At 71.6% G+C, this 111,862-nt stretch carries 96 protein-coding genes, 2 tRNA genes, 1 other RNA gene and 1 pseudogene; 48 read left to right on the forward strand and 52 right to left on the reverse strand.

What is annotated here, in order from left to right:
- Positions 1-126 precede the first annotated feature (126 nt).
- From ABZV93_RS26280 to ABZV93_RS26290, 3 genes are all read right to left on the reverse strand, one after another.
- Positions 127-456, reverse strand: a complete 330-nt coding sequence (locus ABZV93_RS26280) for a hypothetical protein (protein WP_354941117.1) — start codon at positions 454-456, stop codon at positions 127-129.
- Between the two features lie 97 nt (positions 457-553).
- On the reverse strand, positions 554-778 hold the full coding sequence (locus tag ABZV93_RS26285) for a hypothetical protein (protein WP_354941120.1): 225 nt from the start codon (positions 776-778) through the stop codon (positions 554-556).
- 794 nt (positions 779-1,572) lie between these two features.
- The gene (locus ABZV93_RS26290; RefSeq protein ID WP_354941123.1) at positions 1,573-1,962 is read right to left on the reverse strand and encodes a hypothetical protein; all 390 of its coding nucleotides are present in this window, start codon (positions 1,960-1,962) and stop codon (positions 1,573-1,575) included.
- Between ABZV93_RS26290 and ABZV93_RS26295 the strand changes: the two genes are divergently transcribed.
- The 3 genes from ABZV93_RS26295 (at position 1,943) to ABZV93_RS26305 (ending at position 4,779) form a co-directional block, all read left to right on the forward strand.
- A complete protein-coding gene (locus tag ABZV93_RS26295) occupies positions 1,943-2,659 on the forward strand; it encodes a hypothetical protein (protein WP_354941126.1) in 717 nt (238 codons plus the stop codon). The two genes, ABZV93_RS26290 and ABZV93_RS26295, sit on opposite strands and share 20 nt — an antisense overlap.
- A 326-nt stretch (positions 2,660-2,985) precedes the next feature.
- Positions 2,986-3,873 carry a transglutaminase-like domain-containing protein gene (locus ABZV93_RS26300; protein WP_354941129.1) on the forward strand — a complete coding sequence of 296 codons (888 nt, stop codon included), beginning with the start codon at positions 2,986-2,988 and terminating at the stop codon, positions 3,871-3,873.
- Positions 3,874-3,921: 48 nt separating this feature from the next.
- Positions 3,922-4,779 (forward strand): MerR family transcriptional regulator, encoded by an 858-nt coding sequence (locus tag ABZV93_RS26305; RefSeq protein WP_354941132.1) that lies wholly within the window; start codon positions 3,922-3,924, stop codon positions 4,777-4,779.
- A 19-nt stretch (positions 4,780-4,798) separates the two neighbouring features.
- On the opposite strand, the gene ABZV93_RS26310 is transcribed toward ABZV93_RS26305, so the two are convergent.
- Complete coding sequence (locus tag ABZV93_RS26310; RefSeq protein WP_354941135.1) at positions 4,799-5,644, reverse strand: phosphotransferase; 846 nt, start codon at positions 5,642-5,644, stop codon at positions 4,799-4,801.
- Between the two features lie 202 nt (positions 5,645-5,846).
- Between ABZV93_RS26310 and ABZV93_RS26315 the strand changes: the two genes are divergently transcribed.
- Positions 5,847-7,982, forward strand: a complete 2,136-nt coding sequence (locus ABZV93_RS26315) for a DUF222 domain-containing protein (RefSeq protein ID WP_354941138.1) — start codon at positions 5,847-5,849, stop codon at positions 7,980-7,982.
- 110 nt (positions 7,983-8,092) lie between these two features.
- On the opposite strand, the gene ABZV93_RS26320 is transcribed toward ABZV93_RS26315, so the two are convergent.
- The 3 genes from ABZV93_RS26320 to ABZV93_RS26330 all read right to left on the reverse strand — a co-directional run bounded on the left by ABZV93_RS26320 (position 8,093) and on the right by ABZV93_RS26330 (position 10,387).
- Positions 8,093-8,947, reverse strand: coding sequence for a class I SAM-dependent methyltransferase (locus ABZV93_RS26320; RefSeq protein WP_354941140.1), 855 nt, complete (start codon positions 8,945-8,947; stop codon positions 8,093-8,095).
- A gap of 661 nt (positions 8,948-9,608) precedes the next feature.
- The gene (locus ABZV93_RS26325) at positions 9,609-10,058 is read right to left on the reverse strand and encodes a GNAT family protein (RefSeq protein ID WP_354941143.1); all 450 of its coding nucleotides are present in this window, start codon (positions 10,056-10,058) and stop codon (positions 9,609-9,611) included.
- 149 nt (positions 10,059-10,207) lie between these two features.
- Entirely contained in the window at positions 10,208-10,387 is a 180-nt protein-coding gene (locus ABZV93_RS26330) for a hypothetical protein (protein WP_354941146.1), read from the reverse strand.
- 315 nt (positions 10,388-10,702) lie between these two features.
- Between ABZV93_RS26330 and ABZV93_RS26335 the strand changes: the two genes are divergently transcribed.
- Both ABZV93_RS26335 and ABZV93_RS26340 read left to right on the forward strand, forming a co-directional pair.
- A complete protein-coding gene (locus ABZV93_RS26335; RefSeq protein ID WP_354941149.1) occupies positions 10,703-12,811 on the forward strand; it encodes an ABC transporter substrate-binding protein in 2,109 nt (702 codons plus the stop codon).
- A gap of 125 nt (positions 12,812-12,936) precedes the next feature.
- The gene (locus ABZV93_RS26340; RefSeq protein WP_354941152.1) at positions 12,937-13,356 is read left to right on the forward strand and encodes an ester cyclase; all 420 of its coding nucleotides are present in this window, start codon (positions 12,937-12,939) and stop codon (positions 13,354-13,356) included.
- A 22-nt stretch (positions 13,357-13,378) separates the two neighbouring features.
- On the opposite strand, the gene ABZV93_RS26345 is transcribed toward ABZV93_RS26340, so the two are convergent.
- Positions 13,379-16,378, reverse strand: a complete 3,000-nt coding sequence (locus ABZV93_RS26345) for a glycine--tRNA ligase (RefSeq protein WP_354941155.1) — start codon at positions 16,376-16,378, stop codon at positions 13,379-13,381.
- A 10-nt stretch (positions 16,379-16,388) separates the two neighbouring features.
- Positions 16,389-17,384 (reverse strand): hypothetical protein, encoded by a 996-nt coding sequence (locus ABZV93_RS26350; RefSeq protein WP_354941158.1) that lies wholly within the window; start codon positions 17,382-17,384, stop codon positions 16,389-16,391.
- Positions 17,385-17,446: 62 nt separating this feature from the next.
- Between ABZV93_RS26350 and ABZV93_RS26355 the strand changes: the two genes are divergently transcribed.
- Positions 17,447-18,685, forward strand: a complete 1,239-nt coding sequence (locus ABZV93_RS26355) for a DUF418 domain-containing protein (protein ID WP_354941161.1) — start codon at positions 17,447-17,449, stop codon at positions 18,683-18,685.
- Here the strand turns inward: ABZV93_RS26355 and ABZV93_RS26360 are convergent.
- Complete coding sequence (locus tag ABZV93_RS26360) at positions 18,657-19,700, reverse strand: GNAT family N-acetyltransferase (RefSeq protein ID WP_354941164.1); 1,044 nt, start codon at positions 19,698-19,700, stop codon at positions 18,657-18,659. The genes ABZV93_RS26355 and ABZV93_RS26360 overlap by 29 nt on opposite strands.
- Positions 19,701-19,866: 166 nt before the next feature.
- Here ABZV93_RS26360 and ABZV93_RS26365 point away from each other — a divergent pair, with 166 nt between their 5' ends.
- Positions 19,867-21,552, forward strand: coding sequence for a DHA2 family efflux MFS transporter permease subunit (locus ABZV93_RS26365; RefSeq protein ID WP_354941167.1), 1,686 nt, complete (start codon positions 19,867-19,869; stop codon positions 21,550-21,552).
- Positions 21,549-22,127 carry a phosphoribosyltransferase family protein gene (locus ABZV93_RS26370; RefSeq protein WP_354941170.1) on the forward strand — a complete coding sequence of 193 codons (579 nt, stop codon included), beginning with the start codon at positions 21,549-21,551 and terminating at the stop codon, positions 22,125-22,127. The genes ABZV93_RS26365 and ABZV93_RS26370 overlap by 4 nt, the downstream gene beginning before the upstream one ends.
- A 13-nt stretch (positions 22,128-22,140) precedes the next feature.
- On the opposite strand, the gene ABZV93_RS26375 is transcribed toward ABZV93_RS26370, so the two are convergent.
- A complete protein-coding gene (locus ABZV93_RS26375; protein WP_354941173.1) occupies positions 22,141-23,460 on the reverse strand; it encodes an aspartate kinase in 1,320 nt (439 codons plus the stop codon).
- A 236-nt stretch (positions 23,461-23,696) separates the two neighbouring features.
- On the opposite strand from ABZV93_RS26375, the gene ABZV93_RS26380 reads away from it, so the two are divergent.
- Genes ABZV93_RS26380 through ABZV93_RS26405 form a run of 6 tightly spaced genes read left to right on the forward strand, consistent with a single transcriptional unit; the run spans position 23,697 to position 28,264 of the window.
- The gene (locus ABZV93_RS26380; RefSeq protein WP_354941176.1) at positions 23,697-24,623 is read left to right on the forward strand and encodes a decaprenyl-phosphate phosphoribosyltransferase; all 927 of its coding nucleotides are present in this window, start codon (positions 23,697-23,699) and stop codon (positions 24,621-24,623) included.
- A complete protein-coding gene (locus ABZV93_RS26385; protein WP_354941179.1) occupies positions 24,613-25,998 on the forward strand; it encodes an FAD-binding oxidoreductase in 1,386 nt (461 codons plus the stop codon). Before ABZV93_RS26380 ends, ABZV93_RS26385 begins: the two co-directional genes overlap by 11 nt.
- Before the next feature lie 55 nt (positions 25,999-26,053).
- Positions 26,054-26,815: a decaprenylphospho-beta-D-erythro-pentofuranosid-2-ulose 2-reductase gene (locus ABZV93_RS26390; protein WP_354941182.1), complete on the forward strand. Its 762-nt coding sequence runs from the start codon at positions 26,054-26,056 to the stop codon at positions 26,813-26,815.
- 20 nt (positions 26,816-26,835) lie between these two features.
- Positions 26,836-27,408 carry a GtrA family protein gene (locus ABZV93_RS26395; RefSeq protein WP_354941185.1) on the forward strand — a complete coding sequence of 191 codons (573 nt, stop codon included), beginning with the start codon at positions 26,836-26,838 and terminating at the stop codon, positions 27,406-27,408.
- Positions 27,405-27,839, forward strand: a complete 435-nt coding sequence (locus ABZV93_RS26400) for an AraC family transcriptional regulator (RefSeq protein WP_354941188.1) — start codon at positions 27,405-27,407, stop codon at positions 27,837-27,839. Before ABZV93_RS26395 ends, ABZV93_RS26400 begins: the two co-directional genes overlap by 4 nt.
- 5 nt (positions 27,840-27,844) lie before the next feature.
- Positions 27,845-28,264 (forward strand): VOC family protein, encoded by a 420-nt coding sequence (locus tag ABZV93_RS26405; RefSeq protein ID WP_354941191.1) that lies wholly within the window; start codon positions 27,845-27,847, stop codon positions 28,262-28,264.
- 110 nt (positions 28,265-28,374) lie between these two features.
- Here the strand turns inward: ABZV93_RS26405 and ABZV93_RS26410 are convergent, their stop codons facing one another.
- The 3 genes from ABZV93_RS26410 to ABZV93_RS26420 all read right to left on the reverse strand — a co-directional run bounded on the left by ABZV93_RS26410 (position 28,375) and on the right by ABZV93_RS26420 (position 30,114).
- A complete protein-coding gene (locus ABZV93_RS26410) occupies positions 28,375-29,106 on the reverse strand; it encodes a DUF5063 domain-containing protein (protein ID WP_354941193.1) in 732 nt (243 codons plus the stop codon).
- The gene (gene recR, locus ABZV93_RS26415) at positions 29,099-29,698 is read right to left on the reverse strand and encodes a recombination mediator RecR (protein ID WP_354941195.1); all 600 of its coding nucleotides are present in this window, start codon (positions 29,696-29,698) and stop codon (positions 29,099-29,101) included. Before recR ends, ABZV93_RS26410 begins: the two co-directional genes overlap by 8 nt.
- Positions 29,699-29,769: 71 nt before the next feature.
- The gene (locus ABZV93_RS26420) at positions 29,770-30,114 is read right to left on the reverse strand and encodes a YbaB/EbfC family nucleoid-associated protein (protein ID WP_354941197.1); all 345 of its coding nucleotides are present in this window, start codon (positions 30,112-30,114) and stop codon (positions 29,770-29,772) included.
- Positions 30,115-30,490: 376 nt separating this feature from the next.
- Between ABZV93_RS26420 and ABZV93_RS26425 the strand changes: the two genes are divergently transcribed.
- Positions 30,491-31,261, forward strand: coding sequence for a hypothetical protein (locus tag ABZV93_RS26425; RefSeq protein WP_354941199.1), 771 nt, complete (start codon positions 30,491-30,493; stop codon positions 31,259-31,261).
- 28 nt (positions 31,262-31,289) lie between these two features.
- On the opposite strand, the gene ABZV93_RS26430 is transcribed toward ABZV93_RS26425, so the two are convergent.
- The 3 genes from ABZV93_RS26430 to ffs form a co-directional block, all read right to left on the reverse strand.
- The gene (locus ABZV93_RS26430) at positions 31,290-32,549 is read right to left on the reverse strand and encodes an MFS transporter (RefSeq protein WP_354941201.1); all 1,260 of its coding nucleotides are present in this window, start codon (positions 32,547-32,549) and stop codon (positions 31,290-31,292) included.
- A 175-nt stretch (positions 32,550-32,724) separates the two neighbouring features.
- On the reverse strand, positions 32,725-35,817 hold the full coding sequence (locus ABZV93_RS26435; protein ID WP_354941203.1) for a DNA polymerase III subunit gamma and tau: 3,093 nt from the start codon (positions 35,815-35,817) through the stop codon (positions 32,725-32,727).
- A gap of 110 nt (positions 35,818-35,927) precedes the next feature.
- Positions 35,928-36,024: signal recognition particle sRNA small type (gene ffs / locus ABZV93_RS26440), an RNA gene on the reverse strand.
- Positions 36,025-36,186: 162 nt separating this feature from the next.
- Here ffs and ABZV93_RS26445 point away from each other — a divergent pair.
- Positions 36,187-36,275 (forward strand) — tRNA-Ser (locus ABZV93_RS26445).
- Between the two features lie 131 nt (positions 36,276-36,406).
- Here ABZV93_RS26445 and ABZV93_RS26450 read toward each other — a convergent pair.
- Entirely contained in the window at positions 36,407-37,627 is a 1,221-nt protein-coding gene (locus ABZV93_RS26450; RefSeq protein WP_354941205.1) for an MFS transporter, read from the reverse strand.
- A 109-nt stretch (positions 37,628-37,736) separates the two neighbouring features.
- On the opposite strand from ABZV93_RS26450, the gene ABZV93_RS26455 reads away from it, so the two are divergent.
- On the forward strand, positions 37,737-38,765 hold the full coding sequence (locus tag ABZV93_RS26455; protein WP_354941207.1) for a DUF5937 family protein: 1,029 nt from the start codon (positions 37,737-37,739) through the stop codon (positions 38,763-38,765).
- Between the two features lie 24 nt (positions 38,766-38,789).
- On the opposite strand, the gene ABZV93_RS26460 is transcribed toward ABZV93_RS26455, so the two are convergent.
- A complete protein-coding gene (locus ABZV93_RS26460; RefSeq protein WP_354941209.1) occupies positions 38,790-39,128 on the reverse strand; it encodes a YciI family protein in 339 nt (112 codons plus the stop codon).
- 57 nt (positions 39,129-39,185) lie between these two features.
- Positions 39,186-39,830, reverse strand: a complete 645-nt coding sequence (locus ABZV93_RS26465) for an SRPBCC family protein (RefSeq protein ID WP_354941211.1) — start codon at positions 39,828-39,830, stop codon at positions 39,186-39,188.
- Positions 39,831-39,962: 132 nt separating this feature from the next.
- Between ABZV93_RS26465 and ABZV93_RS26470 the strand changes: the two genes are divergently transcribed.
- Positions 39,963-41,237: a PrsW family intramembrane metalloprotease gene (locus ABZV93_RS26470; protein ID WP_354941213.1), complete on the forward strand. Its 1,275-nt coding sequence runs from the start codon at positions 39,963-39,965 to the stop codon at positions 41,235-41,237.
- Here ABZV93_RS26470 and ptsP read toward each other — a convergent pair.
- The 3 genes from ptsP to dhaK are packed head-to-tail and all read right to left on the reverse strand — an operon-like array spanning position 41,230 to position 45,347.
- A complete protein-coding gene (ptsP, locus tag ABZV93_RS26475) occupies positions 41,230-43,674 on the reverse strand; it encodes a phosphoenolpyruvate--protein phosphotransferase (RefSeq protein WP_354941215.1) in 2,445 nt (814 codons plus the stop codon). The genes ABZV93_RS26470 and ptsP overlap by 8 nt on opposite strands.
- Positions 43,675-43,685: 11 nt before the next feature.
- On the reverse strand, positions 43,686-44,339 hold the full coding sequence (dhaL, locus tag ABZV93_RS26480; protein ID WP_354941217.1) for a dihydroxyacetone kinase subunit DhaL: 654 nt from the start codon (positions 44,337-44,339) through the stop codon (positions 43,686-43,688).
- 6 nt (positions 44,340-44,345) lie between these two features.
- Positions 44,346-45,347 (reverse strand): dihydroxyacetone kinase subunit DhaK, encoded by a 1,002-nt coding sequence (gene dhaK, locus ABZV93_RS26485; RefSeq protein WP_354941219.1) that lies wholly within the window; start codon positions 45,345-45,347, stop codon positions 44,346-44,348.
- Between the two features lie 235 nt (positions 45,348-45,582).
- On the opposite strand from dhaK, the gene ABZV93_RS26490 reads away from it, so the two are divergent.
- Together ABZV93_RS26490 and ABZV93_RS26495 are read left to right on the forward strand one after the other, a co-directional pair.
- On the forward strand, positions 45,583-45,879 hold the full coding sequence (locus ABZV93_RS26490) for a type II toxin-antitoxin system VapB family antitoxin (RefSeq protein ID WP_092882016.1): 297 nt from the start codon (positions 45,583-45,585) through the stop codon (positions 45,877-45,879).
- A gap of 29 nt (positions 45,880-45,908) precedes the next feature.
- Positions 45,909-46,481 (forward strand): LytR C-terminal domain-containing protein, encoded by a 573-nt coding sequence (locus tag ABZV93_RS26495; protein WP_354941221.1) that lies wholly within the window; start codon positions 45,909-45,911, stop codon positions 46,479-46,481.
- Positions 46,482-46,496: 15 nt separating this feature from the next.
- On the opposite strand, the gene ABZV93_RS26500 is transcribed toward ABZV93_RS26495, so the two are convergent.
- From ABZV93_RS26500 to ABZV93_RS26525, 6 genes are all read right to left on the reverse strand, one after another.
- Positions 46,497-48,032: a potassium/proton antiporter gene (locus ABZV93_RS26500; protein WP_354941223.1), complete on the reverse strand. Its 1,536-nt coding sequence runs from the start codon at positions 48,030-48,032 to the stop codon at positions 46,497-46,499.
- A 94-nt stretch (positions 48,033-48,126) separates the two neighbouring features.
- A tRNA-Ser gene (locus tag ABZV93_RS26505) sits at positions 48,127-48,211 on the reverse strand.
- Positions 48,212-48,245: 34 nt separating this feature from the next.
- Positions 48,246-48,683 (reverse strand): nucleoside deaminase, encoded by a 438-nt coding sequence (locus ABZV93_RS26510; protein ID WP_354941225.1) that lies wholly within the window; start codon positions 48,681-48,683, stop codon positions 48,246-48,248.
- A 20-nt stretch (positions 48,684-48,703) separates the two neighbouring features.
- Positions 48,704-49,240, reverse strand: coding sequence for a tRNA adenosine deaminase-associated protein (locus tag ABZV93_RS26515; protein WP_354941227.1), 537 nt, complete (start codon positions 49,238-49,240; stop codon positions 48,704-48,706).
- A 130-nt stretch (positions 49,241-49,370) separates the two neighbouring features.
- On the reverse strand, positions 49,371-49,868 hold the full coding sequence (locus ABZV93_RS26520; protein ID WP_354941229.1) for a tRNA adenosine deaminase-associated protein: 498 nt from the start codon (positions 49,866-49,868) through the stop codon (positions 49,371-49,373).
- A gap of 143 nt (positions 49,869-50,011) precedes the next feature.
- The gene (locus ABZV93_RS26525; RefSeq protein WP_354941231.1) at positions 50,012-50,275 is read right to left on the reverse strand and encodes a hypothetical protein; all 264 of its coding nucleotides are present in this window, start codon (positions 50,273-50,275) and stop codon (positions 50,012-50,014) included.
- Between the two features lie 448 nt (positions 50,276-50,723).
- Here ABZV93_RS26525 and upp point away from each other — a divergent pair, with 448 nt between their 5' ends.
- Both upp and ABZV93_RS26535 read left to right on the forward strand, forming a co-directional pair.
- Complete coding sequence (upp, locus tag ABZV93_RS26530; RefSeq protein WP_354941233.1) at positions 50,724-51,365, forward strand: uracil phosphoribosyltransferase; 642 nt, start codon at positions 50,724-50,726, stop codon at positions 51,363-51,365.
- A 140-nt stretch (positions 51,366-51,505) separates the two neighbouring features.
- Complete coding sequence (locus tag ABZV93_RS26535) at positions 51,506-53,032, forward strand: glycosyltransferase (protein WP_354941235.1); 1,527 nt, start codon at positions 51,506-51,508, stop codon at positions 53,030-53,032.
- Positions 53,033-53,046: 14 nt separating this feature from the next.
- Here the strand turns inward: ABZV93_RS26535 and ABZV93_RS26540 are convergent, their stop codons facing one another.
- Both ABZV93_RS26540 and ABZV93_RS26545 read right to left on the reverse strand, forming a co-directional pair.
- Positions 53,047-53,625: an ABC transporter permease gene (locus ABZV93_RS26540; RefSeq protein ID WP_354941237.1), complete on the reverse strand. Its 579-nt coding sequence runs from the start codon at positions 53,623-53,625 to the stop codon at positions 53,047-53,049.
- 337 nt (positions 53,626-53,962) lie between these two features.
- Positions 53,963-54,034: pseudogene (locus ABZV93_RS26545) on the reverse strand (hypothetical protein); the annotation flags it as partial.
- Positions 54,035-54,316: 282 nt separating this feature from the next.
- Between ABZV93_RS26545 and ABZV93_RS26550 the strand changes: the two are divergent.
- Together ABZV93_RS26550 and ABZV93_RS26555 are read left to right on the forward strand one after the other, a co-directional pair.
- Positions 54,317-54,871, forward strand: coding sequence for a cysteine hydrolase family protein (locus ABZV93_RS26550; protein WP_354941239.1), 555 nt, complete (start codon positions 54,317-54,319; stop codon positions 54,869-54,871).
- Positions 54,872-55,053: 182 nt separating this feature from the next.
- Positions 55,054-57,288, forward strand: coding sequence for a DUF222 domain-containing protein (locus tag ABZV93_RS26555; RefSeq protein ID WP_354941241.1), 2,235 nt, complete (start codon positions 55,054-55,056; stop codon positions 57,286-57,288).
- Between the two features lie 29 nt (positions 57,289-57,317).
- Here ABZV93_RS26555 and ABZV93_RS26560 read toward each other — a convergent pair whose 3' ends face one another.
- The 3 genes from ABZV93_RS26560 to ABZV93_RS26570 are packed head-to-tail and all read right to left on the reverse strand — an operon-like array spanning position 57,318 to position 60,129.
- Entirely contained in the window at positions 57,318-58,703 is a 1,386-nt protein-coding gene (locus ABZV93_RS26560; RefSeq protein WP_354941243.1) for an NAD(P)(+) transhydrogenase (Re/Si-specific) subunit beta, read from the reverse strand.
- Positions 58,696-59,004: an NAD(P) transhydrogenase subunit alpha gene (locus tag ABZV93_RS26565; RefSeq protein WP_354941245.1), complete on the reverse strand. Its 309-nt coding sequence runs from the start codon at positions 59,002-59,004 to the stop codon at positions 58,696-58,698. Before ABZV93_RS26565 ends, ABZV93_RS26560 begins: the two co-directional genes overlap by 8 nt.
- Positions 59,005-60,129, reverse strand: coding sequence for an NAD(P) transhydrogenase subunit alpha (locus ABZV93_RS26570; RefSeq protein ID WP_354941247.1), 1,125 nt, complete (start codon positions 60,127-60,129; stop codon positions 59,005-59,007). It lies immediately after the preceding gene.
- An 89-nt stretch (positions 60,130-60,218) separates the two neighbouring features.
- Here ABZV93_RS26570 and ABZV93_RS26575 point away from each other — a divergent pair, with 89 nt between their 5' ends.
- Together ABZV93_RS26575 and ABZV93_RS26580 are read left to right on the forward strand one after the other, a co-directional pair.
- Complete coding sequence (locus ABZV93_RS26575; RefSeq protein WP_354941249.1) at positions 60,219-60,992, forward strand: dienelactone hydrolase family protein; 774 nt, start codon at positions 60,219-60,221, stop codon at positions 60,990-60,992.
- A gap of 182 nt (positions 60,993-61,174) precedes the next feature.
- On the forward strand, positions 61,175-64,405 hold the full coding sequence (locus ABZV93_RS26580; RefSeq protein WP_354941251.1) for a glycoside hydrolase family 2 TIM barrel-domain containing protein: 3,231 nt from the start codon (positions 61,175-61,177) through the stop codon (positions 64,403-64,405).
- Between the two features lie 150 nt (positions 64,406-64,555).
- Here ABZV93_RS26580 and fxlM read toward each other — a convergent pair whose 3' ends face one another.
- The 6 genes from fxlM to ABZV93_RS26610 are packed head-to-tail and all read right to left on the reverse strand — an operon-like array spanning position 64,556 to position 71,504.
- Entirely contained in the window at positions 64,556-65,851 is a 1,296-nt protein-coding gene (gene fxlM, locus ABZV93_RS26585; protein WP_354941253.1) for a methyltransferase, FxLD system, read from the reverse strand.
- A 32-nt stretch (positions 65,852-65,883) separates the two neighbouring features.
- Positions 65,884-66,813, reverse strand: a complete 930-nt coding sequence (locus tag ABZV93_RS26590; protein WP_354941255.1) for an ATP-binding cassette domain-containing protein — start codon at positions 66,811-66,813, stop codon at positions 65,884-65,886.
- The gene (locus ABZV93_RS26595; protein ID WP_354941257.1) at positions 66,810-67,721 is read right to left on the reverse strand and encodes an ABC transporter ATP-binding protein; all 912 of its coding nucleotides are present in this window, start codon (positions 67,719-67,721) and stop codon (positions 66,810-66,812) included. The genes ABZV93_RS26590 and ABZV93_RS26595 overlap by 4 nt, the downstream gene beginning before the upstream one ends.
- Positions 67,714-68,589: an ABC transporter permease gene (locus ABZV93_RS26600; RefSeq protein WP_354941258.1), complete on the reverse strand. Its 876-nt coding sequence runs from the start codon at positions 68,587-68,589 to the stop codon at positions 67,714-67,716. Before ABZV93_RS26600 ends, ABZV93_RS26595 begins: the two co-directional genes overlap by 8 nt.
- 9 nt (positions 68,590-68,598) lie before the next feature.
- Entirely contained in the window at positions 68,599-69,660 is a 1,062-nt protein-coding gene (locus tag ABZV93_RS26605) for an ABC transporter permease (RefSeq protein WP_354941260.1), read from the reverse strand.
- Positions 69,657-71,504, reverse strand: a complete 1,848-nt coding sequence (locus ABZV93_RS26610; RefSeq protein ID WP_354941262.1) for an ABC transporter substrate-binding protein — start codon at positions 71,502-71,504, stop codon at positions 69,657-69,659. Before ABZV93_RS26610 ends, ABZV93_RS26605 begins: the two co-directional genes overlap by 4 nt.
- Positions 71,505-71,845: 341 nt before the next feature.
- On the opposite strand from ABZV93_RS26610, the gene ABZV93_RS26615 reads away from it, so the two are divergent.
- Positions 71,846-72,793, forward strand: a complete 948-nt coding sequence (locus tag ABZV93_RS26615) for a GAF and ANTAR domain-containing protein (RefSeq protein WP_354941264.1) — start codon at positions 71,846-71,848, stop codon at positions 72,791-72,793.
- A 22-nt stretch (positions 72,794-72,815) separates the two neighbouring features.
- Here the strand turns inward: ABZV93_RS26615 and ABZV93_RS26620 are convergent, their stop codons facing one another.
- Both ABZV93_RS26620 and ABZV93_RS26625 read right to left on the reverse strand, forming a co-directional pair.
- Positions 72,816-73,496 carry a hypothetical protein gene (locus tag ABZV93_RS26620; RefSeq protein WP_354941266.1) on the reverse strand — a complete coding sequence of 227 codons (681 nt, stop codon included), beginning with the start codon at positions 73,494-73,496 and terminating at the stop codon, positions 72,816-72,818.
- 198 nt (positions 73,497-73,694) lie between these two features.
- Entirely contained in the window at positions 73,695-74,381 is a 687-nt protein-coding gene (locus ABZV93_RS26625; protein WP_354941268.1) for a response regulator transcription factor, read from the reverse strand.
- Between the two features lie 122 nt (positions 74,382-74,503).
- Between ABZV93_RS26625 and ABZV93_RS26630 the strand changes: the two genes are divergently transcribed.
- The 9 genes from ABZV93_RS26630 (at position 74,504) to hpnH (ending at position 86,506) form a co-directional block, all read left to right on the forward strand.
- Positions 74,504-75,958: a HAMP domain-containing sensor histidine kinase gene (locus ABZV93_RS26630; protein ID WP_354941270.1), complete on the forward strand. Its 1,455-nt coding sequence runs from the start codon at positions 74,504-74,506 to the stop codon at positions 75,956-75,958.
- Positions 75,955-77,508: a murein biosynthesis integral membrane protein MurJ gene (gene murJ / locus ABZV93_RS26635; protein WP_354941323.1), complete on the forward strand. Its 1,554-nt coding sequence runs from the start codon at positions 75,955-75,957 to the stop codon at positions 77,506-77,508. The genes ABZV93_RS26630 and murJ overlap by 4 nt, the downstream gene beginning before the upstream one ends.
- Before the next feature lie 200 nt (positions 77,509-77,708).
- Positions 77,709-78,638 carry a squalene synthase HpnC gene (gene hpnC, locus ABZV93_RS26640; RefSeq protein ID WP_354941272.1) on the forward strand — a complete coding sequence of 310 codons (930 nt, stop codon included), beginning with the start codon at positions 77,709-77,711 and terminating at the stop codon, positions 78,636-78,638.
- A 7-nt stretch (positions 78,639-78,645) separates the two neighbouring features.
- Complete coding sequence (locus tag ABZV93_RS26645; RefSeq protein WP_354941274.1) at positions 78,646-79,593, forward strand: squalene/phytoene synthase family protein; 948 nt, start codon at positions 78,646-78,648, stop codon at positions 79,591-79,593.
- The gene (gene hpnE / locus ABZV93_RS26650; RefSeq protein ID WP_354941276.1) at positions 79,590-81,017 is read left to right on the forward strand and encodes a hydroxysqualene dehydroxylase HpnE; all 1,428 of its coding nucleotides are present in this window, start codon (positions 79,590-79,592) and stop codon (positions 81,015-81,017) included. Before ABZV93_RS26645 ends, hpnE begins: the two co-directional genes overlap by 4 nt.
- Positions 81,014-82,039, forward strand: a complete 1,026-nt coding sequence (locus ABZV93_RS26655) for a polyprenyl synthetase family protein (protein ID WP_354941277.1) — start codon at positions 81,014-81,016, stop codon at positions 82,037-82,039. The genes hpnE and ABZV93_RS26655 overlap by 4 nt, the downstream gene beginning before the upstream one ends.
- Positions 82,039-83,967: a squalene--hopene cyclase gene (gene shc, locus ABZV93_RS26660; RefSeq protein WP_354941279.1), complete on the forward strand. Its 1,929-nt coding sequence runs from the start codon at positions 82,039-82,041 to the stop codon at positions 83,965-83,967. The genes ABZV93_RS26655 and shc overlap by 1 nt, the downstream gene beginning before the upstream one ends.
- Positions 83,964-85,502, forward strand: coding sequence for a 4-hydroxy-3-methylbut-2-enyl diphosphate reductase (gene ispH / locus ABZV93_RS26665; protein WP_354941281.1), 1,539 nt, complete (start codon positions 83,964-83,966; stop codon positions 85,500-85,502). Before shc ends, ispH begins: the two co-directional genes overlap by 4 nt.
- Entirely contained in the window at positions 85,499-86,506 is a 1,008-nt protein-coding gene (gene hpnH, locus ABZV93_RS26670; protein ID WP_354941283.1) for an adenosyl-hopene transferase HpnH, read from the forward strand. Before ispH ends, hpnH begins: the two co-directional genes overlap by 4 nt.
- Positions 86,507-86,524: 18 nt before the next feature.
- On the opposite strand, the gene ABZV93_RS26675 is transcribed toward hpnH, so the two are convergent.
- The 3 genes from ABZV93_RS26675 to ABZV93_RS26685 all read right to left on the reverse strand — a co-directional run bounded on the left by ABZV93_RS26675 (position 86,525) and on the right by ABZV93_RS26685 (position 88,576).
- Positions 86,525-87,286 carry an SDR family NAD(P)-dependent oxidoreductase gene (locus tag ABZV93_RS26675; protein ID WP_354941285.1) on the reverse strand — a complete coding sequence of 254 codons (762 nt, stop codon included), beginning with the start codon at positions 87,284-87,286 and terminating at the stop codon, positions 86,525-86,527.
- The gene (locus tag ABZV93_RS26680) at positions 87,287-87,553 is read right to left on the reverse strand and encodes a DUF6458 family protein (RefSeq protein WP_092881943.1); all 267 of its coding nucleotides are present in this window, start codon (positions 87,551-87,553) and stop codon (positions 87,287-87,289) included. It abuts the gene before it with no gap.
- A 120-nt stretch (positions 87,554-87,673) separates the two neighbouring features.
- Positions 87,674-88,576, reverse strand: coding sequence for an SDR family oxidoreductase (locus ABZV93_RS26685; RefSeq protein ID WP_354941288.1), 903 nt, complete (start codon positions 88,574-88,576; stop codon positions 87,674-87,676).
- A gap of 201 nt (positions 88,577-88,777) precedes the next feature.
- Between ABZV93_RS26685 and ABZV93_RS26690 the strand changes: the two genes are divergently transcribed.
- The gene (locus tag ABZV93_RS26690; protein ID WP_354941290.1) at positions 88,778-89,251 is read left to right on the forward strand and encodes a DNA starvation/stationary phase protection protein; all 474 of its coding nucleotides are present in this window, start codon (positions 88,778-88,780) and stop codon (positions 89,249-89,251) included.
- 22 nt (positions 89,252-89,273) lie between these two features.
- On the opposite strand, the gene ABZV93_RS26695 is transcribed toward ABZV93_RS26690, so the two are convergent.
- Entirely contained in the window at positions 89,274-91,184 is a 1,911-nt protein-coding gene (locus tag ABZV93_RS26695; RefSeq protein WP_354941292.1) for a DNA polymerase, read from the reverse strand.
- A 393-nt stretch (positions 91,185-91,577) separates the two neighbouring features.
- Between ABZV93_RS26695 and ABZV93_RS26700 the strand changes: the two genes are divergently transcribed.
- Together ABZV93_RS26700 and ABZV93_RS26705 are read left to right on the forward strand one after the other, a co-directional pair.
- The gene (locus tag ABZV93_RS26700; RefSeq protein ID WP_354941294.1) at positions 91,578-92,528 is read left to right on the forward strand and encodes a M23 family metallopeptidase; all 951 of its coding nucleotides are present in this window, start codon (positions 91,578-91,580) and stop codon (positions 92,526-92,528) included.
- A gap of 106 nt (positions 92,529-92,634) precedes the next feature.
- Entirely contained in the window at positions 92,635-94,194 is a 1,560-nt protein-coding gene (locus ABZV93_RS26705) for a serine/threonine-protein kinase (RefSeq protein ID WP_354941296.1), read from the forward strand.
- Positions 94,195-94,225: 31 nt separating this feature from the next.
- On the opposite strand, the gene ABZV93_RS26710 is transcribed toward ABZV93_RS26705, so the two are convergent.
- From ABZV93_RS26710 to ABZV93_RS26725, 4 genes are all read right to left on the reverse strand, one after another.
- Positions 94,226-94,615 carry a hypothetical protein gene (locus ABZV93_RS26710; RefSeq protein WP_354941298.1) on the reverse strand — a complete coding sequence of 130 codons (390 nt, stop codon included), beginning with the start codon at positions 94,613-94,615 and terminating at the stop codon, positions 94,226-94,228.
- A gap of 177 nt (positions 94,616-94,792) precedes the next feature.
- On the reverse strand, positions 94,793-95,890 hold the full coding sequence (locus ABZV93_RS26715; RefSeq protein ID WP_354941300.1) for an NAD(P)-binding domain-containing protein: 1,098 nt from the start codon (positions 95,888-95,890) through the stop codon (positions 94,793-94,795).
- A 73-nt stretch (positions 95,891-95,963) separates the two neighbouring features.
- Positions 95,964-96,752 (reverse strand): phytanoyl-CoA dioxygenase family protein, encoded by a 789-nt coding sequence (locus tag ABZV93_RS26720; RefSeq protein WP_354941302.1) that lies wholly within the window; start codon positions 96,750-96,752, stop codon positions 95,964-95,966.
- A gap of 191 nt (positions 96,753-96,943) precedes the next feature.
- The gene (locus ABZV93_RS26725) at positions 96,944-98,257 is read right to left on the reverse strand and encodes a hypothetical protein (protein ID WP_354941304.1); all 1,314 of its coding nucleotides are present in this window, start codon (positions 98,255-98,257) and stop codon (positions 96,944-96,946) included.
- Positions 98,258-98,705: 448 nt separating this feature from the next.
- Between ABZV93_RS26725 and ABZV93_RS26730 the strand changes: the two genes are divergently transcribed.
- The 5 genes from ABZV93_RS26730 to ABZV93_RS26750 are packed head-to-tail and all read left to right on the forward strand — an operon-like array spanning position 98,706 to position 104,546.
- Complete coding sequence (locus ABZV93_RS26730) at positions 98,706-100,520, forward strand: ABC transporter substrate-binding protein (protein ID WP_354941306.1); 1,815 nt, start codon at positions 98,706-98,708, stop codon at positions 100,518-100,520.
- A 4-nt stretch (positions 100,521-100,524) separates the two neighbouring features.
- Entirely contained in the window at positions 100,525-101,529 is a 1,005-nt protein-coding gene (locus ABZV93_RS26735; RefSeq protein ID WP_354941308.1) for an ABC transporter permease, read from the forward strand.
- A gap of 2 nt (positions 101,530-101,531) precedes the next feature.
- Entirely contained in the window at positions 101,532-102,443 is a 912-nt protein-coding gene (locus tag ABZV93_RS26740) for an ABC transporter permease (RefSeq protein WP_354941310.1), read from the forward strand.
- Positions 102,440-103,477 (forward strand): ABC transporter ATP-binding protein, encoded by a 1,038-nt coding sequence (locus ABZV93_RS26745; protein WP_354941312.1) that lies wholly within the window; start codon positions 102,440-102,442, stop codon positions 103,475-103,477. The genes ABZV93_RS26740 and ABZV93_RS26745 overlap by 4 nt, the downstream gene beginning before the upstream one ends.
- Positions 103,458-104,546: an ABC transporter ATP-binding protein gene (locus ABZV93_RS26750; protein ID WP_354941314.1), complete on the forward strand. Its 1,089-nt coding sequence runs from the start codon at positions 103,458-103,460 to the stop codon at positions 104,544-104,546. The genes ABZV93_RS26745 and ABZV93_RS26750 overlap by 20 nt, the downstream gene beginning before the upstream one ends.
- Before the next feature lie 12 nt (positions 104,547-104,558).
- Here the strand turns inward: ABZV93_RS26750 and ABZV93_RS26755 are convergent, their stop codons facing one another.
- Entirely contained in the window at positions 104,559-106,019 is a 1,461-nt protein-coding gene (locus tag ABZV93_RS26755; protein ID WP_354941316.1) for an LCP family protein, read from the reverse strand.
- Positions 106,020-106,209: 190 nt separating this feature from the next.
- Entirely contained in the window at positions 106,210-107,919 is a 1,710-nt protein-coding gene (locus tag ABZV93_RS26760; RefSeq protein ID WP_354941318.1) for a transposase, read from the reverse strand.
- A 235-nt stretch (positions 107,920-108,154) separates the two neighbouring features.
- On the opposite strand from ABZV93_RS26760, the gene ABZV93_RS26765 reads away from it, so the two are divergent.
- The 3 genes from ABZV93_RS26765 to ABZV93_RS26775 all read left to right on the forward strand — a co-directional run.
- On the forward strand, positions 108,155-110,746 hold the full coding sequence (locus ABZV93_RS26765; protein ID WP_354941325.1) for a bifunctional FO biosynthesis protein CofGH: 2,592 nt from the start codon (positions 108,155-108,157) through the stop codon (positions 110,744-110,746).
- Complete coding sequence (ribA, locus tag ABZV93_RS26770) at positions 110,743-111,378, forward strand: GTP cyclohydrolase II (protein WP_354941320.1); 636 nt, start codon at positions 110,743-110,745, stop codon at positions 111,376-111,378. Before ABZV93_RS26765 ends, ribA begins: the two co-directional genes overlap by 4 nt.
- A gap of 206 nt (positions 111,379-111,584) precedes the next feature.
- Positions 111,585-111,862 (forward strand): alpha-amylase family glycosyl hydrolase (locus tag ABZV93_RS26775; protein WP_354941321.1); only part of this gene is annotated, 278 nt, incomplete at its 3' end.

The following is a 111,862-nucleotide window of genomic DNA, read 5'->3' on the forward strand; positions in this document are numbered from 1 at the left end:
CGCCAAAGAGAACCGCACCAACCGCCGCTGAACCAACCGCCAGGGGGTCAACTTTCCCGAACCCGCGCGGGGTCAGTTTTCGCGAAGCGTTGACATCTGTCTCCAGGACGCCGAGGCCGCCATAAGTCACCGCTGTATCTCGGCGCGGCGTACAAATCGGAATGTGGTCACCGTGGTCCCCACGAGGGCCACACAGCCCAGAGCGCAGACTACGGCGAGTGCGTTCGAGGCAGTGTCCACCTGAGTGGGCACGGGCCTGTTCGTATCGGCGTAGTCGAATTCCCTGCCCCACAGGTACCAGAACCCTGCCCACGACAGAACGATAAGCGCCATGAGCGGAGCTCCCAGCCGCGCTGCCCGCCTCCGCTGCCGGACGACCAGCACCACAATCGCCAGTGGCGCCATCACCATGGCTCCCAGTGGTCCGACCACGAAAGCGACGTCGAGCAGACTCATGGGCGGAGACACTACAGCGCATGGAGGAAGGCCGGCGAGACGTTGCTTGACACCAGCAAATCCGCTAGACGCGCCGGCCCTTCCACCAGGCGCTCCCTTAATCGCCGGCACCGTCCGTGCCCTTCCGGTAGAGCGCTGTGGGCCGCCACGGCTGCGGCCACGACGAACCTGGCACCAGCTCTGCAACACCGAGCTCGCGCAACCGGTTGAGCGTGTGGCGTACGTTGCCGTCGTCTGTACGGCCGAGCATCTCGGTGATCTGGCGCGGCGATACACCGCCCTCGCCGTTGACATCGAGCAGCGCGGCCACTTGCCGCTGCATCGAACCAACCAAGCGGTCTCTGAAGTCCGGCTGTTCCGTCGGCCTGGCGGTGAACGCGCAGCCAGCTCGGCCGCCGCAGTGGACAGCGCCCTAAGGAACTGCGCGATGGCACGATCCCGGGGATCCGGCGAGGTCTCGGTCATGGGGAGGAGTGATACTTCTGCACCGATTCCATAAGCCGATGGTGGGCCGGGAGGGCCATACGGCCGATCCCCTGCCCAGTGTCGGTGCCGGCCCTCCCGGTCGAGTAGCAGCATACGCCCGGACTCGCACATCTGTTCGATGAATCGAGAGGCGAGGAGAACTCGACGACGGCACACCTAACCCACACCTTTGGACGCGACGAGTCCGCCACTGACGGCGATAGATGATCATGACCAGGACGACGACAGCCGAGGTCACGGCCAAGTTCGCGAGATGACGCACAAGGCGAACAGCCATATTGATCAAATCCGCGGGTCCTGGGTTCGATCCCCGGGCGGCCGACCAACCCCGCAGGCTGCCGGTCTTCCCCGCCGTGCTGCCCAGTGGGGTGGTCCTGGCTACTCGTATGCAGCTGAACATGGGCAGCCGAGCCTCTGCGAAACAGGGATCGGCCGTGGCAGGCCGCTGGCCAGGATGATTCGGTGCGGCGGCGTAGGGTCGATGGCATGCCCACCACCAACGGGTGGCAGCACGAACCCGACCAAATCTCTCGGATGCAGCGGATCGCCCTGGAGTTTCGGCAGCGAGCCGCCCAGACACGTGCGCTCGCCGCGCGGTTGCGCAGGGGAGCGGCGGAGAGAAGCAAACTCCTAGCGGCGCACGCCGGTGAAGCAGCTGTGCAGCGGCTTCGCGCCGCAGAAGTACGAGGACGCGCCGCAGACGAACGTGAACGTGCGGCCAAGGAACGGAGCCGGACTGCGTTCCTTCGCGGGATCGCGGGCCAGGCCCGCCGTCGGCTGGAGGAACTGCGGTTCGTCGAACGCACCGAACGGATGCGCGCCGCGGAAGAGCGCGACCACCTCGCTGACCAGCGCGACCGCGAAGCCGACGAACGCGACCGCCTTGCCGACCAGCGCGAACGGGTCGCCGACGACCGGGACCGCAGCGAAGACCAACGCCAACGCGAAGCCGATCAGCGCGAACGGGTCGACGATGACCGCCAACGGATGGCCGACGAACGTGACCGCGACGCCAACCACCGTGACCGCGACGCGGCAGAACGCGAACGAGCAGCCGACCGGCGAGAACGGGTCGTCGACGAATACGAACGGGCAACCAACCAACAACGCCACGCTGACAATCCCTAAGTTGACCCGAATGTCCCAGGAGCAAACGGCCGAGAATCTGCGCAAGCGAGCCGCCGAGAAGCGTGCGCTCGCCGCGCGGTTGCGTACACAGGCGGCCAGGCAACGCGCTCAGGCGGAGCAGAACCGTGCGGCCTGTTTGGCGGCCGGTGGTCAGGAGTACCTCCGGCCAGATCGTGCCGCAGCGGACCGAGCCCGGGTCGACCGGTCTCTCAAAACCCAATATCGACGTCTCGCCGCCGAGGCCCACCGCCGGCTCGTCGAACTGGGAACCCTCGATCCCAAGGAATACCAACGAGGCGTCAACCAGCGCGACCGGGACGCCGACCAACGCGAAGCCCATGCCGACCAACGCGAAGCCGATGCCGATGAACGTGAACGCCTCATCGACGAACGTGAGCGGATCGCTGATGAGCGCGAACGCCTGGCCGAGGAGCGGGAAAGCCTGGCGGAGGAGCGCGAACGGGCCACCGACGAGCGCGAACGGGCCACCGACGAGCGCGACCAGGCCGCCGACGAACGTGACCAGGCCGCCGACGCTCCTGGCCGTGACCCTCACCGGCCGTCGTCCGAGCACGCGGTGAGTGACTAACTGAGTGACAATCGCGCGGCATCCAACCGGACCACACCGCACAACCACGTACCAGACGCACGCGGCGACGAGCGTGACGAGCCAGCTCCCGACCCCGCGGGGCATGCTTCGGGACGAAGAGGTCGTGGGTTCAAATCCCGCCACCCCGACGCAGGTCGCAGGGGGTGTCACCATCAGGTGGCACCCCCTTTGACGTCCTCTGAGTGCGCGGCTCCTTGCATGAGCGGAGCGGTTGACGCGGGAGTCCGGGCCGAGCGGTTGACCCTGCCCCTGGGGCAAGGGCGAGGTTGGGGCCACCGCTCGCGCTCACCGGAGGGAGCCCCGCCGTGCTGACCACGGATCCGACGCTCGACTTCTACCTGGAGCCGGGGAGGATGACCTCGCCCGGGCGTTACCGGGAGGTGTTCGACGGCCTGCCCCGCGACCTCGGCGCTCTGGCCCGGGTCGGGCACGGCCTGCTCGTCCACGAGCACATCGCCCCCGCCTACGGGCTGACACTCACCGACGAGCAGCGCGGCCCTGTGCACATCCGCCCGGTGGAGCAGTTGCTCGAACGGCTGCTGGCCGACGACGACAGTCCGCTCACCGCTCCGCGTCCACCCGAGAGGCGGCTCGCGGGCAACTGCCGGCACTTCACGGTGCTGATGGTTGCCATGTTGCGCCACCAGGGTGTGCCCGCGCGGGCGCGATGCGGATTCGGCGGATACTTCCCGACCGAGGCGTACGAAGATCACTGGGTGTGTGAGTACTGGCATGCCCGAGGCGGGCGGTGGGCCCTGCTCGACGCGCAGATCGACGACGTGCAGCGCGGGATCTTCCCGATCGACTTCGACGTCACCGACGTGCCCCGCGAGCGGTTCCTAGTCGCGGGCGACGCGTGGGCGAGGTGCCGCGCGGGGGACGCCGACCCGGCGAAGTTCGGCCTCACCGGGCTGGACGAGTTCGGCGCCTGGTGGATCGCTGGCAACCTCGTACGCGACGTCGCCGCCCTCAACAACCTGGAGATGCTGCCCTGGGACGACTGGGGTGCGATGCCCGGGCCGGACGAGGAGATCCCGGGCGAGTGGATCGCTCTGTACGACAGACTCGCCACGCTCACCGCATCGCCCGACGCCGGGTTCGAGGAGCTCCGCGCGGCCTTTCGAAGCGATGATCGGGTACGGGTCCCGCAGACTGTCCGCAACGCGGTCCTGAACCGGAGCGAGTCGCTGTGAAGCGCCTGGGGTTCGACGGATCGTGCGGTCTCGGCGAAGATGAGCCGGGTGAGTACACGGCCGCAACGGAGCGTTGACAGCTCTCCCGACGAGCTGCTCACCATCGGCGCGTTTGCCCGCCGGTCAGGCCTGTCGATGAAGGCGTTGCGCCTCTACGACCGGTGCGGGTTACTCAAGCCCGCCGACGTCGACCCGGGCAACGGCTACCGTCGCTACCACGCGAGTCAGCTCTTCACCGCGAGGCTGATCGAGATGCTGCGCTGGGTCGACATGCCGCTCACCGACATCGCGGAGGTCGTGTCCGCGCCGGGCGAGCGTGGCGCGGAGATCCTCCAGACCTACTGGGACGGGGTGGAACGTCGCATTACGGGGCAGCGCGAGCTCGTGCACCACCTCCGGGCCAGCATCCTCGGAGGCGACCACCGATTTGCGGGGTACGAGGTCCGCGTGCGCGACGTGGCGGAGCAGCTCGTGCTCACCGAGTGCAGCCGCGTGCGGCGGGAGGAGCTGGAGGGCTGGGCGGACGAGGTGAAGCGGCGGCTGACGAGCGCGGCGCGGGCGTACGGCGGGCCGAGCGCAGAGCTGTTCGTCGTCTTCCACGGACCCGTCACCAAGGACAACGACGGACCCGTCGAAGTGTGCGTGCCGATCCGCTACGCCCCCGCTACCCACGCCGATGCGACGATCCGTCGCGAACCCGCCCACCGCGAGGCGTACACGACGATCACCAAAGCCCAGTTCGACATGCCGCAGATCCTCTCCGCCTACGAAGCCGTCCAGCGGTGGATCGACGACCACGGACTGACCCGGACCGGACCCGGCCGGGAGGTCTACATCGCCGGGATGGACGTCGACGCTTCCGACCTCGACGACCAGCTGTGTCACGTGGCCTACCCGATCGGGTGAGTCGCCTCCCCGAGTCTGTTCAGCCGTCCGGCAACAGCTCGGCGATCATGCGGTGCCCCTCCCGCTCGAAGGCCTCGTCGCCGACCTGGTAGGCCCACGCCGCGGTTCCGATCGCGTAGCGAACCCGGGTACGGCACCATGCCGCGGGCTCCCGCGGATCCCGGCCGTATCCGTCCAGGAACGCGTCCTCGAGGGACGGATCTGACCGAAACTGCCGGGTGGCCAGCTGAACGAGGTCCGTGAGGGCAGGGCGCAGGTCGGCCCTCCCGAAGTCGATCGCGCTCACCGTACCCTCGTGCACGAGCCAGTTGCGGGGCTGCCAGTCACCATGGTTCGGCACCAGCGAGCTTGCCTCCGTGGGCCACGACTCGATTGTCTCCCGCAGACGCGCGGCGACGTCGGGGGCGATGCGGTGCGGTCTGTTCAGCCACGCGAGTGACTTCGCATTCTCCCGCGCCTCGAACTCCTCGTCCTCGACCGATTGCTGGTCATGCAACTGCGCCAGCATCAGGCCGGCCTGGCGGTAGGTTTCCGGCTCGCGTTCGTGGGTGCTTCCTTGTACGAGTTCGCCAGGCAGGTAACGGGTCACCAACAGTTTGGCGTCGGCGTCTGCGTACACGAGGTCCGGCGCTCGTCCTTGGGATGTCCAAGGCCGCAGCCAGTTGCGATGCGCCCGTAGCTCACGTGCCAGGTGGTGGTCCTTGTCGTCGCCCGCCTTGGCGATGTACCGGACGTCGTTGTGGCGCAGCTCGAGCACGACCGTTCCGACCAGTCCCCAACTGTGGTCTCGAACCACCTCCGCGCCGGGCAGCCAACGCTCCAACAGGTGGCGCTGCTGCTGTGAGAGTTGAGCACCCGAAGTCATCCGGGAAGCCTAGAACAGACTGAGGATGAGCGAGCCGACGCTGTGCAGCGGTCTGCGACGGGGTTGGCGCAGCTGCCGCTCGACCCGGCGAGGGGTTGGTTGCGCCGGACCAGGTGCGCAAGTTGAAGTTGACGTCAGATTCTCTTGTGGACAAGCGGTTTCCGACGAGCGATGGCCGATCTTGTCGGGTAGAATCGAACGCGTGAGCGATGGCGGTGAGGGCTTCGGCGACGGCCACCTGGGTGGGGACCCGGGTGGTCGTCGGGTGCTGCCTGCTGGTTTCGCGGATTTGCCGGGTGGTCCGGAGTTGGCGGCGGCGATCGCCGCGGTGGACCTGGCGGCGTGTAACGGGTGGGAGTTGGAGGAGTACGTCAAGGGGACGCGGCGGATGGTTTGCTGGGCGGAGTCGGCCAGCCTGACGGGGGTGAACGAGCTGACCTACGCCGAGCCTGGTCTGCGTGATGAGCCGGCCGAGCGCAGTGACACCCCGGACCCGATGACGTCGGTGGTGCTGGAGCCGTTGCTGGGGTGGACCGGTTACCGGGCGGCTCAGTACGTGGGGATGGCCGCGGCCGTGTCCCGGCTCCCACGGGTGGGTGAGGCGTTGGCGGGCGGGCGGTTGGAGCTCAACGAGGTCCGCATCATCGTGGACCGGATCGCCGACGCCAAGCCGGACCTGTGGGGTGTGATCGAGGACGCCCTCTTCCCGAAGGTGCTGGAACTGCGCGGCGGACTACTTCGCGCGAAGGTGGAGGCGGAGGTGGTCAATGCCGACCCCGAAGCCGCCGCCAAACGCCACCGCGAAGCCCGCACCGGGCGCAACGTCGCGATCTGGCCCGCCGTCGACGGCGTCGCCGACCTCGCCATCCGCGGACTGTCCGCGGACCAGGCCGCGGAGGCGTACGGCTACATCGACGCCATCGCCCGCGCGGTCAAATCCTCCGGAGATTCCCGCAATCTGGGTCAGTTGCGTGCGCACGTGGCCTACTCCCTGCTCGCCGGCACCGCCGACATCACCGACTGCTCGGCGCCCAGGCAATCCGGCCAGCCGCAGGGTGAGACCAAGCAGAACCAGGCGGCGCAGAACCCGGCGGGGCAGAACCCGGCGGCGCAAGGCGAGGCGGCGCATGGCCTGCCTGGGCAGGAGCAGTCTGAGCAGGACGAGTCTGAGCAGTGCACCGCGGAGGGTGAGCCGCCGCAGGAACGCCCCGACAGCGAGCAGGACGACCCCGAGCCGGTCGACCCCGAGACGGATGACCCCGAGCCGGTCGACGGTGAGCAGTCGGCGAACGAGCAGGGCCAGAACGAGCAGCGCGAGAACGAGCAGGGCGGGCAGGGGCACTGTGGTGTTCACCGGTTCCCCGACCATGATCTGCACGACAGTTGGTGTGAGTGTGGCGACTGTTCTCCTGTGCCGGTCGCCACGTGCACGGTGTGCGGCGGCGCCGCGACGACCGGCGTTCCGGTCCATGACACCGCAGCTCACCATGCCGCCGACCGCGGCTCTGCCGGTGAGAGCGCGACGGAGTGCGACGTGGCCGGGGAGAACGTGGCCGGGGAGAACGTAGCCGGAAGCTCCGCAACCGGTGAGGGTGCGGCTTCGGTGACCGGACCTTCGGCCGCGGGTCAGATCCCGCAGCAGAACCGCCCAGCGGATGAGACGGCCGACCCGCCCGGTCCACCAGTTCCACCCGACCCGCCACCGGACAACTCGACACCACCACCACCACCGCCGTGGTCTTCCACGCAGCCGAGCTGGGGGCCGATCCGAACGCGCGCCAAGATCCAGCTGAACGTGCCGCTGACCACCCTGATGGGGTTGTCCGCCCGGCCCGGGGAACTCGGCGGGTTCGGACCCGTCATCACCGAGGTGGCCGAGCGGTTGGTGGCGAACAACCTCACCAACCCCGAAGCCAGATTCAGCGTCGGGGTCACCCATCCGGTCACGGGGCGGTTACTGCATCTGCATCCGATACCGGCCAGATTCCTGCGCGGACTCCAAGCCGAGCTGGTGGCTGCCCGCGACCAGCGCTGCGTATGGACGACGTGCAGAAGACCGGCGGCCACCTGTCACCTGGACCACAACACCGAACACGCCGACGGCGGGGAAACCGGCGTGGACAACATCACGCCACTGTGCCCGCGCCACCACAAGGCCAAAACCGAACGCGACTGGAAACTGAAGCAGACCGGGCCTGCCGAACACACCCTCACCGACCCCTTCGGCCGCAGCTACAGCAGCCGGGCGCCCTCCCTCACCGACCCGGCGACACCAACCGAGCCCACAACAGCCACCGGCGGCGCCCGAACGGCCAAGGATGACCTGCCGCCGTTCTGACGACGAGGCCCGATGTGCTCTTCGCACGCTCTGCGCTTCCGGGGTGGTCGGTGAGGACCCGCCGGCCGGCTGGCACGCCTGAACCAGCGCGTACACGGCAGACCGACGGCTCATCGACCAATCAGACGGGGGCAGCGGCCGGGCCGCAGGCCCTCTCCTGGTTTTGCAGCCCTGATCAGGTAGCGGTGGTTGTGCACCACGAGCGGGCCCTCATCACGGAGTCGGCGGTCGAGCTCCCGGAGCTTCGCGTCGTACCGGCGTAGGTCGAAGTCGGGGAGCACCCAGGACACCACGGTCAGCTGAAAGACCACTGCGGCGATGTCGTGGAAGGCGTAGGGCGCAAAGTCCTCCTGAGCGGTGAGGATCGAGAACCCCCGACTCACCGACGCAGCAAGGGTTTCGGCGAAGACATCGGTGTCCACGTCCTGCGACGGCGGGGCCCCGAGCGCGGCGTTGAGCTCCAGGTCGTTGCGTGTTCCGCCCTGCTGGGTAAGGAAGATCCCACCCGGCGACAACGCACGCCACACCTCGTCGACCGCGAACGCGCCGTGCCGGTTGAGGACGAGGTCGAACTCGCCGTCGGCAACCGGTAGCCGGTCTCCCTCCTGCGCCCGGCGTACGTCGACGCCCAGCGGTTCCAGGCGTTCGCGGGCAGCGAGCACGTTCGGCTCCCAGCCTTCGGTGGCGACGGTGTACGACGGGAGCGGGACCAGCGAGGCCAGCAGTTCCCCGCCGCCGGTGTCGAGGTCGAGTACGGCGGTGGAGCACGAGATCGCCTCGCGGGCAAGGTCCGGGTACGACCAGGAGAGCTCGCCGCCACTGGTCCGGTTCCGCAGGTAGGAGAAGTCCCACCCGCTCATCGCCTCGGCGGCGGCCAGTGCGTCGGCAACGAGGTCTTCGTAGGTGTCGGCCGCCTGGGCGGCGTCGACGGGTTCGGCTGAGGGGACAGCACGACGTGGGTCCATGGATGAAGGTCCTGTTCAGACGAAGGTACGAGGGCAAAGCAGGACGCGCCGACGGGAAAGTCGCCGTCGGCGCGGCGCCGGGGATCCTCGGCTGCGAACCGGGTCCAAGCGCGGAGCTAGCCGCTATCTCGCACGCCATCACCGTAGCGGACGCCGCAAGCCCTATTGGCTTGTCACTCGAGCACGCCCGAGGCGAACACGCGGCCGTCGAGGACCGGCAGTCGCTAACGTGCGGACATGACGCTGCCGGACCCCGTGCACGTGGGGCTCTGCCGAAGGCCGACCTTCACGTCCACCAGGAAGCCGCTCCACGACTGGACCGCGTACTCGCCCGAGGGCCGGGCAGAGCATCCTCACCTGCACGCTGAGGCGCTCGCGGTCTTCGCCGACCTCACCGTGCCGGCGGACTCCCTTGCCCACAAGGCCGACGCCTGCATCCGTGCGGCGGCGACGGCTTGGCCGGGGTGGACTTCATCGTCACGCCGTACGGCAGGCGGCCGGGGTGTGGGTCACGTTGGCCACCGACGATCCCGTCCAGGTGGGTACGACCATCGATGAGGAGTACGCCGCCGCCGCAACTCGAGGTTGACACCGGTCAGCTCCTGCGGATAACCACGGAACGCGGTGCGGGCCGCGTTCACCACGGCGGAGCGGCGTACGCTCAGGCGCCAGAATGCTCATCAGTTCGTCGGACACCCAACCACCGTTGAGGTACAGGACGTCGCACCGCACTCCTCCACACGAAGCCGACCTTCTCGTACGCGCGACGGGCACGGGGGTTGAAGTCGTAGACGTTCAGCGAGATCCGGTGCAGGCCGAGCTGTTCGAAACCGTGCGCCACCATCAGCCGCACCGCCTCGGTCCCCAGGCCGCGACCCTGCCCGGCGGCCACGAGCGCGATGCGGAGGTTGCAACCGCGGTTGGGCTCGTCCCATTCGTTCAGCACGACCTCGCCCACGCACGCGCCGTTGTACTGATCGACGACGGCGAGGTCCAGACGGTCCGGCTGCTCGTTCCGGCTGTGGACCGCAGAACGGTGGTGTCCTCGGCCAGGAAGCGGCGCAACCTCACCCGCTGTCCGACGACAGTGGCTTGGCGGAGACCGGGTCATGAACCAGCCACCGATCTCGATGGTGACCAGGGTGAGCAGGACCGCGCCGGCGATGATCCGGGAAGGGGTGGCCAGCGCAGGGACTCCATTGCGTACGACTCTCCTTGTGGATTGGGTTCTGCGATCGCGGAACGAGCGGGCTTCCGCGGTCAGCGGTGGGCCGGCGCCGACTCCTGGGTTGGCGCGTGACCTTGAAACGGCACGTCGGCGAGCGCGGCGTGGATGTTCGCCGGCAGGAGCAGGAGGAACAGTGCCGTCAGGCCGACCGCCGCGGTCCAGCACGTTCCGGCGACGACCAGGCCCACGGCGCCGCCCAGGAGTTCGAGCACCCGGTGAGATACACGGTCGCGTCCGCGAACGGCACCATCACCGAATGCTCGGTTGGCACCTGCGTTTCGGTCAGCCGACTGACCAGCGATCACTTCCTGACGGAAACACCCCGGCATACGCGACCGAGCGGTCGCGCGCCGGCCACCCGGCGCACACGACGTTTCACGGTCAAGGGTGCCGACGACCAGAACCGGCGCAAACCCGGCCAATTGGGGACAACCAGGCGCTTTCCGCGCTCAGAACCTGAACACTTGGCCACGGCAGTACCACGTTGTAACGAATTGCTGCAGTCGAAGAAAGCAGGAGACGACAGGATGTTGGACAGGCGCACATTCCTCTACGGCGCGGGCCTCACCGCCGGCGCCGTGACGCTCGGCGCGTGCTCCTCGGGTGGTGGTGAGCAGGCCGCAGAACCCAAGGCGAGCAAGTCGGCGGCAAGTTCGGGCAAGGGGTCGGAGCGCAAGCCGCTCTCGCCGCCGAAGAAGCTCACCGAGGCGCCGATGCTGGCCGACCAGGTGAAGGCCGGCAAGCTTCCCGAGTTGGCGAAGCGCATCCCGTCCAGCCCGTACGTCGTTCCGCACAGGTGGCTGGAGCCGGCGAAGTACGGCGGCAACCTCAACATCCTCGTCCCGGAGACCAACGACCTGCAGATCCTGGAGTACATGTACGGCCACTCCCTGCTGCGGTTCCTCAACGACGCACTGGACATCGGCCCGGGTCTGGTGGAGAGCTTCGAGTCCAACGCGGACGCCTCGGAGTGGACCCTGCACTTCCGCAAGGGCCTGCGCTGGTCGGACGGGCACCCGTGGACCACCGCGGACATCATGTTCTGGTGGGAGGACATGGTCCTCAACACCGAGCACACGGAGGTTCCGCCCGACGAGGCGCGCTCGGGCAAGGGCACGGTCATGAAGATGACCGCGCCGGACGACAACACCCTCGTGCTCACCTACGACGCACCCGCGCCGCTCACGCCGATCCGGCTGGCGGGGTATGTCAACCGTGGTAACGGTTCCACCTGGATGGAGCCCAAGCACTACCTGAAGCAGTACCACCCGCGCTACAACAAGTCCGTCTCGAAGAACTGGGCCAGCGCGGACGGGGAGTTCGAGAAGAAGCGCAACCAGGTGCAGACTCCCGGCTGCCCCGTCATGACCGGCTGGGTGCTGAAGTCCTACAAGGAAGGCCGCACGGCCGTCTGGGAACGCAATCCCTACTACTGGGTCGTCGACCGGGAGGGCCGCCAGCTGCCCAACGTCGACCAGATCACGTTCCGCGCCAACAAGGACGTCGAGGTCGGCAAGCTGCAGATCCAGCAGGGCAAGGTCGACTACGTGCACGGGCCGTTCACCGGGCTGACGCTCGGGGATGTGTCGGGCTTCAAGCAGACCGAGAAGCGCAGCGGGATGGACACCTTCTTCTGGGACAGCGGAACCGGCACCGGTTCGATGTTCTTCTTCAACTACGACTACGAGGACCCGAAGATGCGGGCCCTCATCCGCAAGCCGAAGTTTCGCCAGGCGCTGTCACACGCGTTCCGGCGCGAGGACGCCCGCAAGCAGATCTACTTCAACACCGGTGAGCTCTCCACCGGGACGATGAGCCCGAAGGCCGGAGAGTACCAGTCGGGTGCCGAGGGCCAGAAGATCTACAAGCAGTGGCGCGACTCCTACGTGAAGTACGACCCGGCCAAGGCGAAAGCGCTCCTTGACGAGCTCGGTGTCAAGGACACCAACGGCGACGGTAAGCGGGAGATGCCCGACGGCAGCCCGCTGGCGATCCGCCTGGACTTTCCCGCCGACGCCGGTGACGAGCACCAGCAGAAGAACAACATGCTCAAGCGGGACTGGGAAGCCGTCGGGCTGACGGTCAAACTCAACCCGGTCGCACCCGAAGGCTACGGCGATCAGTGGGCCAACGGCCGGCTTGCCTCGCAGTGCGCATGGGAGGTCAGCAACGGACCCGACCACTTCGCCCAGGTCGCCTGGCTGGTGCCGGTCGAGTCCAGCCGGTGGGCTCCGCTGGAAGGGCAGATGTTCAACATGCGCGGAACGGCGGCGGAGAAGGAGCAGCTCGACGTCGACCCGTTCAAGCGCACACCGCCCCGGATGGCACCGGAGAAGGGCGGCCCGATCGACCGGCTGTGGAAGCTGTACGACCAGGCCAAGCTGGAGCCGGACGAGATCAAGCGGCGCCAACTCGCCTTCCAGATGGTGAAGATCCACATCGACGAGGGCCCGTTCTTCATGGGCACGATCGCCAACACCCCGGCGGTCATGCTGGCCCACAAGGATCTGCGCAACGTTCCCCGCAAGGAGAACCTCACCCAGGGCGGCTTCGTCAACCCGTGGCAGCACCCCACGCCCGCGGTGTACGACCCGGAGACGTACTTCTGGCAGAACCCCGACAAGCACACCACCTGAGACACCGATTGACGGCGGCCACGTGGCCGGGCCTCCCGCCGGGGCCCGGCCACATGGCCTTCGGCCTCCAAAGTCGGGCGTTCTGGCTGCGTCCTCGCAGGGCCCGAGGACCGCAGACTGCTGCCATGAACTCCCTCGTCAGGCAGATCCTGCGGCTGTGGGACGAGCCGATCGTGGACTGGGCGGCGGCCGAGACCGCCTTCCGCGCGGTGTACGCCGACCCGGTGGTGGTCAACGACGTCAAGCTGGCCGTGACCGACCTGGTGCGCCGGGCGCTGGCGCTGCAGGAGACCTACGAAGGCCGTACGACGGACATCATCGAGACGTTCGAGTCCGACGGGCGGATCGCGCTGGCGGTCCGGATGCGGGGACGGCACGTGGGCGCGCTGGCCACCCCGCTCGGCCCGGTCGCACCGACGGGGCGGATGGTGGAGATCCGCGTGATCGACCTGCTCACCGTGTCCGGCGGCCGGGTCACCGCGGTCACCACGCTGTCGGACGAACTCGGCCTGCTCCGCCAGCTCGACGCCGTGGCCCTCATCTGAGCCTTGCCAGGCGGTTCGAGCTCTACAGGGCGTCCCAGTCGAGCACCGGCGCGGCCAGGTCGCGGATCGAGGCCAGCAGCCCGAGCCGGGCGGCGCGTACCGCCTGGTCGTCGGCCATCACCAGCACCGCGTCGAAGAACGCGTTGACCGGGCCGACCAGCCCGCCCACCGCGTCCGCGAACTCCGCCAGGGTGTAGTCCGCCCCCAGCGCGTCGGCGACCTTGCCCAGCTCCTGGTGCAGCGCCAGCTCCTCCGGCTCGGTCAGCGCGGCCGGGTCGTAGGCGCCGGCCACGTCGCCCGGCACGATTCGCCGCACCCGCTGCAGCGCCGCCACCACGTCGGCGAACGCCGGGTCGGACGTACGCCGGGAAAGCTCCCGCAGCGTCTGGTCGGCCAGCGCCGGCGTCCCCGCCAGCGGCAGCACCGCCTGCACGTGGGTGTACTCGTGCCCGGCGTCGAGCAACTGCTGTTCGTACCGCCGTACGACGAACTCAGCGGCGTCGGCCAGCGCCTTGTCCGGCACCTCGACGCCCTGCGCCCGGATCCGCTCGGCGGCCACCGCCAGCCCGCGCTCGACCGTCACCGCGGCGAGGTCGGCCCGGTCACGCAGAATGCTGACCACGCCCAGCGCGGCCCGCCGCAACGCGAACGGGTCGGAGCTTCCGGTCGGGTTGGCACCGACCGCGAACAGGCCGGCCAGCAGGTCCAGCCGGTCCCCCAGCGCCAGCAGGGCGCCCGGGAGGGTCGCCGGCAGCGGGCCGCCGGCGGTGCGGGGCAACTCCATGTCGTACAGCGCCTGAGCGACCGCCTCGGTCTCCCCGGCGCGCCGGGCGTACTCCCGGGCCATCGTCCCGGCCAGCGAGGTCAGCTCCACGACCATCTGCGAGGCCAGGTCGAACTTCGTCAGCTCACCCGCCCTGGCCAGCGTGGTCGCGGCGTCACCGGTCACCGACACCAGCTCACCGAGTCGGTCCGCGACCGCGGCGATCCGGTCGGCGCGCTCGGCCATCGAGCCGAGGCGGTTCTCGAACGCCAGCTTGGCCAGCCCTGCCCGGTGCTGCTCCGGCGGCACCTCCAGGTCGGCCCGCCAGAAGAACGCCGCGTCCTCGTACCTCGCCCGCAGCACCGCCTCGTTGCCGGCCCGCACCACGTCGGCGTCGCAGGAGCCGTCGGCGACCGCGACGAAGTGCGGCAGCAGCGTGCCGTCACCCGCGCGAACCGGGAGGTAGCGCTGGTGCTTGCGCATCACCGTGGTGAGGATCTCCGCCGGCAGGTCGAGGTAGTCGGCCGAGAACGAGCCGAGGATCGGCACCGGGTGCTCGACCAGGTTGACGATCTCCTCGACCAGGGCCGCCTCGCCCTCCAGGTCGATCACGCCGCCGACCTGCGCGGCGAGGGCCCGGGACGCGGCCACGACGAGCTCGCGGCGTTCGTCCGGGCTGGCGGTGATCTCGTGCCGGCGCAGGAAGTCGAGGTAGCCGTCGGCGGACGGCACGGTGACCACCGGCTCCGCCGCCGTACGCCGCACCCGGGTCGTCGGCCCCGACGCGAGCGTGGAGACCGCGACCGGGACGGCCTGCTCGCCGAGCAGGGCCAGCAGCCAGCGGATCGGGCGGGTGAACGACAGCTTCGGGTCGTTCCAGCGCATGTTCGTGTCGGCGCGCAGGTCGGCCACAAGCGAGCCGAGCAGCTCCGACAGCACCCGCGACGCGGGCCGGCCGACGTCGGTGCGCACCGCGGCGACGTACTCCGTGCCGCCCTGCTCGATCCGGGTCAGCTCTGCCGGGTCGACACCCTGGCCGCGGGCGAATCCCTGCGCGGCCTTGGTCGGGTTGCCGTCGGCATCGTAGGCGGCCGACACCTTCGGGCCGCGCACCGTGCGCTCGGCGTCCGGCTCGTGCGGGGCCACCGCCTCCACCACCGCGACGACCCGACGCGGCGTGGCGTAGGTGCGGACCTCGCCGTGGGAGAGGCGGGTGCCGGCGAGCCGGCTGGTGAGCCCCTCGCGGACGGCCTCGGCGGTCCGGCGTACCTCCGCGTGCGGAAGCTCCTCGGTGCCGATCTCGAACAGCAGCGTGCTCGGCTCGTCGATCCTGGGGTACGCCGAGTCGTCGGCCGGCGCCTGCGCGAGCGGCGGCGGCTCGACCAGGCCGAGCGGGTTGCCGAGCTCCTCCCGGCGTTCGGCCCACAGCGTGGCGACCTGGCGGGCCAGCGAGCGCATCCGGCCGAAGGCGTTCGCCCGCTCGGTGGTGCTGATCGCACCGCGGGAGTCGAGCACGTTGAAGACGTGGGAGCACTTCAGGACGAAGTTGTGCGCGGGGACCGGCAGCCTTTCGGCGATGCACCGGCGGGCCTCCCCCTCGTAGTCCTCGAACAGCCGCCAGTTGGTGGCCACGTCGGCGTCGTCGAGGTAGTACCGGCTCATTTCGTACTCGGACTGGCCGAACACCTCGCCGTAGGAGATCCCGGGCGCGTAGGCGATGTCCTTGAAGTGGCCGACGCCCTGCAGCGCCATCAGGATCCGCTCGATGCCGTAGGTGATCTCCACCGACACCGGGTCGAGGTTCTTGCCGCCGGCCTGCTGGAAGTACGTGAACTGGGTGATCTCCAGGCCGTCCAGCCACACCTCCCAGCCCAGGCCCCACGCGCCGAGCGCCGGGGACGCCCAGTTGTCCTCGACGAACCGGATGTCGTGTGCGTCCACGTCGATGCCGAGCGCGCCGAGGCTGCCGAGGTAGACCTCCTGCGGGTCACCCGGGTCGGGCTTGAGGATCACCTGGAACTGTGTGTGGGTCTGCAGGCGGTTGGGGTTCTCGCCGTACCTCGCGTCGTCGGGGCGGACGCTCGGCTCGACGTACGCCACCCGCCACGGCTCCGGCCCCAGGACCCGCAGGATCGTCGCGGGGTTGTACGTACCCGCGCCGACCTCGGTGTTGAAGGGCTGCACGATCATCGCGCCGCGCTCGGTCCAGTAGTTGGTCAGCGCGAGGAGCGCGTCCTGCATCGTCACCACAGTTGCCACGCGGACCACCTTAGAGGCCGTCGGGGCGGGGGCCGTCGACCGGGACTCCGCGCTCGGACCCGCGCTCGGACGCGCCACCGGGCCCGCCGTCGGATTCCGCGGCCAGGAGATCCTCCGGGAACCCGTAGAAGCGGAGTGCGACCGCCCGGACCTCTCCGTCGCCGTCGCCGCCGTCCTCGGCGTGCAGGAGCTGGTAGCGGCCCAGCAGCTCGAGGTACTCCTCGGCGAACCGCCGCAGCTCGGCCCGGGTCAGCAGCAGCCGCGCCCTCGAGCCCTGGGACCACGGGCCGTACCGCTCCGGGTGCCGGAACGCCCGCCGGAACAGGTTCAGCTCGTGCGCGAGCTTGGCGTCCCAGAACGCCTCGAACCGCGGCCGGTCCTCCTCCGCGATGTCCTCCGGCCGGGGTGCGCGCAGGTCGAGCGGGACCTCCCGCCACCCCTGCCCGGCCGCCTCGACGTAGCCGGCCAGGGACAGCTCACCCAGTGTCGCCCGCACCGCCGCAGGGGACAGGCCGGTCGCTGCGACCAGCTCGTCGACGGTCATCACCTGTGCGCCCAGCAGGGTCAGCAGGCGCCGCGCGGCCGGATTGCCCAGGACGAGCTCGATGTCGTGGACGGTCAGCTCCCGGGAGGCCACCCGGGCGGTGACGATGGTGCGCGCCCGTACGGCCAGCACCACCGCGATCGGGATCTCCACCAGCACCGCGGTGGCCAGTGACATCCACCGGTCGTCGCTGTTCCAGTCGAGTACGACGTCGAACCACGCGTCGCAGCACAGCAACGCGGCAGTGGCCACGAGAAGAGGCACAGCCGCGCGGCGGCGCCGCCAGCCGAACCACGCCGCCAGGGCGAGCAGGATCACCAGGGCCACGTCGAAGCCGACCCAGGCCAGCCGCCAGTGCCGGGTTTGGTACTGGTCGGGCAGGCTGATCAGCAGGAAGCCGATCCAGGGGACGAGGGCAACCGCCGCCACGACGAGGAAGAGGAGCAACGGCCGACGTCTCACGGGACAACGGTAGGCCGCGCATGCGAGTGCCGTCGTGCAGCCGTCACGTACATTCACCACGTATGGGGCGTCTCGATCCACTGGCCGGTGGTGTGGACCTGCGTCCCGCGCACGACGTGGCCGGACCTGCGGGCACGCGCGGGCCGGTCGGCGCGGCCGAGCGGCATCTGGCGCCCGACCTCGCCCGGGGCGCGGTGCTGGCGATGATCGCGCTGGCCAACGCGCCGGTCCTGCTGTACGACCGGCCGCTCGGCCTTCGCGGCCACCTCGCCGAGACCGGCTGGGCGGACCGGGTGGTGACGTTCGCGACCACGGCGTTCGTCGACGGCCGGGCGTTCCCGATGTTCGCCGCGCTGCTCGGCTACGGCGTGGTGTCCCTCGTCCGCCGGCAACTCGACGCCGGGACCACCCACGCCGCCGTCCGCCGACTGCTGCGCCGCCGGCACCTGGTCCTGCTCGGCATCGGCGTGGTGCACGCCCTGGCGCTGTTCTCCGGCGACGTGCTCGGCGCGTACGGCCTGGCCGGGCTGGTGATCCTCACCCTGCTCGCGATGAGCGACGGCCGGCTGCTGCTCACCGCCGGCCTGCTCGGGATCCCGTTCCTCGCCGTGGGTGCGACGTACGGCGTGCCGCCCGAACCCGGTGCCGCCTACCTGCCGTCGGCCGCGGAGCCCTCCCTGCTCACGGCGGCCGGCCTCCGGCTGGGCGAGTGGCTGCCGGCCACCCCGGTCAGCGCGCTCGGCATGCTCGTACCGATCTGCCTGGGCGTGTGGGCCGGACGGCGCGGCTACCTGGACCGACCGGACCGGCACGTGCGGACGCTGCGGTGGGCGGCCGGGCTCGGCATCGGCGTGGGCGTGCTCGGCGGCGTCCCGTTCGCGCTGCTCGTGTCCGGAGTGTGGCCGGCCACCTCGCTGGGCGTCGATCTCGGCCTGGCGGTACTGCACACCGGGACCGGCGTGGCGGGCGGCCTGGGACTTGCTGCCCTCGGCGGGCTGGCCGCGACGCGCCCCGCCTTCTCCGGCCGGGCGGTCTCCGCTCTGGCAGCCTGCGGGGCGCGGTCGCTGTCCTGCTACCTCGCCCAGTCGGTCGTGCTGGTCCCGCTTCTGTCGCCGTGGGCGCTCGGGCTCGGCGCCTGGCTGGGCAGCGCCGCGGTGGCTCTGCTGGCGGTCGCCACCTGGCTGGGGACGATGATCGGCGCGGCCTGTCTGGCCCGGCACGGCCGGCGCGGCCCGGCGGAGTGGCTGCTCCGCCGGATCGTCTACGGCCGCCTCAATCGCCCAGCGCAAGGTCGTAGTTGACCCACTCCCGCCGGGTGCGGAAGCCGAGGCGTTCGTACAGTCCGAGAGCACCGGTCGGGTTGACCGAGTCCACGCCGAGCGAGGCCTCCTCGAACCCGGCGTCGCGGGCCGCGACCAGGGTGCGGCTGAGCAGGGCGCGGGCGGCGCCGCGGCCGCGGTACTCCCGGCGGGTGCCGACCTGGCCGACGTAGCAGTCGCGGACGCCGGTGGCGGCGGTGTCGGCTTCGTACTCGTAGGTCAGGACGTACGCCGCGATCCGGTCACCGTCCAGCAGCAGGTGCGACGTCGCACCCCGGAACGACCGGGACCCGGTGACCCAGATCCGCCACACCTCCTCGTCGCGCGGCTGGAAACCCCAGTGGTCGAGGAACGCCTCGTTGTGCGCGGCCCGCAGCGCGGCGTCGAGTTCGGGGCGGAACGTGGTGAGGGTGAGGCCTTCGGGGATCTCCGCCGCCGGGATCGGCTCGGCCAGCACCCGCTGCATCCCGAAGAAGTAGCGGGCGGCCGCGAAGCCGGTCCGCTCCAACATGGTGCGGGCACCGGTGTTGCCCGCGCCGGTCCCGGTGGTGAGCACTCCGGGCACGCCGGGGTTCTTCTGCGCGTGGGCCTCCCGGCCGCGCTTGCACATCCAGTCCAGCAGGCGCCCGCCGACACCGTGCCGCCGCCACAACGGGTGCACCGCGCCCTCCAGCCGGACCCGGTCGGTCTCCTGGGCACCCGGCCGGGCGTGCACCACGGCGTAGCCGACCATCTGCTCGCCGTCCCACACCGCGCGGGTGTCGTCGGCGGCGCTGAGCGTGGCGTCGGACATCTCCTCGGCCAGGTCCTCCGCGCCGTAGTGCTCGCCCTGGTCGTCCACGATCTCCACCGCGCGCAGCAGCTCGACCCAGGCGGGCAGATCGGCGGACCCGATCGGCCGGACCGAGAGGTCGTCCCAGCCCCGCGCCGGATCGACGGCGGAGGGTGCGTCGGTGGTCGCGGCGGTTTCGCGTACGTCGGCGGCGTCGGCGTTCATGGTCGGCAGGGTACGGCCGCCCACCCCCGGCGGGCGCGGGGTTTTCCGGAGGGGTTCCGCCGCCGACCGGCTCCGGCGTGATGTCAACTATGAGTTGGCGATGTAGGGGCCGGCGGCCCGGCCCGGACCGCATGCGGAACGCCCGGAGCACCGAGGAGACGACCGGATGAGCGGACCTACCGCGAGACACTCTGCCGGTGGGGCAGCCGACGGGGGAACCGGCGGCGCGTCCGGCGAGGTGGACCGGCCCTGGCCGGCTCTGGCCGCCCTGTGCGCCGGCTTCTTCATGATCATGCTGGACACCACGATCGTGAACATCGCGATCCCGGCCATGATCAGAGGTCTGAACGCGAGCCTGTCCGAGGTCATCTGGATCAACAGCGTCTACCTGCTCACCTACGCCGTACCGCTGCTGCTCACCGGGCGGCTCGGCGACCGGTTCGGACCGAAGCGGCTCTTTCTCGGCGGCCTGGTCGTCTTCACCCTGGCCTCGGCCGCCTGTGGGTTCGCCGGCAGCGCGGCCGCTCTGATCGTGGCCCGGGCGGTTCAGGGCCTCGGCGCGGCCGCGATGACGCCGCAGACGATGGCGTTCGTCACCCGGCTGTTCCCGCCCAGCAAGCGGGGCGCGCCGATGGGCCTGTGGGGCGCGGTGGCGGGCGTGGCCACCATCACCGGCCCGCTGCTCGGCGGAGTGCTCGTCCAGACCCTCGGCTGGGAGTGGATCTTCTTCGTCAACGTGCCGATCGGCGTCCTCGCCATCACCGCGACGATCTTCCTCGTACCGGACTGGCAGCCGCGCCACAGCCACCGCTTCGACCCGATCGGCATCGCGCTCAGCAGCATCGGGCTGTTCTGCGTGGTCTTCGGCCTGCAGGAGGGGCAGCGCTACGACTGGGGCACGATCGCCGGACCGGTCACCGTCCCCGAGATCATCGGAGCGGGCATACTCCTGCTGGTGGCGTTCGTGGTGTGGCAACGGGTCAACCGCGACGAGCCGCTGCTGCCGCTGGCGGTGTTCGGGCACCGCAACTTCTCCATGTCGAACCTCGCCAACATCACCGTGGGGTTCACGATGGCTGGAATGTTCCTGCCGCTGGTGATCTACATCCAGTCGGTGCTGGGCTACTCGGCGATCATGTCCGGCCTGATCACCGCGCCGTTGTCGTTCGTGGCCGGCGTGGTCGCACCGTTCGCGGGGCGGATGTCGGACCGGATCAGCGGGAAGTGGATCGTCGCCGGCGGCATCGCGACGTTCGCCCTCGGCATCTTGATGCTGACCATGCTGGCGCACTACGACAGCACCGGCTGGGCGCTCACGCCGGCCTTCGTGGTCGCCGGACTCGGCGTCGGCTGCATCTTCTCCCCGCTGGCCAACCTCGCCACCTCGGGTCTGGACCCGCGGCTGATCGGCGCCGGCTCGGGGATCTTCAACACCTCCCGGCAGGTGGGCAGCGTGATCGGGAGCGCGGCCATCGGGGTGCTGCTGCAGGCCCGGCTCGCCGTCGAGCTTCCGGCCCAGGCGGCGGCCGCCGCCGCGAAGCTGCCCGCCCCCTACCGCGAGCAGTTCGAGCAGGGGTTCGCGAAGGCGGCCGCCGGCAACGGCGACTTCTCCGCCGCCGCGCGGACCCCGCTGCCGCCCGGCATCCCGGCGGCGGTCGCCGACCAGCTGCGCCGGCTCGGCGCGAGCGTGTTCGAGCACGCGTTCACGGCGGCGATGCGGACGACGTTGCTGTTGCCGGTGGTCGCCCTCGTCGCCGGCGTGGTCGCGTGCCTGGCGATGCGGCCGCGGGCGCGTACGACCGGACACCACCGGGCGACCAGCGACGCCGACGCCCCGGCGCGTTCGCGATGAGCGCCGATCTCCTGCTGGGTCTCGCCGGAGCGCGGAGCGGTCACTTCCGGCTGGAGTCGGGGTACCACGGCGACGTCTGGCTGGACGACCTGGACGGAATCTTCCGGCGGCCGAGTGATCTCGCGCCCCAGGTGGTGGCGCTTGCCGACCGGCTTCGCGCGTACGACCCCGACGCGGTCTGCGGCCCGCTCACCGGCGGCGCGTTCCTCGCCCAGCTGCTCGCCCGCGAGCTCGGCGTGGAGTTCTGTTGGACGGAGCGGCTGCGTGCCCCCGAGGCCGGCGTGCTCTTCTCCGCGGCGTACGCCCTGCCGGACGGCACCTCCCTGAGCGCTCGCCGGGTCGCGGTCGTCGACGACGTGGTCAACGCCGGCTCGGCGGTACGCGCGAGCCTGGACAGCGTGACGAACGCCGGCGGTGAGCCCGTGGCGGTGGGCGCGCTGCTCCTCCTCGGACCGCCGGGCAGCCGGCCGAGCAGCATCGGCCGGTGCCGCGTCGAGGCACTGGCCGAGGCCGACAGCAACCTGTGGGAGCCGGCGGCGTGCCCGCGCTGCGCCGCCGGCGAGCAGTTGGCCTAGACCGCGTTACGACCTAGCGGCCGGTGCCGCCGTAGACGACCGCCTCGACCTCGGTGGCGTCCAGGTCGAACGCGTGGTGGGCCGCCGCCACCGCGGCGTCCACTCCGTCCTCGTCGACCACGACCGACACCCGGATCTCGGAGGTGGAGATCATCTCGATGTTGACGCCCGCCTCGGAGATCGCCTGGAAGAACCGCGCCGCCACACCGGGGTTGGTGCGCATCCCGGCGCCGATCAGTGAGACCTTGCCGATCCGGTCGTCGTAGAGCAGTTGCTCGTACCCCACGGTGTCCTTGATCTTGGCCAGCGACGTCATCGCCTGCTGACCGTCGACCCGGGGCAGGCTGAACGAGATGTCGGTACGCCCGGTGGCCACGCCGGAGACGTTCTGCACGATCATGTCGATGTTGATCTCGGCGTCGGCCAGCGTCTTGAAGATGTGCGCCGCCTCGCCCACCTTGTCGGGCACCGCCACCACCGTGATCTTCGCCTCGGTGCGGTCGTGCGACACCCCGGAAATGATCGGTTGTTCCATCTCGGCCTCCTCCAGGGGGTCCGGCGTGTCGGTGACCTGGGCGCGCCGGGCGGTCTCGACGACCTCCGGATCGGCGACCCAGGTGCCGATCTTGTGGCTGAACGACGACCTGACGTGGATCGGAATCTGGTAGCGGCGGGCGTACTCCACACACCTCAGGTGCAGGATCTTGGAGCCGCAGGCCGCCATCTCCAGCATCTCGGAGTAGCTGATGCGCGGGATCCGGCGGGCGGTCGGCACGATCCTCGGGTCGGCGGTGAAGACCCCGTCGACGTCGGTGTAGATCTCGCACACGTCGGCGCCCATCGAGGCGGCCAGCGCCACCGCGGTGGTGTCGGAGCCGCCGCGGCCGAGGGTGGTGATCTCCTTGGTGTCCTGGGAGACGCCCTGGAACCCGGCGACGATCGCGATCGCGCCTTCGTCCAGCGCCTGCCGGATCCGCCCCGGCGTGACGTCGATGATCTTCGCGCGCCCGTGCTGGGACGTGGTGAGCACGCCGGCCTGACTGCCCGTGTAGGACTTCGCCACCTGGCCCAACTGCGCGATCGCCATCGCCAGCAGGGCCATCGAGATCCGCTCACCGGCGGTGAGCAGCATGTCGAACTCCCGCGGCGGCGGGAGCGGGGTCACCTGCTGAGCGAGATCGGTGAGTTCGTCGGTCGTGTCGCCCATGGCCGAGACGACCACGACGACGTCGTGGCCGGCCTTCTTGGTCGCCACAATGCGTTGCGCGACACGTTTGATGCCTTGGGCATCGGCCACCGACGACCCGCCGTACTTCTGCACGACAAGGCCCACGGGACGCTCCTGCTCAGCGGATCGGACTCCCGCACCGGTCAGGGAACCGGCCGGGACGACGGTCTGTGCGCGGCACCACCGGTCTGCTGACCGGTGCCGGTCACGGGCGACAGTCTACCGAGGTGCCCACGAAGCGGTCAGAGCGTCCAGATACCGAGAGGCAGTGGAGAGCACTCGGAGAGACGACCGAGCCGCGATCGGGCCGGGCGCGGAGGGGCAGACTCTAGGATGCCTGCGTGACGACCACCGCCCCCAGGCGTCCGGCCGCCGCCCCGGCACCGCCCGGGCGGCTGAGCGGGCTCGTCCGCACCTGCCGGCCCCGGCAGTGGGTCAAGAACCTCCTGGTGCTGGCCGCCCCCGCCGCGGCCGGCGTGCTCGGCCGCCCGAGCTCGGTGCTCGACGTCGTCCTCGCGTTCGTCGCCTTCTGCCTGGCGGCCAGTGGCACCTACCTCGTCAACGACGCCCGCGACGCGGTGGCCGACCGGGTACACCCGCGCAAGCGCAGCCGTCCGGTGGCCGCCGGGGTCGTCCCGGTCGGGCTGGCGTACGCGCTGGGGGTGGCGTTCCTGGTGCTGGCGGTCGCGTTGTCCCTGCTCACCGGCGGCTGGGAGCTCGCCGCGGTGATCGCCGCGTACGTCGCCCTCACCACCGCCTACTCCCTGTGGCTGAAGCATCTGGCGATCGTCGACCTCGTGAGCGTCGCCGCGGGGTTCGTGCTGCGGGCGGTCGCGGGCGCGGCGGCGGTGCACGTCGAGGTGTCCAGCTGGTTCCTGACCGTGGCCACGCTGGGTTCACTGTTCGTCGTCGCCGGCAAGCGGGAGGCGGAACTGCGCAACGAGGGCCTGCGCAACCCCGAGCTCGGCGGGTCACGGCTCACGCTGCGCCACTACACCCGGGAGTTCCTCGGTTATGTCCGGGCCACCACGTCCGGTGCCCTGCTGGTGGCGTACTGCCTGTGGGCGTTCGAACTCCACGAGGGGCTGTCGAAGGTCGCGTTCGGGCTGTCGATCGTGCCGTTCGCGGTGGGGATCCTGCGGTACGCGATGCTGGTCGACGGCGGTTCGGGCGAGGCGCCGGAGGAGATCGTCTTCGACGACCGGATGCTGCTGGTGTCCGGGCTGCTCGTGGTCGCCTGCCTCGGGGTGGGCGTGTATGCGTTCTGAGGCCACGCGGTCCGGCGCCGCTTCCGGCGAGCCCCGGCTGCTCACCGGCTGGGGGCGTACGTCCCCCACGGCCGCGCGGGTGGTGCGCCCCCGGTCGGCGGAGGAGGTGGCCGCCGCGCTCGCGGACCCGCCCGAGCGCGGAGTGATCGCCCGCGGCCTCGGCCGCTCCTACGGCGACGCCGCCCAGGACGCCGGCGGGCTGGTCCTCGACTGCACCGGTCTCGCCCCGTCCCGCACCATCGACGCCGAGCACGGCATCGTCAGCGCGTCCGCCGGGCTCGGCCTGGACCAGCTGATGCGTGACCTGCTGCCGCTCGGCTGGTTCGTCCCGGTGACCCCGGGCACCCGGCACGTCACGGTGGGCGGGGCCGTCGCCGCCGACGTGCACGGCAAGAATCACCACGTCGACGGCTCCTTCGGCGCGGCCCTGGTCGAGCTCACGCTGGCACTGCCCGGCGGCAAGCTCGTGGTGGTCACCCCCGACGGCGACCCCGAGCTGTTCTGGGCGACCGTCGGCGGGATGGGGCTCACCGGGGTGGTCACGGCCGCGACGTTCCGGTGCCTGCCGGTCCGCACGTCCCGGATGGTCGTGGACACCGAACGCGCCGCCAACCTCGACGAGGCGCTCGCCGTGATGGCCGCCACCGACGACCGGTACCACTACACCGTCGCCTGGATCGACCTGCTGGCCCGCGGCGCCGCGACCGGGCGCAGCGTGCTGACCCGCGGGACGCACGCGGACCCGGCTCAGCTCGGGCGTTCGGCCGCCCGGGACCCGTTGGCCTTCGCGCCGCGCTCGCCGCTGGCCGCCCCGCCGTGGGTGCCGTCCGGATTGCTCAACCGGGCCTCGGTGCGGGCGTTCAACGAGCTGTGGTTCCGGAAGGCGCCGCGTGAACGCCGCGGCGAGGTCACCTCGATCCCCACTTTCTTCCACCCGCTGGACGGGGTGCGGGGCTGGAACCGGCTGTACGGGCGGCGCGGGTTCCTGCAGTACCAACTGGTGGTGCCGTTCGGTGCCGAGGACACCCTGCGTTCGGTCGTACGGGATCTGTCCCGGGCGGGGGTGGCGTCGTTCCTGGCCGTCCTGAAGCGGTTCGGGCCGGGCAACCCCGCCCCGCTGTCGTTCCCGATGCCCGGCTGGACGCTGGCCCTGGACATCCCGCTCGGCGACCGCCGGCTCCCGGACATGCTGCGCGACTTCGACCAGCGGGTGGTCGGCGCCGGCGGGCGGATCTACCTCGCCAAGGACTCCACCCTGCGCGCCGACCTGCTGCCCGCGATGTATCCGCGACTGCCCGCCTGGCGCGCGGCCCGGGCGCGGGTCGATCCGGACGGCGTACTGCGTTCCGACCTCGCCCGCCGGCTCGGGCTGTGACCGGCGTGAAGCCCAGGGCCGTGAGGCGGCCCGGACCGTACGAAGGAGACCAGTCGTGAAGAACGCCGTGGGCGGCGTCGACACCGTCCTCTTGCTCGGTGGCCGCAGCGAGATCGGCCTGGCCGTCGTCCGCCGCCTGGTCGAGGGCGGCGCGCGGTCGGTGCTGCTCGCCGTCCGGGGCGGCAAGCCCGACGAGGACGCCGTGGCCCGGTTGCGGGAGTGCGGGGCAACGCTGGTCGAGGGGATGGAGTTCGACGTCGCCCGCCCGAACACCCACGAGGCGGTGGTCGAGGCAGCCGTCGCCCGGCTGGGTGACCTGGACGTCGTGATCGACGCCGCCGCCGTGCTCGGCTCCACCCCCGCGTACGAGCAGGATCCGGCCGGCGCCGCCGACGCCGCGGTGGTCAACTTCGCCGGGCACGTCAGCCTCGGGCTCGCCGTCGCCAACCGGCTGCGCGCCCAGGGACACGGGACGCTGGTCGTGCTGTCGTCGGTGGCCGGGGTCCGGGTCCGCCGGGCCAACTACGTCTACGGAGCTGCCAAGGCCGGGCTGGACGGGTTCGCGCAGGGACTCGGCGACGCGCTCGCGGGTTCCGGTGCGCGGGTGATGGTGGTCCGGCCCGGCTTCGTGCGGACCCAGATGACCAAGGGGCTCCCGGACCCGCCGTTCACCACCGGGCCCGAGGAGGTCGCGCAGGCGGTGGTCACCGGGCTCGCGCAGGGGCGGGAGACGGTGTGGGCGCCGGCGAAGCTGCGGCTGGTGTTCGGCGTACTCCGCCTCGCGCCGCGTGCGGTCTGGCGCCGGCTGCCCGGCTGAGCATGGGTAGATTGCGACGGGTGAGCCTGGTCAGGATCCTGCGGCCCCTGCGGAACCTGTGGGGGCGGTTCGAGATCGCGCTCGCCGAGGTGGCGAAGTTCGGAACCGTCGGTGCCGCCGCCGCGGTCGTCGACATCGCCGGCTCCAACCTGTTGCGGTTCGGGGTCGGCATGGAGCCGCTCACCTCGAAGTCGATCTCGGTGACGGTGGCCGCGACGGTGGCCTTCCTCGGCAACCGGTTCTGGACCTGGCGGCACCGGGCGCGGCACAGCCTGGCCAGGGAGTACCTCCTCTACTTCGCGCTGAACGCCGTCGGCCTGGCGATCGCGCTCGCGGTGGTCGGGTTCACCTACTACGTGCTGCGACTGCACGGGCCGCTCGCGTACAACCTCTCCGCGAACGTCGTCGGCCTCGGGCTGGGCACGTTGTTCCGCTTCTGGTCGTACCAGAAGTGGGTGTTCCTGCCGCCGGGGCTCCCGCCGGTCGATCCGCACACCGGGCTGCCGGTGCCGGCGGAGCCTCGGCCCGCGTCCGGGCCGGGGTCCAGGCCCGGGGCCGAGCCCGAACGCGCCGGGAGTGGGAGTCAGGGATGAGCCGGGCGACCGAGGAGTCCAACCGCCGCATGTTGCGCGCGCGGGACGCGATGGACCGTGCGTACGCCCAACCGCTCGACGTCGCCGCGCTGGCGCGGATCGCGCACGTCTCGCCGGCGCACTTCATCCGGACATTCCGGGCGACGTTCGGGGAGACCCCGCACCGCTACCTGCAGCGGCGCCGGGTCGAGCGGGCGATGTTCCTGCTCCGCGAGACCGACGCACCGGTGACCGAGATCTGCTTCGCGGTCGGCTTCGGCAGCCACGGCACCTTCAGCCGGACGTTCCGGGACATCGTGGGCAGGTCGCCCTCGGAGTACCGCGCCCAGTCGCCCCGGCTGGCCGCACCGTCGTGTTTCGTGCGCGCGTGGACCCGGGTGAGCAGTGAGCAGTTTCGGAGAAGCGGCCGGACGCCGGGCTCCGTAGGTTGATGCCCATGTTCACCACCACGCGAATTTCACAGATCTTCGTCCTCGACCAGGACGAGGCCCTCGACTTCTACGTCGGCAAGCTCGGACTCGAGGTCAGCGCCGACATCGACCTCGGCTTCATGCGCTGGCTGACCGTGCGCGTCCCGGGCGACTCCGACCGGGACATCCTGCTGGAGAAGCCCGGCCCGCCGTCCCACGACGAGGCCACCGCGGCGCAGATCCGCGAACTCATCACCAAGGGAGCGCTGGGGTTCAGCGTCGGCTTCACCACCGACGACTGCCAGAAGACGTACGAGACCCTGCGGGCGAAGGGGGTCGAGTTCACCGACGAGCCGACCGACCGGGACTACGGCATCGACTGCGGTGCGCGGGACCCGTTCGGCAACCACTTCCGGTTCGTCCAGCACAAGCCGCCGACGTCCTGAACAGCCGGAGCGACCGCCGGAACGACGCGGACCGACCACGGTAGGCGATGCGCAGCCCTACCTGGTCGGTCCGTTGCCGTGTCGTCGTCTCGCCGGGGCCCCGGCTTCGGTCAGGCGGAGTCCTCGCGGGCGGAGTCCAGCCGGGCGTGAGCGATCACCGAGTGCAGCGCGCGGAGCACCGCGCCCGCCTCGGCTCCCCAGCTGGACAGGTAGGAGAACTGCCACCACCACAGGGCCTCGTCGATCCGGCCGGCCCGGTGGTGCTTGAGCCCGTGGACCAGGGCGGCCGCGATGCCGGCGAGGTCGTCGGACAGCCGGCCGTTGAGCAGCTCGGGCGGCTGGGCGTAAGGGTCGAACACCTCGGTGTAGACGTCGACGTCGGTGAGGAGGTAGCCGAGCCGTTCGCGCAGCTCGTCGAGGTCGGGGTCGGGCCCGGTGTCCGGCTCGAAGCGTTCGACGGGTACGACGTCGCTGATCGCGCCCAGCCGGCCGCCGGCCAGCATGAGCTGGCTCACCTCGAGCAGCAGCATGGGCACGCCGGTCGCAAGGTCCTCGGCCCGGGCGATCTCGCGCAGAGCGATGAGGAAGCTCTCCACCTGGTCGGCGATCTCCTGCGCGAAGTCCTCCACCTCGCTGGGTGGCGCCTCAGTGGTGGTCAACTCGTCCGCGGTCGTCATCTCACGTCCCCCCGTCTCCGTCCGAACCTCCGTGCCGGCTTTCGTACCCGCCGCCGCGCCGGCTTTCGCGGCGCCGCGTGACGCACGCGGGCCGGTGTGCGGGCGCCGCGCCGACCGCTCGGCGCGCAGGCCGTTCGCGTCGGGTCGGCCGTTCACGTCAGGCATCGAGCAGTCTCCTTCCTTCGAACGCCCGGCCGAGGGTGACCTCGTCGGCGTACTCCAGGTCACCGCCCACTGGCAGACCGCTGGCGAGGCGGGTCACCCGCAGGCCCATGGGACCCAGCATGCGCGCGAGGTAGGTCGCCGTCGCCTCACCCTCGAGATTGGGGTCGGTCGCCAGGATGACCTCCTGCACGGTCCCGTCGGCCAGCCGCTGCATGAGCTCCCGCACTCGCAGGTCGTCCGGCCCGATGCCCTCGATCGGGCTGATCGCACCGCCGAGAACGTGGTAACGACCGCGGTACTCCCGGGTGCGTTCGATCGCCACGACGTCCTTCGGCTCCTCCACCACGCACAACACCGACGGATCCCGGCGAGTGTCGCGGCAGATGCGGCAGCGTTCCTCCTCCGCGACGTTGCCGCATTCCTCGCAGAAGCGCATCTTCTCCTTGACCTGGACGAGCACCTCGGCCAGGCGGCGGACGTCGATCGGGTCGGCGGCGAGCAGGTGGAACGCGATGCGCTGGGCGCTCTTGGGGCCGATCCCGGGCAGCCGACCGAGCTCGTCGATGAGGTCTTGGACCACGCCCTCGTACATGCGTACCTCTGCTCTCTTAGCGACTGTGCGGCTCCACCCGCCGGGTGCGGCCGGGGCGCCGCCGTCTCGGCCTAGCCGGGCAGTCCCAGGCCGCCCGGCATACCGCCACCGAGTCCCTGGGCCAAAGGTCCCAACTTCTGGGAGGCCAGCTCGCGCGCGTTGTTGGCGGCGTCACGGACGGCGGCGACCACCAGGTCCGACAGCGTCTCGGTGTCGGCGGGGTCGGCCGCCTCGGGCTTGATCTCGATGCCCTGAAGCTCACCCACGCCGTTGACGGTCGCGGTCACCAGACCGCCTCCGGAGGTGCCCTTGACCTCGGTCTGGGCGAGTTCCTCCTGGGCGGACATCAGGTCCTGCTGCATCTGCTGCGCCTGCTGGAGTAGCTGCTGCATGTCGGGCGTTCCGCCAGGGAACACGATGATCTCCCTCGTCTTGGGCCGCGGAGCTTCTTTCGCACCGGAGAATGCTCCGCCCCGACACCGCCGTACGCAGGCCCGGAAGGCCCTCGCACGAGCCCTGTCCGAGACGAACCGACCGGCGTACGACGAGCCTACGATGCCGCACCCCCAGGAGGGATGCCGGTCCCTCGGGCCGTCCGTCCTGAGCATCGGCCCGTGGCGGCGCCCCTCGAGACACCCGGCCGGTCCGTCGCCGGCCGCCGGCCTTTTGTCCACAACCGCCCTACCGGCGTGTTTCTCCACAGCCGGAGATCAGCCCACGCGACGGGCCCGTCGCTCCGCCGAGCATGAATCGCGATCGCTCAATCCTGTCTGCACGTACGGAGGAAAGCCCATGCCGGCCACCACCCCGTCCACCCGTTCGTCCCTCGCTCGTTCGCCCCTCAATCCCTCCCCCCTTGCTCGTTCGTTCCCCACCGGATCCGGCGTCGCCGCCCGGCCGCCCGGTGGCGGATCGGCTCGAGCCCGGCGTCGGCATCGCCGGTCCGCGCGACTGACCGCCGCGCTGGGCGCGACTCTCGGCGCCACCGTGTGCGTGCTCGGTGTGGCCGTCGCTCCCGCGCAGGCGGTGACCGTCCGCGTCGCCAACGCGATGCCCGACTCCGAGCTCCGGGAAGGTGTGAGCCGCTGCGTCGGCGCCCTGGGCCTGTGCGCCACGTGGGCGGGCACCGACGACGACCACACCGCCCGCCGGCCGCTGGACGGTTTCCTCGTCGGGTCGGTTCCGGCGGGGGTCGGTGCGCTCGTCACCGACTTCGCGTTCGAGTGGGAGGAGGTCTCACACCGAAGCCGGGTCTGGGAGAGCGGACCGGACGCGGACGGCGGCTACCAGGTCGACCTGACCGTCGACGTGATGCGCGGAGCCTCGCTGACCAGCGCGCAGGCGTTGCGCGACTACCTCACCGACTACTACGAGCGCGACCCCGCCACCTGGCGGCTCGATCCCTTCAAGCAGCACGGGCTGCCCGGCTGGCACGACGACACCATCGCGTTCTGGCTCGCCGCGCCGGGAGTCGGGGTGGCGGTGAAGGTCGACCGAGAGCGGTTCGGCGCCGGTGACCTGCTCCGCACCGCCTACGGCATCCGCCCGGCGTCCGGTCGATGACCGGCCGGCGACCTGGTCCGAACATGCCCTAGCCCTCCGGCCGGGCGTGCTCGCCGAGCGTGGGCGCGCCCGGGCCGGACGGGTCAGCGACCGGCTGCCTGGCATACCTCGTCTCCGGCATCCGCAGCGCGAGCAGCGGACCGAACACCAGGATCGCCGCGGTGACACCGAACGCCGACCCGAACGACAGGTTGTCCACCAGCACACCCGCCACGAGCGGCCCGGCGATCGCCCCGAGATCGGAGGACATCTGGAAGACGGCCACCACCTGTCCGCCGCGTCCGCGCATGATGTCGCCGATCACCGCACCCGGCGCGACGCCGAGGAAGGCGGCGCCGACGCCGAACAACCCCATCGCCAGGAGGTACGTCGGCAGCGTGGACGACACCGTCACCACCACCATCGCCACGAACGCCACCGACCCGCCGAGGATCATCGCCGGACGGCGGCCGGCCTGGTCGGCGACCTTCCCGGCGGACACCAGGGACAGCGCCTGCGCCGCCGATCCGGCCAGGAACCCGATACCGGTCCAGATCGCGCCGACCTTCAGGCCCTCCACGACGAACAGCGGGATCAGGCTCGACCGGACGCCGAACAACGCCCAGCCGGTGCCGAAGTTGCTGACCAGCGCGGCCTGGTACGCCCGGTGACGAAGCGCCTCTCGCAGGCTCGTGCGGTTCGTCTCGCCGTTCTGCCGGCCGAGCCGCTCGTGCAGGGTCGTGCGCGCCAGCGACAGCGCACCGATCGTGCCGGCCACCGCGAGCGTCGCGCCGTAGACGAAGAACGGCAGCCGCGGCGAGAGTTCGGTGAGCAGGCCACCGACCACGGGTCCCATCAGCCCACCGATGAGGAATCCCGCCTGGAACAACCCGTTCGCCCGGCCGCGGCGATCGGCGTCGACCACCCGCAGCAGCAACGAGACCGCCGACACGGTGAACATCGCGCTGCCGACTCCACCGACCGAGCGCAGGAGAAGAAGCTGGAGGTAGCTCTGGGCAAGGCCCGCCAGGGCCGAGGACGCGGCCACGAAGAAGATGCCGGCGAGCATCACCGTCCGCTCGCCGATCCGGTCGACCAGCCGGCCGGCCAACGGCGCCGACACGAACCTCATCAGGGCGAAAGCAGAGATCACCGCGGCGGCCGCGGTGTGGCCGACGCCGAAGTCCCGGGCGAACACCGGCAGCGCCGGCGCGACGACCCCGAAGCCGACCGCTACCGCGAACGCGATCGCGGCGAGGACGGCGACCTCGCGCGGCATCCCGGCGAACGGATTGGATGGTCTTCGCACAGGCGCCGATGGTCCCACAACGATGAGGATCGGTGTGCCCCGGAGTGGGTGTCAGGCCGGTGTGCGCGTGGGCAAAGCCCCTGGTCAGCGGAGCTCCGGGCCGGCCGGGGTGGTCAGGGGCGGACGGGCCCAGGTCCGTTGCGGACAGGCCCAGGTCCGTTGCGGACGGGGCTGGTCAGTTGAGGGGGATCTCCTCGATCAGCTGGGCGCCGAACTCACGCTCGAGAAGATCGGTGTGGGACCTCGGGTCGTCCGACAGCGAGTTGTCGGTGTCGGGGTCGACGTCGCTGTCGGGATCGTGCGCGGGCTCGGCCGGACGGGGAGTGTTACCCGCCGCCGCGGCGGCTCGGGCCCGGGCGCTGGACATCTGGCGCGAGCCGTTCCCCTGACCGCCGGCAGCGCGTCGGCCGGCCGCCCTGCCCTGGTCGGCGGCAGCCGGCCCGCCCGGATCAGGGGCTGCCGGCCTGCCCTGGTCGGCGGCGGCCGGCCCGCCGGGGGTGGACACGGCCACGTCGGCCCAGCCGGAGCTGATGCCTCCACCGGGCGCACCGCCCCAGTCAGCGCTGTTGCCCCAGCCGGAGCCGGCGCCATCACCGGAGTCGTTGCCCACCTCGGGACCCCCGGCAGCGCCGGAAGAGCCGTGGGTCGAACCGTCCGGGGGCTCGGCACCGGCCCGATCTCCGCCACGGAATCGCTCGCCGCTGGGCCGGTCGCCACGAGGTCGGTCGGCAGATCGGTCGTCGGCGCGAGTGCGTTCGCCGGCGCGGGACCCGTCGTCGGCCGAGTGGTCGGGAGCAGGCTCGCGCGGCGGGGTCGAGCCGGGCACCGGTGCCGGGCTCGGCCAGCCGTCGTCCTGGCCGGCCGTGTCTCGGGCGTCGGGGTTCGGGCCGCCGGGGCTGTCGTCGGAGCGCAGGTTCGTGGCAGCCGGGGCGCCTGCCCCGTCGTCGGCCGTCGCGCCGCCCGGTCGCGGGGTACGCGCCGAGGCGGGAGGATTGTTAGCGCCACCTCGGCCGGATGCCGACCGGCCGCCCGACGCACCGCCGGGCGCACCGCCACGGGATTCGGCACCCCCGCCTGCCGGACCCTGGCCACCTCTGCCCGGGCCCGAGCCACCCGGCCCTGAACCACCGGGCCCTGAACCACCGGGCCCTGAACCACCCGAGCCGCCGGCGCCGCCCGAGGGGTCGATGATCGCCTCGACCCGCCAATCGACGCCGAGCACGTCACGAAGCGCCTGCCGCAGGAGTTCGTCGCTGCCGCTGCGGGTGAACGAGTCCCTCGCCCCGGCGTTGACGAGCGCGACCGTGAGGACGTTGCCGTGCAGGTCGGCGACGTGGGCGTTCTGACTCAGCATCACCCAGCTGAACCGGCGCTTCCCCTTCACCGCCTCGAGGACGTCCGGCCAGAGCCGGCGTACGTCGGCGACCCCCAGGGCGCCCGGCGTCCCCGCGCCGCCGGAAGCCGTACCGGACTCCGGCACCGCCCCGTAGGACGCCGGCCCGGACGGCTCCGACTCCGCGGCCTCTCCGGCGACGGGTTCGTCCGGGACGGCTCCCCCAGGGGCGGAACCGGCTGCGGGCTCGGCGGGCGGCGCGGACACCGACCAGCCGGCCTGGTCGACGGAGGTGCCGGCCGCCGACGCGTCGGAGGGCTCGTGCGGGACCTGGGAGGTGCCCCAGTCGGCGGCCGCCGCCTCGGCGGCCGAGGGCCGAGCCGGGGAGTTCGCCTGCGTCGACTCCGGCGCCGGCGCATCGGCCCCGAGTCCCCGCTCCGACGACTCCGGCGGTGAGACCTCCGCGGAAGCGGAGTCGGCTGGGCCGCCGGCCGGTGGCCGTGCGGACGGCGGTGGGGCGGAGGCAGGTGGCGCGGCAGCGGTGTCCGTGTCGCGGCCTGCGGCGTCACCCACCCGAGGCGGGCGTTCGGCGCGCGCGGCGTCGCGCGCCGCCTCCCGACCGCCGGCCACCGAGGGCCGCTGCGCCGCCGGTCCCCTGCCGAGCTGATCCCTCGCGGCCGCCGCGCCGCCGACCGAACCGCCGGCCGAGCTCCCCCGGGTCGCCGAACCGCCCTGGCCGGCCGCCGACGGAACGTCTTCCCCGCCCGCGATGGACAGCCGGCGTTCCAGCCGGTCGAGCCGGGCGTGCAGGCCCTGCTCGCTGTCGTCGACCGCCGGCAGCAGGATCCGCGCGCAGATCAGCTCCAGGTGCAGGCGGGGCGCGGTCGCTCCGCGCATCTCGTTCAGCCCGTCGTTGACCAGGTCGGCGGCCCGGGTGAGCTCGGCGGTACCGAGCCGCGCCGCCTGGGCAGTGAGGCGTTCGGCCTGGTCACCCGGGCCCTCGAGCAGGCCGCGCTCGATCGCGTCGGGCACCGCGGAGACGATCACCAGGTCGCGCAGCCGCCGCAGCAGGTCCTCGGCGAAACGACGGGGGTCCTGTCCGGACTCGATCACCTTGTCGACGACGGTGAACACGCTGCCGCCGTCGCCCGCCGCGAGCGCGTCGACCACCTCGTCCAGCAGCGACTCGTGGGTGTAGCCGAGCAGCCCGACCGCCCGGGCGTAGGTCACGCCCTCGTCTCCGGCACCGCCGATCAGCTGGTCGAGCACGGACAGGGTGTCGCGGACGGACCCGGCGCCGGCCCGGACCACCAGCGGCAGCACCGCCGGCTCGACCTGCACGCCCTCGCGCTCACACAGGTCGGCGAGGTACTCCTGCAGCACCTTCGGCGGCACCAGCCGGAACGGGTAGTGGTGCGTACGGGACCGGATGGTGCCGATGACCTTCTCGGGCTCGGTCGTGGCGAAGACGAACTTCAGGTGCTCCGGCGGCTCCTCGACCAGCTTGAGCAGGGCGTTGAATCCCTGCGTGGTCACCATGTGCGCCTCGTCGACGATGTAGATCTTGTAGCGCGAGGACACTGGCGCGAAGAACGCCCGCTCGCGCAGGTCGCGGGCGTCGTCCACGCCGCCATGGCTGGCCGCGTCGATCTCGATCACGTCGATGCTGCCGGGCCCGCCGCGGGCGAGGTCGCGGCAACTCTGGCACTTCCCGCAGGGCTCGGGAGTGGGGCCGACCTCGCAGTTGAGGCAGCGGGCGAGGATCCGGGCGCTGGTGGTCTTTCCGCAGCCACGCGGCCCGGAGAAGAGGTACGCATGGTGCACGCGGTTGTTGCGCAGCGCCTGCTGCAGCGGCTCGGTGACGTGATCCTGGCCGATGACCTCGGCGTACGTCTGCGGCCGGTAGCGACGGTAAAGGGCGAGCGGCGCTTCCACGATAGGGACCCTAGCCCGCGCCACCGACGGTCGCGGAGCAGCGGGCCGGCTCGGCGCGGCCGCACCGCGCACCGGTCGCGACGCGAGGCGCGTCGAGGGCGGCGGTGGTACGAAAGGACTCCCCGCGCACCCGGTAGAGCTTGCTTACCCTTGCTGCCTTCCGGCCCTGGGGGAGTTGGGCAAGGTGCCGCCGCGCGGGGAGCCGCGGAGCAGTCTACGCGAGACCTCCCCGACTTCGCCCACCGCCGCCGGGCAAGCCGGGACAGAGCGGGTCCGGGCGTCCCAGAGGGCACAACCGGGCCCAACCGGCCGTTGTCCACCCCTCCCCCGGTTGGCCCGGCGGACGACCGAACGGGTACTGTCTCGCGCGGAGGATTCGCCTAGTTGGCCTAGGGCGCACGCTTGGAAAGCGTGTTGGGAGCAATCCCTCAGGGGTTCGAATCCCCTATCCTCCGCCAGCGCTGCCGGCGCCAGAAGACGCAGTGCCCAGCACACAGAGCGGCCCCGGCCGGGTTCACCGGCCGGGGCCGCTCGCCGTCTGGGCGTGCCGGCCGGCGCTCTTGAGCGGGCGCGCAACCGGAAGGTCGGCTCAGGCGGCCAGCACGTGGTCTATCCGCCGGGCGACCTTCCTGTGGAACGCCAGCGTCGCCACCGAGCAGGCGATGCCGGCCGCCAGCGCGGTCCACCACAGCACACCCGGGCCGAGTCCGGAGTACAACGCGACGCCCAGGGTGAGGGCGGCGAACCTCGCCGTCCCCCACGTCCAGCCGAACGCGCCCTGGTAGCGGCCGCGCGCGTGCGCCGGGGCGAGGTTGGCGATGACCGACGCGGCGATACCTGCGACGACCACTTCGCCGACGGACCAGACGACGACCGAGAACGCATAGCCCGCGACCGTGTTCGCCAGGCCGGTCATCGCCACACCGACGGCGATCAGGACACCGCCGGCGCACTGCACCGGAAGCTGCGGCAGCCGGGCCAGCGGAGCCGTCACCACCGGCTGGAGGAACACCACCATCACCGCGTTCAGCGCCGCCATCGCGCCGTAGACCGACGGGGAGAGGCCGCTGTCGTGGATGGCGAGCGGCAGCGCGACCTCGGTCAGCGAGTAGACGAACAGCTGGACGCCGAACAGCGGGAGCAGGGCCAGCCCGAGCCGGTCCCGCAGGACGACCCCGTAACCGATGCCGTCCTTCCGCGTCGGCGCTTCCGGGTCGTCGTCTCCCTGGGACGCCACCGGCCGGTGTTCGCGCAGCCGGACCGCCACCACCGCGGCGAAGATCAACATGCTTCCGGCGTCGACGGCGAACAGCAGCCAGTAGCCGCGCGCGGCGAGAAACCCGCCGAGCACCCCAGCCACGGCCGTACCGATGTTCACCCCCCACTGGAACAGCGCGTACGCCCGCCGCCGGTGCTCGGCGCCCACTGCGTCGGCCAGCAGGGCATACGCAGCCGGGCTCACCATCGACCCCGCGGCGCTGATCAGCAGCGCGGCGGCCGCCATCGTCGTCACGCCGGGGGCGAGGAACAGCGCGCCCTGCCCCACCGACGCGGCGACCAGCCCGGCCAGCATCGTCGGGCGGCGGCCGATGCGGTCCGCCAGCAGGCCGCCGACCGCGGGCCCGAGCAGGTTGCCGGCGCCGAGAGCACCGAGGACGTAGGAGACGTGCGTTCCGGTGACGCCGCGGGTCGCCAGGAAGAACACCAGGAACGGAGTGACGAGGTAGCCGAGCCGGTTGACGACCGTGCCGGCGAAGACGGTCCAGACGACGGGCGGGAGCCCGCGGAAGGAGGAGAACGAGGAGCGCATGGGCCAGACCCTGCGGCCTGCCCCCTCCGGCGGGCCATTGATTAAGCTCACCCCGAATCCAATCGCCCCTGAGTGGGACGACCAGGGCCGACGGCGACGAGGAGTGCGCATGGAGTCGGTGCTCAGCTTCTCCACCGCCGACCTGGCCCTGACCAGGTTCGCAGTCTCGCCGATGTGGGAGGTCGTCACCAGCTTCCGGCTGCTCCGGAGCGAGGTAGACCCTCCGCTTCACAGGCGCTGGGCCGCCCAGGTTCGCCCCCGGCTAATTCGGGCCGGACTCGACCGCGGCTGGCTGGCCGAGCTGATCCCACTGAACGGCTACCTCGCCGACTTCCTCAACCCCACGCCGGCCACGCCGTTCCCCGCCATATCCGTGGAGCTGGCGGCGATCCGGGAGACCACGGCCGAACAGGTGCGGACCGAGCTGGACATGCTGGCCGCCGATCGGGCCGGATCGGCGCGACGGGACGGTGCCCAGCCTGGCGGGTCGGCCTGGTCGGCCCGGTCGAGGCTGCTGTACGACGCTCCCGAGGAGACGCTCGCGAAGGTGGCCGCCGAGATCGAGGCGTACTGGGAGCTCGCCCTCGCGCCCTACTGGGCCCGGGTCCGGCAGCTCCTCGATGCGGACGTCTTCTACCGCGCCCGGCAGGCGGCCGAGCACGGCTCCGCGCACGTCCTCGACGAGCTCCACGACTCGGTGCGCTGGGACGACGGCACCCTGCGGCTCGTCCGCCGGCACTGCTCGATCACCCGCGGCCAGGCGGGCGGAGGCCTGCTGCTGGTGCCGTCGGCGTTCGTGTGGCCGCGGGTGTTGACCCGGTCGGTCGCCGGGGAGCCGCCGCAGCTCGCGTATCCCGCCCGCGGGGTCGGCAACCTGTGGGAGCCGCGCACTCCCACGTCGGCCGCGGCGGTCGCCGGGGTTCTGGGGCGATCGCGTACGCGGATCCTGACCGAGCTCGACACCCCGTCCTCGACCACCCAGCTCGCGCGCCGCGCCGGGATGTCCGCTGCCGGGATCTCCCAGCACCTCACGGCACTGCGGGACGCGGGCCTGGTCACCGCCCACCGCAGCGGCCGTTCGGTCCTCTACGCCCGTACGTCGGTGGCCGACGCCCTGCTGACTCCGGCCGGAGACTGACCCGCACCGGAGGCGGGCACCGCGTCACTCCCAGTACGGCCGGACCTCGATCGCGCCGAACCTCGCGACCGGGTGCTTCGAGGCGACCTCGACCGCCTCGTCGAGATCGGCGCACTCCAGCAGGTCGTACCCCGCGATCTGTTCCTTGGTCTCGGCGAACGGCCCGTCGACAACCAGCACGTCGTCGGCCCGGACCCGTACGGTCCTCGCGTCGGCGGCCGGCCGCAGCCGGTGCCCCTGCAACCGCACCCCGCGCGCGTCCATCTGCTCCATCCAGGCGATCGAGTCCCGCCGCATCGCGGCCGACTCGTCCGGACCGAGTTCGTCGTCCTCGGCCCAGCAGACCAGCATCATGAACTTCATCGCAGCGTCTCCTTCGTTCGCTTCGGTGGGCCCTGGCGGCCCGGTTCTGCTGGTCGCTCACCGGGCGGCGGCGACCATCCGGTCGAGGGTGGTGCTCATGTGCCGTCGCAGCACAGCCAGCCGAGCGGCGACGACGGCCTCGCCGCGTTCGGGGTGTTCGCGGACCGCCGCGGTGAGCCCGGACTCCCCCGGGCCGTGCACGAACGTGTGCCGTACGCGGGTCCTCCCGGGCGCGTCCGCCGGCAGCAGTTCGTAACTCCAGGCCGAACCCGGCCGGTGCGGGTCGTCGTCGGCGTCGAGCACCACCCATCCGAACGTGCGTGGCCGCGCCGCCTCGGTGACCACGCAGGTGACGTGGCCGACGCCGCCGTTCGCAAACCGGTTCGTGGCCGTGAACCGCGCGCCGACCACCGGTCCACGATCGGGGTCTCGCCAGTGCGCCTCGACGCACTCCGGGCTCCACTCCCCGATCCGGGTCACGTCGGCCAGCAGGTCCCACAGCCGTTCCGGCGGTACGTCCACGACCCGCTCCAGGCCGACCCGCGCCCCGTGTACCGGGATCACCTGTTCTCCGTCCGGTTCGTCTCGTACGTCCACCACGCCGGATGCGCCCGCTACGTCGGCTGCGTCGGCTGCGTCGGCTGCGTCCGCCGGCTCGGGTTCCGTACGTACCGCTTCCCCGTCCGGCCCTCGTTGCCGCATGTGCTCCTCCTCACTCCTCGCCGCTCCTCGCCTCTCCCCGCCGTCGACCGGATGACGAACGACGTCCGCATGCATCGACAGCCCGGGTCCTGCCGGTCAGCGAGCGGGGGTGCGCTGCCCTAGGCTCTCCGGATGAGCGCGACCCCTTCCCCCTCCGCTCAGTCCGGATCCGCTCACTCTGGGTTGCCCGGTCTGCCGGGCGGCCGACCCCTCGTGCCGTTGCGCCCCTGGGCCGGCCGGCACCGCAACCGGCGCCGGGTGCTCGCACCGGTCGTCCTCATCGTGGTGATGGCCGCGCTGATGACCCCGCTGATCGGGCTCACGGTCCTCGGCGCCGGGCCCGAGCCGGCCGCGCTGGGCACGTTGTTCGCCTTCCTGCCGGTCGTCCCGGTGGTCGCGGTGTTCTTGTGGATCGACCGGTGGGAGCCCGAGCCGGGCCGGCTGCTGCTGATGGCGTTCCTTTGGGGAGCCGGGGTCGCGGCGCTGGCCGCGGCGATCAGCAACTTCGCCCTCAACTACGCCTGGTCCCGCACTGTCGGCACCGAGCTCGGCGACGTGGTGAGCACGGTGGTGACCGCACCCTTCGTGGAGGAGGCGGTCAAGGGCGCGTTCCTGTTCGTCCTGCTCGCCACCCGCCGTCGCGAGGTGGACGGCGTGGTCGACGGCATCGTGTACGCCGGACTGGTGGGGGTGGGGTTCGCGTTCAGCGAGAACATCCTCTATCTCGGGACCGCCATCGCCGAGGGAGGACTCCAGGGCGGCATCATGCTGTTCGCCCTGCGGTGCGTGCTGTCCCCCTTCGCCCACCCGATCTTCACCGCGATGACCGGGCTCGCCGTCGGCATCATGGCGCGCAGCCGCAGACGGATCCGGTTCGTCTACCCGCTGGCCGGCTACCTCGCCGCCGTCTGCCTGCACGGGCTGTGGAACGCCTCGGCGTCGCTGCTCGGGCAGTTCGGGTTCTTCCTCGTCTACGCCGTGTTCATGGTGCCGGTGTTCGCCGCGATGGCGATGGTGGTGCTCTGGCAGCGGCGCCGCGAGCAGCGGATCGTGGCCGGCCAGCTGCCGCGGTTCGTCGCCGCCAACTGGATCGCGCCGGGGGAGGTACGCCTGCTGTCAAGCCTGGCCGGACGCAGCGGCTGGCGCTCTGCGGTGAAGCGCCGGTGGGGCGCCGAGGCCGCCCGGGCAGTCCGCGACTACCACACCGCCGTCACCGAACTCGCGTTCTTCTACGACCGCTACCAGCGCGGCGCCATCGGTTACGACGCCGACCACTGGCGAGACGACCTGATCACCAAGGTGCTGGAGGCACGCGAGCGCGCGGTGCTGCACCCACGGGCGATGGCCACCGCCGAGGAGGTCTCCGGACCACCGCCCGCCCACCGGGCGCCCGAGCCGATCAGCTGAGCCGGCTCCGCAAGGCCGCCTTGACGCCGGGTATCGCGTTCGGCGTCATGGACAGCTCGTCCACGCCCATGCCGACCAGCCGGACCGCCGCGTCCGGTTCTCCCGCGAGCTCCCCGCACACGGCGACGTGCCGGCCGGCTGCCCGGGAGGCCTCGACCAGCGTTCCCAGCAGCCGCCACATCGCCTCGTGGCCGGGCTGGTAGAGGTCGCCCACCGCGTCGTTGGTCCGGTCGGCGGCCATGACGTACTGCGTGAGGTCGTTGCTCCCCACGCTCACGAAGTCGACCTCGGCGCATATCCGGTCGGCGACCAGGGCGGCCGCGGGCACCTCGACCATCACCCCGACCATCGCCGGCCGGGCGAACGCCGTCCCCTCGGCTGCCAGCTCGCCTGCCGCCTCCTCGACCAGGAGCCGGAACCGCCGCGCCTCGGCGGCCGTCGTCACCATCGGCGCCATCAACCAGACCTCGCCATGCCCATACGCCGCGCGCAGCACCGCCCGCAACTGGGTCCGCAGCAGGTCCGGGTGCGCGAAGGCGTACCGCAGCCCGCGCTCCCCGAGCGGTCCGTGCCGCCACGGGTCGAGGTCCAGGGCGGGCAGCAGCTTGTCCCCGCCGACGTCCAGGGTGCGGACGACCGCGCGCCGGCCGCCGAGCTCGGCCAGGACCGCTCCCAGCTCCGCGGCCTGTTCGTCCTCACCGGGCAGGCGGGGCCGGTCGACGTAGAGGAGTTCGGTACGCAGCAGGCCGACCGCGTCGGCACCGGCGGCCACCGCGGCGCGCGCCTCGGCCGGGCCGCCGACGTTCGCGCTCACCGTCACCGGCGTGCCGTCCGCGCGCACCACCGTGCCCGCCGCCTCGGTGCGAGCCCGCTCCCGCTCGGCGGCGAGGTCGCGGGCGGACTGCCGGGCGGAGGCCAGCTCCGGCTCCGGTGGGTCCACTCGGAGTTCGCCGTTACGCGCGTCCAGAATCACCGGCGTTCCGTCCGCGACGTCCAGCACGTCCGGGCCGAGCCGGACCACCATCGGCAGGTCCAGGCCGCGGGCGAGGATCGCCGCGTGGGACGTACGGCCGCCGCGCGCGACCGCCACGCCGGCCACCTCGGCCTCACCGAGGGCCGCGACGTCGGAGGGGAACACCTCCTCAGCGACCACCACGGCATGGGCGACATCCTCGGGTCGTACGGACGGCCGGACGTCCACGCCGAGGGCGCCGAGCACCGCCCGGCCGAGGTCCTCCACGTCGACCGCGCGCTCGGCGACCGGGTCCGCCCCACCGGCCAGCAGGTCGCGGGCCTCCAGCACCGACCGCCACCAGGCCACCTCCGCGGGCGTGGCCGCGTCGAGCTTCGCCTCCGCTCCGGCCAGCAGCGCGGGGTCGGCGAGCATGGCCTGGTGGGCACCGGCGATGTCGGCGCCGGACCCGCCGCCCGCGGCACGGCCGGCCAGCTCGGTGTTCACCCGGTCGACGGCGGCGGCCAGCCGGCGTCGCTCTGCCGCCGGGTCGTGTGCGCCGCCGGTGGAGGGCAGCCGGGGTTCGGTACGGCGCAGGTGCCGGACCGTCGCCACCACCAGGCCGGTCGAGGCGCCGATGCCGCGGAGCGTGCCGGGCTCGGGAGGTTCCGGTGATCCAGCCGGCGCCGGCTGGTCCGGTTGCTCCACCGGCACCGGTGCCGTCTCGTCCAGCTCACCGAATCCCTCGTCTGCCAGGGCGATCACCGCGTCCAGGGCCGCCCGAGCGTCCGCGCCGGCCGCGACGACCTCGATCTCGGCGCCCACCCGCAGCCCCCGGGCGACCACCGCGAGCACGCCGGTCGCGTCCGCCCCGGGCTCCCCGGGCCGGCCGACCGTGACCCGCGCGTCGTACTCCCGCACCAGACGGGCCAGCGCCGCCGCCGGCCGGGCGTGCAGGCCGGCCGAGTTGCGCAACGTCGTCCGCGCGCGTACCGCGCCCTCGGCCCGGTTCTCCGCCGGCTCCGAGGTCTCGGCCGCGCCCGCCTCGGCGGCAGGCGTGTACGCCTCCCGGGCCGCGGCGGCGACCTCGGCGAGGCCGGCGCCCCCGGCGGCGGTGGTCGCCGCCGCGACCGCGCCCTCCACCAGCGGCGCGTCGACCAGCAGCACCCGGGCGGTGTGGTCGGGGTCGAGCGTCTCCAGGACGAGTTCGGCGGTGAGTTGCGCGCTGCCCAGGTCGTACAGCACGACCACGCCGGAGTCACCGGACGAGTCCTGCGAGCCCTCGCCCGCAGCCGTCACCGCCTCCTGTATCGCATCGAGAATCGCGTCGAAGCTGGTGCCCACCCCGCCGTCGCCGGTGCCCCCGACCGCGCGGATGTCCACCTCCGGCGCCATCTGGGCGGCGAGGGTGCGTACGCCCTCCGCGAGGGCGGCCACGTGCGCCACCAGAACGATCCCGACCTGGGCGACGGGCCCCTCAGGCATCGCCGCCGCGCCTACGAGGAGTGGTCGGCGACGTCGGCGAACACCCGGAACAGCAGCGCCGACGACGTGGCGCCGGGGTCCTGGTGACCGGCGCTGCGCTCGCCGAGATAGCTCGCCCGGCCCTTGCGGGCGATCAGCGGGACGGTCGCCCGCATGCCCTCCTCGGCGGCGTCGGCCGCCGCGGCGAGCGCCTCCTGGGTAGAGCCGCCGGCATCGACGACGCGCTCGGCGGCCTGCACGGCCGGGTCCCAGGCGTCGACCATCGTCTTGTCGCCCACCTCGGCCTTCCCGCGCGCCACCACGCCGCCCAGGCCGGCCCGCAGGGCGCCCGCGACGTCGGCGGCACCGAGCACCTCGCGCCCCTTCACGCTGGTGGCCGCGCGCAGGAACGCCGTGCCGTACAACGGGCCGGCGGCTCCGCCGACCTTCGAGATCAGCGCGGTCGCCACCGTCTGGAGCACGTCGGCGGGCGTAGCCGGAACGGTATCGGCGAGGCGTGCGACCGCCGCCTTCATGCCGCGGTCGAGGTTCTCCCCGTGGTCGGCGTCGCCGATCGCGGCGTCGAGTTCGATGAGGTACGTACGGTTGGCGGCCACCACGGCCGCGTAGTCGGCGATCACCCGGAGCAGGTCCCGGGTGGTCATCGACACGTCATCGGAGGGCATGCGGTGTCACCGTCCCCAGCGCAGGGCGGGCGTGTGCACGGGTGCGTCCCACAGGTCGATCATCTCCTCGTCCAGGCGGAGCAACGTGATCGACATGCCCGGCATCTCCAGCGAGGTGATGTAGTTGCCGACCAGCCGCCGCTCGACGGCGATGCCGCGCTGGGCCAGCACCTTCTCGGCGTGCGCGTAGGCGATGTAGAGCTCCATCAGCGGGGTGCCGCCCATGCCGTTGACGAACAGCAGCGTCCGGTCGCCGGACTCGAACGGCATGTCCTCCACGATCGGGGCCAGCAGGCGTTCCACGATCGCGTTCGCGGGCTCCAGCGGCACGCGTTCGCGGCCGGGTTCGCCGTGGATCCCGATGCCGATCTCCATCTCGTCCGGCCCGAGTTCGAACGTCGGCTTGCCGGCGTGCGGTACCGTGCAGGACCCCAGCGCCATCCCCATGCTGCCGACGTTGTCGTTCACCCGGCGGCACAGCGCGGCCACCGAGGCCAGGTCGTCATCGCGCTCGGCGGCCGCACCGACGATCTTCTCCGCGAGCACCGTGCCGCCGACCCCGCGCCGCCCGGCGGTGTAGAGGCTGTCGCGGACCGCCACGTCGTCGTCGATCACCACCGCGGCCACCTCGACGCCCTCCGCCGCTGCGAGCTCGGCGGCGGTCTCGAAGTTCAGTACGTCGCCGGTGTAGTTCTTCACGATGTGGAGTACGCCCGCACCACCGTCCACCGCCTTCGTCGCGGCGAGGATCGGGTCCGGCGTCGGTGAGGTGAACACCGGCCCGGGGCAGGCCGCGTCGAGCATGCCGTACCCCACGAATCCGACGTGCAGGGGTTCGTGCCCACTGCCGCCGCCGGAGACGACGCCGACCTTCCCCGGGCGGGGCGCCTCCGCCGCCACCACGTAGTCGGGGTCCAGATGGACGCTCACGATGTCGCCGTGCGCGGCGGCCAGGCCGGTCAGTGCCTCCGCGACGACGTTCGCCGGATCGTTGATGATCTTCTTCATCCCCGCACCCTCCCACTGTGCAGTCTCGGCGTCACCCCGTTCGGTCCCACCGGGTGCCTACTGAGCGCCTACGGGGTGTCCACCGGTTTGGTCCTACCCGAGCGCCCCGCCGCCGACCCCTGGCCAGGACGGAGCCTGGCCACGGGGCAGCGCCAGGCGACGATTCGGCCTACGGTGAAGACACCCAGCGCTTCTGCCCGGTCACCCGCAGGAGGCACCACTACACTGCCCAACCGTGATCTTCAAGCGCGTCGGCGACGGACGCCCCTATCCCGAGCACGGCACGACCCAACGCGAGTGGGCCGCGCTGCCGCCGCGCCCGATCCGGCTGGACCAGTTGGTCACGACGAAACGCACCCTCGACCTGGACACCCTCCTCGCGGAGGACTCCACCTACTACGGAGATCTCTTCGCCCACGTGGTCGAATACCAGAACGAGCTGTATCTCGAGGACGGCTTGCACCGGGCACTGCGAGCCGCCCTGCACCAGCGCATGGTGTTGCACGCCCGCGTGCTTCGGCTCAAGGGCTGAGGATTTCCCGAACGGGGAAGGGGGCGCACATGACGTGGGACGAGACCGCCGAGCTACGCCGGGCCCGGCGCCGGCGCCGGCGGAAGATCCGCGGCCCCCTCACGCTGGTCGTCCTTCTCGGCCTCGTCGCCGCGGCCGGGTGGTTCGGCTGGCACTCGGCCCTCAAGGCGATCCCCGGCGCGGGGCCGGACCTCGTGTGCAGCACACCCGCGCCCGGCCAGAAGCAGCGGATCTCGGCCACCACGGTGGTCGTCAACGTCTACAACGCGAGCAAGATCGGTGGACTCGCGGAGCGTACGGCGACCGACCTGCGCCAGCGCGGCTTCACCGTCGGCACCGTGGCCAACGACCCGAAGAAGGCCAAGGTGAAGGTCGCGGAGGTTCGCGGCCGGGCCAAGGACGCGCCGGAGGTCCTCCTGGTCGCCGCCCAGGTCGCCAAGGAGAAGATCAGCGTGGACGACCGGCCCGACGCGAGCGTCGACCTGGTCCTCGGCACCGACTTCCACGGCCTCGTCACCAAGGCGCCGACGGCGATGGACGTCTCCACCACCGTGCCGGTCTGTGCGAAGCCCAGTCCCACGCCGGGCGGCGTCGCCGGCTGACCAGGGCCGGCGTGATCAGGGCCGGCGGACCCACCGCATCCGCGAGGAGGCGGTCGGCTGGTGACCTTCCAGCCACCCCGCCAGCCGGCCCGAACGGCTCACCGACCGCAGCCGGCGTTCGGTGGCCTCGCGTACCCGGCGCGGAGCGACCACGAGCAGGTCGTCGCCGACCTTCAGGGGGGTACGCAACCCTGGCACCAGGCTGCGGCCCTCCCGGACCACCAGCGCCACCGACGCTCCCTCGGGCAGCCGCAGCTCTCCCACCTCGACGTTGGCCAGCTGCGACCGGGGCAGGATCCGGATCTGCAGCAGGTCGGCGTCCAGGCGTTCCAGCGGCGCGGCCTCCACGTCGAGGTCCCGCACCTCGTCCTCACCGCCGATCCGCAGCACCCGGCCCACCCACGGCAACGTCGGCGCCTGCACCAGCGTGAACACCACGACCAGGACGAAGACCACGTTGAACAACCGGTCGGCGCGCTCCAGCCCGGCCGCCAGCGGGATCGTGGCCAGCACGATCGGCACCGCACCACGCAACCCCGCCCAGGCGAGGAACAACTGGTCGGGTATCCGCGGCCGGAACGGCAGCATCGACACGAACACCGACAGCGGCCGGGCCACGAAGGTCAGCGCGAGCCCGGCGACCAGGCCGGCCAGCACGTCGTTCCAGTCCAGCCGGCTCGGCCAGGCGAGCAGCCCGAGCATCACGAACAGCCCGATCTGGGCCAGCCACGCGAGGCCCTCCACGAAGGACCGCGTGGTCGGCCGGTGCGGAAGCTCGGCGTTGCCGAGGACGAGGGACGCGACGTAGACGGCGGCGAAACCGCTGCAGTGCACGAACGAGGTGAAGGCGTACGCCAGCACCGCGAACGACACCACCGCCAGCGGGTACAGGCCCGACGACGGCAGCGCCACCCGGCGCAGCAGCCACGCGCCGCCCCACCCGATGAGGAACCCGAACACCGTGCCGCCGGCGAGTTCGCCCGCGATCAGCCCGACGATGCGGGGTAGGCCCTCCTCCGCGAACGCCGTGGAGCTGAGCAGGGTGACCAGCAGGACGGTCGGGGCGTCGTTCAGCCCGGACTCGGCTTCCAGGACCCCGGCCAGCCGGCGGGGCAAGGGGACCTTCCGCAGCACCGAGAACACCGCTGCCGCGTCGGTGGGCGAGGTGACGGCGCCGAGGAGCAGGGACAGCCGCCAGCCGAAGCCGAGCGTGCCGTGCACGATCACCGCCACCACGAGCACGCTGACCGCGACTCCGACGGTGGCGAGGACGAGCCCGGGCAGCATCGACCCGCGTACCTCGGCCCACCGGGTCGTGAGACCGCCCTCGGTGAGAATGATCACCAGGGCGGCGAAGCCGAGGGCGTGGGCGAGCTGGGCGTCGTCGAACCGGACGCCGAGCCCCGCCTCGCCGAGGGCGACGCCCATCGCGAGGTAGATCAGCAGGCTGGGGAACCCGAACCGCACCGAGGCCCGGACGGCGAGGATCGCCAGCAGCAGAACCAGGGCGCCGTACAGCAGGAAGTCGTTGAGCTCGGCGACAGTGATCATCGCCGGCACCTCCCCCCGCCCCCGATGGCTTCTTTCGTTGCCAATGCCAAAGGGCCTGGGCACGTCAGGTGCTCGTGCCCAGGCCCTCCTGCTGCGGTGGCGGTGGGATTTGAACCCACGGAGGGTTGCCCCTCACACGCTTTCGAGGCGTGCTCCTTCGGCCGCTCGGACACGCCACCGCCGGGTAGGTTACCGGACGAGGTGGCAGCCGCCTCACACGCCCCGGCGAGCGGCGAAGAACCGCCGCAGCACGTCACCGCACTCCTGCGCGAGCACGCCCCCGACCACCTGCGGCCGGTGGTTGAGCCGGCGGTCGCGTACGACGTCCCACAGCGAGCCGACGGCGCCGGCCTTGTCGTCGTACGCACCGAACACCACCTGGTCGACCCGGGCCTGCACCAGCGCACCCGCGCACATCGTGCAGGGCTCGAGGGTGACGACGAGGGTGCATCCGGAAAGACGCCACTCACCACGTCGCACGGCGGCCTCCCGGATCGCCAGCACCTCGGCGTGGGCGGTGGGGTCGCCGGTCGCCTCCCGTGCGTTGCGCCCCCGGCCGAGCACGGCGCCGTCGGGGCCGAGGACGACGCAGCCGACGGGTACGTCACCGGTGTCCGGAGCCAGCGCGGCCTCGCCGAGGGCGGCCCGCATCGGGTCCTCCCACCCGGAGCTCAGCGGACGGCCTCGAGCGCCTCGGCGAATCCCAGGCGTTCGGCGAGGAACGTCACCGCCGCCGAGGGGGGCGTGCCGATCGCCGCCGCCAGCCGGTTGAGGTCCTCGGCCCGGATGCCGAGGTCGTCCAGCAGACCGGCCTCGCCGATGGGCTCGGCCGGCAGCTCCACCGGCTCGTCCTCGTCCTCGTCGAGGTCGGTGGCCGGCACCACCGGCAGGTCGGCACCCGCGTCACCGGCGACCACCGCGGCGAGCCGGTGTTCCTCCACCAACTCGCTCACCAGCGCCTCACCGACCGGTGAGCGGAGCGTCTCGGCTCCGTCGGACACGTACACCCTGGGTTCCTCGTCGCCTTCCACCCTCACGACGGCGAACCAGTTCTCCTCCTCGACGAGGACCAGGACGTTCTCGTCGTCGGACTCGACGTCCTGTACCGCGTCGACCACGTCCTCCACGGTCTCCACGTCGTCGAGGTCGGTCTCACTCGCCACCCACTCGTCCCCACTGCGGGCGAACGCCGCCGCGAAGTACGACACCGCGCACCATTCCTTCGAGTTCTCGATCTGCGCCTACGGCTTGTCTGGACCTGTCTTTCGCCGGGGTCCGCGATCGAAACCTACGGTCGCGGTCCGCGACGGTGTCAGTTGGCCGGCATGATCAGTATGGTCAGCCGACCGAGGCCTCGACCGCCCGCTGGAACGCCGGACCGTAGCCCAGGCGCTCGGCGATCTTGGACAGCATCTCGTCGGGGTAGAGGTCGAGGTCGTCACACAGGGCGCCCATCTCCATCGCGGCCATGCCGAGGTCGGCCACGATGGTGAGATCGCCCGCGGGTTGTGCCTGGTCCTCGTCGTCCTCGTCGATGGGGACCGGAAGCGCGAGTTCGTCGAGGACCTCCCGGGCCAGCGGCCAGTCCGTCGCCGCGGTTACATCGGACAGGAGGTAACGGACCTCGTCGCCCACGACCCGGACCAGGATGAAGAAGTCGTCGTCGACCGAGACCGAGCCGATACAGCCGATGTCGCCCTGCATCTGGCGCAGCGTGCGTACGAACGTGTCGAGGTCACGCGCCGCCGTGGTCGCCAGTGACGACACCCGCCAGCAGCCCTCCTCGAGGTAGGTGACCACCGCGAAGTCGATCGCCGTAGCACTGTCGTCGGCCATGTAGGGCATGGTGGCAGACCCGCGGGAAAATGCACCGGCTTTTCCCGGCCTTTGTTCGCCCGATCCGTGCCTTTTCGCCGAAGTTCCACCGAACCCGGACCGCCGGTGCCCGGCCGGGCGGCACGTGACGCGTCCGGTGGCTCCTACAGCGCGCGGCGCAGGGCCTGGCGACGCCGGCGGAGCTGGTTGGCCCGGAGCGCGAACGGGAGGTCCTTGGCCTCGGCCAGGTCGCGCAGCAGCGCGGCCCGGCGGCGCAAACGTTCCCGCTCGCGTTCGGTGAGGGGACGCGGCTCCGCCGTATCGCCGGCAGCTGAGGAGGTCGACGGCGAGGAGGACGCGGACGGAGACGAGGTGGTGGAAGAGTCGGAAGTCCGGCCGGCTACCGGGCCGGTCGTCGCGCCGACCACCGGGCCGGTCGTGCCCGCTCGGGAGTCTCCGGGAGGGCCCGAGGCCTGCGTGGGGGTTACGGCCCAACCGCTGCGGGCCATCCCCGTCGCCGACACACGGAATGCTGGCGAGTCCGACTGCCGTCTTCGTGTTGCGCTCATGCACCTGACCGCCGATCCAGACGATCCCCGTTGTGATGAAGGGGCCACCAGCCGGGTGTGGGCGACCCCAGACATGACTCCCTAAAGGTGGACCTTGGCCGGGGACCGGAGCAATGTCTGCGACCGGTTTTTTTCAGCCGGAGTTGCACTTTTTACGCCCCGAAGGTCCTTCCCCCGTCGGTTCGCTGGCTCTCCGGGAGGGCGCGTTCACGGTGCGAGTTCGGCGTACGGAATTCCGCGTGGAGTGGGCGTACGGCCGTCCACCGCAGGCTCCGGCCCCGCGCCGCGATGGCCTAGGGTCACGCCCATGCGGATCCACGTCGCCGACCACCCTCTGATCGCGCACAAGCTCACCGTGCTGCGCGACGCCGGTACCGACTCCCCGACGTTCCGGTTGCTCACCGACGAGCTGGTCACCCTGCTCGCGTACGAGGCGACCCGGGACGTCCGGACCGAGCCGGTCACCGTCACCACTCCGGTCGCCGAGGCGCAGGGGGTGAAGCTGGCGGCGCCCAAACCGCTGGTCGTGCCGATCCTGCGCGCGGGCCTGGGGATGCTGGAGGGCATGGTGCGGCTGCTGCCCACCGCCGAGGTCGGCTTCCTCGGCATGGTCCGCGACGAGCACACGCTGAAGGCCTCGACGTACGCCCAGCGGATCCCCGAGGACCTGTCCGGCCGGCAGTGCTACGTCCTCGACCCGATGCTGGCCACCGGTGGAACGCTCGCCGACTCCGTGCGCTTCCTGGTCGAGCGAGGGGCGGACCACATCACGGCGGTGTGCCTGCTCGCCGCCCCGGAGGGCCTCCGCTTCCTCGAGCGCGAACTCGACTCGGTGGGTGTCCCGGTCACGGTCGTCACCGCCGCGGTGGACGACCACCTCAACGAGCACGGCTTCATCGTCCCCGGGCTCGGCGACGCGGGCGACCGGCTGTACGGCGTCGCCGGCTGACCGGCCCTGCCCGCGCAAGCCGCGCGAGCCGCCCCGGCCGCCTGAGCTGCCCGGCAGAAACCGGCGGTCACCGGTCCACCACCGTCCACAGGTTTGTCGGGGGAACATCCGGCCCATGCTGACGGCATGGGGGGATTCCCATGGGCGTGAAAGTGAGCGTCGTCGTCCCGGTGTACAACCTGGGAGCCGATCTCGACGCCTGTCTGGAGTCACTGCTGGGCCAGTCGCTGGCACCCGGTGAGTACGAAATCCTGATGGTGGACGACGGCTCGCACGACGGGACGGCCCAGCGGGCGGAGAAGCTCGCCCAGCTGCATCCGCCACTGCGCGCCATCACCGCCGCCCACACCGGCGGTCCGGGGCGACCGCGCAACATCGGCATCGAGCGCGCACACGGCGAGTACGTCTACTTCCTCGACCCCGACGACCGGCTCACCCCGACCGCGCTGGAACGCATGTACGCCACCGCCGCCCGTACGAACGCCGACATCGTGATCGGGAAGCTGGTCGGCCACGGCGGCCGCTCGGTCCCCCGGCACGTCTTCCGGGCGTCCCGGGACCAGGCCGACCTGGTGGAGGACCGGCTGTTCGGGCTGCTGACGCCGCACATGCTTTTCCGGTCGGCCTTCCTGGCCGAGCACCGCCTGCGGTTCGCCGAGGGCGCGGCCTGGCTGGGCGACCAGCTTTTCGTCGCACAGGTGTACTTCCGGGCGAAGGTGGTCAGCGTGCTCGCCGACGAGGTGTGCTGCCACTGGATCCGCCGGCCCGAACGCGAACACGCCTCCCGCCGGTTCGACCCGCGGGCGTACTACCGCGCCCTGCGCGGAGTGCTCGACGTCGTGGACAGTCACACCTCTCCCGGTGACGAGCGCGACCAGATCTACGCCCACTGGTACGACGCGGAGATGCTCCGCCTGCTGGGCGGCCGGACGTTCGGCGGGCTGCCGGTGCGATACCGCCAGCACCTCCTCTACCGCGAGGTCGGCAAGCTGGCCGAGGAGCGGTTCGGGCCGGCGGTGGAGACCTGGCTGCCGCTGTCGATGCGGGTCCGGGCGCGGCTGCTGCGCGCCGGTGCGTACGCCGACATCGCCCGGCTGGCCCGCGCCGAACGCGAGCTGACGGTCGTACCGACCCTGGAACGCGTCGACTGGGACGGCGACCACCTGCTGATCCGGGTCAGCGGCCGGTTGAGCTACGCCGACGGCCGGCCGGTGACCTTCCGCCGGCTCGGCGGCCGGCTGTTGTGGCAACCGCCGGTGCCGCTGCGGGTCGACGTACCCGAGGACGCCTACGAGGTGACCGCCGCGATCAGCCGCAGCCGGCTGGACGTGTACGTGCAGAACCGCAACGACTCCGGTGACTACCGACTGCCGACGACCAGCCACCTGGTGCCCGACACCGCCGACGAGGCCGAGCAGGTCGTCCTGCGTGGAACGGCCCGGCTCGACCCGCGCGTCGCGAAGGCCGGCCGGGCGCTGGAGGACGGGCTGTGGGACTGCTTCGTGCGCGCGGAAAGCTGCGGCTGGGACGTACAGCGGCGGATCGCCCGGCCGAGCCTCTACCAGACCGAACCGCCCTGCCCCAGCCAGGTCGTGGGTACGGGAACGCTGGTCGAACCGCACTGGACCACGCTGGGCAACCTCAGCGTGCGGATCGCCGCGATCTGATCCCTAATTCCGGGTCACTCCGGGCGGGGGTCCCAGCGGAACCGCCGGACGGCGACCAGTGCCCTGGCGACTCCCCACCCGGCGAGCACGCCGAGGCTGGCCCACGCGAACCCGCCGTCCCCGCCGAACGCTCCGAGCAACGCCTGGTTGAACGGCCGTACCGGCAGGAAGTCCGCGACCCGGTTGAGCGCGTCCGCGTGGATCGGCATGTACGTGCCGGACACGAACACCAGCGGGAAGAGGACGAACTGCACGACCGCGGGCGCGGCCTCGGCGTTGCGGATCAGCGAGGCCACCCCGACGCCCAGGGCGCAGAAGCCGGCCGCGCCGAGCACCAGCGTCACCGCGATCGCCGGCCAGTGGGACGGGCCGGCCAGCGGGACGCCGAAGACCCGCCCGATGCCCAGGATGAGCAGGACGTCCACGACGCTCACCAGGACGCAGTGCGCCAGCAGGCCGAGGAAGTACGTCCCGCTCGGCAGCGGCGTCGCCCGGACCCGTGCTCGGCGTGCTCTGGTCCGGCTCGCCGGTGAGCCGGAGGTAGACGTCCTCCAGGCTCGGGCGCTCGACTGCCAGTCCGCCGAGCACCACACCTGCGGCGAGCGCCCAGCCGGTGAGCCGGTGCAGCGTCCCCGTCGGCTCCGCGGTCTCCACGGTGACCAGGGCGTCGCGGTGACCGTCCGGCCCGGTCACCGACTCCCCCGCCGCCACCGGGATATGGTCGAGCGCGAAGCCGTCGGGCAGGGCGAACCGTATCCGTACCCCGGCGCGGTCACGGCCTCCGAGCGTGGCGGGCGTCCCCTCGGAGATGATCCGGCCGCCGGCGATCACCGCCACCCGGTCCGCGAGTTGCTGCGCCTCCTCCATGTAGTGGGTGGTGAGCACGATGGTGGTCCCGGCCGCTCGCAACCGGCGTACGAGCTCCCAGGCGCCCTGCCGGGCGGCGGGATCGAAGCCGGTCGTCGGCTCGTCGAGGAACAGCAGGCTCGGGTCGCCGATCATGCCGAGTGCGAGGTCCAGCCTGCGCTTCTGGCCACGGGGCCGTACTTGTGGAGGTCCGCCACCACGACGGCGTTCTCGTCGGCGGTCCAGGTCTGGTTGGTCACCCGATCAGTCTGGGTAGGCGGTGCCTGTGTCGACCACGGCGTTCGGTCGCGACCGCATGCGACTTTCGTAGGTCCGCCGGCGCGGTGGCGCTTGTGGTGTTGCTCGTGGTGTCGCTTGTCGGCGGATGGGAATACCGTGTGCGCACCCGAACCACCGCTGCCTGTCGAGGAGCGCCGTATGACCACCCTGAGCGACCGCCCGCACACCGCACTCCTGGTGATCGACGTACAGAACGACGTCGTCGGAGGCGCCCACAACCGCGACGCCGTGGTCGCCAACGTCGCCAGGCTCGTGGACCGGGCCAGGTCCGAGAACGTCCCCGTGGTGTGGGTCCAGCACTCCTCCGCCGACAACCTGCCGATGGGCAGTGACGGCTGGCAGTACGTCCCCGAGCTCACCCTGAAGGACTCCGAACCCGTTGTGCACAAGCGCTATCCCGACTCGTTCGAGGAGACCGACCTCGAGTCGGTGCTCGCGGAGCGGCACATCGGGCGCCTCGTCGTCGCGGGCGCGCAGACCGACGAGTGCATCCGTTCCACACTGCACGGAGGGATCGTCCGGGGGTACGACGTGACGCTGGTCGGCGACGCCCACACCACCGAGGACCTGTCCGAGTGGGGTGCACCCACGCCCGACAAGGTCATCGACCACACGAACCTCTACTGGGCCAACCACACCGCCCCCGGTCGGCGGGCGGGCACGGTCACCACCGATTCCGTCGACTTCGGCTGACCGTCAGCACGCACCCTCCGGTCTTCATCTGCGCCGGCGCAACACTGCATTGACACCCCTTGGGGCGCTGCCCCGTCGCCCATTGTCGACCTGACCTGACCACAACTTGTCCACAGTTGACGGATCGGCAGTCCCTTGTGGACAACGAGTTAGTTGTCGGTGGCAGCCTGTAGAGTTCGAACATGCATTCGACGACGCAGGGCCTTCCCGGCGCAGGCGGCCACGGCGCCGCTGCCCGGTTGAGGGCTGCGGTCGCCATGTTCCGCGCCGGGATCGACGAGGCCCTGGCCACCCCCACCACCAGCCTGGAAGCCCGCGAACTCGGTGAGCTGATCGGCGAACTGACCGTCGAAGGGTCCCGGTACGACGCGCTGAAACTGTCCTTGGTTCGCCAGGCCGAGGCCCGCGACATCGCCAAGACGACCGGTGCGGCGACCACGGCGACCTGGCTGCGCAACTCCCAGCGGATGGGGAAGAAGGACTCCTACGCCACCGTCGCCCTCGCCCGCGACCTCGACCGCACCATCACCCTCACCGCCCGGGCACTGGCGCGAGGGGAACTGTCGTTCCGGCACGCGCAGGTGATCGCCGGCGCGATCAAGGACCTGCCCAAGTGGATCAGCCTCGAACAACGCATCAAGGGTGAGGAATACCTGATCGAGGAGGCCAAGCGGCGTAACCCCGACGACGTACGCCTGCTCGGACGTCACCTCCTGCGGGTGCTGGCACCGGAGGAGTGGGAACGCCGCCTCGGTAAAGAACTCGACGATGCCGAACGCGCCGCAGAACGCTCCCGCTCCCTGCGGTATGCGCCGAACGGGATCCCCGGTTCGGAGACGGTGGTGATCAAACTGCCGGTGCTGGAGATGGAACAACTCCGCAAAATCATCGAAACACTCGTCGCCCGCGAGAACAACGGCTCTGGCCCCGACGACCGTCCCCTGGACCAAAAGCGTGGGGACGCGTTCGCGGAGTTGGTCGCCAGGTGGGCTGAATGGGAAGCCTCGCCCAACCGCGGCCGAGGACGCGACTGCGTCACCGTCCTGATCGATCTGCACAACCTGATGAACGGCGTCGGCTACGGCACCATCGACGACCTCAACCCCGTCCGCCCCATGCCGTGCGGCTGCCAAACCCCCGACGCCAAACGCCAATCCCAGCGCAAAGCCCAGCGCCAGCCCCAGGACGAGACCTCCAAGCGCACCAAGGGTTCTGAGGCGGGACAGTCCGGGCCAGACACGAGCCGCCGCGCCACCGAAGAGGCCAAAGCTGCCAGCTCCAAGCCCAGCAAGCAGACCGGCAACACCGGCGGCACCAGGGACGCCGGGGACGCCGGGGACGCCGGGGACGCCGAGCCCAGCGACAACGCCGAGCCCAGCAACGATGGCACGCCCATGACTGCGCCCGGTGCGAGCCCCCACCCCACCGCGGGCGCCTCGCAACCCGACATTGACGACGAGGTCGGCGACCCGGACCTGGCGAACGGCCCCGGCAAGACAGCCCGACCGGCCGACACCGGCGACCTGCACGCGATGACCGGACAGGGTAAGACGACTGGCCTGCGCGAAACCAGCGGGGCGACCCACACCGACGAAACGTGCCGAACCGGAGACGAGAGGGCAACGACAGGCCGCAACGCCCAACCAGTCAAGGAGAAACCACCACCTGGCACCACGGGCCCCGCGGACCGGACACCAGAACCACGAGAACCCGGCCAGCACCCACAACCGAACACCGCCACCGGAACGGCCCCGGACCCGGACCCCGAACCCGGGCAGGGACCCGAACCGGAACCAGGTACCGGACCCGGGGAACCGAACCTCGGGGCACAACACCACGCCGACGCCGAGCCTGAGATCGAGGACGGTGCGGCGGAGCCGGAGGCTGCCTACGACCCCAGCGACCCCGATGACCCCAGCGACCCCGATGACCCCAGCGACCCCGACGACCCCAATGGCCGCATCGACCCGCACGACGGCTGCAGCAAGTGCGGAGGCGGCGGATCAGCAAGGATCCTCGGCCTACGCGGAGAACCCATCTCCGTCGCCACCATCCGCAGGATGGCCTGCGACGCCAACATCATCCCCGTCGTCCTCGGCGGCAACGGTGAGGTCCTCGACGTCGGCATGGCCGACCGCTTCTTCACCGAAGCACAACGCCGCGCCCTCGCCGTCCGCGACGGCAGCCACTGCCACTTCCCCGAATGCCACGTCCCCGAACGCCGCTGCATCGCCCACCACATGAACCCCTGGGACAACTTCGGGCCAACCGACCTCGACAACGGAGTCCTCCTGTGCAAAACCCACCACACCTTCGTCCACCACAAGGGCTGGATCGTGCGCATGGGCGCACACGGCCACCCCGAGTACATCCCGCCGGAGTGGGTGGACCCGCAGCAGAAAGTGCAACGCCCGTGAGGAGCTCAGACCCGAGGGTCCGCCAGGGCTCACACCGAACGAAGCGCGGCGACCAGCCTTGTCAACGACTCCTTGGCGTCACCGAAGAGCACGGTCGTCTTCGGATCGTGCAGGAGGGGGTTCTCGATCCCGGCGAACCCGGGCCGCATCGAGCGCTTCAGGAACACCACCGCCTTGGACTCGTCGGCGTTCAGGATCGGCATCCCGGCGATGGGAGACCCGAACGGCTCACGCGCGGACGGGTTCACCACATCGTTCGCGCCGACCACGAGCGCCACGTCGGTGGCCCGGAACTCCGGGTTGACGTCGGCCATCTCCACCAGTTGCTCGTACGGCACATCGGCCTCGGCGAGCAGCACGTTCATGTGGCCGGGCATCCGGCCGGCCACCGGGTGGATGGCGTACACGACCTCGACGTCGCGCGCGGCCAGCGCCTCGGCGAGTTCGCGGAGCACGTGCTGTGCCTGCGCGACGGCCAGCCCGTACCCAGGGATCAGCACCACCCGGCGCGCGTACCCCAGCATCACCGCGATGTCTCCGGCACCCGCGGACTTCACCGGCCGGGACGTCTCCTCGGTCGCGCCCTGCGTCGACGGACCGGCGAGCCCACCGAACAGGATCGTCGTCACCCTGCGCCCCATCGCCTGCGCCATCAACCTGGTCAGCAACGAACCCGCCGCACCGACGAGGGTGCCCGCCACCAGCAACAACGCGTTGCCGAGCAGATAGCCGCTCGCGGCCACCGACAGACCGGTGAAGGCGTTCAGCAGCGACACGACGACCGGGACGTCCGCGCCGCCAACCGGCAGCACCAACAGCACACCCACGCCGAGCGCCAGCACCGCCAGCACGATCCCGAACACCAGCGAGCCGAGTACGACCGTGGTCACCGCCGCGGCAAGGGTCACCACCAGGACGCCGCCGTAGACCAGCCGGGTGTGGGGTACGACGATCGGCCGGCCGGGCACCCAGTCCTGCAGCTTCCCGAACGTCACCAGCGAACCCGCGAAGCTCACCGCACCGACCAGCACCGTGGACGCCACCGCGATCCGGGCGCCCACACCGGCGTCGGCGAGCTCGCTGAGCTCGAGCAGCGCCACCAGGGCTGCCGACGCACCGCCGACACCGTTGAACAACGCCACCAGCTGCGGCATCGCCGTCATCACCACCCGGCGGGCGGCGACCGCACCGGCCGCCGCACCGAGAGCGATGGCGATCAGGATCGGAAGAAGATGCGCAGGACGTACGGCGGCGAACGTCACGGCCACCGCCAGCACCGCACCGGCGGCACCGACGAGATTGCCGATCCGCGACGTGCGCGGTGCGGCCAGCCCGCGAAGGGCGAGGATGAAGCACACCGCCGCGACGAGGTAGCCGAGCTGTGCCCACACGGGCGCGGTCAGGGGGTCAGCCATGACGTCTGGGGCTCCTGGCAGGGGTCCTGGCACGGAACATGTCCAGCATGCGGTCGGTCACCACGAAACCGCCCACGAGGTTCAGGGTCGCGAGGAACACCGCCACCAGTCCGACCCACAGTTCGACCGTGTCGCGGGCTCGGCCGGTCACCAGGATCGCCCCGATGAGGATCACGCCGTGGATCGCGTTCGCACCCGACATCAGCGGCGTGTGCAACGTCGTGGACACCTTCGAGATGACCTCGTACCCCGTGAACGCGCTGAGCACGAAGACGGTCAGCAACGCGACCCCCTCGGTCACCTACCCCACCTCCCCGAGGAGTTCCAGTGTCGGCCGGTGTACCACCTCACCCGCATGGGTGACACAGGTGGCGGACAGGATGTCATCACCGAAGTCCAGATGCAGGGCGCCGACACGCACCATCAGCAACAGCACGTTGAGCACGTTGTGGCCGTACAGCTCGCTGGCCGGTCGCGGCAGCTGGCTGGGAACGTTGGAGCCACCCCAGACCAGCACGCCCTCGACCATCACCTCGTGCCCGGGAATGCTGCCCTCGACGTTGCCGCCCTGGTCGGCGGCCAGGTCGACCACCACCGACCCCGCACGCATCCCGGCGACCATCTCGGTGGTGACGAGCACCGGCGCGGTCCGGCCTGGCACCGCCGCGGTGGTGATCACCACGTCGGCGGCGGCGACGTGCGGGGCGAGCAGCTCCCGCTGGCGGGTGGCGCGTTCCTCGGTCATCTCCCGTGCGTAACCTCCGGCGCCGGACAGCGGCGGCAGGTCGAGCTGCACGAACTTCGCGCCGACGCTGGCCACCTCCTCCGCCGAGCTCTCGCGTACGTCGTAGGCCTCCACCACCGCGCCGAGCCGGCGCGCGGTCGCGATCGCCTGCAGCCCGGCGACCCCGGCGCCGAGCACCAGCACGGTCGCCGGCCGCACCGTGCCGGCGGCCGTCATGAACAACGGAAAGAACCGCTGCAGGCGTTCGGCGGCGACGATCGCACCTCGGTAGCCCGCCACCATCGACTGCGACGACAACGCGTCCATCGGCTGCGCGCGGGCGGTACGCGGCACGAGGTCCATCGAGAACGACGTGATGCGACGCTCGCGCAACCGGCGCACGAGCGGACCCTCCTCCGCCGTCGGCAGGAACGACACCGTCACCGCACCCTCGCCGAGCTGGCGGGCGGTGCTGAGGTTGATCGGCTGCACCGACACCACGACGTCGGCACCGGCGAGCACGTCCTCGCTCACCTGCGCGCCCATCGCGCGGTAGGCGTCGTCGGTGGCGCCCGCCTCGTTGCCGGCGCCGGATTCCACCGACACCTCGACGCCCGCCGCCAGCAGCCGGGGCAGGTGCTCCGGCAGCAGCGCGACGCGGCGTTCACCGGTCCTGCGTTCCCGAAGTACGGCTATCCTCACGGGCGGCCACCATACGGCACCCCCGGATGCGGAGGTAGGTTCGGAGCCGTGCCCGGACAGCGGTACCCCACCGACGAAAGGAGCGCCCCATGTGCTTCGACGCGGACGCCCTGCCCCCCGAGCCGCCCGGTGGTGCCGAGCCGGTCACCGGCTCCCGCATCACGCTGACCGCCGCCGACGGCGCCACCTTCGGCGCCTACGAGGCGGACGCGCCCGCGTCCAGCGGCGCCGGGGTGGTGGTGATGCCGGACGTGCGCGGCCTGTTCGGTTTCTACGAGAACCTCGCCGAGCGCTTCGCCGGCGTGGGCATCGACGCCGTCGCCATCGACTACTTCGGGCGTACGGCCGAGGAGCCGCCGCACGCGCGTGGTGACGACTTCGACTTCCGCTCCCATGTCGCCCGTACGACACCGGAGTCGGTCGCGGCCGACGTCGGCGCCGCGGTGGACCGGCTGCGAAGCCGCGGCCGGGTGACCTCCGTGTTCACCGTCGGCTTCTGCTTCGGCGGTTCGTACTCCTTCCTCGCCGCGTCGCGCACCGACCTCGCCGGCGTGATCGGCTTCTACGGCGGCATGCGGCAGCGGGTGGAGGGCGGCCCCACGCCGATCAGCGAGGCCGCGACGTACAAGGCACCGATACTCGGCCTGTTCGGCGGGGCGGACGAGAGCATCCCGCCGGAGAAGGTGGAGGAGTTCCGGTCGGCGCTGGAGTCCGCCGGGGCGGAGCACACCCTGCACACCTACCCGGGCGCGCCGCACAGCTTCTTCGACCGCAGCTTCGACGACTACGCCGCCGAGTGCGCCGACGCGTGGACCCGGGTGCGCGAGTTTGTTGCCACCCGCTCCGGTCCCCGGCCGGCCTGACGCGCGGAGAAGCAGCCGACCGAGCAGCCCGCCGCGCCGGGAAGAGCCGCCGCGCCGGACGGCTCGCTGGTGTGGGCGGGCTCGCCCGCAGGGCGGTACCAGCTGGCGGGCAGGCGCTTTCCACCGTTCGCGGAGGGGGCCTTACGGTGGGCCGAGAACGATCCCACCCAGGAGGGCCACCCATGGCTGCGAACGATCCGACCGGGCGGCCCGACGCCCACACGCCAGATCCCGCCGAGACCCCCGACGCGCTCGGTGCGCTGCGGGTGTGGGAGACGCCGGAGTTCACCGGCGCCAACCGCCTGCCCGGACGCGCGACCATGCTGCCCTACCCGACCGCCGAGCAGGCCCGCGCCCAGACCGGCGCCCGGGTGCTGTCGCTGGACGGCGACTGGGCGTTCAAGGTGGTCGACCGGCCGGAGGACACCCCGGCCGACTTCCCCGCCGCGGACCTGGACGTCTCCGGCTGGGACACGGTGGTGGTGCCGGGCAACTGGACGATGCAGGGCCACGGCCGCCCGCAGTACACCAACGTGCAGATGCCGTTCGCGCCCAACCGGCCACCGTACGTGCCGGCGGCAAACCCGACCGGGCTGTACCGCACGGCGTTCGACCTGCCCGCGGACTGGGACGGCTCCCGCCTCGTCCTGCACGTCGGCGGCGCGATCTCGGTGTCCTCGATCTGGGTGAACGGCATCCCGGTGGGCATCGGCAAGGACTCCCGGCTGCCCAGCGAGTACGACGTGACGGCGGCACTGCGCCCAGGCGCCAACACCCTCGCCGTCCAGGTCATCCAGTGGTCGGACGCGAGCTACGTCGAGGACCAGGACCAGTGGTGGCAGGCCGGCATTCACCGCTCGGTTTATCTGTACGCCACACCGGTGACGCACCTCGCCGACGTCGCGGTCACCGCCGGTTACGACCACACCACCGGCGCGGGAACCCTCACCGTCTCCGCCGAGGTCGGCGAGCTGCCCGGCCCCGGCTGGAAGGTCACCGCGGTCCTGGACGCTCCCGACGGAGGGCCGGCTCTGGCCGAGCCGCTGACCGGCGAGCCGGCCGCCCGCGCCGGTGACCTGCCCGGGCTCGGCGTGGTCGGCCTGGCCGCGAACCTGCCGTCGGTCTCGCCCTGGTCGGCGGAGGTGCCGACGCTCTACACCGTCGTGGTGAGCCTGGTCGACCCCGACGGCAACGAGGTCGAGGCGACCCGCGTCCGCACCGGTTTCCGTACGGTCGAGATCCGTGACCGCGAGCTCCTCGTCAACGGCCGCCCGGTCTACATCCGCGGCGTCAACCGGCACGAGCACCACGACACGTTCGGCAGCGCGGTGCCGAAGGAGACCGTCGAGCAGGACGTCCGGGTGCTGAAGGCGTTCAACGTCAACGCGGTCCGCACCTCGCACTACCCGCCGGACCCGTACTTCCTGGAGCTCGCCGACATCCACGGCTTCTACGTCGTCGACGAGGCGAACATCGAGGCACACGCCAACTACACGACCATCTGCGACGACCCGCGCTACCAGGCGGCGTTCGTCGACCGGGTGAGCCGGATGGTGCTGCGCGACCGCAACCACCCGAGCATCATCGCCTGGTCGCTCGGCAACGAGTCCGGTTACGGCCCCAACCACGACGCGGCCGCCGGCTGGGTCCGCCGGGTGGACCCGACCCGGGTGGTGCACTACGAGGGGGCGATCGCGCCGGACTGGTCGGCCGGCCACCCGTCCTCGGACCTGATCTGCCCGATGTACCCGTCGATCGACCGGATCGTGGAGTGGGCGAAGACCACCACCGACCACCGGCCGCTGATCATGTGCGAGTACGCCCACGCGATGGGCAACAGCTGCGGCAACCTCGCCGACTACTGGGCGGCGATCGAGGGCTACCACGGGCTGCAGGGCGGGTTCATCTGGGAGATGCTCGACCACGGCATCCGGAAGAGCCCGAACGACCCGCGGCCCGGCTTCTCCTCCGGTGACCAGCCGGGGTACTGGAGCTACGGCGGCGACTTCGGCGACACCCCGCACGACGGCAACTTCGTCTGCGACGGGCTGTTCTGGCCCGACCGGACCGCGCACCCGGCGATGTGGGAGGCCAAGCGGCTGTTCCAGCCGTTCGACGCGACGCTGGTCGGGGACGACCGGCTGCGCGTACGCAACAAGTACGACTTCCGCGACCTGTCCCACCTGCGGATCTCCTGGGAGGTCACCGTGGACGGGACCGTGGTGGAGTCCGGCACGCTGCCGGGCCTGTCCACCGCGCCGGGCACGGAGGAGGAGATCGCCGTGCCGTGGAAGCGGCCGGCGCTCGACCCGGGCCAGGAGGCGTACGGCACGGTGCGGTTCCACGCCGACGACGTGCCGCTGGCCGGGCCCGGGCACGAGGTCGGCTGGGTGCAGCTGCCGATCGGCACCGGGCCCGCGGCCTCCGCGTCGGCGCAGTCGGCGACGGCCGGCTCGTCCCTGGCGGTGGAGGAGTCCGGGGACGGCTGGACCGTGAGCGGTGACCGGGTGGAGGTGACGGTACGCCGCGCCGACGGCGCGCTCACCGCGTGGCGGGTCGACGGCGTGGACCTGCTGGAGTCCGGCCCGGTGGTCAACACCTGGCGGGCGCCGACCGACAACGACGGCATCCGGCTGGACGAGAGCCCCTGGCAGCGCGGCCACCAGGCGTACTTCCGCTGGCTGGACGCCGGCCTGGACCATCTGGTCACGAGCACCGAGTCGGTGCGGGTGGAGGCGGCCAAGGACGGCGGCGCGCTCGTCACCCGGGTCGAGCGGCTCGCCCCGCAGAGTCCCGAGGGCAGGCAGGCGGCCACCGGGGACACCGGCATCGTGCACGAGGCCCGCTGGGAGATCCGCGCCGACGGCTCGGTGACCGCGAGCCACCACGTCGAGGTGGGTGCGGGGCTGCCGGACCTGCCGCGCGTGGGAGTGCTCGCCACCGTGCCGGCGGGCTTCGAGCAGGTGGAGTGGTTCGGCCGCGGGCCGCACGAGAGCTACGTCGACCGCAAGGCCGGGGCGGCGGTGGGCCGCTGGTCGGGAACGGTGGACGAGCAGTACGTGCCGTACATCCTGCCGCAGGAACACGGCAACAAGACCGACGTGCGCTGGCTCGCACTGCGCCGGGCCGACGGCACCGGGCTGCTGGTGAGCGCGCCGACTCCGGTGGAGGCCGGGGTGTCGCACTACTCCGCCCAGACGCTCGGGACGGCGCGGCACACCGTCGATCTGGTACGCGACGACGTCACCTACCTCACCGTCGACGTCCGCCAGCGCGGGCTGGGCGGCGCGAGCTGCGGGCCGGACGCGCTGGAGGTCTACCACGTACCGTCGGGTACGTCGTACGACCTGGCCTACCGGCTGGTCCCGCTGCGCGCCGACGACGACCCGGCGCAGGTGCACCGGACGGTCTGAACGGCCGGTTGACCAGCACCGGCCGACCACCTGGCCGACACCGCGGCGGTCCGAACTCCTCGAGGGGGCGGGCCGCCGCTGTGTCGTTCGGCCCGAGTGTTGGTTCCGCCTGAACGTTCTACCGGGCCGACGACTGTCAAGGCGAGGTTGTCAGGCCTCCCAGGAGACGAGCAGCCGAACCGATCGCTTGTCGACGACGAACTTTCCCCTGTCCGCCGAGGCATCGTCGGGCCCGCCCGCGGGCAGCGGCAGCACCTCCACCCGCATCCGATCGCTGCCGGGACGGCCGGTGTCGTCCCACGCCCGGGCGGCGGCCGCCAGCCGGGTGGCCAGCACGGACCCGTCGGCACCGTAACCCCGGACCACCAGCGGCGCCGTCGCCGACCGATCGTCCGTGCGCGGTCTCGCCAGCAGCGCGGCACTCGCGCCGGCCACGAGCCCTGCGCCCATCGCGACCGGCGGGCCGGACGGGCGGTCGTAGACGACCGGAAGCTCCACGACGCCGCGTTCGACCGCCTCGGCGCCGGCGTACAGGCCACAGCTGTCCGGTTCGGTGAGCGCGAGCCAGCCGAAGAGCCCGTCCACGAGTTCGGGCGTGGTGAGGTCCAGCCCGGTGGCGATCTCGACGGGCGGCCCGGTCGGCCCAATCAGCGCGGCGGTCAGCCCGTCGACGTCGATCTCCCGTTCGCCGTCGACCGACAACGAGATGCCGACGTCCTCCCCGATCCGGAGCCGCCGTCCGGGACCGGCAGCCAGCCCACGCAGCGGCATGAAGCCGCAGGTGTGCGCCGATCGGCTGCACCACCGCGGACCGGGGGTACCGGCCGCATCGGCCGGATCGGCAGCCCGCTCGAACGCGATCGAGCGCATCACGCCCCGCAGGTCGAACGGCACCACCAGCCGGCCGTCAAGCGCGAGTTGCTCCCACCACGCGGTGGGCAGATCCCACGCGCCGGCGGTGACGATCACCCGGTCGTACGGCGCACCGTCGGGCACGCCCAGCGCGCCGTCGCCGCACTCCACCCGCACCCGGTCGTACCCCGCCGCCACCAGCGCGGCCCGGGCAGCATCGGCCACGTCGGGCTGCACGTCGATGGTCGTGACGCTCCCAGCGGGCCCGGCGAGGTGCGCGAGCAGCGCGGCGTTGTAGCCGGTGCCGGCGCCGATCTCCAGCACCCGGTGGCCGGGCCGAACGTCCAACTGCTCCAGCATGATCACCATGATCGCCGGCTGCGAGGACGAACTCGTCGCCGTACCGTCCGCGTCGCGGCGGGTGACCACCGCCTCGTCGGCGTAGACCTCCTCGGCCGGTACGCCGGGCAGGAACAGATGCCGCGGCACCGCCGTCAGTGCGTCCGCCACCCGCTCGTCGTGCAGCACACCGCGCGCCCGCAGGTCGGCGACCAGCGCGGCCCGGAGCCCACGCAAGTCCGGGTTGACACTCACCCTCGGCCCACCTCAGAACACATCGGCTCGCCTCAGGGCACCCGCGCCTCGAGCGCCTGGTCGCCGGGCGGAAGCTCCGGATCGGCCTCCTCGCGTTCGGCCTGGTCCACGTCGATCCGGTCGGTCCAGCGGGCGTCGGGGTCCGGTTGTGGGACCGATGCCAGCAGCAGCTGGGTGTACGGGTGCTTCGGTGTGTGCATGACCTCGGCCACCGGGCCCTGCTCCACCACCCGCCCCTTGGTGATCACCATGACGTCGCCGCCGACGTAGTAGACGGTGGACAGGTCGTGGGTGATGAACAACGTCGTCATGCCGTAGTCGCGCTGGAAGTCGACCAGGATGTCCAGGAACAGCTTGCGTACCTGCGCGTCCAGCATGGACACGGGTTCGTCGGCGATGATGAACGCCGGCCGCAGCATGTGCACCCGGGCCAGCATGACCCGCTGGCGCTGGCCGCCGGACAGCTGGTGCGGGTAACGCCCGAGCACCTGGCCGGGGTCGAGCTTCACCGCCCGCAGCGACTCCTCCATCAGGTCGCCGGCCTGCTCCTTCGACCGGGCCAGGCCGAACTTCTTGATCGCGCTGCGCAGCACACGGTCGACCCGGTAGACGGGGTTGAAGATCGCGTACGGATCCTGGAAGACCGGCTGCACGTTGCGCCGGTAGTCGTCGTACTCCGCCCGGGACAGCTTGGAGATGTCCTTGCCGCCGTAGGTCACCGAGCCGGAGGTGGGTGCCTGCAGGCCGAGGATGATCCGGGCGATGGTGCTCTTGCCGCTGCCGCTCTGCCCCACCAGGCTGACGATCTGCGGCGGTTCGGAGCGCAGCGCGAACGACGTCTCGTGGACGGCGGTGAGGAACCCGGTTGCCGAGCCGCGGGCGTGGAAGCGCTGCACCACCTGCCGCAGCTCGATGTCCTTGCCTCGCCCGTCCCTGCCCCGCGTGTCCTGCGCCTGGCTCACCGCAGCTCACTCTCCTTCTGCGCCCGGCCGGGCTGCTGGTGCCGCCAGGGCGCGTCCCCGATCCTCGGGATCGACTCGATCAGGCTGCGGGTGTAGGGATGCTGGGGCTGCTTGAAGACCTGGCGTACGTCACCCACCTCGACCACCCGGCCCTCGTACATCACCGCCACCCGGTCGACGAGCTGCGCGTGCACCCCCATGTCGTGGGAGATCACCACCAGCGTGACACCGAACTGGTCGCGCAGGTCGCCCAGGCTCTGCAGGATGACCCGCTGGATGGTGACGTCCAGCGCGGTGGTGGGTTCGTCGGCCACCACCAGGTCGGGTTCGAGGGCGATGGACATCGCCATCAGCACCCGCTGCTTCATGCCGCCGGACAGCTCGTGCGGGTACATCCGGGCCACGCCGGGATCCAGGCCCATCGAGCGCAGCAGCCGCGGGATCATCTCGTCGATCTCGCCGCGACGCTGCCCGGCGTGTTCGAGGATGACGTCCTTGAACTGGTCGCCCACCCGCATCACCGGGTTCATGGAGTTCATCGAACCCTGCGGGAGGTACGACAGCGCCCGCCAGCGCAGTGCCCGTAGCCGGCGTTCGTCCACCCTGAGCAGGTCGACCGGCGGCCCCTCGCTGGGATGGAAGGCGATCTCCCCGCCCGCGACGTAGCCCGGCGGGCGGAGGAGCCGCAGCAGGGACACCGCCATCGTGCTCTTGCCGCTGCCGGACTCACCGGCGATGCCGAGAATCTCGCCGCGGCGCACGGTGAGGTCCACGCCGTCGACGGCGGCGACGTCGCCCCCGGTGGTGCGGTAGTGGACCTTCAGCCCCTTGATCTCCAGCACCGGCCGCTGCTCGGCGGCGCCCGGCGAAGGAGGCGAGGCGGGTTCGGTCGCGCTGGCCCTAGGCACCGGCGACTCCTCTCAGTCGCGGGTTGTAGACCTCTTCCAACCCGATGTTGCAGAGGTTCAGCGCGGCGAACAGCAAGGTGAGCAACAGGATCGGCGCGACGAACATCGGCCACGCGCCGAGGGTCAGCGCACCGGTCCCGATCGCGGAGAAGATGATCTTCCCGAGGTCGATGGTCTCGCCCGGCCCGAGCCCGATCACCTCAAGGCCGACCAGGGCGAAGATCGCACCCAGCGCGGACGAGGCGAAGCCGACCCCGATGTAGGGAAGCATGTTGGGCAACAGCTCGTAGGCGATGATCTCCAGGTCGCGGAACTTCGTCACCTTGGCGAGTTCGACGTAGGGCCGCGCCCGCAGACTCAGCACGTGCGCGCGGATCGTCCGGGCCGCGAACGGCCAGCTGAACACCGCCAGCATCAGCGCCACCTGCGTGATGCCGACGTTCTTGGTGTACGCCGACAACGCGATCAGCAGCGGGAAGCTCGGCACCACCAGCACCATGTCGGTGAACGTCGACAGCACTCCGTCGACCGCTCCGCCCTTGTACCCCGCGATGAACGCCATGAAGACGCCCGCGATGGTGGAGATCACCCCCGCGATCGCGCCGACCTTCAGCGACACCGCCAGGGCGCCGATCGTCATCGCGAACACGTCCCGGCCGAACTGGTCGGTGCCGAGCAAGTGGGCAGGCGAGGGCACCTGCCATTTCTCGTATGCCGCGATCGCCACCGGGTCCTGCCCGCCACCGACGGCCGTGGCGATCAGCGGACTCGCCACCGCGGTGAGGATCAGCAGCAGGAGCAGCGCCAGGCCGGTCGTCAACTTCCAGTTGCTGGTCAGCACGCGCCCCGTGCCTCGTACGAATTTCATGCCCACTCCCTAACGCCAGTACTTGACCCGCGGATCCAGCAGCGGGAGCAGGAGGTCGAGGATGAGGTTGGCGGTGAGGACCGCGAAGATCGCCAGGTTGGTGACGCCCAGGATCGTGTTGAAGTCGAGGATCTGGATGGCGTTCACCAGCGTCGCGCCCAGTCCCGGGTAGTTGAACAGCTGCTCCACGAGAACGTTGCCGTTGAAGATGAAGCCCAGCGAGATCCCGAACGCGGTCACCTGCGGCAGGTAGCAGTTGCGCAGCGCGTACTTCGTGAGGATCCTGCGCGGCCGCAGCCCCTTCGCCTGGGCGTAGGTGAGGTAGTCCTCGCCGAGCACCGGCACCATCAGCATCCGGGTCGACAGCAGCCAGCTGAACACCCCGATCACCACGATCGACAGGCTGGGCAGTAGGCCGTACTTCAGCAGGCTGAGGACGAACTCCGGCGAGATGCCCGGGGTCAGCCGGGCGTTGTACGCCGAACGCGCCGGCAGCCAGGCCAGCTGGTAGGCGAAGATGAACGTCAGGATCAGCGCCAGGAAGTAGTACGGCACGTGCGACAGCGCGATCGCCAGGTTGGTCACCAGGTCGGCACCGGCCTTGCCGCGCCGCCAGCCGGCGAGCGCGCCCACCAGCAGGCCGAGCACCCAGGCCAGCACCGCCGACAGTCCGAGCAGTCCGACCGTCCACGGCAGCGCCCGCATGATGACGTCCTGCGCCGGGGTCGGGTAGTTGATCAGCGACGGTCCGAGGTCCTGCTGGAACAGCACGCGGTACATGTAGTGCAGGTACTGCGAGAAGAGGTTGCCGTCCAGGCCGAACTCCGAGCGGTAGCGCTCGATCACCGCCGCGCTGGCCTGGGCGTTGTAGACGTAGTTCTGCTGCAGGGTCTGGATGAACGTCTGGATCGGGTCGCCCGGGATCAGCCGGAAGAAGAAGAACGCGACCGTCACCGCGCCCCACAGCTCCACGAGATAGAGGCCGAACCTGCGGACGGCGTAGCTCGCGAGCGGGTGCGCGGCGAGCCAGGAGCGCATCCGTCCCGGCACGACCGCGACCTCCGAGCTCACTTCTTCCCCGTCGGCTGGAGCTTTCCGATCACGAACATGAACTGGCCCCACCAGTTGTTCGGGACCTGGTAGAGGTCGTCACCGGTCGGCCAGCCCTTCCAGTACGTCGTGTTGTAGTACGACGGGTAGGCGGTCTGGATGACCGGGATCACCGGGAGCCGCTTGTAGTACTCCGCGAGCGCCTGTTCCATCAGCGGCTTGGCCTCCGCGCTGTCGGGGTTCATCTCCGCCAGCTTCTGCGACAGTTCGTCCAGCTTGGGGTCGTTCAGCCGCACCTCGTTGCGACCGACCGAGTTGACGCCGATCTTCTTGGCGTACTTGCCCTGCAGGCCGACGTAGAGCTGGTTGGGGTCCCAGGAGACGCTGCACACCCACTGCGAGGAGATGTCGAACTGGCCGCGCTCGAACTTCTCGCTGTGCACCGAACCGCTGTAGCTGCGGATGTTGGCGGTGACGCCGAGCTTCTTCAGTTCGCCGACGATCAGCTGGCCGATGACGAACTCCGCGCCGTCGACGCCGGAGGGTGTGATGACCTCGATGGTGGCCGGCTTGCCCTTCCACATCCGCTTGCCGCCGGCACCCTTCTTGGCGCCCATTTCGTCCAGCAGCTTGGCGGCCTTGGCCGGGTCGTACTCCATCTTGTACTCACCGGCGACGGAGGCGACCTCCCACTTGTCGTTGCCGTCGTAGTCGGCCCAGGGGTACTGCGCGGTCGGCGTCTTCACCGGCCACACCGTCGAGCCGACCTTCTTCCGGTCGATGACGTAGGAGATCACCCAGTGCATGCGCGGGTCGCCGATGATGCCGCGGGCCGGGTCGCAGTTCAGCCACAGCGCACGCGGGCACGGGTCGTGGAACGGTGTGGTGACGAGGTTCGGGTAGCCCTGGCTGCGCAGCGACTTCGCATGCTGCTCGTCCAGCGACCCGACGTCGAACTCCGCCCGCTTGAACGCCTGGCTGGCGGCGTCCTGGGACTGCGCGGTCGACTGGAAGATGACGTACTGCACCTTCGGGTAGAACTTGTCCTTGTTCCAGTAGTTCGGGTTCAGCTTCCAGACGAACATCTTCTGGCTGGCGATCGCCTTGTCCAGCACGTACGGCGCGGTGCGGATGGGCGGGTTGTCGCGGAACTTCGTCGGGTCCTTGTCGGCCCAGATGTGCTTGGGCAGGACGTCGAACCCACTGGCGATCGTGCAGATGAAGCCGTAGTGCAGCCGCGGGTTCGGCTTGGACAGCTCCATGACCGCGGTGTGCGGGTCGGGGGTGGTGACGTCCTTGACGAAGTCCTTGAGGTCACCACCGCCACCGAGCAGCTCGGCGTTGTCGCGCATCAGCAGGACGGTGAACTTGAAGTCCTCGGAGGTGAACGGCTTGTCGTCGCTCCACTTCGCCTTCGGGTCGAACTTGAAGGTGAGCGAGGTGAAGTCCTTGTTGTACTCGTAGCCGGTCGCCAGCCACGGGATCAGCTCACCGGTCGGCAGGTTGAGGTAGAAGAGGTACTCCCGCCCCACGGTGTCGAAGCCGTTGCCGGCCGCGTTGCCGTTCGGGATCCGCAGGTTGAAGCTGTTGAAGACCTGGTAGTCGACCTGGCCGATGACAAGGGTCTTGTTCCGCGGCGTCGGGATGTTCGCCTTGCCCACCGCGGGCTCGTCGTCGGCGCCCTCGGGCTTCTTGCCGTTGCCGGAGTAGCTGCCGCCACTGCTGGAACACCCGCTGAGGAAGCCGCCGCCGAACAACAGCGCGGCACCGGCGCCGAGGCCGGCCTTCAGCGCGCCGCGCCGGTTCATGAGCTGATAGCTCAACACCTCTTCGACGTTCTCGAACTTGCGGTCCGACGACTCCATCGGGGCACCTCCATGCTTCGCCGAACGGTGGGCACAGTGCGTCGGCGCCAGACATCAGGGCACACCGATGTACGCCCGCGAGGGGCGTGCAAGAAGAACGGAACGTAACTGAGGGGCGACTCGGCACTGCGTGACGCCGCCCAAGTAAATTCCTGCCGACAGAGGGAGTCAACAGCTCGCGCACCGTCTGTGGTTGCCAGATCTGGACCTGTGTTCAAGTTTCGAACCCAGGCGCCCGGGTAATCCCCGGAGACCGGGGCGACCAAGGTCGGCAACCCGAGAGGCAGACTCCGCAGACGCCGGGGACACTTACCGGTGAGCAGGCAAGGTGGGAGGTTGGCGTGTCGCGGGAACGACGCATCACCGAGGCGTTCGTCGAGTTGGCCGGAACCGCGGCGAGCCAGGACGGCAACGCCGACTTCCTACGGCTGTTCGCGCAACGCTGCGTCGACCTGATCGACGCGGCCGGCGCCACCGTAATGCTCGCCGACGAACACGGCCGGCTCGGTCTGGCCGCCACCTCCTCACCGGCCATTCGGCTCGCCGAGGTCACCGGCCTGCGCGTCGGCAGCGGACCGGGCCCGGAGGCCTACGCGCTCGGCCGCCCGGTGGCCTGTCCCGACCTGGACGCACCACCGGAACGCTGGCACGGTTTCGCCGTCGCCGCCCGCGCCGAGGGATACGCCTCCGCGCACGCGTGGCCCCTGCGCGATCGCGACGAGGTGCTCGGTGGGGTCGAGCTCTACCGCACCACCACCGGGCCGTACGACGAACCCGACGCCGAGCTCGCCGAGGCGCTGGCCCACGTCGCCGCGATCAGCCTGCTCCGCGAACGCCGGCAACAGCGCGCCGACGTGCTCACCCAGCAACTCCAGCAGGCGCTCGACAGCCGGCTGGTCATCGAACAGGCCAAGGGCGTGCTGGCCGAGCGCCGCAGTCTCGGCATCGACCAGGCGTTCGTCCTGTTGCGCGGTCACGCCCGCCGGCACCAGATGCGGCTGGCGACCCTTGCCGGGCAGGTCCTCGACGGCACCGCGGACGGCAGCCTCCTCGGCCGGCCCGACCAGCGCTCGGGCGGGAGGGGGCCGGCGCACCCCGAGCCCGCACGCACGGCCGGGAGGTCGCCCGGCGGCCGGCCCCAGCCGCAGCCGCCGCGCACGCAGCCGGGCCGACCCGGACCCGCCGACCTGGCGAGGATGAGTCCTCGCCGCCCGGGTGGCCGGCCACCTGCCGGCCAGCCAACTCCCGGGCAGCCGCGCCCCGGACAGCCGCGTCCGGACCGTCCCTGACTCCGCCGGCGGTTTGCGAGCGTCAGCTCGGCCGGACCACCGCGAACGGCGTACCCGTCAGGCGCTGCCGCAAGGGGTTGTCGGCCAGGGCGGCGGCCAGGGTCGGGGCCGGCAGCGAGCGCGGCGAGACCGCACGCACCGAGCCGCCGAAGTCGTTGATGTCGACGATGGCGACGCCGACGCCGAGCCGCTGTTCGAGGTCGGCGCACAACCGCGCCGCTCGCTCGGGCTCGAACGGCGGGAACAGCAGGTGCTCGTACGGCGGGCGTCCCCCGTCGAGGTCACGGGCCAGGTCCCCGGCGATGCGGTAGAAGGTCCCCTTCACCCCGAACGCCCGCCCGACCGCACCACCGGCCGCGGCGGCGTAGATGCGGAGCCGTCCGGTCTTTCGCAGGACGTACGCCATCTTCTCCGGCACCGACAGCCCGCGAGAGCCGGGGCGGGGCCGGACGAACGACGCGAGCAGCCGGGCCTCGCGTCCGACCCGCACGTCGGCGGTCGGCACGGTGCCGCCCTCGAGCAGCAGGGCGACCTTCTCGCTGATCGCCACGGTGTCGCCGGGTTCCAGGTCCAGAAGGTGCTCCGACAAGACCTCGGCGAGGTCGTCGGTCTCCATCAGCCAGCGGGTCCGCACCGGCTGACGCAGGAACGACTGCCCGTCCACGGTGATCTTCGACCAGGTGTGTGGCGCGGAAACCGACATAACTCTCCCCGTCCAGCATCATTGTGTCGCCAGGCAAAGCCAGTCTGAACGCGAGGCGACGCGCCGTTGACGGAAATGAAATCCTTCTAATCTGTCCGGTCGTTCGGGAATCTGTGTGGCACATTCAGTTGGGTCGGGCACAACAGGTCGATTTCCCGGCCGTTCGCGATGTGCCGACGAGATCGGCCGGCGTTCCGGTCAGCCGTGGGAGCCGACCGCGACGTTCTCGCCGACGAGCCGGTATCCCTGACCGCGCACCGTCTGGATGCGGTCCGAACCCAGCTTGCGGCGGAGGTACCGCACATAGACGTCGACCACGTTGGAGCCGGGGTCGAAGTCGTATCCCCAGACGTGGGACAGCAGCTGTTTGCGGGACAGCACCTGTCCGGGATGACGGAGAAACATTTCCGCGAGCAGGAATTCGCGGGTGGTCAGGTCGACCGCCCGGTCACCGACGACGGCCCGCCGGGTGCGCAGGTCCAGCGAGAACTCCCCGTGGCGTACCACCGTGACCGGAGGGCGCGGGACCGCGTTCAGGCGAAGGCGAATCCGGGCCAGCAGCTCCTCGAACCGGAACGGTTTGCTCATGTAGTCGTCGGCCCCGCCCTGCAGCCCCGCCACGGTGTCGGCGACCGAGGTGCGCGCGGTCAGAATCACCACGGGAATGGCGTTACGAGACTCCCGCAGACGCCTGAGCACGGTGAATCCGTCCTTGCCCGGCAGACCGAGGTCGAGCACCATCAGGTCGTATTCGCCGGTCTGGGCCTGGCGCAGCGCGGAATCCCCGTCGGTGACGATGGTGGTGTCCAGCCCGTTTCCCCGCAGGCCCTTCTCGATCAGCGACGAGATGCCCTGCTCGTCCTCGGCGATGAGGATGTGGGTCATCACCGGACTCCTTCCGACTCGTTGGGTCGCACTAGTGGCGGCCATAACTGCGATTCCCCCGCCAAATGAGTCGTAACTTCGGATAATGAGGCGGACCGAATCGAGGACAACTGGGGCAATAGGTGGCTGTGAGCACGGGCGGGTATTCACCGCACCAGTCGGTGCGTGTGCCGCGGGCAGCACGGATCCGCGTTCTCGGTTGGCTGGTGGCGTTGTGCGCCGTGGTGATGGCCGCCGCCGGTGGTGCCGTGATGGCGATCGAACACGACCGGACGACCACCGAAGTCGACGCCGAACTGATTCGGGATGTCCGTCAACTCGCGAATACGGCGTCGATCCGGCTCGACCCCGGCAGCGGTCAGGTTGCCGTACCCGACCGTCGGGACTTCTCGGTGGCGTTCGCCGCCCATCCACCGCGACCTGACGAGGCGTACTTCGGCTTCGTCGACGGCCGGCTGCTCGCCCGGTCGGCCGGAAGCGACCTGTCCGGCCGCGCCGCGTTCGGCCCTGCCCTGTCCGCCGCCCGGGCCTTCGACGGTCCGGTTTCCGGAGGGGTGGCGGCCGCGAACGACCTGCGCCTGTACAGCACGGCCCTCCCGGGCACCGGTGACCACCACGCCACGCTGGTGGTGGCCCGGGACACCTCGCGGCTGGAAGCAGGCCTCTACGCGGAGTTCCGGACGTACGCCCTCATCGCTTCGGGCGGCCTGGTCCTGCTGGCCCTGGTCGGCTTCGCTGCCACCGGCCGGACACTCTCCCGTCTGCGGTTGCCGGTACGCCCCACCACGGGGCAGCCGCTCACGTTCGCGCCGCTCACCCTGCACCGGCAGGTCCTCGACGACGCCGGCCACGAGCTGCGGACGCCGATCACCATCATGCGCGGGCACCTCGAACTCCTGAACCCGAACGACCGGGCCGAGGTCGCCGCCACCCGCGACCTGGTGCTGGACGAACTCGACCGGATGGCCCGGCTCGTGGACGACCTGGCGACCCTGGCCACCGCCGACCGGCCGGACTTCCTGCGGCCCGCTCCGGTGAACGTCGGCGTGCTGGTGAAGGAGATCGCCGAGAAGGCCCGCACCCTCGGCCACCGCGACTGGGTGGTGGAGGCCAGCACCGACGCCACCGTGGTCGCCGACGCCCAGCGGCTGACCCAGGCGCTGCTGCAACTCGCCGACAACGCCGTACGCCACACCGCCGAGGGCGACACCATCGCCCTCGGATCGGGTGTCGACGAGAGCATCCGGATGGCCAGGCTGTGGGTTCGTGACACCGGTCCGGGAGTGAGCGAGGCCGACCAGGAACGCATCTTCGGCCGGTTCGAACGCGCTGCGGAGGAGGAGCCGGGCTCTGGTTCGGGGCTGGGGCTCGCGATCGTCGCCGCGATCGCCAAGGCGCACGACGGCCGGGTCGTGCTGTACTCCACGCCCGGCGCCGGTTCGACGTTCACGGTGCTGATCCCGCTGGTGGGCAGCGGGACCGAGCAGGCTCGCCACCGCTCCGTCGAACGTGAGCCCGCGCTCACCGGTGACGCCGACAGTGAGCCCGCCGCCGGTCACGTACGGGTAGTCCGCTGAGCGGGGGCAGGCGGGCCGCCGTCGTCCGCTCCTCCGCACTCCTCGTCGGGCTCACCGCCGTCAGCCAGGTGCTCGGCTTCGCCCGGGACGCGGTGATGGCCGCGGTGTTCGGTGCGGACGCAGCCGTCGACGCGTTCCTCGTCTCCCAAGGCGTGATGAACGTCGTGCTGGGCCTGGTCTCCGGCGCGATGGCGAGGTCGCTGGTGCCGCCGGTGGCGCGGGCCGTCGACGAGAACCGCCCGAAGGAAGGGCGGCGCACTGTCCAGGTCACCTTGACAGTGACGATGGCGGTCCTGCTGGTGGCGTCCGCGGTGATGTTCGTCCTCGCCGACCCGGTGGTGGACGTGCTGGCACCGGGCTTCGACCCGCACACCGAGCAGTTGGCCGTCACCATGACCCGCGTCGTCCTGGTGGCGACGGTGTTCGTCTCCGGCACGAACCTGCTGGCCGGTGCCGCCCAGGCACACGGCCGGTTCTTCTGGGCCGGCGTGCAGGGCGTGCCGTTCAACCTGGTGATGATCGCCGCGATGGTCGCCTTCGGCGGGAGGTACGGCGTGGTCGCGCTGGCCGGGGGTTTCGTCGTCGGGTCGGCCGCGCGGTTCGCTGTCCAGCTTCCGGCGGTGCGCGGCATCGGCCTGCGGCTGCGGCCCTCCTGGCGCGTCCGTGATCCGGGTTTCCGGGAGATGATGCGGATGGTGCCGCCGCTGCTGGTGGGCAGCGCCATCGTCAACGTCAACACCACGGTCGACCGCGCGGTCGGCTCGGCCCAGGGCCCCGGCACGATCTCCTCCCTCAGCTACGGCTGGCGGGTGGTCACGCTGGCCGAGGTCGTCCTGGTGACGGCGTTCGCCACCGCGTTGTTCCCCGCCTTCAGCGCACTCGGCCGGCCAGAGCGCCGCGGAGAGCTTCGCCGCGCGACCGGGAGAGTCCTCGGCGTGGTGCTCGTGGTGATCACCCCGGTGGTGGTGGTGCTCGTGGTGGGCGCCCGGCCGATCGTCGTGTTGCTGTTCGCCCGGGGCAGTTTCGACGAGCGGGCCGTCCACCTGACCACGCTGGCGGTGTCGACGTACGCGCTGGCACTGCTCGGCCTCGCGGTGCGCGAGGTGGTGGCCAGGGCGAGCCTCGCGGTCGGCGACAGCCGCGCACCGGTGCTCACCGCGCTGGGCGCGATGGGCGTGAACGTGGTGGGTGACCTGACGCTCGGCGTGCGGTACGGCGTGACCGGGCTGGCGGCGTCCACGTCGATGTCGGTGCTGCTGGCCGCCACCGTGCTCAGCGTGCTGACCGCCCGGCGTCACCGCGCTCTGGCGCTGGCACCGATGGCGCGCACCGTCCTCGCGGCGGGGGTGGCGGCGGCGGCCGCGGCCGCGGTGGGCTTCGCGGTGTCGCGCCGGCTGCCGGCCGAGGGTGCCCGGGACGCGGTGGTGTCCCTCGCGGTGACCGGCGCGTGTTGCCTGCTGACGTACGCCGTGGTGCTCGTGCTCACCCGGGTGTCCGCCCTGGCCGACGTGCGCGCCGCCCTGCGGGACCTGACCACCCGGCGCCGCTAGGTGGTGTCAAGGCGCCCTTGCGCAAGCTCACCTTGCGCACGAGGGACCTGCGGCGCACATCGCCTGCGGCGTTTTCTCCCCCGAATGTCGGCCCGCGCCCGCCGGCCCCCGCATAGGCTGATCCGGGTCAGCTGGTGACCGACCGAGATGCGCCCACTCGGTCGTCGGGGGCTGGGGGAGATAGTCCCGAGGAGCGCGTCATGTCCGACAGACCGGACGGCCTGCACGGCGCGGACGGGCCCGCGATGGCCCGGTTCGGGGTCGGCGGGGCCGGCAGTGCCGATGATCCGTCGGCGAAGGCGGCGGCGGAGAACTTCCCGGTCGCGCTGAAGGTGACGCCCGTACGCATCCGGCAGGATCTGGAGGCGGTCTACCGCTACACCCGGCACCTCCGCGACATCGGGGACGAGACGCCCGCCGACCGGTCGGCCGTACTCGACCGGTTAGCCGGCATCGAGGCCGACGTCCGCGCGCTCTACCACGGCGACCCGGTGAACGACCCTGTTGTGGCCGACCTCGCCTCGCTGGTGGCCCGGCAACGGGTGCCCGCCGATCCGCTGCTGCGGCTGGTCGAGGCCAACCGGCGCGACCAGCGGGTCCAGCGGTACGACACGTTCGCGGACCTGCTCGACCACTGCCACTACTCCGCGGACCCCGTGGGCGAACTCGTCCTGCTCGTCTTCGGCCGCGCCACCGCCGAACGCGTCCGCCGCTCGAACCAGATCTGTACGGCACTGCAACTGCTGGAGCACTGGCAGGACGTGGGCGAGGACTACCGACGGGACCGGATCTACCTGCCGCGGGAGGACCTGCGCGCGTTCTCCGTCGGCGAGGAGGAGCTCGGCCTGCCCCGGGCCGGCGAGGCGCTGCGGTCGCTGATCGCGTCCGAGACGGACCGGGCCCGAAACCTTCTGGAGGCGGGCGCGCCGCTCGTGGGCACGCTGTCGGGCTGGGCGCGGGTGAGCGTCGCGGGCTACGTCGCGGGTGGGCGGGCCACCTGCTCGGCCCTTCGCCGCGCCGGCTACGACCCGCTGCGCCGGGTGCCGCGGCCCACGTCACCGGTGATCGCCGGTGCCTGGCTGCGGAGCATGTTCGGTTCCCGGCGTACTCCGGCCGGTCGCCGGGGATGAGAGGGAGATGAACGTCGATCAGGCCTACCGCGAGTGTGCGGCGATCACCCGCCGGGAGGCACGGAACTTCTCCTACGGCATCGCGCTGCTCCCCGGGCCGAAGCGGCGCGCCCTGTCGGCGGTGTGCGCGATGGCACGCCGCGTCCACGACGTCAGCGACGGCGACCTGCCCGTGGCCGAGAAACTGCACCGGCTGGCGGTGGCGCGCGCCCAGGTCGAACGCCTGCTGGCGGAGGGAGCCGAGCCCGGCGGCCCAGCCGCGTCCGACCCGGTGGTGGTCGCGCTGGCCGACGCGGCGCGGCGGTTCCCGATCCGGCTGGACGCGCTGCTGGAGTTCCTCGACGGCTGCGAGGCCGACGTCCGGGGCGTGCGGTACAAGACGTTCGAGGACCTGGTGGGTTACTGCCGGCAGGTCGGCGGCTCGGTGGGCCGGCTCTGCCTCGGCGTGTTCGAGCCGCGGTCGTACGCCGAGGCGGAGCCGCTGGCCGACACCCTCGGCGTCGCGGTGCAGCTGACCTGCATCCTCCGCGACCTGTACGACGACCGGCTGCGCGGCCGGATCTACCTCCCGGCGGCCGACCTGGACGACTACGCCTGCACGCTCGAGCTACCGGAGGTCCGCGGCCCTCGCGCCGACGCGGCCAATGCCGCGGCCGGCGCCGACGACGCTCCCGGCGCGCCCGACGACGAGGGCCTGCTGGATCCGGACAGCTTCTCCGACCTGGTGCGGTTCGAGGCGAACCGCACGCGGGCGTGGTACGTCCGCGGCCTCACCCTGCTGCCGCTGCTGGACCGCCGCAGCCGGTCGTGCGTGGCGGCGATCGCGGGCGTCCACCTGGGGCTGCTGGACCGGATCAGCGCCGACCCCGACCTCGTACGCCACCAGCGCCTGGTCCCGCCGGCCGGAGCGAAGTTCGCGGCGGCGGCGCGGGCGCTGACCCGAGGTGAGGCATGACGTCGGTCGCGGTGGTCGGCGGCGGCCTGGCCGGAATCGCGGCCGCGGTCCGACTGGCCGACCGGGGTGCCCGGGTGACCCTGCTGGAGTCGCGCACCCACCTGGGCGGTGCGACGTACTCCCTGGACCGGCCCGCCGTCTCCGGCCGCTCCGGTCTGGTCGCCGACACTGGCCAGCACGTGTTCCTGCGCTGCTACCACGCCTACCGCGCCCTGCTGGAACGCCTCGACGTGGCCACGCTCGCGCCGGTGCAGGACCATCTGGCGATCCCGGTGCTGCGGCCGGGCACCCGGCTCGGCGAGCCGTCGGAGGGGCCGGCCTGGATCTACCGCACCCGGCGCGGTCCCGCGCCCCTGCACCTGGCCCGGTCGCTGGCGGCGTACAGGCCGCTGACGCCGCTGGAACGGCTCCGGGCCGGCACGGCCGCGGTCGCACTGCGCCGGGTCGACCCGGACGATCCGCACCGGGACACAGCGACGTTCGGTGAGTGGCTGCGCGAACGCCGGCAGTCCGGGCGGGCGATCGAACGCCTGTGGGGGCTGATCGCGGTCGCCGCGCTGAACCTCCCGCCGGACGAGGCGTCCCTCGCGCTGGCCGCCAAGGTGTTCCGCACCGCGTTCCTCGACCGGCCCGAGGCTGCCGACCTCGGCATCCCCGCGGTGTCCCTGCGGGAGTTGCACTCCCGGCCCGCGGCGCGACTGCTGGAACGCCTCGGTGTCGACGTACGCACCAACACGAAGGTGCTGGCCATCGATCCGGTCCCCGAACCCGCGTCCGGCCCGGCAGTGGACAGCCACCGGTTCGTCCTGCGCACGCGGACCGACGAGCTCACCACGGACGCGGTCGTGGTGGCCGTACCCCACCAGGCCGCCGCCCGGCTGGTGCCGCCCCGCGCGGTGCCCGACGAGGGGCGGGAACGCTGGGCCCGCCTGGGTTCCGCGCCCATCGTCAACGTCCACCTGCGCTACGACCGCCGGGTGACGGCGTTCCCGTACGCCGGCGCGCTGGACTCCCCCGTGCAGTGGGTCTTCGACCGTACGCGGGCCGCGGGCGTGGACCGCGGCCAGTACCTCGTGGTGTCGGTGTCGGCTGCGCACACCGAGGTCGGCACGACCACCGAGGAACTCCGCCGTACCTACGCCAACGCGGTGGACGAACTGCTGCCCGGCGCGCGCAGGGCCCGGGTGGTCGAGTCGTTCGTCACCCGCGAACCCCACGCGACGTTCCGCCAGGGCCCCGGCACGGCGGCGTTGCGTCCCCCCACCCACACCGGACTACCCGGGCTCACCCTCGCCGGCGCGTGGACCGCCACGGGGTGGCCGGACACCATGGAGAGCGCGGTACGCAGCGGCCTGCGGGCGGCGGACGCACTCTCCCTCACCAGGACCCGGACTCAGCGACCCCTTGGAGAGGCCCTGCCATGACGCTGCTCCCCACCGAACTCCGCATCGCCGAGACCCATCGGATGGTCGAGCCCGCCCTGCTCGCCGCACTCGACCGGCTCGACGCGGACACCCGGCGCGCCTGCGGCTACCACCTCGGCTTCTGGGACTCCGACGGCCAGTTCCCGGCCGAACCCACCACGCGCGGCAAGGGCCTGCGGTCGATCCTCGCGGTGCTGTCCGCGCAGGCGGCGCAGGCCCCGCCCGAGGCCGGCATTCCGGCCGCGCTCGCCTGCGAACTCGTGCACAACTTCTCGCTGCTGCACGACGACGTGATCGACGGCGACACCGAACGCCGGCACCGGCCCACCGTCTGGGCACGGTTCGGCGTACCCGACGCGATCCTCGCCGGCGACGCGCTGCTGTCGCTGGCCAACGAGGTGCTCGCCGAGGCCGACTCGGTGCACGTCCACGTGGCCGTACGCCGACTGGGCGAGACCGTGCGGCAGCTGATCGCGGGCCAGACCGCCGACATCGCGTTCGAGAAACGCGACGACGTGACACTTGCGGAGTGCACGAGCATGGCCGCGGACAAGACAGCCGCGCTGCTGGCGTGTTCGGCCTCGCTCGGTGCCGTGCTCGCGGGCGCGCCGGCCACCCTGCTGGCGGCGCTGACGACGTTCGGGCGGCACGTGGGCATGGCGTTCCAGCTCACCGACGACCTGCTCGGGATCTGGGGCGACCCGGTGCGCACGGGCAAGCCGGTGTTGTCGGACCTGCGGGCGCGGAAGAAGTCCGTTCCGGTGGTCGCCGCGCTCACCGCGCCGACGATGGCAGCGGAGGAGTTGCGCGACCTCTACCGCCGGCCCGACCCGCTGGACGAGGCCGAGCTCGCCCGGGCCGCGTCACTGGTCGAGCAGGCCGGTGGCCGCGGCTGGACCGAGGACGAGGCGGACCGCCAGCTCGCCGCCGGCATCCGGGCGCTGGCCTCGGCCGACCTGCCGGACCTGGTGCGCGACGACCTGACCCGGGTCGCCGGTCGGCTGCGCGGACGGAGCACCTGATGGCCGACCTGTCCACGCACGTGAAGGACCCGAACGCCGACGACGACGCGTGGGCGCACGCCGCACTGGACCGGGCCGTCGAGCACCTGCTGGACCTGCAGGACCCGGCCGGCTGGTGGAAGGGCGAGCTGGAGACCAACGTCACGATGGACGCCGAGGACCTGCTGATGCGGCAGTTCCTCGGCGTACGCACAGACGAACAGACCGCGCAGTCCGCCGTGTGGATCCGAAGCCAGCAACGCGACGACGGCTCATGGGCGAACTTCCGGTTCGGCCCGGGCGACGTGTCCACCTCGGTGGAGGCCTACGTCGCGCTCCGCCTCGCCGGTGACGACCCCGACGACCAGCACCTGAAGCAGGCCCGTCAATTCATCCTTGACAACGGCGGCATCGAGGGCACGAGGGTGTTCACCAGGATCTGGCTGTCGTTGTTCGGCCAGTGGAGCTGGGACGACGTGCCGGCGCTGCCGCCGGAGATCGTGCTCGCGCCCCGGTGGGTGCCGTTCAACATCTACGACTGGGGCTGCTGGGCACGCCAGACCCTGGTGCCGCTCACCATCCTCGGCGCGCTCCGTCCGAACCGCCCGCTCGGGGTGAGCGTCGACGAGCTGCGCGCCGGCACGCCCGCACCACCACCGGATCCGGCGACCACCTGGCGGGGTGCGTTCGCCCGGCTGGACCGGGTCCTGCATCGCTACGAACGCCGGCCGGTCAGGTCCGTGCGCAAGCTGGCCTTGCGCTGGGCCGCGGAGTGGGTCGTCGCCCGGCAGGAGAAGGACGGCTGCTGGGGCGGCATCCAGCCGCCGTGGGTCTACTCACTCATGGCGCTGCACGCGATCGGCTACCCGGTCGACCATCCGGTGCTGGCCGCCGGCCTCGCCGGCTGGGAGCGCTTCACCATCCGTGAGGACACCCCGGCCGGCACCATACGCAGGATCGAGGCGTGCCAGTCACCGGTGTGGGACACGGCGCTCGCCCTGGTGGCGCTCGGCGACGCGGGCGTGGCCCCCGAGGCCGGCCCGATGGTGCGGGCGCGCGACTGGCTGCTGGAGGAGGAGATCACCGTACGCGGCGACTGGGCGGTGCGGCGGCCGCGTACGCCCGCCGGCGGCTGGGCGTTCGAGTTCGACAACGACGGCTACCCCGACACCGACGACACCGCCGAGGTGGTGCTCGGCCTGCGCCGGACCGCCGAGTCGCCGCGCGTGGAAGAAGCGGTACGCCGGGCCCGGATCTGGTTGCGCGGCATGCAGTGCCGGGACGGCGGATGGGGCGCGTTCGACGCCGACAACACCCGCGAACTCGCCTACCAGTTGCCGTTCTGCGACTTCGGGGCGGTCATCGACCCGCCCAGCGCCGACGTCACCGCGCACGTGGTGGAGATGTTCGCCCACGAGGGGCACGCCGACGACCCGGAGGTGCAGCGGGCGGTGCGCTGGCTGCTCGACGCGCAGGAACGGGACGGGTCGTGGTTCGGCCGGTGGGGCGCCAACCACGTGTACGGCACCGGCGCGGTCCTGCCGGCGCTGGTGGCCGCCGGGCTGTCCCCGCATCACCGCGCCGTCGTCCGCGGCGCGAACTGGCTGACCGCGCACCAGAACGCCGACGGCGGCTGGGGGGAGGACCTGCGCTCCTACGCCGACCCGTCGTGGGTGGGCAAGGGCACGTCGACGGCGTCGCAGACCGCGTGGGCGCTGCTGGCGCTGGAGGCGGCCGGGCTGCGCGACTCCCCTGCCGTGCGTGCCGGGATCGCCTGGCTGGTGGCCACCCAACGCCCCGACGGTAGCTGGGACGAGCCGCAGTTCACCGGAACCGGGTTCCCCGGCGACTTCTACATCAACTACCACCTGTACCGGTTGGTGTTCCCGGTCACCGCGCTCGGCCGGCTGCTCCTCCCGGCGCACCACGACGCACAGGACCTGGCATGAGGGGAGCTGGGATGCCGGCGGAGTTCGTCCTGTGTGCACCGACCCGGCTTGAGGCGGCCGCGGTGCGGCGCGGCCTGGCCGGCCGGCCCACTTCGCCACCGGTGTTGCGTACCGGCATGGGCCGGCGACACGCCGAGCGCTCCGCCCACCTGCTCGCGGACACCGGCCGGTCGCCGTCGGGCGTGCTGGTGACCGGGGTGGCCGGCGCGCTCGACCCCGGTCTCGCGCCCGGTGACGTGGTGGTGGCCACGGAAGTACGCGCGGGCGAGCGCACCGTCGAATGCCCGAGCGCGCCGCTGCTGGCCGCCCGGCTGGCCCGGCTCGGCCTGACCGTGCACACCGGGCCGGTGGTGAGCCGGGACCAGCTGGTCAGCGGCGCCGCTCGCGTCGCGCTCCGCGACACCGGCGCGCTCGCCGTCGACCTGGAGTCCGGCTGGCTCGCGGCCGGCCTGCCCTCCTCGACCGCGACCGCCTGCGTGCGAGTGGTTGCCGACCCGGCCACCGGCCCGTTGTGGCGGCCGGTCACGCTCGCCCACCTGGCGACCTCCGTGCGCGTCCTCACCACCGTCGCGCCCGCGCTGGCCGACTGGGGCGCGGTGACCGGGGCGCGGACGGTTCTGCTTCCCCACCCCCGTTCGTTCTGCGCCGGCGTGGAACGCGCCATCGACATCGTCGAACGGGTCCTCGCCCAGCGCAGCGGCCCGGTCTACGTCCGCAAGCAGATCGTGCACAACTCCCACGTCGTCGCGAGGCTGGAAGGTCTCGGTGCGGTGTTCGTGGAGGATCTGGACGAGGTGCCCGCGGGCGCCACCGTCGTCTTCTCCGCGCACGGTGTGTCCCCCGCCGTACGCCAGGAGGCCGCCGCCCGTGGCCTCGGCGTCGTGGACGCCACCTGTCCCCTGGTGGCGAAGGTGCACAGCGAGGCCCGCAGGTTCGCCGACCGCGGCGACACCGTGCTGTTCATCGGGCACGACGGCCACGAGGAGACCGAGGGCACGGTGGGCGAACGCCCCGGGAGCACGGTGCTGGTGGAGGACCTCGCCGGCGCCGCCCGCGTGCGGGTGCCCGATCCCGGCCGGGTGTCCTACCTCGTGCAGACCACGCTCGGGGTGGACGAGGTGGCCGAGATCGTCGACGTCCTGCACGACCGCTTCCCCGCCCTGCAGGGACCGGCGTCGGACGACATCTGCTATGCCACGACCAACCGCCAGCACGCCCTGCGGTCGGTGGCCCGGCAGGCCGACCTGGTCCTCGTCGTCGGCTCGCGGAACTCCTCCAACGCCACCCGGCTGGTCGAGCTCGCCCGCCGCCTGGGCACCCCGGCCCACCTGGTCGACGACCCGGGCGGCATCGACCTGGCCTGGCTCCCCGGTGCGGCGACGGTCGCCGTCACCGCGGGCGCCTCCACGCCTGCGTCACTGGTCGAGGCGACCGTCGACGCACTGCGCGGTCTCGGCCCGGTGGACGTGCGCGAGCACGTCGTCACCACCGAGGACATCGAGTTCACCCTGCCGAAGGAGGTGCGCAACCCATGACCATGCCGATGAGGCAGAGCCTGCGAATCGGGCGATACCTGCTGACCCAGCGACTGCGCGGCCGGGAGAAGTTTCCCCTGCTGGTCGAACTCGAGCCGTTGTTCGCCTGCAACCTGCAGTGCGCGGGCTGCGGCAAGATCCAGCACCCGGCCGACGAGCTGCGCCGCCGGATGCCGGTCGAGCAGGCCGTGGCCGCGATGGAGGAGTGCGGCGCGCCGATGGTCTCCATCGCCGGCGGCGAACCGTTCATGCACCCCGAGATCGACAAGCTCGTCAACGAACTGGTGAAGCGGAAGATCTACGTCTTCCTGTGCACCAACGCGTTGCTGGTCCGCAAGTGGTGGGACCGCTTCGACTTCACGCCCTCGCGCTACTTCGCGTTCGCCGTGCACATCGACGGCCTGCGCGAACGCCACGACGCGTCGGTGGACCACGAGGGCGGGTTCGACGAGGCGGTCGCGGCGGTGAGGTTCCTGCAGGCACAGGGATTCCGGGTCACCACGAACACGACGTTCTTCACCAACGACAGCCCACAGAACGTCATCGACGTGCTGGACTTCCTCAACGACGACCTGCACGTGGACGAGATGATGGTCTCGCCCGCGTACGCGTACGAGAAGGCGCCCGACCAGGACCACTTCCTCGGCGTCACCCAGACCAGGGAACTGTTCCGCAAGGCGTTCGCGAACGGCAACCGCGGGCGCTGGCGGCTCAACCACTCACCGCTGTTCCTGGACTTCCTCGAGGGCAAGGTGGATTTCCCCTGTACCGCCTGGGGAATCCCGTCGTACTCGCTGTTCGGGTGGCAGCGGCCGTGCTACCTGATGAGCGACGGGTACGCCTCGACATACAAGGAACTGGTCGAGGAGACCGACTGGGACAGCTACGGCCGGGGCCGGGACCCGCGGTGCGCGAACTGCATGGCGCACTGTGGGTACGAGCCGACGGCGGTGCTGGCCACGATGGGTTCGCTGCGCCAGTCGCTGCGGGCGATCGCCGGGTGACAAGCGTCGATTGACAGGTCAGCCGTCGCCGCCCCAGCGCTCGGACAGCCGGTGGTAGGTCGTCGGCGCCAGTGAGCGCACGGCCACCGGAAACCGCAGCCAGGCGGGTACGACGACCTCCGCCTGGTCGCGTTCGACGGCCCGCACGAGCGCGGCCGCCACCCGCTCCGGTGGGATCGGCCGCGGGAAACGCCGGGCGTAGGGTGCGCCGCGCCGGAGGAAGAAGTCGGTGTCCACCACGCCCGGCACCACCGTGCTCACCCCGATTCCCGCACCGGCGACCTCGGCCCGCAGGCTGGCCGCGAACACGTGCAAGCCCGCCTTGACAGCGGCGTACGCGGACTCACCGGCAACTCCGAGCACCGCCGCGATGGAGGAGACGAAGACCAGGTGCCCGAGGCCGCGTGCGGTCATCGCCGGCAGCACGGCGCGGGTGAGCAGCATCGGCGCGCGGAGGTTGACCGTGAGCAGCCGGTCCAGGTCGGCATCGTCCACCTCCGCCGCGGGGCCGACCGCTCCGACACCGGCATTGTTGACCAGCAGGTCGGGCGCCAGGTCGTGGTCGGCCAGCCGGGCCGCCAGGGTGGCGACGTCAGCCGGGTCGGCGAGGTCGGCGACCAGCACCTCCCCGCCGGTGGACCGGGCCACCTCGGCGAGCCGGTCGGCGTCCCGGCCGACCAGCAGCAACCGGCAGTCGGCGGCGGCCAGCCGCTCGGCCACGGCGCGCCCGATCCCGCCGGACGCGCCGGTCACCACCGCGAACCGCTGGTCGAGCCGCACTCACACCTCGGGCGGGACGTCGGTCTCGCGGTAGACGCGCCGCTCAGCAGTGGTCTGCCGGCCGTTCTCGATGACCTGCCGCTCGCTGATCGAGGCCGCACGGCGCCGCTTGTTCCACAGCGTCAGAGTGATGGCCAGGATGGTGGCGCCGGTCAGCATGAACACCCAGCCCACGACGTCCAGGCTCAACCAGTCCGGGTTGGCCCTCACGGCGAAGGCAAGGATCGCCCCGAACGCGATGAGAAAAATGCCCGCGCCGATACTCATGTCGGAACCTCCGTCGAACGTCGCGTACCCCCTCATTCAACTACTTTCCGGCGGCCGACTCCGGAACCCGCCCATCTTGGGCGCGTGCGGGATAGCCGGAGTCGGCCAGCGGGGGTACGGCTACGGCAGGCGGCCGCCGGTGACGCCGAGGATCTGCCCACTGATGTAGCTCGACTCCTGGGAGGCCAGGAACACGAACGCGGGCGCGAGTTCGGCCGGTTGGGCGGGCCGGCCCAGCGGTGCGTCCGAACCGAACGACGCCGCCTTCTCCGCGGACATCGACGCCGGGATGATCGGCGTCCACACCGGACCGGGCGCCACGGAGTTGACCCGGATGCCGCGCTCGGCGAGTTCCTCCGCGAGGCCCTTGGTGAACGTCACGATGGCGCCCTTGGTGGTGGCGTACGGCAGCAGCGCCGGCGTCGGCTGGTAGGCCTGGATGGAGGAGGTGTTGATGATCGCGCCGCCTGCGGGCATCGACGGCAGCACCGCCTGGGTGAGCCAGAACATCGCCAGAATGTTGGTGCGGAAGGTGTGCTCCAGCAGGTCCGACGGGATCTTGTCGAAGCTGTCGAAGCTCATCTGGTACGCCGCGTTGTTGACCAGGATGTCGACCCGGCCGAACTCCTTCACCACCTGGTCGGCCAGCCGGCGGCAGTTGCCCTCCTCGCTCAGGTCGGTGGCGAAGCGCAGCGCCTTGCGGCCGGCCTCCTCCACCACCCGGGCGGTCTCGGCCGCGTCGGACTCCTCGGCCTCGAGGTAGGCGATCGCCACGTCGGCACCCTCGCGGGCGAAGGCCAGGGCGACCGCCCGGCCGATGCCGGAGTCGCCCCCGGTGATCAGGGCCTTCTTGCCCTCCAGCCGGCCCAGCCCGCGGTAGGTGTCGTAGCCGTAGTCGGGCTTGGGCTCCATCTCCGAGTCCAGGCCGGGGTGCTCCTGGGTCTGCCCGGGGAACTGCGGGCGCGGGTGCTGGTGCTGCGGGTCCTGCTGGGCCGCCTGCTCTGGTTGGTCGCGCTGTGTCATGGATCTCCCAGCTCGTGTGCATCTGGTGGGCAGGCCCCGGTCGGCACCGAGGCCCGCTCGTGTGGGGGGCTTACCCCGTAAGTCCCCTCGTATCACGTACGGGAGTCGGCCTCCCGTCGCTTCCGTTTGCCTGCCGTCGGGCCCGGACGCAGGCTGGCAGTGGGGGTGCCTGTCGCGTACCGGAAACGTGAGGAGAGTTCCGTGGCACAGGGACAAGCCAAGATCACCAGTGAGGTCCCGGGGAAGGACGTCGCCAAGGTCCTGCAGCCGGTCCTGGTCGACCTCGTGGGGCTGGCCCAGAACGGCAAGCAGCTGCACTGGCACGTGCGGGGCCGCTACTTCCTGCCCGTCCACGAGCGGCTGGACGTCGTGATCGACGACGCCCGCGAGTTTGCCGACACCGTCGCCGAGCGCCTGGTCGCGCTGGACGTACCGGTCGACGGCCGGCCGGCGACGGTGGCGACCACCACCAACCTGCCGGAGGTGGCGCCGGGGTTCACCAGCGACGACAAGGTCGTCGGCGCCATCGTCGACCAGCTCGACGCCACGATCGCGCGGGCACGTACGGCGATGGAGGCGCTGGAGGAGACGGACCAGGTGAGCCAGGACATCGTGATCGAGGCCCTGCGGGCGCTGGAGAAGCACCGCTGGATGTTCGCCGCGCAGCTCGGCTGAGACATCTCGCCTCGGCCGGTGTTCACTTAGCCTCCGACCAGCGGGCGACCACGCTGACGTCGGCGACGAACCGGACCGAGCTGCCCGCGGCCCAGAACGCCGCGGTCGACTCCAGGGCGCTGGTCAGCAGCGCGGTCGCGGCGGCGGCGTGCTCGGCGGGCACGTGCAAGAGCAGCTCGTCGTGCAGGCACAACACGATCGCGCCCCCGAACGGGCGCAGGCCGGTGCGCACCGCCGCCGCCCACGCCTTGAAGAACTCCGCCGCCGCGCCCTGGACGACGGCGTTCCGGGCGAACCTGCCGTGACCGTGACGCCGGGCCCGGTCCTCCGCCGGACGCGAACCCGGTGGGGCGTCCGCCGCGCGCGGGTCCGCCGCGTCGCCGTCGTCACCGCTGTCGCTCGCGTCGGCCTCCCCCGGGCGGAGCCGGATCAGCCGGCCGCCGTGGGTACGAATGTCCCGGCCGACCAGGCCGGCCTCCTCCGCCGCCCGGAGGTAGCCGATCGCCCGCGGGTAGGCGCGCTCCATTCGCCGCAGGGCCGCGCCGGCCGTGCCGGAGGTCTGGCCGTACATCGCGGCGAGGACGGCGACCTTCGCGGTGGGCCGGTCACAGTGCAGCTGCGCGGCGACCGGGGCGTACAGGTCGTCGGCGCGCGCGGCCCGGGCCAGCGCGGCGTCGCCGGAGACCACGGCCAGCACCCGCGGCTCGATCTGGCCCAGGTCGGCGCGGACCAGCACGTGACCCGGCTCGGCGGCGACCGCGACCCGCAACCCGGCCGGGAGGTTGTGCAGCCCGGCGCCGGCGGTCATCCTCCCGGCCGCGCCGTCGGAGGCCGCCCACACCCCGCGCAACCGGCCGTCGGCGCCGACGTGCCGGTCGAGCCAGCCGTAGCCGTAGGTCGTGGCGATGCGTTCGGCCTTGCGCCAGTCGAGGAACGCGGCCACGCCCGGATGGGAGTCGCGGAAGGGCTCCAGTCGCCAGGACCGGGTGTCAGGAAAGTTGAACCCGACCCGGGCCAGCAGCTCGCGTACCTGCAGGGGGTTGCGCAGGTCGACGCGTACTCCGCCCTCCTCACCGGAACCGGAACGGAAGAGGCCGACCACCGCGGCGTCCCGCCTGGCCCGGGCCGCCACCTCGGCGGCGGGAGTGGCCAATCGGGGTCCGACGAAGCCGGAGATGTACTGCTCGGCCGCCCGGCGGTCGAGGGGAAGCCCGTCGTGCTCCAGCTCCACCGCCAGCAGCGCGGCCGCGGACTCGGCGTAGGCGGTGAGGACGGCCAGCGGCAGCGCCAGCGGAGTGGCCCGGGGATCGGGTAGTGCACGCAGGCCGGCGTCCTGGGCGGCCCGGACCCGCAGGGCGAGCGCGGCCCACCTGGCCGCGCGGTCGAGGACGCCGTCGGCGGCGGGACCGGTCACGGGGTCGGCGAGCCAGTCCTGACCGGCCAGGTCGGGCCGCAGCTGGCCGTCGGGGGCGAAGAAGTCCGCGGACTCGGCGTCGGCCCCGGCGCCGGAGCCCGGACCAGTACCGGAGCCGGCGTGGATGGCGGGCTCGGACCAGTCGAGGAGGGTCACCTCCCGCCGGGGCGGCGGGGGCTCGGGCAGACCGGTGGCGGCGGCCCACACCGCGGCCGGATCGTCGCGGCGGCCGCCGTGCAGCACCCGGTGGCCGGCGGCGAGGTCCCAGCAGGCACGGACCCGGACGTCCGCGGCGAGGAGCTCACCGGCGGTCGTACGGGCATCCCACCAGACCCACCTCGGCCGCAGCTCCCGGTCGAGCTCGGCGACCAGCCCGGCCGGATCCGCGCAGGGGACGGCCCACCGGTGACCGTCGACGGCGAGCCCGACACCGAGGCCACGCACCACGACCAGAGCGAGGCATCGACCGGGCGTGGACCCCAGCAGGCGGCCAAGCTCGGCGGTCGACCACGGCTCCATGCTGATCATCCTGCCCGCGGCCACCGACAGTCCCGTCGGGCACTCCCCGCGATCACCTCGGCTCCGTCGCCGTCCAGGGTCCAAGGTGTTCGACCGGACCGGAATTCGCCGCAGATTTTCCCCCAATCCGGACACCGCGGTTGGCAGACGTCCCGTCGATCCCGCAAACTTCCCAAGGTCGGCCACGGGGGCCGAACCGGCAACACAACGCAAAAGCACCTCGCACCACGGCTCCCGGAAGGCTTCCGGCGCCCGGCACATCTGCCGGCGTCCACCGCTCGTCGCCTGATCTTCCTGTGCTCACGTCCCCGCCCGCTCGGCGGCGCGTGAGCGTGACCCCCGCGTCCTGGGACGTGCCGTGAACGCGCCACCACGACGAAGAGAGATCGCTCGATGCCGCCAGGACTGCCCCGCCGTACGTCGGCCCGACATCGCTCCGACGGCCCCGACAGGTCTCGTACTCCCCGCCGGCCGCTGCGTGTTCTCGCCGTCGTCGCCGGCGTGCTCTCCCTCGTCGCGGGTGCGGTGACCCCGTGGATCCTCGCCCGCCAGGCCGGGCACCTCGACGACTCCGCCACCAAGGCCGCGGCGTACGACACGGTGGGCGGGCAGGTCGACGCCGCCCGCGAGCGCGCCGAGCGGGAGCGCGCGTCCCGCTCCCGGACCCGCGTCGCGCCGCCGGCGACACCGACCGCCACGCCCACACCCACGGCGACCAGGAAGGCCACGCCGACCGCGAAGCCGAAGCCGAAGCCGGAGCCGAAGGTCACCAAGAAGGCCCCGCCGAAGCCGAAGGCCACCAGGAAGGCCAGCCCGAAGCCGAAGGCCACCAGGAAGCCGGTCGTCCAGAAGCGGGTCCCGAAGGCGACCCGCTCCAGCGACGGCCGCCCCGACTTCGCGCTGCCGGCCAGGTGCGGCACCAGGCTGCGGTTCACGACGTACGCCGGACACGCCCCGGACGACATGAAGATCGACTTCTTCAACGAGAGCGGGCCGACCGACGGCATGGTCGTGGTGGCCTCCGCGGCCGGCACCGTGGTCAAGCTGTCCGAGCCGGGCGGTGTGAAGATCGACCACGGCAACGGCTGGTACACCATGTCCCTGCACATGCGGGAGCGCGACGTCTCCGTCGGCGAGAAGGTCGGCCAGGGCGAGCGGATCGGCCTCGCCGGCGCCGTCGGCACCGGCGTCTCCCACCTGCACTACGAGCAGATCTACGACAGCAACCACGACGGCTGGGCCGACAGCCCGGGCGAGATCACCTACTCGCGGCTGCAGGGCAAGCGGTACGCGCTGCAGCCCGACGGCGACGGGCCCGTGGTGGCCAGCACGAACTCCTGCTGAGGTCTCACTCCGCGTCCGGCGTACCGGCGACCCCCTAAGCTCGGCCGTGAACGCGGGAACAGTCGCCGGTACGCCCGGCCGACGCCTCGGGACGGAGTGAGTGCACGTGCGGCCCCTGGGACCAGCCGACCCGACCCGGGTCGGCGCGTACTCCCTGCGCGGCCGACTGGGCGGCGGCGCGATGGGCACTGTCTACCTCGGCACCTCTCCGGGGGGCCGGGCGGTCGCGGTGAAGGTCGCCCGCACCGACCTGGCCGACGACCCGGACTTCCGCGAGCGGTTCCGGCGCGAGGTGGCGATGGCCCGTTCGGTCGGCGGGTTCTGGACGGCGGGGGTCGTCGACGCCGACCCGGAGGCGCCCCAGCCGTGGCTGGCCACGGAGTACGTCGTGGGTGCCACCCTCCAGCAGGCGGTGTCGGAGCACGGCCCGCTGCCCGCGCCCGCCGTACGCCGGCTGGCGGCCGGTCTCGCCGAGGCCCTGCAGGCGATCCACGCGGCCGGGCTGATCCACCGTGACCTCAAGCCGTCCAACGTGCTGCTCGCCGCCGACGGGCCCCGGGTGATCGACTTCGGTATCTCCCAGGCGCTGGAGGGAGTGCGGCTGACCGCGACCGGGGAGTTCCTCGGGACGCCCGGCTACCTGGCGCCCGAACAGATCAGCGGCGCCGACGTCGGCCCGGCCACCGACCTCTTCGCGCTCGGCGCCGTGCTCGCGTTCGCCGCGACCGGGCAGGGTCCGTTCGGCAGCGGACCGACCGAGGCGCTGATGTACCGCGCGATGCACGACGAGCCCACCCTCGACGGCGTGTCCTCCGATCTCGCCGGCGTGGTGCGGGCCTGCCTGGACCGCGATCCCGCTCGCCGCCCGACGCCCGGGCAGGTGCTGGACCGGATCGGGGGCCTCGCCCCGCCAGGCCCGGACGGGGCGGACTGGCTGCCGGCGCCGGTGCGGACCCTCGTGCAGCAGTACGCCACCCAACTGCACACGACTCCCGCTCCGGAGGTGCCCTCCGCCGAGCAGAAGGTGCCTGCGTCCGCCGGGCCGGCCGGGCCGCAGGCGCGGCCGTACGCCGAGCAGGACGCTTCACCGCCCGCCGGGCTGGACAGGCGCCCCGCCGAACCCGCCCGGCAACCCGCCCGGCCATCCGCCGACGGCGGCACGGTTCGCTTCACCACCAACCGGCTGCCCGGGCTGATCATCGCGGCCTGCCAGCTCCTCGTCGGGATCGTCTCGCTCCGTTGGGCCGGGCAGGCGTCCGGCTCCGACCCGGTGATGCGGGTCGTCGCGCTGGTCGCCTTCCTCGTGCTGTTCGTCCTCGCCACCAGGCACCTGATCCGCTCGGCACGCCGGGGATACACGCTGGAGCTGAACCGGCAGAGCCTGGTCGCGGCGAAGGGACGGCAGCGCTGGGAGATCCCGTGGGAGACGGTCGCACGGGTGCGGGTGGTCGGCGACCGGTCCGAGCCGTGGGTGGTGGTGTGGCTGGTGGACGGCTGGACGCCGCCGCGCAAGCTCGCCGGCCGGGTGTTCCGCAGGTACCACGGTGGCTACCGGCTCTATCCGGTCGGCCACCAGGACGGTCGCCGCTCGCGCGTCCGGGAGATCGAGGAGGTGCGGTCGGCGCTCGCCTGGCACGCCCGGCGCGCCTTCGACCCCAGCGCCTGACGCCCGGCCGGGTGACCGGCTGTCCGGAGGATCAGCCGCCGTCGGACTGGTCGTGTCTCGGGTCGTACGCCGCGACCCAGTAGTACCCACCGTCCGGCTCGTAGTCGTAGATCAGCGCTGTCGACCCGGCGGGCAGGTCCTCCTCGCCGTTCTGGCGTACCTGGATCCGGGTCGCCGGCCCGTCCGGCCCGGGCGCGTCGGCGGTGCCGACGTAGCGGTCGACCCGCACCGAGCGGGTGGTGCACACCTGGCCGAGGAGCGCGCGGTGGGAGGCGAACGGGTCGGCCTCCGGTGCGGCGCCCCTGCGTTGGCACAGCCGGTCCAGCCGGCCGGCCGATCCCGCCGGCGCGACCGCGACGAGCAGGACGGCCAGCGATATGACGGCGACCAGCACGATGGCGAGCGCGGCGTACGCGTCCATCGGTCCCCTCCCCCCGCCACCACGCGCACGTCCTGGGCGAGGTGGCGCAGGGACTATACCGCGCCGACGATCATCGTCAGGCGGCTCAGGCGAGAAGCGCGGCGGCCATCGCCTTGGCCTGGGGCGGCTCCCCGGGCCGGCGACGTCCGGCGACCGGGGCCGGCCGGTGGCGGAAGGTCAGCCGGTGTCCTGAGCCGGCAGGTCTCTCGCCAGCAGTCGGACCACCTCCCGCGCGGCCGCCCGGCCGGCGCGGTTGGCTCCGACCGTGCTCGCCGACGGTCCGTACCCCACCAGGTGCAGGCGCGGCTGCGCGACCACCCGGGTGCCGTCCATCACGATCCCGCCACCGGGCTCGCGCAGCCGCAGCGGCGCGAGGTGGCCGAGGTCGGGGCGGAAGCCGGTCGCCCACACGATCACGTCGGCCGGCACGAACCGTCCGCCGGACCACACCACACCGGTGGGCAGGATCCGGTCGAACATCGGCAGCCGGGTCAGAGCGCCCTTGCGCAAGGCCTCCTTGACAACAGTGGTGTACGCCAGGCCGGTCACGCTGACCACGCTCTGCGGCGGCAGACCCGCACGGACCCGTTCCTCCACCCGCGCCACGGCGGCCCGGCCGTCCTCGCGGGTGAAGCTGTCACGGAACACCGGCGGGCGGCGGGTCACCCAGGTGGCCGCGGCGGCCACGTCCGCGATCTCGGACAGGATCTGAGCGGCGGAGTTGCCGCCACCCACCACGACCACGCGCCGGCCGGCGAACTCCGCCGGGCCGCGGTAGCCGGCCGAGTGCAGTTGCCGGCCGGTGAAGTCGGCGGCGCCGGGGTAGGCCGGCCAGTAGGGCCGCCGCCAGGTGCCGGTCGCGTTGATCACGGCGCGGGCCGCCCACTCCCGTTCGCCCGCGCGGACCAGGAGCCGGTCGCCGGACTCGTGGACGGTGTCCACCCGCTCCGGACGCAGCACCGGCAGGGCGTTGCGGCGTTCGTACGCGGCGAAGTAATCGGTCACCACCTCGGCCACCGGCCGGTCGGCGTCGATCTCGCCGGGGCCGAACCGGCTGCCCGGCAGGTCGAAGATGCCGTGCACCTTGGCCATGGTGAGCGTGGCGGGCCGGTGCCGCCACGCACCGCCGGGCGACGGGGCGGCGTCCAGCACCACGAACCCGGTACCGGGCGCCGCCCCGTCGCGCCGCAGGTGGTACGCACTGGACAGACCCGCCTGCCCGGCGCCGATCACCACCACGTCGACCTCGTGCCGCGTCTCGTCCGAGCTGCCCACGCATCGTCCAACCAGCGGAGCGGCCGAAGCCTTCCCGGCGGCGGGACGGTGCGGGGTCAGCCCGGACGCGGGGTCACTGCTGGTGCTGGTCGGGGTCGACAGGCGCCGCCGAGAAGATCGATCGAACGTGGTCGGGCCAGGCCCGCCAGGTGGCCGCGGGCACCCGCAGCGACTTCGCCCGCCAGGACAGCCAGCCGCGCTGGTAGACGACGGCGAGCATCGAACGAGCCTCGCCGGACCGGTTGGGCACACCTCGGTGCCACAGCCGCAGGTCGCGGACCACCGCGGCGCCGGCCGGCACGTCCATCCGGGCCGAGGCCAGCGCCTCCGCCCTGGTGGTGAGGTCGACGTCGGCGTCGTCGGCCGAGTCCACGATCAGGTGGGAGGCCGGCCAGACCTCCGTACTCCCGTTCTCCCGGGTGAAGTCGCACAGCGGGATGTTGACGACGACGGCCGTCGTGGGGGTGGGCACGCCGAGGTCGGTGCCGAACACCGGGCCGGCGTCGCGGTGCACCCGTTGGTACGTCGAGCCCGGGAAGGCGGTGTTGGAGTTGTAGTACGAACAGTGGAAGTCCTCACCGAGGATGCCGGTCAGCACCCGCAGCAGCAGCGGATGCGCGACGGTCTCCACGTCGGAGAACGGCGGCACCAGGGGCAGTTGCATCTGCACGTGTTTGGCGCCGTCGGTGGGTTGGACCCGCTGTGAGGTGTCGTGGCCGAGTTCGGCTCGCAGCAGGTCGTCGTACGCCGAACGCAGGGCCGCCACCCGCGCCGCGTCGAACACCTCCGGCAGCACCAGCAGGCCCGAGTCCCGGAAGGTGCGCAGCGCCGTCATCAGGTCGGCATCGTCTCTTCGGTCCACGGGCCCGCCCTTCTCCGTCGTTCACCCAGCCCGTGAAGGTATGTGCGCGGCGTTTGGGAAATCAAGGAAACCGGAGCGGAAGCGGCCGACTGCGGACAGCTGCCCGAACGCTCGATCACCGCCGATCACGGCGTGGTAGCAGTCCTGTCACGACCAACCGTCGGACGGCGGGGCGAGCGGTCAGCGAGCTGTCAGGACTCCTGCAACGACATCTCGGGGTAACGCGGCGAGGGCCGGTCGAACAACGTGGTCGGCCGGTCGCGCAGCCAGCGGTCGAAGTACGCCGCGACGTAGGCCCGCTGGACCAGCACCGACCGGTGCGGCGTGATGGTGCCGATGTCCTCGGCCACGGTGGCGGCGGGCAGGTCCAGCGGGCCGGCGGCCTGGGCGACCAGCGTCTGCGCGTCCGCGTAGGAGTGGTGCCGCGAGCCCAGCAGGGTCAGCTCCCGCTTCCAGCCCCGGCCGTTGCCGTGGAACGCATGCCAGGACGGCTCGGTGTCGTTGTTCGGCGTGTCGCTGCCGAGGAGGAGGAACGGCCGGTCCACCCCTTCGGTCACCGCGGGCGGCAGGTCGCCGGCCGGGTCCGCCGGGTCCATACCGAGGTTGCCGTCGAAGTTCGCCCCCGCCCGGATCCGGTCGTCGGCGGCCATCGCCAGCAGGGCGGCCAGACCGCCGGCGGACTTGCCGTACATCCCGATCCGGGTGAGGTCCAGCACCCGGATCAGCCCGTGCGGGAGGCCCGCCGGCCGGGCGAGCACGTCGAGGACGAACCGCACGTCGGCCACGCGGACCGACATCGCCTTGTGCACCCAGGTGCGCGGGTCCGGCGCGGGCGGGAGCATCGTCGCCACGGTGCCGTCGGGGAACTCCACCGCCGGCGACTCGTAGGTGTGGTCGACGCACACCACGACATAGCCACGGCTCGCGAGGTCCGCCGCCTGCGCCGTGGCGAACGAGCGGGGCTCGCCGAGTCCCGGCGAGTACAGCAGGACGGGGTGGCGGCCGTGGGCAGCCGGCACGTCGCGAAGGACGTGGGTGTGGACACGTTCCCAGTCGATGGCGCCGGCGGGCAGGCCGAGGCCCAGGAGCCGGTTCGCCGTGTCGTCGAACGTCGCGGCCTCGCCTGGCAGCATGTACGCCGGTCGCCGCCGGTGACGTGGATCCTGGCGGTGCGCCGGATCCGCCGGATCCGCCGGGTGGAAGAGCGTCACCATCAGCGCGCGCCGGGCGTTCGTGTCGTGCCACGGGTCGGCGCGCCGGTTGTCCACCAGGCACAGCCGGCTCGCTCCCACCGGGTACGGCCCGGACGGTGCGGGCAGCCGCAACCGCAGCCGGGACCGATGTCCCGTCGCCCGCGGTGCGCCGGTCCCGGCGGCCGAGGCTGGGCCGGCGCCCGCCACGTCGAGCGACCCGAGCGCCGCGGCCAGCCCGGCCAGCAGCGGGGCGGCGAGGACCGACCGCCGGCGGACGGTCGTGTGTTCGGACGTTGAACGCGAAGGTGTCATGCGGCGGACACTACGAAAGCCCTGCCCGGCAAGGCGTCCACCCACGGAGCCAGGTTCGGCGTCATACCGCGGAGCCACCGATACCAACCTGGTATGGCCGAGAAGGTCGCTCTCATTGACACTTCACCCCCTCGTCGTTAGCGTCCCGATCACGTCTTCGCCGCCGGTGCGTCATGCCCGCCGGCGAGCCGTGCTCACGCACCGAACGCAGCACTGCCATGCAACGAACACCCGCACCGCAGCACGTTCGCAGGACAACGCTCCACATGCATTGAAACGCTCCACACGCATTGAGATGTGAAGTCACCACACGCAGTTTCCAGACCTCGTGGGCGAGGCGGTGAGCATGCGTACGGCCGTCTTCCCGCGCTCCGTACCGCTGTGTCCTCCTTCGCCCCGGGTCGTGGCTCGACCTTGCTGACAGCTGGGCTGATCGCTGGAGGTACGCATGTCTCCCATGTCGCCGGACGGTTCGCGACGCGACTTCCTGAAGCTCACCGGACTCGCCACGTCCGGCCTGGTGCTCGCCGCGGCCTGCGGCACCCCGGAGGCGCCACCCGGACCGCAACCCACGCAGACGTCATCCCGTCCGGTCCCGCGCGGCAAGCCGAAGTCGGTGCCGAGGGAGAAGACCCTGATGCTCGCCAACGGCGACGGCTCCGACGTCGGCATCTGCAACCCGTACGCCTCCGGCTTCAACCACCAGCGCGGGCTGGCGGCGATGTTCGAGCCGCTCTACTTCTACTCGGCGTTCACCGGCGAGACGATCCCGTGGCTGGCGGACGGGCAGCCCACCTACACCTCCGACAACACCAAGGTCACCATCAAGACCCGCAAGGACGCCAGTTGGAGTGACGGAAAGCCGTTCACCGCGGGCGACGTGGCGTTCACCCTGACGATGCTCAAGGACAAGAAGAACACCGCGATGCAGTACTCCGCGGACATGCGGGAGTGGGTGAAGAGCGCCCGGGCGATCGACGACAACACCGTCGAGATCAGCTTCACCAAGCCGGCACCGAGGTTCGTCTTCGACTACCTGTACATGAAGAACGACCTGGGCATCTTCCTGGTACCCGAGCACATCTTCTCCCAGCAGAAGAAGCTGACGGAGTTCCTCTTCTACGACCCGGGCAAGAAGTGGCCGGTCGTCACCGGCCCCTACCAGATGGTCGACTGGACCAACCAGCGACGGCTGCTGGACCGGCGCGACGACTGGTGGGCGGCCAAGGCCGGGATCGCCCAGCAGCCCGGACCCGAGCGGGTCATCGTCGTTCCGTTCACCGACCCGACCAACACCGCGCAGCGGCTGATCAACAACGAGCTGGACTCCTCACTCGACCTGCGGCCGCCGGTGATCAAGCAGGTGGTGAAGGAGAACCCGAAGATCGTCACCTGGAGCGGACGTTCCGCACCCTACGGCTACATCGACTGGTGGCCGCAGTCACTGTTCTTCAACTGCGCGGTCCCGCCGTACAACGACCCGGACGTGCGGCGTGCGGTCAACCACGCCATCGACCGCGACCAGCTGGTGTCGGTGGGATACGAGGGGGCCGGGACGATCTCGCAGCTGCCGTTCCCCAACTTCCCGCCGCTGCAGAAGTACTTCGACGCACTGCAGCCCACCTTGGACCGCTACCCGACCAACGCCCACGACCCGGCGAAGACCGAGCAGATCATGACCAGCAAGGGGTTCAAGAAGGACAACCAGAACCTCTGGGTGGACAAGTCCGGCAAGCGGCTGGACGCCACGATCTACGGTCTGCAGGACCTCACCACCGACTACGGCCCCATCCTCGCCGAGCAGTTGCGGGCCGCCGGGTTCAACGCCTCCCACCAGGCGCCCTCCGACAGTTACACCCGGATCGCCGACGGCTCGGCGAAGCTGTTCCTGTTCGGCTTCGCAGGCGCCATCGCCGACCCCTACCCCTCGCTGGAACTGATGCACTCCCGGCACGTGTCGAAGATCGGCGTGCAGGGGGACGTCAGCAGCCGGTGGAAGAACGCCGAGTACGACAAGATCGTGGAGCGGATGAGCGGCCTGCCGGTCGGTGACCCGGGCGAGCTGCCGTTGTTCCTGCAGGCGATGGAGATCTACCTCAAGAACCTCCCGCACACCCCGATCGTGCAGTGGCTACACCGGATTCCGTACAACACGACGTACTGGACCGGCTGGCCCACCAAGTCCGACCCGTACCTGCCGGGTGCGTTCTGGTTCAAGACCCTTCCGCTGGAGCTCAGCCACCTCAAGTCCGCGAAGGGGTGAGTCGGTGTCGTGGCGTTACCTCGTTCGCCGCATCCTGTTGCTGTTGCTGGTGATGTGGACCGCGGCGACGATCAACTTCTTCATCCCGAAGCTCAGTCCGCGCGACCCGATCAAGGAACGCCTGCAGCTCGCCGCGACCCAGGGTGGGCGCAACCAGACCGGTCTGCAGGCGATGGCCGACGCCTACGCCCATCAGTACGGCCTGGACCAGCCGCTGTGGAAGCAGTACCTGCACGCCCTGCTGAAGGTGGTGCAGTTCGACTACGGCTACTCGATCTCGCAGTACCCGCGGACGGTCAACTCCGTCATCGGTGACGCCCTGCCGTGGACCATCTGCCTCGGCCTGGTGTCGATCCTGATCGCGTTCGTCGTCGGCACGGTCCTGGGTGCGCTGCTCGGCTGGCCGCGGTCGCCCGGCTGGCTGCGGGCACTGGTCCCGGTGAGCATGCTCACCAGCGCGGTGCCGGCGTTCGTGCTCGGCTTCCTGCTGATCTACCTGTTCGCGTTCCGGCTGAAGGCGTTCCCGCTGGCCGGGGCATACTCCCAGACCGCCAACCCCGGCTGGAGTCTGAGCTTCGCCGGCGACGTCCTCGACCACGCGTTCCTGCCCGCGATGGCGCTGGTGTTGTTCCAGATGGGCGGCCAGGCGCTGCAGATGCGCGGGCTGATGGTGATGACCGTCGGCGAGGACTACATCACCTTCGCCGACGCCAAGGGACTGCGGCCGCAGCGGGTGTTCCTGCGGTACGCCGTCCGCAACGCGCTGCTGCCCCAGGTGACCGGCCTGGTGATGTCGCTCGGCACGTTCATCTTCTCCACCGTGCTGGTGGAGACGTTGTTCGCCTACCCCGGGCTGGGCGGCCTGATCAACTCCGCGATCCAGGTGCTGGACTTCAACCTGCTCTACGGAATCACCATGATCCTGGTCTTCGCGGTGTGCATCGCCACCCTGGCCGTGGACCTGATCTATCCCCTGCTCGATCCCCGCATCCGCTACGACCGGAGGTGAGCATGGTCACCCCTGCAACGACCTCGATGACCATGCCGGGCCGGCAGGCCTGGACCGGTCGTGCCGGCTCGTTCCTGCGCTACGTCCGCCGCAACCCACTGCTGGCGGTGGGGCTGATCATCTTCCTCGCCCTGGTGCTGTTCTCCACTGCCGGAAGCTTCCTCGTGGACACCGTCAAGGCGCCCTACCCGCTGGCGGCGCCGGCCAGCCTGGCGCCGTCCTGGGACTATCCGTTCGGCACCGACGCCCAGGGCCGGGACATGCTCGCGGTGATGATCGTGGGCACCCGGCTGAGCCTGAAGATCGGCCTGCTGGCCGGATCGATCGGTCTGGCCGTCGGCATCGTGCTCGGCCTCATCTCGGCGTTCTACGGCGGCTGGATCGACAGTGCCATCCGCTGGATCGTGGACGTGATGTTCACCATCCCGAGCTTCCTGGTGATGGTGGTCATCGCCTCGCTGCTGCAGCAGTACATCTCGATCGAGAACATGGCGTTCATCCTGGCGGCGTTCGCCTGGCCCGGACCGACCCGCGGCATCCGGGCGCAGGTGCTGTCGCTGCGCGAACGGCAGTTCATCCAGATGGCGCGCCTGTCCGGGATGCGCGGGCCGGAGATCATCATCCGCGAGCTGCTGCCCAACCTCGCGCCGTTCCTGCTGGCGGGCTTCGTCGGCGCGCTGATCGGTGCGGTCTACGGAGCACTCGGCCTGGAGCTGCTCGGCCTGGGCTCGCAACGGGAGCCCACGCTGGGGATGACGTTCTTCTGGATGCAGAAGTACTCCGCGCTGCTGCGCAACCTGTGGTGGTGGTGGGGCATCCCGATCGCCATCATCATCTTGCTGATCCTCTCGCTGTACTTCATCTCCTTCGCCCTCGACGAGTGGGCCAACCCGCGTTCCCGGAGGTCCGCATGAGCTCCGCGTCCACCGCGTCCCCCGCCTCCTCGGCAGCGTCCGAGGCGCCGACGAGGCCGGTGCTGTCGGTACGCGACCTGCGGGTGGAGTACCACACCGACACCGGCGTGGTGCGGGCCGTGAACGGCATCTCCTTCGACCTGATGCCCGGTGAGCGGATGGGCCTGGTCGGGGAGTCCGGCTCGGGCAAGTCCACCGTCGCCCTGGCGCTGATGCGGATGATCCGCCGGCCGGGGCGGATCGCCGGGGGTCAACTGCTCCTTGACGGCACCGACCTGGTGCCGTTGCCGGAGCGGGCGATGCGTGCCCGCCGGGCGCGGGAGATCGCGATGATTCCCCAGGGTGCGATGAACTCCCTCAACCCGGTGGCCCGGATCGAGGACCAGATCATCGACACGCTGGAGGACCACGCGGACGGGCGTACGTCCAGGAAGGTCCTGCTGGACCGGGCCCGGGAGGCCCTCGAGTCGGTCGGGCTGCGCCGCGAGGTCGGCCGGATGTATCCGCACGAGTTGTCCGGTGGAATGAAGCAGCGCGCCTGCATCGCCATCGCCATCGCCATGCGGCCCAAGGTGGTGATCGCCGACGAGCCCACGTCCGCGCTGGACGTCGTCGTGCAGCGTCAGGTGATGGACACCATCGTGCGGCTGCAGCAGGAGCTGCACGTCGCGGTGATCCTGATCGGGCACGACATGGGGCTGATGGCGCAGTCGGTGGACCGGCTGGCGGTGATGTACGCCGGCAAGTTCGCCGAGCTCTCCCCCATCCGGGACATCTTCGCCGAGCCGCTGCACCCGTACACCAACCTGCTGATCGAGAGCCTGCCCAAGCTGGAGGACCGCGGCACGTTCCACGGCATCCCCGGGCTGCCACCCTCACTGAAGTCGCTGCCGCCCGGCTGTCTGTTCCATCCGCGGTGCCCACGGGTGATGGACGTGTGCCGCACCACCGTGCCGGCCTACCGCGAGCACCGGCCCAACCAGTTCGCCGCCTGTCACCTGCACGAGGAGCACCATGGCGAAGCCGACCACTGACCAGGGGGTCGCCACCGCGGCCGGGAGCGCACGGACGCACGCGCCGCTGATCGAGCTGCGCAACGTCACCAAGGTGTACGGCGGCCGGGTGCTGTCCCGCAACGCCACCGTCGCCCTGGACGACGTCTCCCTCACCGTCGCCGGTGACACCCCGCAGATCATCTCGGTGGTGGGCGAGAGCGGCAGCGGCAAGACGACGTTGGCGTCACTGCTGATGGGCTTCATCTCGCCCACGTCGGGCACGATCCACTACCAGGGCAGCGATGTCGCGAGCCTCGGCGGTGCCCGGATGCGGGAGTTCCGGCGCGACGTCCAGGCGGTGTTCCAGGACCCGTTCTCGGTCTTCAACCCGTTCTACAAGGTCGACCACGTGCTGACGGTGCCGATCGCGAAGTTCCGGTTGGCGAAGTCGCGGGCGGACCGGCACGACCTGATGGTCTCGGCGCTGGAGACGGTGGGGTTGCGCGCCGACGAGACCCTCGGCCGGTATCCGCACCAGCTGTCCGGTGGCCAGCGCCAGCGGGTCACGGTGGCCCGGGCACTGATGATGCGGCCCAAGCTGATCGTGGCCGACGAGCCGGTCTCGATGGTGGACGCCTCACTGCGGGCGACGATCCTGGAGAGCCTGCGTACTGTCAACCAGACGTTGAAAGTGCCGATCCTCTACATCACCCACGACCTCGGCACCGCCTACCACGTGAGCGACCACATCCTGGTGATGTACCGCGGGACCATCGTCGAGGCCGGCGACGTCGAGTCGGTGATCGGGGCGCCCAAGCATCCGTACACCCAACTGCTCATCGACTCGATTCCGTGGCCGGACCCGCTGCGGCCGTGGGGGCAGCAACGCGCCCGGAGCAGCGAGAACGTCACCGTGCCCGAGGACCACCAGGGCTGCCGGTTCGCCGACCGCTGCCCGGCGGTGATGGCGAAGTGTGTGGAGAACGCGCCGCCGCCCTACCTCACCGGTCCCGACCACGCCGCGACCTGCTTCCTGCACGCCGAGCAGCCCGCCCTGCCCAAGGAGAGGCTGAGCGAGCTGCTCACCGTGTCGGCGCCGAAGTCCTAGCCACAGAGCCGGCTAGGGCTTCTTGGGGCCCTTGTAGGCGCAGGCGTCGTCGAGGTCGACCGCGGCCTGCGGCGTGGCGCTGTCCTTCTCGCTCTCGCGGATGGCCTGCTTCACCCGGTTGTGGATGAAGTCGTAGTCGGGGTGACCGGACTTGATCAGCTGGTTGGTGAACGCGACGTTGCTGACGTCGGCCTTCTTCACCTTCAGGGACAGGTCGACGACCGCCGGCAGGAGGTTCTGCGGGATGTCGGTCAGCACGATGTCCTTCGCCGTCCGGGCCAGCGCTTCGTACCTCGTCAGCAGCTTCACCGGGTCGGCCTGGTCGACGATCGCCTTGACGGTGCAGCGCTGCCGCAGCATCCGTGCGTAGTCGTCGGCGCCGTACCGCGCGCGGGAGAACCACAGGGCGTGGAACCCGTCGAGGTGCTGGTTGGGTCCGGGCTGGATCCAGCCACCGGGCTTGAGACCGGCCGACGACTCGCCACCCATCGGGATCTTGGTGTTGATGTTGACGGTGATGCCGCCCAGCGCGTCGACCAGCTCCCGGAAGCCCTCGAGGTTGACGAGGACGTAGTAGTCGATGTTCAGACCGGTGGCGCCGCCGGCGGCGAGCTTGACCGCGTCCGCGCCCGGGTTGTCACTCTTCAGCAGGCCGGGATGCTGCTCGGGAACGTTCCGGTAGACCGCGGTGAGCATCCATTCCAGCTCGCTGCCCTTGCCGTCGAAGATGCCGTTCGGGTAGGCCTTGGCGAGCACCGACCCCTTGGGGAACGGGATCTTCTCCAGGTTGCGCGGGAGGCTGAAGAGCACGGTGTTGCCGGTGTGGGTGTCGATGCTGGCGATGATGACCGTGTCGGTGCGTACGCCCACCCGGTCCGGTCCGCCGTCGCCGCCGAGCAGCGCGATGTTCAGCCTCGGCTTGCCGGCCCAGGGATCCTTCACCGACACGTGTTTGGGCGCGGTGGCGCTGCGGCTGTGCGGGCTGGCGAAGACGTTCTGTACGACGTCCTTCTGCACCAGTGCGTAACGTCCGCCGACGCCGAGCGGCACCACGGTCACCAGCGCGAGCAGCGCGACCAGGCCGTATCCCATGACCCGCTGGAACGTCGCGACGCCGCGCGGCAGCAGGGAGCGGTAGGTCGCGACGATGACGCACACCCAGGCCAGCGCCACAGCGGGCAGCACCACGCCGATGACGACCAGCGCACCGGGCTGAACGGCCCAGTGCAGCACGGTGTCGCGGTGCAGCAGCAACAGATAGCCGAGGAAACCGGCGACGAGCGCGGCCAGCACCACGATCGCCCAGCCGATCTTCCGCCGGCCCGCTATCACCAGGCCACTGCCGGGAATGATCGTTCCGAGCACGGTGAATCCCAGTGCCCGGCCATATCCACGCTGGCGGCGGCGAGTTTTGTCGTACTGCTCGTAGTGGTACGACAAAGGCCCCTTGCCCTGCTGTTCGTCCTCGCGCATATCCGGAACCTCTCCCGCGTGCCACTAGGTCCAAACCCGTTGGGCAGGACTCGTGGAAAGCCCGGAGAACCCTTTTACTTTCCTTGCCCGAATGACACATGCACGCCAATCGTGGGCCCGAATTCGGCGCCGACACAATAGCCGGGTGTGACAATTCAGGTACGTTCCGCGACTGTCGTTACGGCCCGCGTCAGCGCGGGCCGGGCGTCCACTCGTCCAGGCCGAACACCGTGCACAGCCGGCGCTGCAGGGGATCGAGGTCGACCAGCACCCGGCGTGCGCGTGGCCGCCCGCCGGTCGACGGGTAGGAGACGACGGTCTCCTCGATGCCGGCCAGCCGCGTGAAGAGGTCGCGGACCGACAGGTCGACTCCCGCGTGCTGTGCGCGCCGCCGCATCACGTGCGCGACCGTGGTGGCGAGCAGGCACACCAGCGAGTGCACCGCCACGCGTTCGTCGGTCCACCGCCACCGGGGCGACGGTGCGGACGTCACCGGGGCGACGAACTGGCGCAGGGTCGCCTCGAGGCGGTAGCGCGCGCGATAGGCGGTGAGTACGTCGGCGACCGGCCAGTCGTCGTGGTCGGTGACCAGCACCTGCTTGCCGAACACCTCGTGCCGCAGCCGGGCGAGCGCCGCCTCGTCCACCCTCCAGCGCAGACGCGGCCCGTCCTCGCCGCCGCTCAGGCTGGTGGAGAGCACGCGCTCGACCCAGCGGAAGCGGGTGATGCGGGCGACCTCCGCGGCCACCTGCTCCCGTGACCGGTGCAGCGTACGGCGTTCCAGAGACCCGGCGAGGTCGGCCAGCCGCCGGGTGGCGCTGCTCAGGTCCCGGGCGAGGGCCTGCGTCTGCGCCGCACGCAGCGCGGTGGAGTGCACCAGGATGACCCTCCGGTCGACTCCCGCGACCCGGACGCGGGTGTCCAGTGCGGTGACGCCCGGAAACCGCTCCCGGTCGACCGCCCGCCGTCCCGTCGCCGGCCGCGCGGCCAGCTCGGGATGGTCGGTCAGCGGCAGCGAGGCGACGAAGTGCCTGACGGTACGCGCGGCGAAGTCGACCTCGGCGGACTGGCCCGCGTCCACCACGACCGTCACCGGCGCCCGGCCACCGAGCCCGGCGTACCGGGCGGCGAGCCGCTCACTGAGCACCGTGAACGCGGTGGTCGACGGGTCGCCGTGCCGGTAGAGCTCGGCGGTCAGCGGGACCGCGCCGTCCAGGGTGACCGCCGCCGCCAGGCCGGCCAGCCACGGTTCGGCCGCCGAGTCATCGACGCCGGCGTCGGCATCGGCGGGACCGGCGTACGTCGTGAAGTGGGGTACGTCGAGCACGAGCACCGGCCCGGCCGGCTCGAGGTGTTCGGCCGGCCCGGCGGCGGGCTCGGTGAGTTCGGTCCGCAGCCGGTCGAGCACGCCTGCCTCGAGCAGCCGTCGCCGGTCCGGTCCGAGCCTGCGCATCGCCCGCCAGAACGCCCGGTGGTCCAGCGCGCCCGGGTCGATCCGCGGCCTGACGAACCGCTGCCCCGCCGTGGTCGACCACCACTCGCCGAGGTCGACGTCGCCCGGCTCGGACTCCGGGGCGACCGTCTGCCGGGCCACCGCCAGTGCGAGGTAGGTGCCGACGGAGACCCGGCCCCGGCCGGGCCCGACGAGCCCGTCCACCAGGTCCGCCACGGCGAGGTCGGTGAGCACCCGCCAGACCGCCGCGACGTCGCCGAAGGCGAGATGCCGGGTGTGCTCAGGTGTGGGCGCCGGGCCGCGCCCGCCCGCCAGCGCCGCGGCGATGTCCTCGGCGCTGCCGAGGTAACGCTGGGCCACCACCCGAGGCGCTCCCCCGACCCGGGCGGACTCCGCGAGGTAGTAGAAGGTCCGGCCGTTCACCGTCTTGCCGATCACCGACGCCATACTTTAGGTAATACCGTCTCAGGGAAGATCTCGCCACCCGTCCATTCCGCTGTGACCAGCGCGGACGGCATTTCCGCGGGTGTCAACGACGCCTTGCCGGGGCCGCCCGGCGGCTGTGTGGTGGCGAGTCCCCGGCGCGGCGGCCTAGCGTTCGGGCGTGGATTCCCAGCGCACGCCGAAGCCGTCCGCCACCTCCGCCACCACGGCCGTGACGGTCGCACCGCCGACCGCGAGCATGCCGGCGGAGCCCGCACCGCCGGCGTCGGCGATGCGGCGTGCCCTGGCCCGGGCCGGTGCCGGCAAGACGCTGAACGTCGACGAGGCGGCCGTTCTGCTGCACGCCCGCGACACCGACCTCGACACGCTCACCGGGCACGCCTCCCGGGTGCGCGACGCCGGTCTGGTCGCCGCCGGCCGCCCGGGCGTGATCACCTACAGCCGGAAGGTGTTCATCCCGCTGACCCGGCTGTGCCGGGACCGCTGCGGCTACTGCACGTTCGTCACCGTGCCCGGCCGGCTGCCCGCGCCCTACCTCAGTCCCGACGAGGTGCTCGACATCGCCCGCCAGGGCGCGGCGATGGGCTGCAAGGAAGCGCTGTTCACCCTCGGCGACCGGCCGGAGGACCGTTGGGACGCAGCGCAGGAGTGGCTGGACGAGGCGGGCTACGACGACACGCTCTCCTACGTACGCGCGATGGCGATCCGCGTCCTGGAGGAGACCGGACTGCTGCCCCACCTCAACCCCGGCGTGCTGTCCTGGCGTGACCTGCAGCGGCTGAAGCCGGTGGCGCCGTCGATGGGGATGATGCTGGAGACCACGGCGCGCCGGTTGTTCACCGAACGCGGCGGGCCCCACTTCGGCTCACCGGACAAGGACCCCGACATCCGGCTGCGGGTGCTGGAGGACGCCGGCCGCAGTGCCGTGCCGTTCACCACCGGACTGCTCATCGGGATCGGTGAGACGCACCACGAGCGCGCCGAGGCACTGTTCGAGATCCGCCGGATCGCCCGCACCTACGGCGGCATCCAGGAAGTCATCGTCCAGAACTTCCGCGCCAAGCCGGACACGAAGATGCGGTCCGCACCCGACGCGGACCTGCGCGACCTGGCGGCGACCATCGCGGTCGCCCGCCTCGTGCTGGGGCCGAGCGTGCGGATCCAGGCGCCGCCGAACCTCATCGACGACGAGTACGCGCTGATGCTCGCGGCCGGGATCGACGACTGGGGTGGCGTCTCGCCGCTCACTCCCGACCATGTCAACCCCGAACGCGCCTGGCCGCAGGTGGCCGACCTGGCCCGTCGGACGGCGTCGGGCGGCTTCGAACTGCGGGAGCGGCTGACGATCTACCCCGAGTACGTCCGCGCCGGCGAGCCCTGGCTCGACCCACGCCTGCGCCGGCACGTGCAGGCGCTCGTCGACCCGGCCACCGGCCTCGCGAACGAGGACGCGATCCCGGCCGGCCTGCCCTGGCAGGAACCCGACGGCGGCTGGCCGGCCGACGCCGGCACCGGCCGTACGGACCTGCACGTCACCGTGGACACCGAGGGCCGCACCGACGACCGGCGTACCGACTTCGACTCGGTCTACGGCGACTGGGACGAGCTCGCCGGACAGGTTTCCAAGGCACCGCAGCGCTTCGACGCCGACGTCAAGGCCGCCTTGCGCCGGGCCGAACACGACCCGGCCGGGCTGAGCGACGACGACGCGCTGGCACTGCTGCACGCGGACGGCGCCGAACTCGAGGCACTCACGAAGCTGGCCGACGACCTGCGCCGGGAGGCGGCCGGCGACGACATCACGTTCGTGGTGACGCGCAACATCAACTTCACCAACGTCTGTTACACCGGTTGCCGGTTCTGCGCGTTCGCCCAGCGGCGCACCGACGCCGACGCCTACACGTTGTCCCTGGAACAGGTGGGCGACCGGGTGGACGAGGCGTGGGAGGCCGGTGCGACCGAGATCTGCATGCAGGGCGGGATCCACCCCGACCTGCCGGGCACGGCGTACTTCGACCTGGCGGCCGAGGTCAAGCGCCGCCGGCCGGACATACACCTGCACGCGTTCAGCCCGATGGAGGTCATCAACGGCGTCTCGCGGACGAACCTGCCCATTCGTGAGTGGCTGCAACGGGCACGCGAGGCCGGTGTGGACTCGTTGCCGGGAACGGCCGCGGAGATCCTCGACGACGATGTCCGCTGGACGCTGACCAAGGGAAAGCTGCCCACGGCGAGTTGGACGGAGGTGGTGAGCACCGCGCACGACCTCGGCATCCCCACCACCTCGACGATGATGTACGGCCACGTGGACACTCCCGCGCACTGGGTCGGCCACATCAAGCTGATCGCTTCCCTGCAGCGCCGGAGCCTGGAGGCCAACGGGCGGCCGGGATTCACCGAGTTCGTGCTGCTGCCGTTCGTGCACACCAGCGCGCCGATCTACCTCGCGGGTCTGGCCCGCCCGGGACCGACGCCGCGGGAGAACCGCGCCGTGCACGCGCTGTCCCGGTTGCTGCTGCACGGGCTGGTGGACAACATCCAGTGCTCCTGGGTGAAGCTCGGGCCCGAGCTGTGCCGTTCGGTGCTCGACGGCGGTGTCAACGACCTCGGCGGAACGCTGATGGAGGAGACGATCAGCCGGATGGCGGGCGCCGACAACGGGTCGTACAAGACCATCAGCGACCTGCGCGCACTGGCGGCGCCGACCGGTCGGCCGCTGAAGCAGCGCACCACCGGGTACGGCGTGCCCGACCCGGAGCGGGTGGCCGCCGCCGAGGCCAGCGACGGGGTGTGCGCCGCCGTCCGCCGGCCCCTGCCGCTGCTGACATGACCGCCCAGCGGATGCCCGCGGCCGGCTCGCCCGCGGCCGGTCCGGTGGAGCGGGCGGCGTCGACCCGGCTGCCCACGGAGTACGGCGACTTCACCGCGTACGGCTACCGCACCGCCCGCGGTGTCGACCACCTCGCGTTGGTACGCGGCGACGTGGCCGACGGCACCGAGACGCTGGTCCGGTTGCACTCGGAGTGCCTGACCGGCGACGTGCTCGGCTCGTTGCGCTGCGACTGCGGACCGCAACTCCGCCTCGCGCTGGCCGCGATCGCCGCGGCCGACCGGGGCGTGATCGTCTATCTGCGCGGCCACGAGGGGCGCGGGATAGGCCTCGCGGCCAAGCTCGCGGCGTACGCACTGCAGGACGACGGGCACGACACGGTCGACGCCAACCTCGCGCTGGGGCTGCCCGCGGACGCCCGCGACTACGCCGACGCCGCGGCGATCCTCGCCGACCTCGGCGTCGTCGATGTCAGGTTGCTGTCCAACAATCCGGCCAAGGCAGCAGGCCTTTGCGAGGGTGGCATCCGCGTCGTCGGACGCGAACCGCTGGTGGTCGCGGCCAATCCGGAGAACGCCGGGTATCTCGCCACCAAGCGGGACAGGTTCGGGCACATCCTGCCGACCGGTTGATCGTCACCCGTCCCGGGCGCGCGGTGTCAATCCCGGCTTGCGCCGTCGGCCGAGGGGCCAGATCGGGCCGACCGCGCTGCGTTCTTACGTACCTGCCTAGGTATGGCTACCGATGCACGACGAGGGTCCTGGTGCGAGCGTGGGAAAGGTCCCACCAGATCGATGACCAAAGTCCCACGCTTCCCAGGCCCCAAGGTCCACAGCACATGCCTCCGAAGATCAACGCCACGCAGGACTCCCTCCGGCAGCGGTTCGCGCCCACGGCGGCCGCGGCGGCCGCGACGGCTGTCGCCGAGCCGCCCCTGCGACCCGCCCCGGACGTCTCCGTTCGTGGCCTGGGGTCGGAGTGGTGGCGGCGGGCGGTTGTGTACCAGGTGTATGTGCGGAGCTTTTGTGATGGTGACGGTGATGGTGTGGGGGATCTGGCGGGTGTGGTGGCGAAGTTGCCGTATCTGGCGGGTCTGGGTGTGGACGGGTTGTGGCT

Origin of the sequence: Actinopolymorpha sp. NPDC004070, assembly GCF_040610475.1 — a bacterium.
Taxonomy (GTDB): domain Bacteria; phylum Actinomycetota; class Actinomycetes; order Propionibacteriales; family Actinopolymorphaceae; genus Actinopolymorpha.

What these genes read in the sequence shown, in the direction of transcription:
- ABZV93_RS26280 (WP_354941117.1), bottom strand. Translation starts at nt 456, where the DNA reads ATGAGTCTGCTCGACGTCGCTTTCGTGGTCGGACCACTGGGAGCCATG.
- ABZV93_RS26285 (WP_354941120.1), bottom strand. Translation starts at nt 778, where the DNA reads ATGCAGCGGCAAGTGGCCGCGCTGCTCGATGTCAACGGCGAGGGCGGT.
- ABZV93_RS26310 (WP_354941135.1), bottom strand. Translation starts at nt 5,644, where the DNA reads ATGACTTCGGGTGCTCAACTCTCACAGCAGCAGCGCCACCTGTTGGAG.
- ABZV93_RS26320 (WP_354941140.1), bottom strand. Translation starts at nt 8,947, where the DNA reads ATGGACCCACGTCGTGCTGTCCCCTCAGCCGAACCCGTCGACGCCGCC.
- ABZV93_RS26325 (WP_354941143.1), bottom strand. Translation starts at nt 10,058, where the DNA reads ATGACCCGGTCTCCGCCAAGCCACTGTCGTCGGACAGCGGGTGAGGTT.
- ABZV93_RS26335 (WP_354941149.1), top strand. Translation starts at nt 10,703, where the DNA reads ATGTTGGACAGGCGCACATTCCTCTACGGCGCGGGCCTCACCGCCGGC.
- ABZV93_RS26340 (WP_354941152.1), top strand. Translation starts at nt 12,937, where the DNA reads ATGAACTCCCTCGTCAGGCAGATCCTGCGGCTGTGGGACGAGCCGATC.
- ABZV93_RS26355 (WP_354941161.1), top strand. Translation starts at nt 17,447, where the DNA reads ATGGGGCGTCTCGATCCACTGGCCGGTGGTGTGGACCTGCGTCCCGCG.
- ABZV93_RS26360 (WP_354941164.1), bottom strand. Translation starts at nt 19,700, where the DNA reads ATGAACGCCGACGCCGCCGACGTACGCGAAACCGCCGCGACCACCGAC.
- ABZV93_RS26365 (WP_354941167.1), top strand. Translation starts at nt 19,867, where the DNA reads ATGAGCGGACCTACCGCGAGACACTCTGCCGGTGGGGCAGCCGACGGG.
- ABZV93_RS26370 (WP_354941170.1), top strand. Translation starts at nt 21,549, where the DNA reads ATGAGCGCCGATCTCCTGCTGGGTCTCGCCGGAGCGCGGAGCGGTCAC.
- ABZV93_RS26385 (WP_354941179.1), top strand. Translation starts at nt 24,613, where the DNA reads ATGCGTTCTGAGGCCACGCGGTCCGGCGCCGCTTCCGGCGAGCCCCGG.
- ABZV93_RS26400 (WP_354941188.1), top strand. Translation starts at nt 27,405, where the DNA reads ATGAGCCGGGCGACCGAGGAGTCCAACCGCCGCATGTTGCGCGCGCGG.
- ABZV93_RS26405 (WP_354941191.1), top strand. Translation starts at nt 27,845, where the DNA reads ATGTTCACCACCACGCGAATTTCACAGATCTTCGTCCTCGACCAGGAC.
- ABZV93_RS26410 (WP_354941193.1), bottom strand. Translation starts at nt 29,106, where the DNA reads ATGCCTGACGTGAACGGCCGACCCGACGCGAACGGCCTGCGCGCCGAG.
- recR (WP_354941195.1), bottom strand. Translation starts at nt 29,698, where the DNA reads ATGTACGAGGGCGTGGTCCAAGACCTCATCGACGAGCTCGGTCGGCTG.
- ABZV93_RS26425 (WP_354941199.1), top strand. Translation starts at nt 30,491, where the DNA reads ATGCCGGCCACCACCCCGTCCACCCGTTCGTCCCTCGCTCGTTCGCCC.
- ABZV93_RS26450 (WP_354941205.1), bottom strand. Translation starts at nt 37,627, where the DNA reads ATGCGCTCCTCGTTCTCCTCCTTCCGCGGGCTCCCGCCCGTCGTCTGG.
- ABZV93_RS26455 (WP_354941207.1), top strand. Translation starts at nt 37,737, where the DNA reads ATGGAGTCGGTGCTCAGCTTCTCCACCGCCGACCTGGCCCTGACCAGG.
- ABZV93_RS26460 (WP_354941209.1), bottom strand. Translation starts at nt 39,128, where the DNA reads ATGAAGTTCATGATGCTGGTCTGCTGGGCCGAGGACGACGAACTCGGT.
- ABZV93_RS26465 (WP_354941211.1), bottom strand. Translation starts at nt 39,830, where the DNA reads ATGCGGCAACGAGGGCCGGACGGGGAAGCGGTACGTACGGAACCCGAG.
- ABZV93_RS26470 (WP_354941213.1), top strand. Translation starts at nt 39,963, where the DNA reads ATGAGCGCGACCCCTTCCCCCTCCGCTCAGTCCGGATCCGCTCACTCT.
- ptsP (WP_354941215.1), bottom strand. Translation starts at nt 43,674, where the DNA reads ATGCCTGAGGGGCCCGTCGCCCAGGTCGGGATCGTTCTGGTGGCGCAC.
- dhaL (WP_354941217.1), bottom strand. Translation starts at nt 44,339, where the DNA reads ATGCCCTCCGATGACGTGTCGATGACCACCCGGGACCTGCTCCGGGTG.
- dhaK (WP_354941219.1), bottom strand. Translation starts at nt 45,347, where the DNA reads ATGAAGAAGATCATCAACGATCCGGCGAACGTCGTCGCGGAGGCACTG.
- ABZV93_RS26495 (WP_354941221.1), top strand. Translation starts at nt 45,909, where the DNA reads ATGACGTGGGACGAGACCGCCGAGCTACGCCGGGCCCGGCGCCGGCGC.
- ABZV93_RS26500 (WP_354941223.1), bottom strand. Translation starts at nt 48,032, where the DNA reads ATGATCACTGTCGCCGAGCTCAACGACTTCCTGCTGTACGGCGCCCTG.
- ABZV93_RS26510 (WP_354941225.1), bottom strand. Translation starts at nt 48,683, where the DNA reads ATGCGGGCCGCCCTCGGCGAGGCCGCGCTGGCTCCGGACACCGGTGAC.
- ABZV93_RS26520 (WP_354941229.1), bottom strand. Translation starts at nt 49,868, where the DNA reads ATGGCCGACGACAGTGCTACGGCGATCGACTTCGCGGTGGTCACCTAC.
- upp (WP_354941233.1), top strand. Translation starts at nt 50,724, where the DNA reads ATGCGGATCCACGTCGCCGACCACCCTCTGATCGCGCACAAGCTCACC.
- ABZV93_RS26535 (WP_354941235.1), top strand. Translation starts at nt 51,506, where the DNA reads ATGGGCGTGAAAGTGAGCGTCGTCGTCCCGGTGTACAACCTGGGAGCC.
- ABZV93_RS26550 (WP_354941239.1), top strand. Translation starts at nt 54,317, where the DNA reads ATGACCACCCTGAGCGACCGCCCGCACACCGCACTCCTGGTGATCGAC.
- ABZV93_RS26555 (WP_354941241.1), top strand. Translation starts at nt 55,054, where the DNA reads ATGCATTCGACGACGCAGGGCCTTCCCGGCGCAGGCGGCCACGGCGCC.
- ABZV93_RS26560 (WP_354941243.1), bottom strand. Translation starts at nt 58,703, where the DNA reads ATGGCTGACCCCCTGACCGCGCCCGTGTGGGCACAGCTCGGCTACCTC.
- ABZV93_RS26575 (WP_354941249.1), top strand. Translation starts at nt 60,219, where the DNA reads ATGTGCTTCGACGCGGACGCCCTGCCCCCCGAGCCGCCCGGTGGTGCC.
- ABZV93_RS26580 (WP_354941251.1), top strand. Translation starts at nt 61,175, where the DNA reads ATGGCTGCGAACGATCCGACCGGGCGGCCCGACGCCCACACGCCAGAT.
- ABZV93_RS26600 (WP_354941258.1), bottom strand. Translation starts at nt 68,589, where the DNA reads ATGAAATTCGTACGAGGCACGGGGCGCGTGCTGACCAGCAACTGGAAG.
- ABZV93_RS26610 (WP_354941262.1), bottom strand. Translation starts at nt 71,504, where the DNA reads ATGGAGTCGTCGGACCGCAAGTTCGAGAACGTCGAAGAGGTGTTGAGC.
- ABZV93_RS26620 (WP_354941266.1), bottom strand. Translation starts at nt 73,496, where the DNA reads ATGTCGGTTTCCGCGCCACACACCTGGTCGAAGATCACCGTGGACGGG.
- ABZV93_RS26625 (WP_354941268.1), bottom strand. Translation starts at nt 74,381, where the DNA reads ATGACCCACATCCTCATCGCCGAGGACGAGCAGGGCATCTCGTCGCTG.
- hpnC (WP_354941272.1), top strand. Translation starts at nt 77,709, where the DNA reads ATGTCCGACAGACCGGACGGCCTGCACGGCGCGGACGGGCCCGCGATG.
- ABZV93_RS26645 (WP_354941274.1), top strand. Translation starts at nt 78,646, where the DNA reads ATGAACGTCGATCAGGCCTACCGCGAGTGTGCGGCGATCACCCGCCGG.
- hpnE (WP_354941276.1), top strand. Translation starts at nt 79,590, where the DNA reads ATGACGTCGGTCGCGGTGGTCGGCGGCGGCCTGGCCGGAATCGCGGCC.
- ABZV93_RS26655 (WP_354941277.1), top strand. Translation starts at nt 81,014, where the DNA reads ATGACGCTGCTCCCCACCGAACTCCGCATCGCCGAGACCCATCGGATG.
- shc (WP_354941279.1), top strand. Translation starts at nt 82,039, where the DNA reads ATGGCCGACCTGTCCACGCACGTGAAGGACCCGAACGCCGACGACGAC.
- ispH (WP_354941281.1), top strand. Translation starts at nt 83,964, where the DNA reads ATGAGGGGAGCTGGGATGCCGGCGGAGTTCGTCCTGTGTGCACCGACC.
- hpnH (WP_354941283.1), top strand. Translation starts at nt 85,499, where the DNA reads ATGACCATGCCGATGAGGCAGAGCCTGCGAATCGGGCGATACCTGCTG.
- ABZV93_RS26680 (WP_092881943.1), bottom strand. Translation starts at nt 87,553, where the DNA reads ATGAGTATCGGCGCGGGCATTTTTCTCATCGCGTTCGGGGCGATCCTT.
- ABZV93_RS26685 (WP_354941288.1), bottom strand. Translation starts at nt 88,576, where the DNA reads ATGACACAGCGCGACCAACCAGAGCAGGCGGCCCAGCAGGACCCGCAG.
- ABZV93_RS26695 (WP_354941292.1), bottom strand. Translation starts at nt 91,184, where the DNA reads ATGGAGCCGTGGTCGACCGCCGAGCTTGGCCGCCTGCTGGGGTCCACG.
- ABZV93_RS26700 (WP_354941294.1), top strand. Translation starts at nt 91,578, where the DNA reads ATGCCGCCAGGACTGCCCCGCCGTACGTCGGCCCGACATCGCTCCGAC.
- ABZV93_RS26710 (WP_354941298.1), bottom strand. Translation starts at nt 94,615, where the DNA reads ATGGACGCGTACGCCGCGCTCGCCATCGTGCTGGTCGCCGTCATATCG.
- ABZV93_RS26725 (WP_354941304.1), bottom strand. Translation starts at nt 98,257, where the DNA reads ATGACACCTTCGCGTTCAACGTCCGAACACACGACCGTCCGCCGGCGG.
- ABZV93_RS26730 (WP_354941306.1), top strand. Translation starts at nt 98,706, where the DNA reads ATGTCTCCCATGTCGCCGGACGGTTCGCGACGCGACTTCCTGAAGCTC.
- ABZV93_RS26740 (WP_354941310.1), top strand. Translation starts at nt 101,532, where the DNA reads ATGGTCACCCCTGCAACGACCTCGATGACCATGCCGGGCCGGCAGGCC.
- ABZV93_RS26745 (WP_354941312.1), top strand. Translation starts at nt 102,440, where the DNA reads ATGAGCTCCGCGTCCACCGCGTCCCCCGCCTCCTCGGCAGCGTCCGAG.
- ABZV93_RS26750 (WP_354941314.1), top strand. Translation starts at nt 103,458, where the DNA reads ATGGCGAAGCCGACCACTGACCAGGGGGTCGCCACCGCGGCCGGGAGC.
- ABZV93_RS26755 (WP_354941316.1), bottom strand. Translation starts at nt 106,019, where the DNA reads ATGCGCGAGGACGAACAGCAGGGCAAGGGGCCTTTGTCGTACCACTAC.
- ABZV93_RS26760 (WP_354941318.1), bottom strand. Translation starts at nt 107,919, where the DNA reads ATGGCGTCGGTGATCGGCAAGACGGTGAACGGCCGGACCTTCTACTAC.
- ABZV93_RS26765 (WP_354941325.1), top strand. Translation starts at nt 108,155, where the DNA reads ATGCCGGCGGAGCCCGCACCGCCGGCGTCGGCGATGCGGCGTGCCCTG.
- ribA (WP_354941320.1), top strand. Translation starts at nt 110,743, where the DNA reads ATGACCGCCCAGCGGATGCCCGCGGCCGGCTCGCCCGCGGCCGGTCCG.